Source organism: Cucumibacter marinus DSM 18995, from assembly GCF_000429865.1.
Lineage (GTDB): Bacteria > Pseudomonadota > Alphaproteobacteria > Rhizobiales > Devosiaceae > Cucumibacter > Cucumibacter marinus.
Map to the genome: position 1 here is coordinate 166,431 of NZ_AUCR01000002.1, position 114,728 is coordinate 281,158.

Sequence of the window (114,728 nt, forward strand, 5' to 3'; positions counted from 1 at the left end):
TTTCCGATTGCCGGGGGCCGACCGGTGGCTGTTTGCATTGGGGCTGGCTCAGGCCGGCGAATTCGGCTTCGTGCTGCTGTCCTTCACGGTTGCGCATGGCATTCTGCCGACAGCGGTTTCCGACCAACTCTTGTTGGTCGTCGCGCTTTCCATGCTCCTGACCCCGGGACTGTTCATCTTCTATGACCGTGTCATCGCCCCGAAATATTCACAGGACCAGCAGCGCGAAGCCGACGAGATCGACAGCAATGGCTCGGTGATCATCGCCGGACACGGCCGTGTCGGGGGTATCGTCAATCGCGTCCTTCGGGCCGCGGGGTATGAGACGACAGTGGTCGATTACAGCACCGAGCAACTCACCATGCTGCGGCGCTACGGGCTCAAGGTGTTTTTTGGTGATGCGACGCGGCCCGACCTGCTCGAGGCGGCCGGTGTCGCCAAAGCCAAGGTCATTGTCATCGCCATCGACGACAAGCAGGCGATTACCGAACTGACCCGCCATCTCGCCAAGACCTATCCCGATTTGCATATCATTGCGCGCGCTATCGACCGCCATCATGTCTATGATCTGTGGTCTGTGGGGTGCCGCGATATCATCCGCGAGACCTATGACAGTTCGTTGCGCATGAGCCGTTCGGTGCTGGAGGCGCTTTCATATTCGCGCGAAACCGCGGAAGCGATGATCGAGGAGTTCAACCGGGTCGACCGAGAGGCCATGGTCGAACTGGCGGGTCTCTACGACATCAATATCCCGATGGCGCAGAACCACGCCTACACCAAGCGCGTCCGCGAACTGATGGAAGAACGCGAATTACAGATGTCCGCAACCATGCGGGATCTGGGCGAATAGGCGATCCGGTCCGAGACCTCAGACGATGCCGCCGCCTGCGCCGGTGACCGCCGGGCGCTCGGCCGCGACCTTGCGGCGATAGCCCGATGCCCTGAAGGCCGCAACAGGGTCGGTGGCTGCGCCCTTGTCGAGCCTGGCCCTGGCGAGAATCGGTGTCACATCGGTGCGGAAGGCGCGCTTGAGCGTTTCGGTTGCCATTAGTGCATCATTGGCCTGCTGCGCCTCGGCCAATGCTGCCCGGTCTACCAGAAGAGCCTGGGCATAGGCGCGCTGCACTTCCATCGCGCTTTGCATCAGGCTTTCGATGGGGTCGGTCACGTTGTGTGACTGGTCGAGCATATGCGCGGGGTCGAAATCCTTCACGCCGCGCTGTTCGGCGTCGACCAATTCGTTGAACACCAGGAATAGCCGGTAGGGATCGATTGCCGCGGTATCGAGATCGTCATCGCCATATTTGCTGTCGTTGAAGTGAAAACCGCCCAGTTTTCCGAATTGGATGAGGCGAGAGACGATCATCTCGATATTCACATTCGGCGCGTGATGGCCGAGATCGACAAGGCAATAAGCCTGATCGCCCAGCTCGGTCGCGATCATGTAGTTGGTGCCCCAATCCTGCACGACAGTCGAATAGAAGGCCGGCTCATACATCTTGTGTTCGGAGAACAGCCGCCAGTCTGAGGGCAGGGCGGCATAGATTGCCTTCATCGAGGTAAGATAGCGCTCGAACTGGCCGGCGAAATTGCTCTGGCCGGGAAAGTTCGAGCCGTCCCCGATCCACACCGTCAGCGCCTTGGAACCGAGTTCCTTGCCGATCTCGATGCATTCGAGATTGTGCTCGATCGCCTGCTGCCTTGTCGCCGCGTCGGTGTGGGTAAGGGAGCCGAACTTGTAGGAATGAGCCTGTCCGGGCTGATCCTGGAACGTGTTCGAGTTCATGGCGTCAAAGCCAAGGCCGAGCGCTTCGCCGCGGCTGCGCAATTCGCCGATATCGTCGACCTTGTCCCAGGGTATATGCAGCGAGACGGTTGGTGTGGCGCCGGTCAATTGATGGATGACCGCGCAATCCTCGAGCTTGTCGAAGATGTGCCTCGGTTCGCCTTCTCCGGGGAAACGCGCAAACCGCGTGCCGCCGGTGCCCACTCCCCAGGACGGGATGGCCACACCATAGGCAGCAACCTTTGCGGTGATCTCGTCGATATCGAGACCGCGCCGGGCGAGCTGATCGCCCAGCGCGTTGTAGTCTGCCGCAAGGCCCTGGGTCGTCTTCTCATTCCCGGCCGCGATGACGCCGGGGTCGATCATTGTTTCGGTCATGGTGTCCTCCCCTGCCGCGCTTTAGCGGGTGAAGCTCTGGGCGTTGCCGGCATCGACATTGACGATATTGCCAGTCGATTTTGCGGAGGCCTCCGAGGCGAAGAAATAGATGGCTTCGGCAATATCCTCGGGAAACACCGACCGCTTGAGCATCGAGCGCTGACGATAATGCTCTTCAAGCTCGTCGGTCGACATCTTGTAGGCGGCGGCGCGCTGTTCTTTCCACTCCCCGGTCCAGATCTTCGATCCGCGCAACACCGCGTCGGGGTTCACCACATTGACCCGGATCTGTTCGCCCGCGCCTTCGAGTGCCAGGCAGCGCGCCAAATGGATTTCCGCGGCCTTGGCGGTGCAATAGGCGGCAGCGTTGGGCGAGGCGGCGAGGCCGTTCTTCGAGGCGACGAAGACGACATTGCCACCAATGTTCTGGGTGCGGAACAGCTTGAACGCTTCACGGCTGACCAGGAAATAGCCGGTCGAAAGGATATCCATGTTCTTGTTCCACAAGGCGAGAGAGGTCTCCTCGATGGGCGAGGAGGAGGCCAGCCCGGCATTGGATACGAGAATATCGAGCCCGCCATATTCGGCGGCCGCATCGGCAAAGCCGGCGATAACCCGGGATTCATCAGTCACATCGATGGCGGCGGTGCGCACGACATCGGCGCCAAATGCCGAAGCCAGTTCTTCATGCGCAGCAGCAAGGGCGGTTTCGTCGATATCCGCCAGCACGACGCAGGCGCCTTCGCGCAGCAGCCGCGCCGCGGTGGCCTTGCCGATGCCCCCGGCGCCGCCGGTGACCAGACCCACGCGACCGGCCAAGGATTTCGGCTTCGGCATGCGTTGCAGCTTGGCCTCTTCGAGCAGCCAGTACTCGATATCGAAGGCCTCCTGTTCGGAAAGGCCCCGATAAGTCGAAACGCTGGAGGCCCCGCGCATCACATTGATGGCGTTGACATAGAATTCGCCGGAGATCCGGGCGGTCGCCTTGTCTTTGGCAAAGGTGATCATGCCAACCCCGGGCACGAGATAGACCACTGCATTGGGGTCGCGCATGGCGGGGCTGTTGTCGTGCCTGCAGCGCTCGTAATAGGCGGCGTAGTCGGCGCGATAGGCCTCGATCGCCTCGGGCAGCGCATTGGTCACCGACTCGATATCGGGATTGGCCGGGTCGAGATCGATCACCAGCGGCCGGATCTTGGTGCGCAGGAAGTGATCGGGACAGGAGGTGCCGAGCGCAGCCAGCGGGCGCAACTCCTTCGATGAGACAAAGGTCAGAACCGCATCGCTGTCGTCGAAATGACCGACCTTGTGGCTGTGTTCAGAGATCAGGCCACGAATGACCGGCATCAGAGCAGCGGCGATTTCGCGGCGTGTGCCGGCGGGCAGGGGGGTGATCGCCTCGCCGCCAAAGGCCGGCTTGTCGCCTGATTTCGCCTCGAGCCATTCAATCGCGGTGTTGATGGTCTCAAGCGTCGTCTCGTAGCACTGTTTCGGGGTGTCGCCCCAGGTGAAGAGACCGTGGCTTTCGAGCACGACACCCTTGGCTTCGGGGTTTTCGAGGCAGAACTTCTCGAGCCAAAGGCCGAGCTCATAGCCCGGCCGTTGCCAAGGCAGCCACCCGATATCGTCGCCGAAGACTTCCCGGGTCAGCGCCCTGGAATCGGTCGATGCGGCGATGGCGATCAGCGCGTCAGGATGCATGTGATCGACAAAGGGTCTGGGTACATAGGCATGCAGCGGCGTGTCGATCGAGGCGGCGCGGGGGTTCAGGTTGAACGTGCAGTGGGGAAGGTAACCCACCATCTCGTCTTCATGCTCGGGGCCGCGATAGAGATCCTTCAGCGCCCTCAGCTTGTCCATATACAGCGTTGAAAACCCGTCGAGCTTGATGGTGCCGACATCGCCGCCTGAGCCCTTTACCCAGAGCACTTCCACCTCTTCGCCGGTCAGCGGGTCCTTCTCGATAGTCTTGGAAGAGGTATTGCCGCCGCCGTAATTTGTAACGCGTTTGTCGGCGCCCAGAAGGTTGGAGCGATAGACCAGCCGCTCGGCCTCGGACATCGCGGCGGCTTTCTCATCCTCCCACCGGTTCTCGATGCGCGTTGACTTGGATGCGGACATAGGGTCCCCCTCCTATTCGGGTGTTCGGGTTTGACCGGAAATGCCCATGAAAAAATGTCATTGTCAATCACAAACGATCATGTTCGCGCTCAATGATTGCAATATGATCGAAATATGAAGATTGATGATTGACAATGATTGGTTTTGGTGGAAATGAGTCCCAGTTGACGAGGGAGGAAAAGTCTCGTGCACGAAAATGAACGCCACAGGATCATTCTAGCGACGGTGCAGGCCCGGCCTGTTGCCAGCGTGGCTGATCTTGTGGAGATCACAGGCGCTTCGGAAGCGACGATCCGGCGCGACATCGCCTCCCTTCACATGCAGGGCAAGCTCAAGCGCATTCGCGGCGGGGCCGAAGCGGTCAATCCGCCCGAGCAGTCGGCGCTGATCGGGCGCCCCTTTGCTGTGAACGAAACCATGAATCTGGCCGCCAAGCGGGCCATCGCCCGGGTCGCCGCCGAAATGTGCAAGGATGGCGAGCAGATCATCATCAATGGCGGCACCACCACCTATCAGATGGTGCCGCATTTGGTTTCAATGCGGTTGTCGGTGTTCACCAACTCGTTCCCGATCGCCGAATACCTGCTGCACAATTCGCGCAACAATGTCGTCATTCCCGGCGGCACGGTCTATCGCGAGCAGAACGTCATCCTGTCGCCGTTCGGCGGCGTGGTGGCCAGCCATTTCTATGCGCGCAAGATGTTCATCGGCTGCCAGGGGCTCGGGCCCGTGGGGCTGATGGAAGCCGACCCGCTGATCGTTCAGTCCGAACTGGGCCTGATCGACCAGGCAGATGAGCTGATCTGCTTGGCGGACAGCTCGAAGCTCAGGGCGCGCACCAGTCTCATTCTTTGCCCGCTCAAGCGGGTGCACACCGTCATCACCGACGCCGGCATTCGCGATGAGGACCGCCGAATGCTCGAGGATGCCGAGGTGAAACTGATCGTCGTCGACGCCAAGGCGCAGACGAAATCCGATTCCGCATCCGTGGCCTGACAAAAGGCGGCGGCAAGCGGGGTAGTTACCGTAATGCTCAAGGGAGGAAGTCAAATGAGCATCTTGAAGAACCTGGTGGGTGCTGCTGCGCTCTCCGCTGTCGCTTTGTCCGCAGGTGGCGCTGTCGCGCAGGAACGTATCGCACTGGTGGTGAAATCGCTGGGCAACGGCTTTTTCGACGCCGCTGCCGATGGAGCCCAGAAGGCTGCCGAAGAAATCGGTGGCGTCGAAGTGATCTATACCGGCCCGACATCGGCCACCGCCGAGGGCCAGATCGACATCGTCAATTCGCTGATCGCGCAGAATGTCGATGCCATCGCGATCTCGGCCAACGATCCGGACGCTCTTGTGCCGGTTCTCGAAAAGGCCATGGATCGCGGCATCAAGGTGATTTCGTGGGATTCGGGTGTTGCCGAGGAAGGGCGGATGCTGCACCTCAACCCGTCTGACACCGCGCTGATCGGCGAAACCATCATCAAGCTGGCGGCGGATTATCTTCCGGACGGCGGTGATGTGGCCATTCTGTCGGCGTCCTCGACCGCAACCAACCAGAACGCCTGGATCGAAGCGGCCAAGGAAGTGATGCCGGAGAAGTTCCCGAACATCAATCTGGTGTCGGTGGTCTATGGCGACGATGACTCGGTCAAGTCGACCAACGAAGCCCGTGGCCTCATCCAGTCCTATCCCGATCTCGATGCGATCATCGCCCCGACCACGGTCGGTGTCGTGGCCGCCGCGCAGGTCGTGACGGATATGGACCTGATCGGCCAGGTCAACGTGACCGGTCTGGCGCTGCCTTCCGAGTTCAAGCAGTTCATCGACAATGGTGCCTCGCAGGCCGTGGCCCTTTGGAACCCGATCGATCTCGGCTACTCGGCTGTCTATCTGGCTCACCAGCTGGTTGAAGGCGCCACTGCGGAGCCGGGTGCGACCCTGTCGATCGGCGACGTCGGCGAAATCACGCTCGACGACACCAATTCGGCGGCCATGGCTGCGCCGTTCACCTTCGATGCGTCCAATATCGAAGAGTTCTCGAAGATCTACTGATCTTCGCTCCCGCCGGCGGCGCACCCCCTCCGCGCCGCCGGAACCCTTGCGGTTTGAACGGACCCGCTGTTTGAGGCGGGCTTTGTCCGCCGCTTGCCACACTCCCGCACACGGCGCAGACTTCGAGTACCGCGCACCTTTTCCAGAAAGGGGCCGTTTGCCATGTCGACTGTCAACGCGACTGATATGGATGACGCCAGGCCGGCGGCGGCCGCCGGCAAAGGACCGATCCTCAGCCTTCGGGGCATTACAAAGACCTTCCCCGGGGTCCGGGCGCTCAATGCGGTCAGCCTCGATCTCTATCCCGGCCAGGTGACGGCGCTGATCGGGGAGAATGGTGCGGGCAAGTCGACGCTCGTGAAGACCCTGACCGGCATCTACCTGCCGGATGAAGGCGAAATCGTCATCAAGGGCAAGCCCGTGGCGCTGACCAGTGCACATGATGCGTTCGAGCGCGGGATTACCGCCATTCACCAGGAAACCGTCCTGTTCGACGAGTTGAGCGTCGCCGAAAACATCTTTCTCGGTCATTCGCCGCGCAAGCGCTGGGGCATGATCGACTGGAAGGCAATGCATGAGCGTTCGAAATCCCTGCTTGCCGAAATGGGGATCGGCCATGTGGCTCCCGACACGCCGCTCAAGGAGCTTGGCATCGCCAGCAAGCACCTCGTTGCCGTGGCGCGGGCCATGTCGATCGAAGCCGAGATCGTGATCATGGATGAGCCGACAGCCTCGCTGTCGCACAAGGAGATCGAGGATCTGTTCGTTCTCATCGACATGCTGCGTCAGGACGGCAAGGCGATCCTGTTCATCTCGCACAAATTCGACGAAATCTACCGCATCGCCGACCGTTACACCGTGTTCCGCGATGGCGAGATGGTCGGGGAAGGCCTTCTCAAGGATGCCAGCCAGAAACAGATCGTCAGGATGATGGTGGGGCGTGCGGTCGACCAGATCTTCCCCAAGCGAGAGACCGAGATCGGCGCGCCGGTCCTCAAGGTCGACGGGCTCAGCCACCCCACAGAATTCGCCGATATCGGCTTCGAGTTACGGCAGGGCGAAATCCTCGGCTTTTACGGGCTCGTCGGCGCCGGGCGCAGCGAGGTGATGCAGGCCCTTTTCGGCATCACCCGGCCCTCTGCCGGAACCATTACGCTCGATGGCAAGCCCGTCGAGGCGAAATCGCCCGCCGACGCCATTGATGCGGGCATTGTTTATGTGCCTGAAGAACGCGGCAAGCAGGGGGTCGTGGTCGATCTGCCGATCTTCCAGAACGTATCGCTGCCATCGCTGCGAAAGACCTCATCCAACGGCTTCCTGCAGCTCGCGGAAGAATTCAGGCTGGCGCGCGAATACACCGAACGGCTCGATCTGCGCGCCGCATCCCTCAGCCAGACGGCGGGAACGCTGTCGGGCGGCAATCAGCAGAAGGTGGTGATCGCCAAATGGCTGGCCACCAGGCCGCGCGTGATCATTCTCGATGAGCCGACCAAGGGCATCGATATCGGTTCGAAGGCCGCGGTGCATGAGTTCATGGGCGACCTCGTCGCCGGAGGGCTCAGCGTCATCATGGTGTCCTCCGAACTGCCCGAAATCATGGGCATGAGCGACCGGATCATCGTCCTGCGCGAAGGGCGGATCGCGGGCGTTTATGAAAATGATGGCTCGCTCGACGCCGAGACGCTGGTGTCGGTCGCCGCGGATATCGGCGAGGAGGCCGCAGCATGAAGCGGCTTCTTCGCACCCGCGAGATCTGGCTCGGCGCGGCCGTCGCCGCGATCATCATCGCTACCGAGCTGCGCGCACCCGGCTTTGGCTCGCTGCGCAATCTCATGGAGGTGTTCAACAACACCTCGATCCTGATGATCCTGGCATTGGGGCAAATGGCGGTCATCCTGACCCGGTCGATCGATCTGTCGATGGCGTCGAACCTGGCCCTGTCCGGCATGCTGGTCGCGCTCACCAATGCCGCCTATCCAGGCATTCCGGTGCCGGTCCTGATGCTGATGGCCACGGGCTTCGGTCTGGTGCTGGGCGCGTTCAACGGCGCGCTGGTCTGGCGGCTCGGCATTCCCGCCATTGTCGTGACCCTCGGCACGCTGACCATTTTCCGTGGGCTGATCTTCGTGATCGCGGGCGGGCAATGGGTCAATGCCGACCAGATGACCACCGATTTCGTGCAGTACACCCGCATCCCGGTCCTCGGATTGCCGCTCCTGTCCTGGTATGCGATCGCGATTGCCGTCGGCTTTTTCGTGATGATGACGCGAACCTCCATCGGCCGCGCGATCTATGCCATCGGGGTCAACCCGACGGCTTCGGTCTATGCCGGCATCGATGTCGGGCGCACCAAGTTCCTCGCCTTCTGCATCTCGGGCGCGCTTTCCGGGTTCTGCGGATATCTTTGGGTCTCGCGCTATGTCATCGGCTCGGTCGAAGTTGCCAATGGCTATGAACTGACCGTGGTTGCTGCCTGTGTGATCGGGGGCATCTCGATCGCCGGCGGGGTCGGCAGCGTGGCCGGCGCACTTTTGGGCGCGCTGTTCCTCGGGGTGATCAATTCCGCCTTGCCGGTCATCAACATCTCGCCCTTCTGGCAGATGGCGATTTCGGGGGCGGCGATCATCTTCGCGGTGGTTCTCAATGGCCGCACCAACAAGAGCCGTGGACGGCTGATCCTCAAATCGGCGGAGACAGTGAAATGAACGACCAATCGATCGCGGCGCCCGCTGGCCGCAAGATCCCGGACAGGCTTGATTCACCGGCCAAGGCTGCCGTCTTTTCCTGGCCGTCGCTCCTGCTGGCGGTGGCGGTGGGGATCTTCATCCTCAATTCCTTCGCCTCGCCCTATTTCCTGTCGCCCTGGTCACTGTCCGATGCGACCTTCAACTTCACCGAGAAGGGGCTGATCGCGCTCGCCATGGCGCTGTTGATCATCTCGGGCGAGATCGACCTGTCGGTTGCCGCGATCATAGCGCTGGCCTCCACAGCGATGGGGTTGGCGCTGCAATTCGGGGTCGATACTCCGGGCCTTGTCGCCATCGGCGTGCTGACGGGTGTGCTGTGCGGCATGTTCAACGGGTTTCTCGTCACCCGGCTGGGCCTGCCCTCAATCGTTGTCACCATCGGCACGATGAGTTTTTTCCGCGGCATCTCCTATATCGTGCTCGGTGACCAGGCCTTCAAAGGCTATCCGGACAGCTTCGATTTCTTCGGCCAGGGCTATGTGTTCTGGGTGGTCTCGTTCGAGTTCGCCTTCTTCCTCGTGTGCGCGCTCGTCTATTATGTCGTTCTGCACCGCACCAATTTCGGGCGGCAGATCTTCGTCATCGGCAATAACCCTGTCGCCGCTCGCTTCTCCGGCGTGCGCGTCGAGCGGGTAAAGTTCATTCTGTTCTGCTTGACCGGCCTGATGTCTGGGCTGGCCGCCGTGGCGCTCACCTCGCGGCTGGCCTCGACGCGCCCCTCCATCGCCTTTGCCTGGGAGCTCGAAGTGGTGACCATCGTCGTTCTGGGCGGGGTCAGTATTCTGGGCGGCTCCGGCACCATCCAGGGGGTGGTCATTGCCGCTTTCATCATGGGGCTTGTCACATTCGGGCTGGGCCTTCTCAATGTGCCGGGCATCGTGATGTCGATTTTCATCGGCGCCTTGCTGATCGGGGTGATCGCCCTGCCGATCCTGATCTCCCGGCTGCGGCAGAGGATGGCAAAATGAGCGAAGAGAAGATCGCTTTCATCATGCAGCTCAATCCCGGCATGGCGGAAGAATATCAGCGCCGGCATGACGAGATCTGGCCCGAGCTTGCCGATCTGCTGCATGATGCGGGGGTTCGGGACTACTCAATCCATCTCGACGAGGACTCGGGCACGCTGTTCGCGGTCCTGTGGCGGCGCAAAGACCACACGATGGACAGCCTGCCCGATCATCCTGTCATGCAGCGCTGGTGGGCCTATATGGCCGACATCATGGCGACGGACCAGACCAACGAGCCGCTAACCCGAGACCTCAAAACGGTATTTCACCTGCCATGATCGAAGGCGGCTATGTCGGTGTCATCGATATCGGCAAGACCAATGCGAAATTCGCAGTGGTCGAAGCCGGCACCGGTCGCGAACTCGCAGTCGAAACCCGCCGGAACAAGGTTCTTGCCGGTCCCCCCTGGCCACATTTCGATTTAGATGGACTTTGGGCGTTCTTTCTCGACGCAATCACCCAGACGCATAAACGGTTCGGAATAGACGGCCTGTCGGTAACGACCCATGGTGCCGCCGCCGTGCTGCTCGATGCGGAAGGCCGCCTCGCCGCACCGATGCTCGACTATGAGCATCCGGGCATTGAGACAGTGTCGGCGCATTACGACGCGCTGCGCCCGGCTTTCGAAGAGACGGGGTCGCCGCGCCTCGCTGTCGGGCTCAATCTCGGCGCCCAGCTGGATTTCATCCTGCAAACGGAACCGACCTTGAAAGAACGCGTCCGCCATGTCCTGACTTATCCGCAGTATTGGGGCTATCTGCTGACCGGCGAGATGGCGTGCGACGTGACCTCGTTGGGCTGTCACACCGATTTGTGGAACCCGTTCGAGAAGCGCTTTTCTGCACTCCCCGAACGCCTGGGACTGGGTGACCGCATTGCGCCGCCAAGACTGCCCGGGGACGTGCTCGGTACCGTGACACCCGCGATCGCTGCGGCAACCGGGCTCTCTCCAGAGACGCCGGTGTCGACCGGCATTCATGACAGCAATGCCTCGCTCTATCCCTATCTGCGTACGCGGCAGGAGCCTTTCGCCGTGGTTTCAACCGGCACCTGGGTGGTGGCGATGGCGATCGGGGGCGAAGCTGCGCATCTCGATCCGGCGCGCGATACGCTCGTCAATGTCAATGCGCTCGGCCAGCCTACGCCCTCCGCCCGTTTTATGGGTGGGCGCGAGTTTGAAGTCATGACCGGGAAGAGTGAAAGCGCGCCTGAAAAGGCAGACCGGGACACCGTGTTGCAGGAGCGGATCATGCTGCTCCCGGCTGTCGAGCCAGGCTCCGGGCCCTATCGGGGTCGCCAACGACGCTGGACCCGCGAGCCGGGCAATGCGGGGCAAAGACAGGTCGCGGTTTCTCACTATCTCGCCCTGATGACCGAAACCTGCCTGCGGCTGGTCGGCGCCAAGGGACCGACCATCGTCGAGGGGCCATTGGCCCGCAATCCGGACTATTGCACATTGCTCGCCGCTTTGCGGCCTGCCGGAGTAGAAACGGCGCTATCGGCAACCGGCACTTCTGCCGGTGCAGCGCTGCTTTTGAGCGCGGATGCGGCTGCGCCCGCAACCCGCCCCTTGGCGCCTGCGCCAGATAGTCACTTGCTCGATCATGCGCGTTTGTGGTTTGCCCTTGTCGAGGATGGAGAGGGCCGATGACGCTGAGCAAATGTTTCAACTTCCAGGATTTCCGCCAGGCCGCACGCCGACGGCTTCCCGGACCGATATTCAACTATATCGACGGGGCGGCGGACGACGAGACCACCTATCGGCGCAACACATCGGCTTTCGAGAGTTGCGATCTGGTGCCGCGTATCCTGCGCGGGGTCGAAGACGTCGATCTGTCCGTGACCGTTCTGGGGCAGAAGCTCGATCTGCCGGTCTATTGTTCGCCAACCGCGCTCCAACGACTGTTCCATCACGAAGGCGAGCGGGGTGTGGCGGCTGCCGCCGAGACCTATGGCACCATGTTCGGGGTGTCGTCGCTCGGCACGGCGTCCATTGAGGAGATCGCGAAAAAGCACAGCAACCCGCAGGTCTACCAGTTCTATTTCCACAAGGATCGCGGCCTCAACAGCGCCATGATGCAGCGCGCCAAGGAGAACGGGATCGCTGCGATGATGCTGACCGTCGACAGTATTACCGGCGGTAATCGCGAGCGCGACCTTCGCACCGGCTTTGCCATTCCGTTTCGGCTCAATCTGCGCGGCATCACCGAGTTCGCCATGAAACCGGCCTGGGCGCTCAACTATTTCACCCATGAGAAATTCTCGTTGCCCCAGCTCGACGAGCATATCGATTTCGGTTCCGGCACCGCCTCAATCGGGCAGTACTTCACCGAGATGCTCGATCCCTCTCTCAACTGGGACGATGTGGCCAGGATGGTGGCCGAATGGGACGGTCAGTTCTGCCTCAAGGGCGTGATGAGCGTCGAGGACGCCAAGCGCGCGGCCGAAATCGGCTGCACGGGGATTGTCGTTTCCAATCATGGCGGGCGGCAGCTCGACGGATCGCGTTCGAGCTTCGATCAGCTCGCGGAAATCGTCGATGCGGTTGGCGACAAGCTCGACGTGATCATGGATTCAGGGGTCACCCGCGGCACCCACGTCCTCAAGGCACTCTCGCTCGGGGCCAAGGCCGTGGGGCTAGGGCGCTATTATCTTTTCCCGCTGGCGGCCTACGGGCGTGCGGGTGTCGAGCGGGCACTGGGTCAGATGAAGGCCGAGCTTGTTCGCGATATGCGGCTGATGGGGTGCCGGGAAATCGGTGAACTCTCCCGCGCCAATCTGCGGTTCCGCTGAAATCCGCGCCGGTCGAGTTGATTCTTGTCAAATCCCTGTCCCGGTTGTGCGGATAGGGTGCCCGCACTGATTTTCAACAAGCGGGATCAATACGATGGCAAAACGGTTTGGAGGCAAGGTGGCGCTGATCACTGGCGCCGGCTCGGGCATCGGAGAGGCCATCGCCAAACGGCTCGCCGCCGAAGGTGCCGGCGTTGTTCTGGCCGATATTGATGGCGACGGGCTCGACCGGGTCAGAGCCGATATCGATAGCGCCGGCGGGGCTGTTCGCACCCAGCATCTCGATGTGTCGGACGCCTCGGCGCATCAGGCGGTTGTGCGTTTTGCCGAAGAGAAATTCGGTGCCTTGCATCTGGCGGTCAACAATGCCGGAATCGGCGGGCCGTCTGCGCCGGTGGGCGAATATCCGCTCGAGGGCTGGCACCAGGTCATGAACGTCAATCTCAATGGCGTATTTTACGGGCTGCGTGAGCAGATCCCAGCCCTGTTGCGTGCCGGCGGCGGCGCCATCGTCAACATGTCCTCGATTCTCGGTTCCGTCGGCTTTGCAAATGCCTCGGCCTATGTCTCGGCCAAGCATGCGCTTGTGGGCCTCACCAAGGCCGCGGCCATGGAGTATGCCGACAAGGGCGTTCGCGTGAATGCGGTTGGTCCGGCCTTTATCGACACTCCGCTGCTGAGCAACAATCTGCCGCCCGAAGCGCTTGCGGGGATCGCGGCCATGCATCCGGTCAAGCGGCTCGGGCGCCCCGAGGAAGTGGCGGCTCTGACATGCTTCCTGCTGGCGGATGAAGCCAGCTTCATCACCGGCAGCTATCATCTGGTCGATGGCGCCTATTGCGCGCAGTAAATACCGTCACTCCGAGGCGAGGTTCTGCCGCCAGACATCGGTGAAGAGCCGTCTCTTGTGCTGATCGAGTCCGGCCAGGAGGGCCGGGCTCAAAGCGATGGGACGGAGGGTCGAGGGTCCGCCGGTCAGTTGCAGATCGGCGTCCGGATCCTGCCCGAGCCGGACCACCAGCCGCGAACGGGTCAGGGCCTCGCGTCCAGCCGCCGACAGCATGAAATCGATAAAGGCGCCGGCGTCCCGCAAATCCTCCGCCCCTTGCGGCACCAGCGCAGCGCGGGAAAGAATGAGCGTATAATCGGTGGGTGCACGAATGCCGATGCGCGGGTTCTCCTCGGCGCGGGCCAGCGCATAGGAGCCGAGCACGTTATAGGCGATCAGGTATCGACCGTCGGAGACCGCATCGATGATCTCGGCGGAGCAACAGGTGGCGACAGCGCCCGAGCGGCCAAAGGCCTCGAGCAACCGGCCAAAGGTGTTGGCCTGGGCGGAATCAACGAAGGCAAACAGGTAGCCGAGCCCTGACGCCTCGATGTCATAGGTGGCGACACGCCCGCGAAACCGGGAATCATTGGGGCGTAGCAGATCGATAAGATCGAAGCGCGAGGCGGGCGCCTCGGCCTCGGAAACCAACTCCGTATTGTAGATCATCACCGCCGGCTCTTCGGTCACCCCGAACACGCTCGATCGCCAGTTTCGGGAGAGGGGCAACGCATCCGTCCCCGGCGAATGGAATTCGGCGGCGCAGCCATCATTGGCCAGCTTCATCTGCAGATCGATGGCGGAAGAGATGACGAGGTCGGCGCCCGGTGCTCCATCCGCCGCGCAATCGCGGCGGGAGAGATCGTAAAGATCGTTCGAACCCCACTGCTCATAAACAACGCGGATCGTCGTGCGATCTCTCAGAAAGGCTTCAAGTACCGGTGCAAAGACGGCGATATCCGTCGTCGAGCGGATTGTCAGCGTGCGCTCTGCACCGTCGGGGCCGAAGATGGCCATGTCTTCACGTTCGCCGGTGAACGGTGCGTCCTCTTGTGCCGTGGCGGGCGCGAGCGTCAGCATGCCCACCAGCAAAGCGATCACAAGCTGTTTCATGGCGTCTTCTCCGCGGCCAGCGGCAGGATAAGGGCGATCTCGAACCGCCCATCGTCTGTCCGGCCGAGGTCCAGCCGTCCGTGATGGGCAGTGGCAACGGCGCGGGCGATGGCAAGGCCAAGTCCGCTGCCCCCTGATTTGCCGCGTGTGAAGCGCGTGCCGAGTTCGCCAAGCAGCTCTGATGGTGGCCCCTTGCCTTGATCACTCACGGCCAGCCTCGCGTGGTCGCCATGCCGCGTTACGGTAACGGCCACTGTGCCTTCGCCATGGGTGAGCGCGTTGGAGATGAAGTTCTTGGCCGCTTCCTCGAGCGACAGGCGGTCGCCGATGACCCCGGCGCTGGCCGATGCCAGGTCGAGGCGCAAACGTCCTTCCTCGAACAGCGTGCCGTCATCAAAGGATTCGGCCGCGCGCATGGCGACCTTTCTGAGGTCCACCCACTCATGCGGTTCGCTGTCTGAGCGATGGATAATGAGGGCACGGTTGAGAATCTGGTCGGTCAGCCGGGTCAGTTCGACCGAACGGTTGTGAATGCGCGCGACAATGCGCTCGCGGCGGTCCGGGTCCGGCTCGTCGGCAGCCAGTTCCGCCTGCGCGCGCAGCGCGGCGATGGGTGTGCGCAACTGATGGGCGGAATCCGAGATGAGGTTCTGCATGCCCTCGATCTGGCGGTTCAGCCGGCCCATGAACCGGTTGATGGCCTCGGTTACCGCGCTCAACTCGCTCGGCACCGCCACATCGAGCGGGGTCAAATCATGCGGGTCGCGTGCCAGCAATTCTTCCTGGATGCGCCTGAGCGGGGCCAGCGCCGAACGGATGGCGAAGGCGGCGAGCGCCACCATGCCGAGGCCGGCGGCGGCGAGCAGCAGCCAGGCATTGCGGGCAATGTCCCAGGCCAGCGCCGTGCGGGCGCGGGTCGTGTGCCCGACAATCGTCGTCACCGCGCCGGAAAAACCCCGTTCGGCGAATTGGCGTTTTACCGCGACGAAGCGCGCCGCCTCACCGGTGAACTCGCCGTCAAAGAACAGGCTGTCATACTCGAATTCGGGCAGGGCGGGGGCGTCATAGCCTGTGAGGGTTTCCCCATTCTCGCCGACGATCCGATAGACGATGCGGTCCTGCCCGGCGAGCGCCAGCAGGTCGAGGGCGGAAACCGGCAGATCGGCCAGGGGCTCACCATCGACAATGGCGATAGAGGCGGAGATCTGGTTGGCCGCGCCGATCAGCAGCCGGTCGAAAGCATCCCGCGCCGCCTGCTGGCCATAGGCGAAAGCCGCAAACGTGATCGCGACACCGCCCGCCAGCAGCAACAGACCGATGGCGGCGAAAAGCCGGCCGGTGATCGAGGGGATACGGCGGGGCGGGGCAGGCGGGGCGGCGCTACGTGTCATCGCACACCAATTGGTAGCCGAGCCCTCTCAGGGTCTTGATGGCGACATTGCCGCCTTCGAGCTTTCGTCTCAGGCGCCCGACATAGATTTCGACCGCGTTGAGCCCGACTTCGGCTTCGTCGAATGAGAACATGCGCTCGAAGATCCGGTCCTTCGAGATCACCCGCCCGCGATTGTCGATCAGGGTCTCAAGCAGCGAGAATTCACGCCGGGTGAGCGGCAGCGCGTCGCCTTTGAGTGTGGCGGTCTGTCCCGCCCGGTCGAGCGCCAAATCGCCATATTCGATGGCCGATCCTGTCGCCGCATCTCTTGCCGAACGCCGGGCCAGTGCCCGTACCCGCGCCTCGAGCTCTCGCAGATCGAAGGGCTTGATCAAATAGTCGTCCGCCCCCTTGTCAAGAGCCGTTACCCGATCGTCGACCTTCAGCCGGGCCGTCAACATCAGGATCGGCGTCGGATCGGCGGCTTTGCGCCGGCCATCAAGGATGTCGAGGCCATCGCCATCGGGCAGGTTGATATCGAGAATGATCACGTCATAGCGCTGCACCGCGATGAGGTCCTCGGCCTCCGCGCGGGTGCCGGCAATGTCGACAGCGTCGCCGCGGCGTCCAAAGCGTGCGGCAACGGCGTCGGCCACGTCATGGGTGTCCTCGACGACCAGAATGCGGATATTATCACCCTCCCTGGCCTTCATTGAGGCTATGATGATCGCGTTTGGCAAGAGGCGGACAAGTCGCAGGCCGCGCCAGGGACGGCGACAGCTTGGTGACAGGTTGAGGTGTTAGACCGAAACGCAGTTCCCCCGGGAAAGACCCTCAATGGGCACCGGGCGACGCAATGTGGAGGATGACATGAAACTCACGTCCGTGGCTCGCGCCACTGTGCTTGCCGCCATGCTCGGGCTTGGCGCCCAGGCGGCTTATGCTTTTGATCCGGAAAGCCCTGAATGCATCGCGCCCGCCGATCCCGGCGGCGGATGGGACTTCACCTGCCGGCAGGTGGGCAAGTCACTGCAGGATCTGGGGCTGATCCCCTCGACCATGCAGGTCGTCAATCTTGCCGGTGGCGGTGGGGGCGTAGCCTTTGCCGAAGTCGTCAACAAACGGAACGACGACAACGACCTGATCGTTGCGGCATCGTCGGCCACCGCAACCCGTCTGGCCCAGAATGCCTATCCGGGCAATTCGATGGACCAGGTGCGCTGGCTGGCCACGATCGGCGCCGACTATGGCGTCATCGCGGTCTCCAAGGACAGCGAGATCAACACGCTTCCCGAGCTCTTGGAAATGATCAAGACCGATCCGAGCTCTATCTCGGTTGCGGGCGGTTCCGCCGTTGGTGGCTGGGACCATCTCAAGGTGCTCATCGCTGCCCAGGCCTATGGCATCGAGGATGTCCGGACCGTCAAATACATCGCCTTCGATGGTGGCGGTGAAGCGGTGACCCAGCTCCTGGCCGGTTCGGTCCAGGCCTTCACCGGCGACATCTCGGAAGCCAAGGGCTTCGTTGATTCCGGTGATATCAAGGTACTGGCCGTGCTTTCCCCCGATCGTCTCCCGGGTGAATTCGACGCCTTCCCGACGGCCCGCGAACAGGGTGTCGAGGTGATCGGTGCGAACTGGCGCGGCTTCTATGCGCCGGGCGACATGTCCGACGAGGCCTATGACTACTGGGTCGAGCAGATCGGTGCCATGTATGACAGCCCCGAATGGCTGGAAGTGATGCAGGCCAACGGCCTTGCCCCGCTCAATCTGCGCGGCGCGGAGTTCCAGGAATTCGTGGCTGAATCGGTGGCCAATATCACTGAAATCTCCAAGCAGATCGGCATCATTCAATAAGCCGACGCAAATATCCGGGCCGGCGGTTCACGCCGCCGGTCCCTTTCCGGTCAGGCCCCTTCATGGCAGCCGGCCGGTCCAGAAAATCGGGGGAGGTTCCGATGAGTGATCGGGTATTCGGCGGCATCGGCGTGGTGCTCGCCATCTTCTTTATCTGGCAGGCGACCCTGATCCAGGAAAGCTTCATTCAGGATGCGGTGGGACCCAAGGTGTTTCCGGTCATCATCGGCACGGTGCTGGGACTTTCGAGCCTCTATTTTGTGCTCAAGCCCGATCCCGAACCGTCATGGCCGCGCTTTGGCGGTCTCGCGGAGATCGGCTTCGCAGCCCTTGTCATGGTGATCTACGCCATGGCGCTGCCCGAACTCGGTTTCGGCATCTCCACGGCCATCGCCGCCGCCTATATCACCTGGCGGCTCGAGACCCCGCCCTTGAAGGCGATTATCGCCGGTGTGTCGATTTCGGCGGGTCTCTATATCGTTTTCCGTCTCATTCTCGGGCTGTCGCTGGCGCGCGGCCCGCTGGGCTTCTGAGGAGGGCATCATGGACGTTCTGGGTTCCCTTCTCGACGGTTTTGCCGTCGCCCTGACCTTCGAAAACCTGCTGCTGGCGCTGATCGGTTGCTTTCTGGGCACCGTCATGGGCGCACTACCGGGGCTTGGCCCTTCCAACGGGGTGGCCATTCTCATTCCGCTCGCCTTCACCATGGGGCTCGGGGCGACGCCGGCCATGATCCTTTTGACCTCGGTCTATTACGGGGCCATGTATGGCGGGCGCATTTCCTCGATCCTTTTGAACATCCCCGGCGACGAGCCGGCGTTGATGACCACCCTCGACGGTTATCCCATGGCCCAGCAGGGCCGGGCCGGGGAAGCGCTTGCGCTTTCCGGTATCGCTTCGTTCTTCGGCGCGTTTTTTGCCACCTGGGGGCTGGTCTTCCTTGCGCCGCTGCTGGTCAAGGTGGCGCTCCTATTTGGTCCGGCCGAGTATTTCGCCTTGTTCACGCTTGCCTTTGCCACCCTCGGGGGCATTGCCTCGCGCAACCAGGCCAAGGCCGCTTTCGCCGCCGCGCTTGGCATCGGCATCGCCATGATCGGTGTCGACGGGCAGACCGGCGTGCCACGCTTCACCTTCGGGGAGGTGCATCTTTACGATGGCATCGACTTCCTCGTTGCGATCGTGGGGCTGTTCGCGCTGTCGGAAGTCTTCATCTTCCTCGAGCATCGTGCCTCGGGTGCCCATAAGGGTGCCGATCAGGTGAAGATCGGCAAGATCATTCCAAGCTGGTCGTTGATCAAGTACTGCACGCCGACCATGATCCGCACCACCATTCTCGGGTTCGTCGCCGGTGTGCTGCCCGGGGCCGGGGCCTCGCTCGGCTCGTTCATTTCCTATTCGGTCGAAAAACGTCTCGTCGACCGCAAGGGGACGTTCGGCACCGGCGATCCGCGAGGGGTCGCGGCACCAGAAGCCGGCAACAACGCGGCTGCCGGCGGGGCACTCGTGCCCATGCTGGCGCTCGGCGTGCCCGGCTCGGGAACCACCGCCGTGCTGCTGGCCGTCCTTCTGGCGCTCAATATCACCCCGGGGCCGCTGCTGTTCACGCAAAACCCGGATGTGGTGTGGGGCCTGATCGCGGCGCTGTTTATCGGGAACTTCATGCTTTTGCTCATGAACATTCCGATGGTCAGCCTGTTCGTGCGGGTGCTGATGGTACCGCCGCGCTACCTGATGCCGATTGTCGCCATGGTTTCCTTTGTCGGGATCTACGGCATTTCCGGATCTAGCTTCGATCTGCTCGTCATGGTCGGATTCGGCGTGCTGGGCTGGGTGTTGCGCAAGCTCGATGTGCCGCTGGTGCCGGTTATTCTCGGCGTTTTGCTGGGGGCCGCCATGGAAAAGAACCTCAGGCGCGCACTCACCATATCGGATGGCGACTGGTCGACGCTGGTGGCTTCGCCGCTTTCGATCACCTTGTGGGTGATCGCGATTGTCGGTTTCATCCTGCCGATCGTCATTGGCCCGATGATCCGGCGGCGCATGGCGATCCGCCGCAAGGACGAAGAAGGTGCGACAGTCGATTGAAGACTGCGACCGCTTCTGCAAAGCTGGGGACGCAGAGGTGCAATGCAGGCGCGGCCGGAACAGGAATGTCCCGGCCGCGCCTCAGCCTATGCAATCAACAGGGGTCGATGCGGACCGACACCTGGCCGAATGTGCAGGACGAGCCGATCCGGCACTGGCCGGTTCCGATCGGGTCATCGGCATTGAGCGGGTCATAATCCACAATCGAGAAGCGCAGGGTCTGGCCGGTTGGCCGGATTTGCATGGAACAGGTGAAGCTGTTGTTGCACTTGCCCGTTGTTCCGGTCGTCGTCTCGGTAATGCGCGGGTCGGGCAACCGGCCCGGCTGGTCCCAGAGGTCGCCATCTGCTGCCCGATCCGCCACGGTGAAGGAGGCGGTGACGCAGGACGGCAAGGCGGACACCGGCGGCTGCGAATCTGCCTGTGAACTGCTCGAAGAGGAGGAGGACCGGTTGGACGAACCCTGCGATGTCGATGGCTTGGGCGCCGGTTCTTCGGGCCGGAAGATCAGGTCCTGCGCTATCACCGGCGGTGCGGCCGATACGGCAATGGCTGCAGCGGCAAACAGGGCGAGAATGCGCGGCATAGCGGTCATGATCATTCCCCCGTCTCGATGCGGCCGTCTTCAACCAGCAGGGCCAGGGCCCGGCGTGTTCCCGGTCCGAAACTCGCATCAATGGCGCCGCGATAATAGTTTTCCGCGCGCAGGATGCGCTGCAGACTTTCTCGGGTTGGACGGCTGAGCGCCGAGGCATCCTGGGACAGTGCCTCGAGCAGCGCCTGGCGGTCATCGAGATCGTCCTGACCGAACCCTGCCAGGGCATCCGCGATCAGATCGGCCGCCTTTTCCGGGTCGCTGGTGATGCCGTTGCCACGGTCGATCATCCAGCCGTAATTGTAGGCCGCGAGCGCGTTGCCCTGGGTGATGGCCTTTTCATACAGCGTCACCGCTTTGGGGATATCGCGGTCCACTCCAAGCCCTTCCGCATAGAGAAAGGCGAGATTGCCCGCGGCCCGATCGTCGTCGAGATCGGTTGCGAGTTCGAGCCAGTTGGCAGCGTCGGCATAGGCCTTTTTGCCCAGCGCAGTGCGCGCATGTTCGAGATAGGTGGCGATCTGTTCGGCGCTGGAACCGGTGTCGGGATCTTGCGTGCTATCGGGACCCTGCGCACCATCGACCGCATCCTGCGGCTCGTCCTCTGCGATATTCGCGATCCGGGTCACGGTTTCAGGTTCTTCGGCGGTGGTTGCCGGTGTGTCCGGTTCCGGTGTGGCCGGCAATTGGGGCGAAGTCACCGGTTTGGCCAGCGCCGCCTCGGCAAAGCCGGCATAGGCGCTGTCGGGATACTCGGACAGGAACAGTTCCCAGGCCGCGGTGGTGTTGATCTTGAGCGCGGCGGAAAAGGCGAGCTCGTCGGAGGCTTCGTCCTCGATCACCGGGGTTGGTGTGACGACCGGCTTCGGCACCGGTGTTGTCTGGGCAGCGACAGCCGGCGCCTGTTTGCCCGCCATATAGAACTCGGTGGCCATGGCAGTCAGCTGCTCGGGGTTTTGTCGGCCGGCCGTGTTTTCGCGGACATCGAGGGTCACGCGCTTCAACAGCGTCGAAATCTCGATATTCGGTGTCGGCAGGTGCTTGAGGAGCGAAGAGGTGAACGGGCTGTTGCGGCCCCGTCCGTCCTCGGCAATGGCGTTGGGCGCTGCTGCGAAGGCGATCAGCACGTCGCTGCCGGAAACCTTCACCGGCGCCAACCCGCGACCGACCGAGGCGCTGCGTCCGCTACTGGCCAGAAGCCCGTTGAACTGCTCGGATAGCGGGTTGTTGCGGCAGGCATCGAGAAACACCAGCCCGACGGGCACCGAGCTCATCGATGCGAGGATTTCGTCGAGCGAGATCAGTTCGCGGCGCACCGAGAACTGGCTTTTGAGTTCCGCATCGACCGGCATCAGATAGTTGTTCTGTTCAAACTGCATGCCGTGCCCGGCATAGAAGAACAGTGCAACATCCGCGTCCTGAATGGCGGCGGCATATCGGTCCAGCGTGTCGATGAATTCGGCCTCGGTCAGGTCGAACCCGGTTGTGACCTCGAAGCCAAGGGTTTCCAGCGCCTCGGCCATGTCCCTGGCGTCATTGGCCGGATTGGTCAGCACGCCAGCATGTTCATAGGACGAATTGCCGACCACCAGGGCCATCCGGCTTTCGCCAAAGGCCGGCGCAGTGACCGCAAACAACAGGAAACAGAATATGGCGCGGAGACAGATGAACTTGCTCATGTGCATTCCCCAACGCCCCCCAACGCGCAGCAAGTCTATTCAATCACCGTTGAATCGCAAGCCCTTGGAGAATTCTGGCGTCGGCTAGGCGTATTTTGCGACGAATTCTTCAGCCGTCAGCGCCCGCATGTCGGGTAAGGTTTCGCGCAGCTTTTCGCGCGGCCAGTCCCACCAGCTCAGCGCCAGCAACGCCTCGGCGGTTTCGGGCGAATGCCGGGGCTTGATCGGTTTGGCGGGGACCCCACCCACAATGGTGTAGGGCGGTACGTCCTTGGAAACGACAGCACCCGCCGCGATGATGGCGCCGGTTCCGACCGTTACCCCGGCCAGCACGGTGGCGCCGTGACCGATCCAGACATCGTGGCCGATCACGACCTTCTCGGTTTTGCGCCAGCCGAAGAACTCGGTGTCGTCTTCGCCAAGCCCATAGGCGGCGGCGCGATAGGTGAAATGGTGCTGGCTGGCGCGCCATTGCGGGTGATTGCCGGGATTGAGCCGCACATCGGAGGCAATCGAGCAGAATTTGCCGATTTCGGTCCAGATCACCTGGCCGCGCTGCATGATGTAGGAATAGTCCCCCAGCGTGCTTTCGGCGAACACCGTGTCACGCCCGATTTCCGTCCAGATGCCGAGGTCGGCATCCCGCAGTTTCGCACTCGGGTGAACTGTCGGTGTTTCGGACAGGCGCGGTGTTTCGACGTTGCGCTTTTCTTCAGGCTGGATATCAGCGTTCATCAGGCTGTTTCTCGACTGTCTTGTGCGCTGCGAATTTCTCGATGGCGGCGCAAAACCGCTCGATGGCTGCGTCGAGATCGCCGGAATTGTCGATGTTCTCGACCTGCGCGGTAAAGGGCAGCGGCGTGCCTTCACGGTTGAGCCGGGCGACGATCTCGTCCTCGGTCTCGCGGCCCCGGGCTGCGAGGCGTTTGGCACGCACTTCCGGGGTTGCGGTGACAAGGATCACGCGGGTCCCCGGATAGGCCTTGAGCGCTTCGGCAATGACAGCACGCGAAACATTGACCACCACGGTGCGGCCCAGCGCCAGATCATCCTTGACCGAAGACGGGATGATATAGCCGTGCCCATGCGCGCTCCAGGACAGGGTGTAATCGCCCTTGATGCGCAACAGGTCGAATTCCATGCGCGAAATGGTGCCGTGGTCTTCGGCATTGGCGTCTGCGGGCCGGGTCACCAGCCGGCGCGGAAACGAATACCAGCGGTCTCCCCAATGCCGGTCAGCGGCTGCCGCGATCAATGTGTCCTTGCCGACCCCCGACGGGCCGACGACCAGGATCAGCCGGCCAACCATCACATCACCCTCCGGCCTTCGCGCCAGACCGCGCGCACGACCGGCAGGCCGCCGATCAGGGCCACGCGCGAAAAGTCGCCGCGTTTGCCGATGGCGATCTCGCCGCGATCATGAAGACCGGCGGCACGGGCCGGGTTGCGCGAGACGGTCGCGACGGCCTCCGGCAACCCGGTGCCCTTGACCGCGTCAGGCATGGCAAAGGCCGCCTGCATCAGCGAGAACGGCACATAGTCCGAGCTCATCACATCGAGCAGCCCGTCGCGGGCCAGTTCACCCGCCGAGATGTTGCCCGAATGCGAGCGGCCGCGCACAAGGTTTGGCGCGCCCATCAGGATCGCCAGCCCGGCCTTGCGGGCCGCTTCGGCGGCGGCGCGGGTTGTGGGGAACTCGGCAATACGGACGCCGTTCTCGCGCGCTTCATCGACATGCTCGACTGTGGCGTCGTCATGGCTCGCCAGCGTAATGCCGGCGGCATGGGCCATCTCGACAATAGTCGAACGGTTGAGCTCGGCAAATTGCTCCTGGTCGGCCTTTCGGGCGGCGATGAAGCGCTCCATCTGTTCGTCGGTGCGGCCCGTGCGGCCCTGATAATAGGCGCGGTAGAGGTCCATGGTGACGAACTGGCGCTGGCCCGGCGTGTGGTCCATCAGCGAGGCGAGGCGCACCGGCTCATAGGTGTGATAGGCCTCGAAATGCTCGCGCGCATCGGATGAGGCCAGTTCGCAGCGCAGATGGATGAAGTGTTCAGCCCGTACCCGGTCTTCGCGGCGGGCGTGGTTGATCGCATCCATCAGGATCTCGACGTGCTCGCCGAGGTTTTGCTGACTGTCGGCGTCCGAGCCGATCCGCACCGCGTCGAACACGGTGGTGATGCCCGAGGCGGTGATCTGCGCGTCATGGGCCTGAACCGAGGCAACAGGATCCCAGTAGACCTTGGGGCGGGGGTGATAGTGGTTCTCGAGATGGTCGGTATGCAGTTCGACCAGTCCCGGCACCAGATAGTCGCCCTCGAAATCCTCAGCATGGCTGACCCCGGTGGTGTCGATGCCGGTGATCTCGCCATCGGCGATGGCGAGACTGCCATGAATCACATCGTCAGCGGTGATGATGCGGGCATTGGTGACGGCCATGTCGGCGCCCCGCTTCGGAGTGTTGGCGGCGGCGCTTTTCGGTCGGATATCGTTCATTACATTCATGGGGCTTCTCAAGCGCGTCCGGTGAGAGGGAAGTCGGCAATGCGCCGGAAGGGCGCGCCGGGTTCGGGTTCCTTGAAGATCGCGATGCGATCTATGGCGAGGGGATGAGCCAGCACATCCGCAAAGCGGTCGGTGGCGGCCTCGAGATACCGGGTCCGCTCGGTCTCGGGCAGGCGGTCGGTCAGGGTCATGTGAAAACGGAATTCTTCCATGACATAGGGGTAGCCAAATTCATCGAGCAGTTCGGTCTGCCGCGCGGTGAGCCCGCCCTTGAGGCGTTTCTCTCGTTCAGCGGCAGACATTGGTGCGCGGAATTGCCGGAAATGAGTGACGCAGGCCCCGGCGAAACGGGTGAGGGCGTCGCTCTGGGCGACCGGCATCACAGCCAGAAAGCCCGCCAGATTGCGGATCTCGGCCTGCCCCATGGTGAAGGGTTTGTGCCGGGCCGCGAACTCTTCCGCGGCGGCGCTTAAATCCCGTGGTGCCATGCCCGAGGCCAGCCGCATCGGGGCGACCAGTGTCGCATGAAAGCCGTAGCGCCGGGCCGAGGCCGTAGCCGCCGCGAATTCATCGACGTCGAACCCGTGGGGCACGATGGTTCCGGCCTCGCCACCTGCCGCATCGCGGCCAAGCCACCCGCTCGCAGCCCGCCAGAGTGCGCTGTCGGGATCGGGTGCGAAATAGATGGCAAATCGCGCAGTGCCAGGTTGCTCGGTCATTTCGGGCCGGGACTCATCGGGGTCGGTGGGACGGTTCGCGGTGACTATCATGCGGTCGATGTCAGAATTGTAACGCTCGGTTGTGGTCAGGCTGCGGCAGCGAAAGCGGTCACATCGATGACGCGGTCGGCCACGGCTTCACGGGTGTCCTGGTCGTGGAAGATGCCCAGCATGCCGATGCCGGCCTGCTTCTTTTCAGTGATCAGGTCGAGCACCACCTGGCGGTTGGTGGCATCGAGCGAGGCGGTCGGCTCGTCGAGCAGCAGCAGGGGGTGCTTGCCGATGAAGCCTCGGGCGATATTGACCCGTTGTTGCTCCCCGCCCGAGAAGGTGGCGGGCGGCAGACCCCAGAGCCGCTCGGGTACGTTGAGCCGCGCCAGCATCTCGCCAGCCTGTTCGGGCGCGGTCTTTTCGTCGGCGCCCCAGTTGCGGGCCACCTCGGTCACCACATCGAGAGCGGAAACACGCGGGATCACCGAGAGGAATTGGCTGACATAACCAATCGAGCGACGGCGGACCTCGATCACCTCGCGCGGCTCGGCGGCGACGATATCGACCATCACCCCGAGATGGGCGACATCAATGCGGCCCTTGTTGGCGGCATAATTGCCATAGGCCATCTTCAACAGGGTCGATTTCCCGGCGCCTGATGCGCCGCCCAGCACCACGCATTCCCCGCGCGATACCGTGAACGCGACATTGTCGACCACCGGCAGGCGGATGCCGCCCTGCAAATGCATGGTGAAGTCCTTGGAGACGTCTTCGACGTTCAAAAGGATGTCGGTAGCCATGATCACGCTCCTACCTGCAGGATCGAAGAGACGAGAAGCTGGGTGTAGGGCTGGTGCGGGTCGTCAAGCACCTGGTCGGTCAGCCCGGCCTCGATCACCTTGCCCTGTTTCATCACCATGATGCGGTCAGACAGCAGCCGGGCGACGGCAAGGTCATGGGTGACGATGATGATCGCAAGCCCGAGATCGGCCACCAGCCGGCGGATGAGGTCGAGCAGGCGCGCCTGAACCGAGACATCGAGGCCGCCGGTCGGCTCGTCCATGAAAACGAGACGCGGCGCGGTCACGAGATTGCGCGCGATCTGCAGGCGCTGCTGCATGCCGCCCGAAAAGGTCCGAGGATCATCATCGATCCGGTCCGGGTCGATCTCGACGCGGCCGAGCCAGTCGGTCGCCACGTCGCGGATCCTGCCGTAATGCCGGTTGCCGATGGCCATCAGCCGTTCGCCGACATTGGCACCGGCGGAAACGCCCATGCGCAGCCCGTCGCGCGGGTTCTGATGCACGAAGCCCCAATCGGTGCGCAGCAGCACCCGCTGGTCGGCTTCGCTCATCCGGCACAGATCTTCCCAGCGGCCGTCGCGGAAGCGGTAGTGGATCGCGCCTTCGGTCGGGGCGATCTGGGTCGACAGGCAATTGAGAAGCGTCGATTTGCCGGAGCCGGATTCCCCGACGATGGCCAGCACTTCGCCGGGATAGACATCGAACTCGACATCCCGGCATCCCAGATGCGTGCCATAGAAATGGGTCAGGCCGCGAACCTGCAGCAGAGGGATATCGCGCGCTGCGGGGGTGAGTTGCGCATTCATGCCGCGTTCTCCGCGTCGTTGGTCAAATGGGTCAAAAAGGAATAGCCGTGCCGCTCAAAGCCAAGCCCTTCATAAAAGGCATGGGCGCGGTCGCGCTTCATGTTCGAGGAGAGGGCCAGCTTGTAGCAGCCCTTTTGATGGGCAATCCGTCTGGCGAAGGCCATCATCTGGCGCCCGATCCCCTTGCCGTGCCGGGCGGGATCGACCACGACGTCCTCAACCAGGGCCGAAGGCGCACCGAGGTGACCGAGATTGTCCATGATCAAGAGGGCGAAGCTGCCGACAATGGCATCCCCATCCTTCGCGACATAGAGCGCATAATCGGGATAGCGCGCAAAACGCGCGAAGATCACCTCGGCCTCGAGAATGGGCAACACCTCGCCGTCATCGATCTCGGGCTGGGCATACAGTGCCAGCACCCCAGGCAGGTCAGCCTTTTGCGCCGGTTCGATCAGAAGGCCGGTCATTCCGCCGCCTCCTGATGATGGGCGTGAGCCGCACCGAAATGGCCCTCCGCCTGACGCGCCTCGCAATAATCGCTGTCCGAGCACACGAACATCCGTCCACCCTTATCGTCGAGAATGACCTCGTCGAAATAGACTTGTTCCGCCCCGCACATGGCACAGGCCGTGTCCGGCCAATCCTGCACGGAGAAGGGATGATCCTCGAAGTCGAGACTCACCACTTCGGTATGCGGGGGCAGCGCATAGATTCGTTTTTCACGGCCGGCGCCGAAAAGCTGCAGTGCGGCCATTTTGTGCATTTTGGGATTGTCGAATTTCGGGGTTGGCGAGGGGTCCATGACATAGCGGCCCTCGACCATCACCGGATAAGCATAGGAGGTGGCGATATGGCCGTGCCGGGCGATGTCCTCATAGAGCTTGACGTGCATCAGCCCGTATTCTGACAGGGCGTGCATCTTGCGGGTCTCGGTCTCGCGCGGCTCGAGAAAACGCAGAGGCTCGGGGATCGGCACCTGGAACACCAGCACCTGATTGTCGGTCAGCTTCTCTTCTGGAATGCGGTGCCGCGTCTGGATGACAGTGGCTTCGGCGGTATGGGTTGTCATCGCAACGCCCGCCGTGCGGTCGAAGAAGCGCCGGATGGCCACCGCATTGGTGGTGTCGTCCGAACCCTGGTCGATGACCTTGAGCGTATCTTCGGGCCCGATCACCGCGGCGGTGACCTGCATGCCGCCGGTGCCCCAGCCATAGGGCATGGGCATTTCGCGGCTGGCAAAGGGCACCTGATAGCCGGGAATGGCGATGCCCTTGAGAATCGCGCGCCGGATCATGCGTTTGGTCTGTTCGTCGAGATAGGCGAAATTATAGGCGGGCGGTTCGCTCGACAGTGTATCCAGGCTCATTCTGCGGCCTCCCTCGGGGTCTCGGTGTCATCTTCAGTGGCGTTGAGCCTTTCGGCGTGTTCGCGGTGCATGGTGCGGATCAGATCGAGTTCGGCCTGGAAGTCGACATAGTGCGGCAGTTTCAAATGCTCGACGAAGCCCGAGGCCTGGATATTGTCGGAATGCGAAAGCACGAACTCTTCGTCCTGCGCCGCGGCGGTCTGTTCTTCACCGAGCTCCTTCCAGCGGAGCGCCCGGTCGACCAGCGCCATCGACATCGATTTGCGCTCCGAATGGCCGAAAACCAGGCCATAGCCGCGGGTGAATTGCGGCGGTGCCTTCATCGAGCCCTTGAACTGGTTGATCATCTGGCACTCGGTCACGGTCACTCGACCAAGCGGCACTTCAAAGCCGAGTTCCTCGGCGAACAGGCTCACCTCGACGGCGCCCATGCGAATCTCACCAACGAAAGGGTGAGAGCGGGCATAGCCGCGCTGGGTCGAATAACCGAGCGCCAACAGGAAGCCCTCGTCGCCCCGTGCCAGATTCTGCAATCTGAGATCGCGGCCCGCCGGAAACTCCAGCGGTTCGCGGGTCAGGTCACCGATCTCGCTTTCCTCCGCCGGGTCCGGTTCGATCATGCCATCGGCGCCGAGCAGGTCGGTCACGCGCGGGACGCTGGCGAGCGGGTCGGTCTCGGCCTGTTCGGGCGCGGGCACTTCGGCATCCGCATCGAGCGCGAAATCGATCAGGCGGTGTGAATAGTCAAAGGTCGGGCCGAGAAGCTGGCCGCCCGGCAGATCCTTGAAGGTTGCCGAAATGCGGCGGTCGATGCGCATCTCGCCGGTCTCGATGGGCGCGGAATAGCCAAAGCGGGGGAGGGTGGTGCGATAGGCGCGGATGAGGAAGATCGCCTCGATGAGGTCGCCCTGGGCCTGCCTTATGGCGATGGCGGCCAGCTCACGGTCATAAAGCGATCCCTCGCCCATCACCCGGTCGACGGCAAAGGAGAGCTGGTTGACGATCTGCTCGATAGTCAGGCCGGGCACATCGGTATTGCCCCGGCGCTTGGCGGCAAACAGGGAATGGGCGTTGCTGATCGCCTTTTCCCCGCCCTTGACGGCTACATACATGGTTCAGCTCCCCTGTTTGATGCGCGTCGAGCGCGGCAGGCAGGCCAGTTCGGTGGCGGTGCAGAAGATGATGTCGATCCCGCGCGGATAGAGCGCGGCATTGGCTGCCGCCATCTGCCAGAAATCGGGCTGAAGCGGCGCGACGCCGAGGCGGCGTTCGGTTTCGATGCCGGGGCCTTTCAGCGTTTCGCCCGAGGCGTTGGTCAATGCCTCGACCTGCAGGATCAGCGTTGTCGAGCGGTCTGGATAGGTGTCGGTGCCGAGCGCGAAATTCGCGATGTCGCCGAGTTTTTGCGGATTGGCGAAGAAGGCGAAGGCGGCTTCGGTTTTGTCACTGGTGACCGGCGCACCGGTATGGAAGGCGAGGAACCGATTGAGGTCTTCGCTTTGGGCCAAACCGTGGTCGAGCCAGACCGGGGTGTCGAAATCGACAAGGGTCAGCGCGATCATGGCGGCGACCGGGTTCATTGGCGCCGGAGCGGTGATCAGTTCGGGCGCCTTATAGATACGGCCGGGGCGGGCCATGGCGTCCATGACGGCGCGGAAGGCAGCCTGGGACTGGATCGCCGGATCGGTGAAGCCGGGTTGGGGAGCGGTTTCGAGCATCAGTCTTCTCCGCGGACCATGGTGAAGAAATCGACCTTTGTGGCCGCCGTCTCGGCGCGTACCCGCCGGTCCTCGGCCTCGATCTCTGCATTGAGGGGGTCGACGATCTCGGCCTTGACGCGGGCGGTCAGCGCCGCGCTCTGCCAGGCGGCGTCGAAAAAGGCGGCGATGGCGGCCTTGCGCTGGTTTCCACCCTGGACATAGGCGTGACCGGTTTCCCCCGAATTCAGGGTCACCGCAGCGCGGGTCACGGTCATCTCGCCGAGATTGAAGGGCGCACCGCCACCGCCTGTGCGGCCCCGGACCATGACAAGCCCGGTTTCGGGCCGGCGGGCAAAGGTCCAATCCGGCTTGGCGTCAAAATCCTCATAGAGCGTTTCGAGGCGCTCGGCTTGTGAAAGCGCGAGGACACGCATCACGCGCTGGCGGTCCGCGTGCTGTTCATTCGATGACGGCGCTGATGAAGGCGCTGAGGTCGGCATGGGAGGGTCGTCCTGGGTGCGTTGCGGATCGGTTTGCGGGGCGGGTTGTAGGGCCTGCCGGAAAATTTGTCTACGAGAAAATGTCTAATTTTGTAGACAACTCGATTCGCACTCTATTAAGAAACAGACAGATTGCAGTTCGATGACAGGACAAGACAGGTCGTGATCAAGCGTGGAAGTGGTGTGGCGGTGTGGCGCCAGGTGGCCGAGGACATCCAAAGCGAGATCGCTCGCGGGCGTCTGACTGTGGGGGAAAGGCTGCCAACGGAGATGGAGCTGGCCGACCGCTACAAGGTCAACCGGCATACGGTCCGCCGCGCCATCGCCATGCTCGCCAATGACGGGTATCTCGAGGCCGAGCGCGGGCGGGGGACCTTCGTGTCGCGCCGGCCCATCGCCTATCCGATTACTGCACAGACCCGCTTCTCCGACATCGTGTCCGCCCAGGATTTGCAGCCTGGCGGGCGGCTGATCGGGTCTTCACTTGAACCAGCGCAGGGCGTTGTCGCCGAGAAGCTGGGGGTGAAGGAAGATGAGCCGCTCATTCGCCTCGAGACCTTGCGGGTTGTCGAAGGGCGGCCGGTCGTGATCGGCACGGGCTGGTTCGTGGCGTCGATGGTGCCGAACCTAATTGCCGATTACGCCGAAACCGGTTCCGTCACAAAAGCCCTGGCAAAAGCCGGATTCGAAGACTACCGCCGCAAATCGAGCTGGGTTTGCGCCTCGGTGGCCGAGGGCGGGGATTGCGGCTATCTGCAGCTTGAACCCGGCGATCCCATTTTGGTGGTCGATAGTATGAACGTCACCGCAGATGGACGGCCTCTGCAGTTCTCCCATGCGCGTTTCTCCGGCAAGGCCGTGCAGCTTGTGTTTGAGAACTGACCTGGCACTCGACAACTTTGTCGAAAGTTTTCCACATTCATCGAACTGACATGGAACCGACACCTCTCCGTTAAGCACCGCGGCTATTCGACGTCCCGTCAAAGGGCGCGAAGGGGCCGTGCAGATGCTGAAACTCGACAACGTCACCCGGATTTTCGGAACCAACACCGCGGTCGACGATTGCTGTGTGGAAATTCCGGCTGGACAAATGGTCGGCATTATCGGCCGCTCCGGCGCCGGCAAATCCACCCTGTTGCGCATGATCAATCGCCTGATCGATCCTTCGACGGGCGATATTTCGTTTGGCGAGCACAAGGTGTCCCGGTTGAAGGGCGGCGAGTTGCGCGCCTGGCAGCGTGACTGTGCGATGATCTTCCAGCAGTTCAACCTCGTGCCGCGTCTCGACGTTTTGACCAATGTGCTGCTCGGGCGGCTCAATTCGCGCTCGACCGTCACATCGGTTCTCAACATCTTCACCCGCCAGGAGCGCGCCGAGGCCCTGGCCGCGCTCGAACGTCTCGATATCGCGCAGACGGCCCTGCAGCGCGCTGGCACTCTTTCGGGTGGCCAGCAGCAGCGCGTCGCCATTGCGCGGGCGCTGATGCAGAACCCCAAGCTGGTGCTGGCCGATGAGCCCATCGCCTCGCTCGATCCGCGCAACGCCAAGATCGTCATGGACTCGCTCAAGCAGATCAATGAGCGCGAGGGCATCACGGTCATCACCAATCTGCACACGCTCGACACCGCCCGCGCCTATTGCTCCCGCATTATCGGCATGCAGGGCGGGCGCATTGTGTTCGATGGAACACCCGACGATCTGACGGTCGATGCGGCGCGCGAGATCTATGGCGCCGACGGGCTCGACGAAGCCTTCTCGGAAGCCGTGACCTCGACCTCGCTGCCGACCGACCCGGCGAGGCCTGCAAGGACCACCGAAAAGCCCCGGCAACCGGCCGCCGCCATGGCCGGGTGAGCCAAACCAACCAGTTTCGCGCGTGGCGATGAGCAAGGCCGCGCGTGGAGTGAACCCATCAGCGCCCGATCCCGGGCCTGAGTGGACCCCCGACGATCATTCAGGAGAGACGTCAATGCTCAAGACCATCCTCATGGGCTCGGTTGCCCTTGCCATCACCACCTCAGCTGTCCTTGCCGAAGCCCCCAGCGAATTCCGCATCGGCATCCTTGGCGGCGAAAACGAAGCCGACCGCCTGCGCAATTTCGAATGCCTTGCCGACCACCTCAAGGACGAGTTCGGCTTCGAGAAGGTCTCCCTGTTCCCGGCCGCCGATTATGATGGCGTGATCCAGGGGCTGCTGGGCGGCACGCTCGACTATGCCGAGCTTGGCGCCTCGGGCTATGCCAAGGTCTATCTCGAAGACCCCAACGCCGTTGAGCCGGTGCTGACCACTGTGCAGACCGACGGTTCGACCGGCTATCACTCCGTCATGGTTGCCCGTGCCGATTCCGGCATGACCTCGCTCGAGGACATGAAGGGCAAGAAGCTCGGCTTCGCCGATCCGGATTCGACTTCCGGCTTCCTGATCCCGACCGTCACCCTGCCGGACGCCGTTGGCGCCCCGATCGACGAATATTTCGCTGAAACCGGTTTCGGCGGCGGTCACGAAAACCTCGTGCTCGAAGTCGTCAAGGGTACCTTCGATGCCGGCACCACCTGGGCCTCGGGCGTCGGTGAATGGGAAGAAGGCTACACCTCGGGCAATCTGCGCAAGATGGTCGACAAGGGCATCCTCGACATGACCGATCTGGTCGAATTGTGGAAGTCCCCGCTGATCCCGAATGGTCCGATCGTTGTGCGCACCTCGCTCGATCAGGAAACCAAGGACGGCTTCGTGGCCTTCATGTCGACGCTGCCTGAAACCGATCCGGCCTGCTTCTCGGCCATCCAGGGTGGTGATTATTCCGGCTTCACCGAAGTGAATGTCGACTTCTATGCCCCGGTCATCGCGGCCCGCAAGGCCACCATCGGCGGCTAAGCCAGACTGATCAAACGGCGCCGGGTCCTCCGGCGCCGTTTCTCCATATCGAGGGTAGCGATGTCGGACATAACTTCTCCTCCGCCCGGGCTGTCGCCCAAGGGCCAGGCCGTCGAGGCGCATTGGCGGCAACTGGCCGGGCAGCGCCGCCTTTACACGCTTTTGAGCCTCGGGCTGTTGTTCGTTGCGGTATGGGGTTCGCTCTGGTTCGCGAACGAGACCAATGCCGGCAAGTTCTTCGACCGGCTGCCCTATCTTCTCGATTTCTTCATCGACATGGCGCCGCGCGATCCCATCGAGCCGCTGCGCGCCCTGTTCGATTTGCCGAGCCCCTATGACGACGGCTCGCTGCAATACAATTACGATGTCGGCCGGGTCTACCTGTTCGGCGATTTCTATCTGCCCGAATATTTCTACAAGATGATCGAAACCCTCAATGTCGCGCTGGTGTCGACCATTGTCGGGTTCTCGCTCGGTTTCGTGTTCTGCTTCCTCGCCGCCTCGAACATGACGACCCGCCGCTGGCTCAGGTTCTTCGTGCGGCGTTTTCTCGAGTTCCTGCGCGCCTTTCCCGAGATCGTCATTGCCGGCTTCTTCCTTGTCGTGTTCTCGCTCGGCGCCATTCCCGCCATCCTTGCGGTCGCGATCCACACCATCGGGGCGCTCGGCAAGATGTTCTTCGAAGTGGTCGAAAATGCCGACATGAAGCCCGATGAAGGGTTGCGGGCGGTGGGCGCCAACTGGATCGAACGGGTCTGGTTCGGGATCGTCCCGCAGGTCATGCCGAACTTCGTCAGCTATGGCCTGTTGCGCTTCGAGATCAATGTGCGCGCCTCGACCATTATCGGGGCGGTCGGCGGCGGCGGGATCGGCGAGGCGCTGCGCCTTTCCATCAGCCGCGGCCATGAGGCCAAGACCATCGCCATCATCTTTCTGCTGTTTACCACCATCATCGCCGTTGACCAGTTCTCCGCCTGGCTCAGGCGCAAGCTCGTCGGCGACCAGGCATTCGTCACTGCCGGAGGCGCCGCATGACCGCTCCGACCCAATCGCTGTCCCCCGCCGATGTCGCGCTTTATCAGAACCGCTATCCGGACGTGTTCAAGGGCAGCCGTCTCAAGCGCCTCGCGCCGCTGATTGGCGTCGTCACGGTGGCGATCTATTTCGTCTATGTCTGGTTCTTCTTCTCGATGGGCCAGGTCATCGAACGGGCCAATTGGGACATTGCCGGAAATTATCTTGCCGACTGGATTTCGTACGAATCCCGGCCCGATATCCAGCTTGAGGATGGTTATGTCGTTGTCGAGTTCCCGCGCTTTGATGCGCTGGGCAACAACCCTGACCCTGACTGGATCGTGACCGAGACCGGCATGGTCGAAAAACAGGTGCCCGTCGCCGTCGAAGAAAAGGCTGGCGAGACCGGCGGCCAGACCTCGAATTTCGGCTTTCTCGGCGCCCTGCCGTCCCAGGCGGAAGACCAGCCCGCCGAAGACGAAAAGCCCGGCTCAAGTGCCTTTGGCTTTATGGGGGCCGGTGGCAGCGTCGGCATAACCGACACGCCTGAGGTGACCGAGCAGGTCTTCGAGACGGTGCGCGAACAGGCCGAAATATCCGCCGAGGTCGTGATGGGTTCGGCCCGCATTCTGATCGAACCGTCCCTTGTCACCATCATCGATCGTGGGCAAACGCTCGAATTCGCCATCGACCGCGATGAAAGCGTCACTCCGCTCACCGATCTGCCGTCATGGGCCGAGCAGAAGCAGGAAGGCGGCAAGGTCGTTGTCGGGCTCGGATTCGCCGGGCGCGTCGAGGTCGAGGACGACGAGGTGAAAATCCGACACCGGTTCCTTGGCTGGGAGAATTTCCTGTTCGATGCGAATTCGCCCTTTTTCGGCAAGTCGATGGGCGAGGTGATCGGGCTCGTGTTTTCCGGTGACCGTATCGATCCCGAGATGTCGAATGCGGCGCTGGCCTGGTCCAACATCGTCTCAAATGCCGAATGGCAGCATGGCGATGTGTGGGTGAAGCTGCTCCAGACCATCATCATGGCCTTTATCGGCACACTGTTCGCTTCGATCCTGGCCTTCCCCCTTTCATTCCTTGCGGCGCGCAACATCACGCCGAACCGGGCCGGGAATTGGCTCATGAAGCGGTTCTTCGATTTCACCCGCTCGGTCGACATGCTGATCTGGGCACTGTTCTTCACCCGCGCCTTCGGGCCGGGACCGCTCGCCGGGATTTCGGCGATCTTCGTCACCGATACCGGGACCTTCGGCAAACTCTATTCCGAGGCGCTCGAGAATATCGATGACAAGCAACGCGAAGGCGTCAAATCCGTGGGGGCCAGCCCCTTGCTTGTCCAACGCTTCGGTGTGCTGCCCCAGGTGCTGCCGGTGTTCGTCAGCCAGTCGCTCTATTTCTGGGAATCCAATACCCGTTCCGCCACCATCATCGGCGCGGTCGGGGCCGGCGGGATCGGGCTCAAGCTCTGGGAAGCGATGCGCACCAATCAGGATTGGGAGAATGTTGCCTATATGGTCGTTCTGATCCTGATCGTCGTGTTCGTGTTCGACAATGTCTCGAACTTCCTCCGGCACAAGCTGATCGGCAAACAGGCCCGCTGATGCCGCGCGCAACGCGCGTTCAGCGGGACATGGTCCAGTTGCAGTTGGAGGCCCAGCCGCCGGTATAGGTGCCGGTGATCGTGTCGTTGCCGGCATTGAACGTGCCGACCCAGGTTTCGCGCTGTTCCTTGCCCAGCCAGTCGACATAGTCGATGTTGAAGCTGATCTGGTTGCCGTTGATGCGTCCGTTCTTCATCTCGCTCGGCCCATAGGATCCGGTGAAGGCGGATGCCGTGGCGCTGGTGATGGTGACCGAATACTGGCGGGGCGTATTGGTGCATTTGCGCCGCATGTCCCACGGCCCCGTCGCCAGCCGAGAGCTGCTCGCCTTGGTTGAATTGCTGGCCGGCGTGGGCGCTGAAGCGGGCTGCGCCGGGGCCGGGGAGGCAGAGCCACCGGATGGCTGGGTCGAGTTGTTTTTCTCGGGGCGGAAGATGAGGTCCGACTGCGCTGTCGCTGCCGTGCTGGCACCGACAATCATGGCCGAGGCCAGAACCAGGAGGCGGGCTTGAGGTAAGTACATGGCGTCCCTGCAGTACTCCGTTTCCGATAAATCTAGCCTCAAGGGTGGCACAGGTCCATCTTCCGCCGGTAACCCTTCGGTTTCCTAAGAATTGACCTCGGCGTCCGTCCGCCCCATCCTCGGGGCGCGGCGGGCGTTTCGGTTCTGATGTGAGGGGACGCTTATGGGGATGGTGTCGCGGGTCAATGGTTGGTTCCGGGTCCTGATGGAGCTTCTGCGCCATGTGCGCGAGGAGGCGGGCTGGGCCAATCGCGCCATTCTGGGCATTGTGGCGACGCTGATGGGGCTGGCTGCAGACATCCTGACGCCCTGGCTGGATGTACTGGGTTGGATGTTTCCGGCCGCCCTGGGGCTCACCATTGTCGGGGTCGGCATCTGGTGGCTGATGCGCGGGCGCGGCGCCGAACCCAGGCCCATGGGCCGCGGGCGGCGCCTGGCTGCGACCGGGGCAATCTATGGCATCGTCTTCACCCTGGTGCTGGCGCCGATCTTCCTGCTCAACGTCACTCTTGGCGGCACCAATGGTGCCCTGGCCGAGATTTCGCCAAGCGCACGGGACTTTCAGACCTTTCTCGGCGAACGCTTCGACCGGCTCGACCGGGCACTGGCGGTGCTCAACGAGAATGTCGAAGAGCAGGGCCGCGACGTCCAGGCCGTGCGCGAGACCATGGAATTTTCGGTGGCGATGGATCTCATCGACCGGGCGCGGGAAACCCGGGACGGGTCCAATCAGGGGCAGGGCATCGCCATCAGCACCCTGATGGATAATGGCTTCGATTTCATCGGCTCCGATTTCTCCGGCGTGGCCCTGCGCAATGCGCCGATCGACGGGGTCAATTTTTCCGAGGCCCGGCTGCATTTCCTCGATGTCCGCAACGCCTCGCTCAAGGGTGCGAATTTCTCTGGTTCGGGGCTGCGTTTCGCCCTGGCGGAAGGCGCCGACTTCACCGATGCGGATCTGTCGGGGTCGTTCTCGCCCTTTTTCGAGGGGAAGGGCGCCATCATGGCCGGGGCCAATCTGTCCAAGGCCAATTTCCAGGCTGCCGATCTGCGCGATGTCGATTTTTCCGGCGCTGACTTGTCCGGGGCCGCCTTTGCCTATGCCGATCTGAGGGGAGCGAACCTTTCCGGCGCCGATCTCACTGGCGCCTATCTCATCGGCACCCTGCTCAACGGGGCCAATCTGGATGGTGCAGTCTTCAGCGAAACCAGCATGCTGGCAGCGGTCGTCGATAATGGTGCACTCAGTGTCGAACAGCGGGCCGGGGCTTGCCGGCACGAGAGCGCCCGGCTTTCGGCCCGCATCGAACTGATCGAGGAATGGGAAAGCGACCGCTTCTCCACCGGGCTCGAATTCGACGACATCAACACCTACGACGCCTATTTCCCGGTACCTGGTCTCGACGACAAGTCGCTGCCCGAATGCTCGACGCCCACCGATGGCGCCATCGCTTTCGATGCGAATTATCCCGATTACATGCGTATCCACCTCAACCGCGAATATCTCGGGCAGGCCGGGCGCCGTTCGGCGAGCCTCCAGCGCTTCAACGCCTTTCGCGAACGTCTCGCCGAGGGCCAGGAACAAGGGGTCCTGCTCACCGCCAGCGGGGAATGACGCCTGTTGCTGGGGATACCCGTCGCCCCGCTCTCCGCCGTCATTCCGGCGAAAGCCGGAATCCAGGACCCTTGGAATCGCGACCTGAAACGGTCGTGAGCAGTCCTTCGCCGCCACACCCTCTTGGTCATTCCCGCCACATTCTGCCTCGCGCCGGCGGGCTGGCGGGAATCTATGTGAATCAGAGGGTTAGAACTGGTGGCGATGGCATCGACGGTGCGTGATGGACTTGACCACCAGTGTTTTTGTGCTGGCCCAGTTGGATTCCCGCCTGCTCGGGAATGACGAGGTGGTTGGCGTGCGCGTTACAATAATCTCCGCGCAGTCCCGGACCAGCCCGCCGGCGTGAGGCAAAGGGCGTCCGGGGCGGCCCGGGAGGATGCAACCCAAAGCCCTCACCCTGAGCCCTCATGGTGAGCTTGTCGAACCACGAAGGGCGAGAACGGAGAGCATGGCAGGCTCACCCGGCCCTGAGAGCATGGCTCCTCGGGCGTTCGGCGGACCATCGCTCCACATGCCCAACCCACCTTGCCTCTGCTGGAGGCCCGATGCCTTTGGCGTCTCCCCGGCGTTCAAACCTGCCGATGATCCACTGGATCATCGGCTTGTCGCGAGGCGACAAACGGTTTTCACCCCTTCACGGCCCCTTCGCTGAGGCCGGAGACGAGGTAGCGCTGGGCGATGAGGAACACCACCGTGATCGGCAGGCCCGAGAGGATGGCGGCGGCAGCGAAATCGCCCCAGAGATATTTGAACTCGTTGAGGTAGAGCCGCGACCCGACCGCGAGGGTCATGTTTTCCTCTGCGCGGATCAGGACCGAGGCGACAGGGTAGTCGTTGATGGTGGCGATGAACACCAGCACGAAAACCACCGCGACGATGGGCACGGCAAGCGGCAGGAAGATATAGCGGAAGGTCTGCCAGGGCGTGGCGCCATCGATCTGGGCTGCCTTGTCGAGAGCGGGATCGACGCTGTCGAAATAGCCCTTGATGGTCCAGATATGCATGGTGATGCCCGAGAGATAAACCAGGATCAGCGAGACGTGGCTGTCGATGCCGATTACCGGCGAGATCTCCCCCAGCGCGTCGAAGATGGCGAACAGGGCAACCAGCGTCAGGGTTGTGGGGAACATCTGAATGAGGAACAGGCCATCAAGAAGGGCCGCGCGGCCGGGGAACCTGATGCGGGCGAAGGCATAGGCCGAAATCGTCGACAACGCCACCACGCCAGCGGCGGCGATGAGGCCGATCTTTACCGAGTTCCACATCCACAGCATGACAGGGTAGGGCGGACTGATCACGGTGCCGTCGGCGCGGGTATAGTCGAAGCCGAAGGCCAGCACCCAATGTTCGAGAGTGGGATTGTCCGGCCATAGCGAGCCGATGGTGAAATTGCCCTCGCGCAAGGAGATCGAGACCACCATCAGGAATGGAAACATGATCAGCGCGATGAAGACGATCAGAAAGCCGTGGGCGAAGATCTTCTTGACCAGCAATTCGCGCGGGTTCTCGACAATCATAGCTGTTTCCCCCGATTGGCGACCCGGCGCATGGCAACGAAATTGGCATAGGCGATGGCGCCCACGACCAGGAAGATGAGGAATGTGATGGCACCAGCCAGCCCGAATTGCTGGCCGGAATCCATGAAGCTGATGCGGTAGGTGAAGGACCCCAGAATGTCGGTTTCCCCGGCCGGGATCACCGTGCCAGGGATATCGGGCCCGCCGCGGGTCAGGAGCAGGATAAGGACGAGATTGTTGAAGTTGAACGCGAAGGCGGCGATCAGCAGCGGCAGGAAGGGCGGAATGATCTGCGGCAGGGTGATGGTGAAGAACACCCTCAGGGCCGAGGCACCTTCCAGCGCTGCGGCCTTCTTGTGGTCCTCGGGCACCGCCTGCAAAAAGCCCATGGAAAGCAGCATCATGTAGGGATAGCCGAGCCACACATTGACAATGACGATCATGGTGCGGGCGAGAAAGCCGTTGGTGAACCATTCGGGCCTTATGCCGAACAGAGCCTCGAGGATCAGGTTGATCTCACCGAAGTTCTGGTTGAACAGCCCCTTGAAGACGAGGATCGAGATGAAGGACGGCACCGCATAGGGCAGGATCAACAGGATCCGGTAGACCGGTTTCCCCTTGAGATGCGGCCATTGCAGGATTGTGGCGAGCGCCAGCCCCACCGCGAAGGTGAGCGAAACCGAAAGCAGCGCGAAGATCACCGTCCAGATGAAGATCGCGACCATGGGCGCGCGAACGCCTTCGGAGGCGAAAATGCGCTGGTAGTTTTTCCAGCCGACATTGACGCGCCAGCCCGGCGGCACCTGTTCACCGTCTTCGGTGACGAAAAAGCCGGTCTCATGGTTGGCGGTGAGGATCATGCCGTCGGCGGTGCGCTCGAGATGGTCTTCGTCGATGCGGATATATTCGGGGGTCACGGCCGCGAAGGTGCGCAGGCCCGAATTCTTGAGGATGCCGCCATCGGGCAGAACGAGGTCGAGGCTCTGCAGCCCTGAACGAAGGCGCACCGCATCGCGGGCGGCAAGCAGGTTGTCTGGCTCGCCGCTGATCGGTTCGAGCGCGGCGCTTTCGGGGCTTTCGAGCGAGACCGGTCCCGAGATCAGGCCGGCGTCGGGCAGGTAGATGCGATAGGCATCCCCTTCGGCAGCCACAAGGAAAGGCTGTTCGGTCGATTTGTCGATGGTCTTGTTGGACTGGAGGACTTCGATCGCCCGCTCATAGGTGAGCAGATTGAACGAAGAGTAATTGGTGAAGCCCAGATAGACGGTATAGACGACCGGGAAGGCGATGAAGATCAGGATGGCGGCAAGGCCCGGAAAGATGAAGCGGGTGGCGTAGAAGCGCCGGGTGCCGAAGATGATGGCGAAGCCGACCGCCAGGGCGATCAGCAGAACCCCGAACAGGGGCTGATCGACGGTGTAAAGCACAAAGGCAGAATAGAAGCCGGCGAGACAAAGCCCGCCGACGATCAGGTATCTCAGCCATTGCTGCTGCGGCTGCGCGGGCACGGAGCCCGCCATGTCGAGCGTTGCCATTCCGGGCCCTCCCTCCCGAAAGTCAGTGCCGGGGCGACCCAGGGGGCGCCGCCCCGGCTAAGCCATTACTCGGCCAATATCCGGGTTTCAGCGTCGTTCAAGGCGTCCTCAACGGTCGCAGCACCCGTGGTGATATTGGTGAGTGCCGGCTGCATGGCGGCCCAGAATTTACCCATTTCAGGGTTGGAGGGCATGGGCACGCCGTACGCTGCATTGGCCAGGGTGGCCGCGATCTTGGGATCGTCGAGCTCGGCACCGGCGGTGATGTCGGTCAGCGCACCCAGCGCGCCATTGGCGTTCCAGGTGGAAAGGCCTTCATCGGTGGTGATGTAGTTCTCGATCAGTTCGACGGCGAGATCCTTGTTTGGCGAGGCGGCGTTGATCGCCATCGCCATCACGCCGAGGAAGGGCGGGGTCTGCTTGCCGTCGACCATGGGCAACGGCGCTACCGCGATGTCGATGCCGGCCGCCTCATAGCCGGCCCAGGACCAGGGGCCGTTGATGATCATGGCGACTTCGCCCTTGGCCATGGCGCCGTCCATCACGCCGTAATCCACGCCCGTCGGCATTGTGCCATCATCAATCAGGCCTTTGAGCACCTTGGCGCCCATCATCGCGCCTTCATTGGCCACGCCGGTCGTGGTGCCGTCATAGGCGCCATCGACCTTTTTGAAGGCGTAGCCGCCATTGGCCATCAAAAGGGGCATGGTGAAATAGGTGTTGTTGTAGTCCCAAAGGATCGGTGCCACGCCTTCGGGCAGGTCGAGCGAAGCGATTTCCTCGAAGCTTGCCGGCGGTGTGTCGATCAGGGCGGTATTGTAAACAAGGCCGATGGCTTCGACCGCGATCGGGTAGCCCCAGACCTTGTTGGCGAAGCTCACCGCATCCCAGGCGGTATCGATCTGCTCGCCCATCTTGTCGGCCGAAGGATCGACAGGGGCGATCAGGCCGCCCGCGGCCCATTCGCCGAAGCGGTCATGGGCGTACATGACGATATCCGGCCCATCGCCGACAGCGGCGGCCTGCTGGAACTTGTCGGGCAGGGGTTCGTGTTCCTCGATCACGACCTTGATGCCGAGATCGGCTTCGAACTGGTCGGCAATCGCCTGAAAAGCTTCGTGATCGCGGTGTTCGCCGGTCCAGATGACCAGCGTGTTTTCGTCAAAGGCAAGGCTTTGCGCGGTCGAGGCCAACAGGGCCGCGGTCGCCAGCGCCAGGATTGGCGCGGTTGTTCTGGACGTCATGATACTCCTCCCAGTGTATCAGCCGCAGCATCACGCCACGGCGAGCTTGTTGTCCTTTCCGCCCGGCTCGAGAACAGGGGCCGAGGCAGCTTCGGATTCGAGAAAGGCAAAACCGTTGGGGCCGAGAGAGAGCTGGCCGGCGCCAAGCGCCAGGCGGGCCTCAGGGCCGGTGGTTGCGGTCTCTCCGGTGATCGACAGGCTCACCGGGTTGGGCGACAGATTGTAGACGCAGGTGATCGTCCGGCCCTCGAGCGTGCGGCGGAAAGCCAGCACCGGTTCGGGCAGGTCGATGAATTCGGTGTTGCCATGCACGAGCTCGGGGCGCGACTTCCTGAAAGCGATGGTCTCGCGATAGGCGTTGAGAACCGAGTCCTTGCGGCTTTCCTGGGTGTCGACGGCGCGCGCGGCCTGGGGGGCCTTGACCGGCAGCCAGGGCGTGCCGGCCGAGAAACCGGCGTGCGGCGCGTCCTTTTCCCAAACCATCGGCGTGCGGCAGCCGTCACGGCCCTTCACCTCGGGCCAGAAACGCAGTCCCGCGGGGTCGGTCAGTTCGTGATATTCGAGATCGGTTTCGGTCTGGCCGAGCTCCTCGCCCTGATAGATGCCGATCGTGCCTTCGAATCCTGCCAGCAGGGCGATGGCCTGCTTGGCGAGTTCATCGCTCGAATGGGCGTGCCCCGCCCAGCGGCTCAGATGGCGGTGCACATCGTGGTTGGAAAACGACCAGCTGGGCCAACCATCGGCGGCGGAAGCGAAGAAGTTCTCGATGCGGGAACGGAAGTGCTTCGCGGAGAAGTTCGGCCCCAGCATGTCGAAGGAATAGGCCATGTGCAGCCGGTCGTTGCCGGAGGTGTATTCAGCCATGATCTCGATGGCACGGTCGGCATGGTCGCCGACTTCACCGACGACGGTGCGATCGGAGTAGCGGTCTGTCAGGGCCCGTATCCGCTTCAGGAAGGCAATGTTCTCTGGCTGGGTCTTCGAGAAAATGTGGTTCTGCATGTCATAGGGGTTGGCCTCGGGGCGCATTTCCGCCCGCTCGCGGACCGGATTGTCCCGCAAGGACTGGTCGTGCATGTAGAAATTGACCGTGTCGAGCCGGAAGCCGTCGACACCGCGGTCAAGCCAGAACTGCATCGTGCCCAGCAACCAGTCCTGCACTTCGGGGTGGTGCAGATTGAAATCGGGCTGCTCGATCAGGAAGTTGTGCAGGTAGTACTGTCGCCGGCGCGGTTCCCATTCCCAGGCGGACCCGCCGAAAATCGAGAGCCAATTGTTGGGCGGTGTGCCGTCGGCGCAGGGATCGGCCCACACATACCAGTCCGCCTTGTCGTTGGTCTTGTCCTGGCGGCTTTGCTCAAAGAAAGGGTGTTCGTCCGAGGAGTGCGAAAGCACCTGGTCGATAATCACCTTGAGACCCAGCTCGTGGGCGCGGGCGACCAGCGCGTCGAAATCCTCAAGCGTGCCGAAGATCGGGTCGATATCGGTGTAATCCGATACGTCGTAGCCCATGTCCGCCATGGGCGAGGTGAAGACCGGCGACAGCCAGATTGCGTCGACACCCAGCGAGGCGACATGGTCGAGCCGGCTGGTGATCCCGGCAAGGTCACCCGTGCCGTCTCCATTCGAGTCCTGAAAGGACCGCGGATAGATCTGATAAATCGCCGCGCCACGCCACCAATCACTCACTGGCAAGTCTCCCTGAATGCTCAACGCAAGCCTTATTGCTCACTTGTTGCGCAGAATATCCAAAACGTTTTAAACTGGCAATAGGCTAGGAAATCCGGGGGATTTGTCTAGAATTAATTCCGGATTTCCGATACATTTGAAACGTTTGCAAAATACGAGAATGTGATCGAGCAGGGAGGTCGAGGGATCCGGTGAGAGCGACCCTCAAGGATATCGGTGCGGAGCTGGGGTTGTCTGTGGCAACCGTCAGCCGGGCGTTGAACGGGTTCCCCGAGGTCAATGCCAAGACACGTGCTGCCGTCGAGGAAGCCGCCGAACGGCTCAATTACCGGCCCAACCGGCTGGCGCAGAAGCTCGTGTCCGGGCGCTCCAACATGGTCGGCATGGTGGCGCGCATGACCAAGGATGCGGCGGCAGACCGTGGCTTCGTCGAGATCATGCTGGGCCTCTCGGCCCGACTGGCTGAAAAGGATATCGACCTTGTCTTTCAAGTCGATGTTGATGCGGATCCGGTTGCGCCCTACAGGCGGCTGATCGCCAAGAACACGCTCGACGGCTTTATTCTCAATGCGCCCCTGATCGATGATCCGCGCATTGCTTACCTCAACGAGATGGGTGTGCCATTCGTGGTTCATGGCCGCGCCGGCGAGACCGCGGACTATCCCTATTACGACATCGACAACCACGCCGTTTCGGCCCGCGCGGTGACGCTGCTTGCCGATCTCGGCCATCGCCGCATTGCGCTCGCGAACGGGGTGGCGGGCGATGCCTATTCCCGGCGGCGGCTGATCGGGTTCAACCAGACCCTCGAGCGCTTCGGCATGGCAACGCCGGAGGTGTTCGTTGCCCACGGCACACCCAATGAGGATCATGGCTACACCTTCGGTCTCGCGGCGCTTTCGGGACGCTTCGGTGCGCCGCCCACGGCGTTTCTGTGTTCCTCGACACTGGTCGCCGCGGGCCTTTACCGCGCAGCGGCCGATCGGGGGCTGACCGTGCCGGACGATGTCTCGATCATCGCCCATGACGATGCGATGCCGGCCTTGCGGGCAATCAATTTCGATCCGGCGCTGACGGTGACGCGCGCGCCCTTGCGCGACGCCTGCGTGCCGCTGGCGGACAAGCTCATCCGGCGCCTTGCGGGTGCCGAGCCCAAAAGGCTGCAAACTACTTTCGAGCCGGAACTGATCATCCGGCGCTCGACCGGTCCGGTCAAACAAGGGGAGGAAGACCCATGGTAGTGCAGATGCCGGCGGAAGCCGCAACCGCGCTCCGCATCGATCATCTCGTCAAGAGCTACGGGGCGGTCGACGTCTTGCGCGATATCACCCTCGACATGAAACCCGGCGAGTTCCTGGTGCTGGTTGGCCCGTCTGGCTGCGGCAAGTCCACGCTGCTGAACTGCATCGCCGGGCTTGAGGAAGTCACCTCCGGCAGCATCGAGATTGCCGGGCGCGACGTGACATGGACCCCGCCCCGGGACCGGGATATTGCCATGGTGTTCCAGTCCTATGCGCTCTATCCGACGATGAGCGTGATGGACAATATCGGCTTCGGCATGAAGGTGCGGCGCCAGCCCAAGGAAGCGATCCGCAAGAAGGTCGGCGAGGTGGCCGAGCTCCTGCAGATCGACCATCTGCTCGACCGGCGGCCAAGCCAGCTCTCCGGCGGGCAACGCCAGCGCGTTGCGATGGGCCGCGCCCTGGTGCGCGAGCCGGAACTGTTTCTGTTCGATGAGCCGCTGTCCAATCTCGATGCCAAGCTTCGCGTCGAGATGCGCGCCGAGATCAAGCGGCTTCACAAGACCACCGGCGCGTCGATCGTCTATGTTACCCACGATCAGATCGAGGCCATGACGCTGGCGAGCCGTATCGCGGTCCTCAAGGACGGGATCCTGCAGCAATTCGGAACGCCTGACGAAATCTACGAGCGGCCCGCCAACACCTTCGTTGCCGATTTCATGGGCTCGCCGCCGATGAACCTCGTTCCGGCCAAGGTGATTGGTTCGGACGAACTGCAGCTCGGCCCCGAAGCGATCCTGCATGTTCCGGGACTGGCTGCGCGGACCAATGGCATCGACATGGTGATTGCGGGCATCCGGCCCGAGCATATGGGCTTTGTCGGCGACAGCCGTTCCGGCGTCGAGATCCGCCCCGAGATGATCGAACACACCGGCTCGGACAGCTATGTCAGCTTCCGGCTGGGCGAGAAAATGGTCATCGCGCGCACGCCCGGCAAATTCGCCGGCGAGCCGGGCCTGCCGGTCAGGCTCTTCATCGAGGCCGATACACTGTCATTTTTCGATCCGGCAGGTGGCCATCGTATCGAGGCCAGATGAGATGAACGGGACGCCTCGCGAAAGTGAGACAGCGTAACTCATTTGGCTGTAAGGCGTTATGCTCTAGACTCTGACCCGAATTGGCCTTTCGCGCGTAGAAGGAAAAGGCAGTTCGATTGGGGCCGTTGCCGGGCGAAACCGGCGGGAGGAGCGTGACGCCTGATGGGCGCCTATATCGTCAGACGCCTGCTTTTGATGATCCCGACGATCTTCGGGATCATGGCGATCTCATTTCTGGTCATCCAGTTTGCACCCGGCGGCCCGGTCGAGCAGTTCATCAGCGGCCTGACCGGGGTTGGCGATGCGTCGGCGCGGTTCGACGGCAGCAGCGGTGATGTTCAAGGCCAGTCCGGGGGCGGCGGCGACAGAGGCGGTGGCGGATCGGGCTATCGCGGCGCCCAGGGGCTCGATCCGGAGTTCATTGCCCAAATCGAAAAGCAGTTCGGCTTCGACAAACCGCCGCTCGAGCGGTTCGGGATGATGCTTTGGAACTATCTGCGCTTCGATTTCGGCGAAAGCTATTACCGCGACATTTCTGTCATCGACCTGATCATAGAGAAGATGCCGGTCTCGATCTCGCTCGGGCTCTGGATGACGCTGATCTCCTATGGCATCTCCATTCCGCTCGGAATTGCCAAAGCGGTGCGGGACGGGTCGCGTTTCGATGTGTGGACATCGGGGATCGTGATCGTTGGCTATGCGGTGCCCGGCTTCCTGTTCGCGATCCTGTTGATCATCCTGTTTGCCGGCGGCAGTTTCTGGGACCTGTTCCCGCTGCGCGGGCTCACATCGGACAATTTCGATAGCCTCAATTGGTGGCAGAAGATCCTCGATTATTTCTGGCACCTGGCCTTGCCCATCGTGTCGATGGCGCTCGGCGCCTTCGCCACCACGACGCTTCTGACCAAGAACTCGTTTCTCGATGAGATCCGCAAGCAATATGTGGTGACGGCCCGCGCCAAGGGCCTCAACAATCGGCAGGTTCTCTATCGCCACGTCTTTCGCAACGCGATGCTGTTGATCATTGCCAGCTTTCCGGCGGCCTTCATCGGCGCATTCTTCGGCGGGTCGCTGCTGATCGAAACGATTTTTTCGTTGGACGGGCTCGGACTGCTTGGCTTCGAATCCGTGATCAGCCGCGATTATCCGGTCGTGTTCGCCACGCTCTACATCTTTTCGCTGCTGGGGCTGGTGATCGGCCTCATCTCCGATCTCACCTATATGTGGATCGATCCGCGCATCGATTTTGAAGGGCGCGAGGTCTGAGCCATGACGGATCAAGCGCAAGCCGGCAAGCAGCACCCATCAACACCGTTCGGCCTGTCGCCCATCGCGATGCGGCGTCTGCACCGGTTTCGCGCCAACCGGCGGGGATTTTTCTGTTTCGTCCTGCTGATGGTCGTTTTCGTGCTGTCGCTGTTCGCCGAGATCATTGCCAATGACCGCCCGATCTTGGCGTCCTACAAGGGCGAATTGCTGTTCCCGGCCTTTGTCGATTATCCCGAATCCAAGTTCGGCGGTTTCCTCGCGACACCCGACTATCGCGAGGATTTCATCAAGGATGAGATCGAGGCGAATGGCTGGGCCATCTGGCCGCCGATCCGCTATTCCTATCGTACGCCCGACAATGCCTTGCCCGGTCCCGCACCTAACCCGCCGTTCTGGCTGCAGAGCCGTGCCGAGAGCTGTCAGCGTTATGCGCAAGGCGTGGATGACCCGGACTGCCATTGGGGCAATATGCATTGGCTGGGCACCGACATATCGGGTCACGATGTGCTGGCGCGGCTGATCTACGGCTTCCGGCTCTCCATGCTGTTCGGGCTGACGCTGACTGTCTTTTCCTCGATCATCGGGGTCGCTGCCGGTGCCGTTCAGGGCTATTTCGGCGGCTGGATCGACCTGATCGCGCAAAGGCTGATCGAGATCTGGACGGCGATACCCTCGCTCTATCTGCTGCTGATCATATCGAGCGTGATCGCCCCGAGCTTCTTCGTGCTGTTGGGGATATTGCTCCTGTTCTCCTGGGTGGCACTGGTCGGGGTGGTGCGTGCAGAATTCCTGCGCGGCCGCAATTTCGAGTTCATCAATGCGGCGCGGGCGTTGGGGGTCTCCAATGCGGTGATCATGGTGCGCCACCTGCTGCCCAATGCGATGGTCGCCACGCTGACGTTCATGCCCTTCATTCTGGCCGGGTCCGTCGCCACGCTTGCTTCACTTGATTTCCTCGGTTTCGGCCTGCCGCCGGGATCGCCTTCGCTTGGCGAACTGCTGGCGCAGGGCAAGCAGAATATCCAGGCGCCCTGGCTCGGCGTGACCGGCTTCATGGTGATCGCTGTCATGCTGTCCCTGCTGGTGTTTGTCGGCGAGGCCGTGCGCGACGCCTTCGATCCACGGGCGAGCTTCACATGAGCACCGGCGCCACGCCTTTGCTGGAGGTCCGCGATCTATGCGTCGACTTCGTCGAGGGACCCCGAGTCACCCCGGCAGTGCGGCATGTGGATTTCACCATTGCGCCGGGCGAAACCCTGGCGCTGGTCGGGGAGTCGGGATCCGGCAAATCCGTGACCGCGCTGTCGATCCTGAGATTGCTGCCTTATCCGCAAGCGCGGCATCCATCGGGCTCGATTGTGTTTGAAGGCCAGGACCTGATGACGGCACCCGAGCGCGTGCTGCGCGGATTGCGGGGCAACGGGATCGCCATGATCTTCCAGGAGCCGATGTCCTCGCTCAATCCGCTGCATACGGTCGAGCGGCAGATCGGGGAAGCGCTGTCCCTGCATCGCGGGCTGAGTGGAGCGGCGCGCCGGCGGGAAATCCTCGCCTTGCTCGATGAAGTGGGCATTGCCAATCCCGAGGAGCGGCTCAATTCGTTCCCGCATCAATTGTCGGGCGGACAGCGCCAGCGCGTGATGATCGCGATGGCACTGGCGAACAGGCCGCGCCTTCTGATCGCGGACGAACCAACGACCTCGCTTGATGTGACGGTTCAGGCCCAGATCCTCGCGCTCCTCAAGGATATCCAGGCCCGCCGCGGCATGGCGATCCTGTTCATCACCCATGATCTCGGCATCGTCCGGCACATGGCTGACCGGATCGCGGTGATGAAAGACGGTGAACTGGTGGAGCAGGGCGCCGTCGCCGAGGTCTTGGCGCAGCCACGCGAGGACTACACCAAGCGCCTCCTCGCGGCCCGGCCGATCGCCACAGCGCCACCCGCGGACCGCCGCGCAGAACCCCTGGTCGAGGCGCGTGATCTCAAGGTCTGGTTCCCGGTCAAGCGCGGCGTGTTCCGCCGGGTGGTCGGGCATATCAAAGGGGTGGATGGCGTCGATCTCACCCTGCGCAAGGGGCAGACGCTCGGCGTTGTGGGAGAGTCGGGCTCGGGCAAATCCACCTTGGGACTCGCCTTGTTGCGGCTTGTGTCCTCCAAGGGCGAGATCCTGTTCAGAGACCGCCGGATCGACGGGTTGAGCCGCAAGGCGATGCGGCCTTTGCGGGCAGACATGCAGATCGTGTTCCAGGATCCGTTCGGGTCGTTGAGCCCGCGCATGACCATTGCCGAGATCATTGCCGAAGGGCTTTCTGTGCACCGGCGGGGGCTTGCTCCCGAGACAATCGAGGATCGGGTGGTCAAGTCGTTGAAAGAGGTGGGACTCGATCCGCAAATCCGGTTCCGTTACCCACATGAATTCTCGGGCGGCCAGCGCCAGCGAATCGCCATCGCCCGGGCGCTTGTGCTCGAGCCGGAACTGCTGGTGCTCGACGAGCCGACTTCGGCGCTCGACAAGACCGTGCAGGCGCAGATCGTCACGCTGCTGGAGCGCCTGCAGCGCGAGCACGGGCTGAGCTATTTGTTCATCTCGCATGATCTGGCGGTGGTCAGGGCGCTGGCCAGCGAAATGATCATCATGAAGGATGGCAGGGTCGTCGAAAGCGGTGAGACCGAAGCGATCTTTGCCGACCCTAAACAGGAATACACCCGCACGCTGCTGGCGGCGGCGCTGGAAAGCACGGGCGCCGGGGTGGACACATAACGGTGTTCACAAGTCTGCCGGCTTTGACACTAGAATGACCCCAAACGGAAAACGGGAGGCGACGATGTACCTCAAATGGCTTGGTGGTGGCGCGGTTGCGGCGCTGATGGCGCTGACCCTGGTGCCGGCGGCGCTGGCGCAGGATGCCGGGGACGACAGGGTGTGGCACAAGTCCACCTCGCTTGTTGGCGAGGCCAAATACCCCGAGGGTTTCGCGCATTTCGACTACGTCAATCCCGACGCACCGAAAGGCGGCAACGTTCGGCTGTCTTCGCTCGGCAGCTTCGACAGCTTCAACACGGTGCCGGCCAAGGGAGAGACCGCGCCGGGGCTGGGGCTGATCTACGACACGCTCCTGACGCCTTCGATGGACGAGGTTTCGACCTATTACGTCGCGTTGGCGGAAGCCTTCACCTATCCCGAGGATTTCTCGTCGGTGACCTACCGGCTGCGCCCGGACGCCACCTGGCATGACGGTGTGCCGATCACGGTCGATGACATTGTCTGGTCGTTCAACAAGGCGACCGAGCTCAACCCCAACCTTGCGGCCTATTACGAGAATGTCAGCGCGGTGGAGATCACCGGCGACAGGGACGTGACGTTCAGCTTCGATTCAACGGGCAATCGCGAACTGCCGCAGATCATGGGGCAGATGCCGATCCTTCCGAAACATTGGTGGGAAGCGAATGGACCCGATGGCGAACCGCGCGATCTTGGCGCCTCGACCCTCGAGCCGCCGCTTGGGTCGGGCCCCTACCGGATCAAGGACTTCGTCGCTGGCCGCACGATCACCTATGAGCGGGTCGAGGACTATTGGGGCGAGGATCTGCCGGTCAATATCGGGCACAACAATTTCGACACCATCACCTATGAGGAGTTCCGCGACGGCACAGTGATGTTCGAAGCGTTCAAGGGTGACGAGTTCGACTGGTGGTCGGAGAACCGGGCCCAGCGCTGGGCCCAGGCCTATGACTTTCCGGCCGTGAACCAGGGCAGGATCGTGCGCGAGCGGTTTGAGAATCCGATGCGCGACGAAGGGGTGATGGTGGGGTTCATCCTCAACACCAAGCGCCCGCCCTTCGATGATGTGAAGGTGCGCGAAGCGCTCAACTACGCCTTTGATTTCGAGACGCTGCAGCGTGACCTGTTCTTCGGGGAGTATGAGCGGGTGGATTCGTTCTTCTTTCCCACGGAACTTGCTTCTTCGGGCTTGCCGGAAGGCGAAGAACTGGAGATCCTTGAATCGGTGCGCGACCTGATCCCGGAGAAGGTGTTCACCACGCCATTCGAAAACCCGGTCAATGGCAGCCCGACCAATCTGCGGGCCAATCTGCGGATCGCGCTCGATCTGCTGGCCGAGGCGGGCTACACGCTGGATGGTAACCGGCTGGTCGATGAAAACGGGGAACAGCTCAGCTTCGAAGTGATCCTGAGCGGCCCGACCATCGAGCCGGTGGCGCTGTCCTGGCTCGACAATCTCGAACGGATCGGGATTGCGGGCTCCGTGCGCAGCCTCGACAGTTCGCAATATGTGAACCGGCTGATCTCCAAGGATTACGACGTGGTCTATTACGGCCTGCGGCAGTCACTCTCGCCGGGCAACGAGCAGCGCCGCTTCTGGGGCTCCCAATCTGCGGATGTCGACGGGACCTTCAATCTCGCCAAGCTGACCGATCCGGGGGTCGATGCGCTGATCGACAAGGTGATCTTCGCCGATGACCGCGAGACGCTCGTGGCGGCGACCCGGGCACTCGACCGTGTCCTGCTGGCGCATCACATCGTGGTGCCGAGCTATGCGGCGAGCGACGAGCGCATTGCGCGATGGGACCGCTTCTCCCACCCCGATACGCTGCCCGAATTCTCGATCGGGTTCCCCTCGGTGTGGTGGTATGACGAGGAAAAGGCCGCCAAGGTCGACAAATAAGCCAGCCTGACGGGATGGGCGAGCATTCGGTGGTGCTCTGAGACAAGGCGCCTTGCTCCCGGTCCGGCGGGCAGCTATGGCAGAAGCATGAACCTTTCTGCCTTCAAATCCTACGACGTGCGCGGGCCGGTTCCCGAAGCGCTCGATACCGATCTCGCCCGCGCCATCGGGCTGGCCTATGTCGCCGAATTCAAGGCCCGCCAGGTGGTGATCGGCCGCGACATCCGGCATGAAAGCGAAGAGCTCGCCACCGCCCTTGCAGAGGGGCTGGTGGCGGGTGGCGCCGATGTGCTCGATATCGGGCTGTGCGGCACAGAAGAGGTCTATTTCGCGGCCTTTTCGCGGGAAGCGGCCGGTGTCGATGGCGGCATCATGGTGACCGCCAGCCACAATCCCAAGGGCCACAATGGCATGAAGTTCGTTGGCCGCGGCGCACGGCCCATCGGGCGCGATACCGGGCTCGGCGCGATCCGTGCTCGGATCGAGGCGGTCGACCTGCCGCTGGCGGACACGCCCGGCGTCCTGCGCCATCACGCTGACAAATCGGACTATATCGCTCATCTGCTCGGCTATGTGGATGTCGCGCATCTGCCCTGGCTCAAGCTGGTGGCAGACCCGGGCAATGGTTGTGCGGGTCCGGTCGTCGAGCTTCTCCGACCGCATCTGCCGTTTTCCATCGAGCTCATCAATGGTGAACCGGACGGTGACTTCCCCAATGGTGTGCCCAATCCACTGCTGCCGACGATGCGCGATCTGACGGCCGGAGCGGTGCGCGCCTTTAAAGCTGATCTCGGGATTGCCTGGGACGGCGATTTCGACCGTTGCTTCTTCTTCGATGAGACCGGGCGCTTCATCGAAGGCTATTATCTTGTCGGGCTCCTGGCCGAGAGCCTTTTGACCAAAACCCCCGGCGCACCTGTCGTTCACGACCCCAGGCTGACCTGGAACACGGTCGCCCAGGTCGAAGCGGCGGGCGGAAAGCCGGTTCAGAGCCCGACCGGCCACGCCTTCATGAAACAGGCAATGCGCCAGGCCGACGCCATTTATGGCGGCGAGATGAGCGCGCATCACTATTTCCGCGAATTCGGCTATTGCGACAGCGGCATGATCCCCTGGCTTTTGGTCACCGAATTGATGGGGCGAACCGGTAAAACCCTCGCCGAGCTCGTCGACGCGCGGATGGCGGCGTTCCCCTGCAGCGGGGAGATCAACTTCCGCGTGGTGGATACCGTCGAAGTCCTTGAACGCATCGAGGCACATTACGCCGGCGACCACCCGGCCATCGACCGCATGGACGGATTCAGCGCAGCCTTTCCCGACTGGCGGTTCAACGTTCGGGCCTCCAACACCGAGCCGCTGCTGCGTTTGAATGTGGAAACCCGCGGCGACCCGGATGCTGTTGCCCGGCACGTCGAAACGCTCGAAGCTCTGATCGGCGGTGAGCGCGCCTAACCCTGATAGCCCGTGAGCCGGGCGACAAGACCGGCCACGTTGCGGACCTCGAATTTGGCGAGCAGACGGGCGCGGTGTTCTTCGACCGTGCGCGGGGAGATATCGAGGTCGCGGCCGATTTCCTTGCTGGTCTTGCCCTGTGCAAGCCCGTTGACGATCTGGCGTTCCCTCAGCGTCAGCGCGATATCGGGCCGGGTCTCGGAAATATCGGCAAAGGTCAGAATCACGCGCTTGAGCGGCTCGTCGGGGAAGAAGGTCGTCACCCGCACCCGGCACCAGAACAATGTGCCGTCGCGCCGTGGCATCACCCGCTCATCGGCGTAGCGGCCGGTCTCGCGCAGGGCTTCGAAGCCGACTTCGCGGATTGCCTCGAATTCCTTGTTGGAGGGATAGAGCATGCGGAAGGACTGGTCGATCAACTCGTCTCTCTCAAAGCCGAACATCTCCGCAAAGGCGCGATTGCAGGCCCTGATGATCCGGTCTTCGGTCAGGACGATGCCGATCGGCGCATGCTCGAAAGCGAGCACATCAAGCCCTTGCAGGTTCTGGTTCTGACCGAACCGGTCCGCGTCCATCAGGTATTCCCGTAGTTTCACCGGATTGCGATTTAGCGCCGCCCCGCGCGAGACTTCAAGGCTCGGGCACCGCCTTTTGTGGCGCCCGCGAGCGAGGCAACGCGTATATGGACCATTCCGGTCAATCGGTTCTGTTCGAGGCAATCGAAAAACGCCGCGACGATCTTGTCGCGCTGACCCAGGACCTTATCCGTATTCCGACCCTCAATCCGCCGGGTGAGGCCTATCTGGAAGCTTGCGAATATCTCGACCGGCGGCTGAAGCCGCTCGGGTTCGAAACCCAGCTGATCCGGGGGTTTGGCACGCCCGGGGACAGCGAGAAATATCCACGCTGGAACATCATTGCCCGGCGCGACGGCGCGCATCCGGGCCAGTGTGTCCACTTCAATTCCCATATCGACGTGGTCGAAGTCGGCCACGGCTGGACCACCGACCCGTTTGGCGGGGAAGTGAAGGACGGCAAGATCTACGGGCGTGGTTCATGCGACATGAAAGGGGGCCTCGCCGCCTCGATCATCGCTGCCGAAGCTTTTATCGAGGTCCATCCGGATTATGCCGGGGCCATCGAGATTTCAGGCACCGCGGACGAGGAGACGGGAGGCTATGGCGGGGTGGCCTATCTCGCCGAACAGGGCTATTTCACCCCCGAACGCGTGCAGCACGTCATTATTCCCGAACCGCTTAACAAGGATCGGGTGTGTCTTGGTCATCGCGGGGTGTGGTGGGCCGAGATCGAAACCCGCGGCCATATCGCCCATGGCTCGATGCCTTTCCTGGGCGATTGCGCCGTCCGGCATATGGGAGCAGTCCTGAGCGAGATGGAACAGAGCCTGTTCCCGGCGCTGGCGCAAAAGCATACCGCCATGCCGGTGGTGCCCGAAGGGGCGCGGCAATCGACGATGAACATCAATTCCTTCCATGGCGGGATGGCCGAGCCCGAGGAAGGGTTCACAGGTTTTCCGGCAGCCGTTGTGCCGGACAGCGCGCGCATGGTCATCGACCGGCGCTACCTCATCGAAGAATCGGCCGATGAGGTGAAAGGCGAGATCGTCGAGCTGCTGGAGCGGGTGAAATCGCAACGCGAGAATTTCAGCTACGAACTCAAGGAGTTGTGGCAAGTCAGCCCGACCATGACCGATCATGACGCACCTGTCGTGACCTCGGTCGCCAGGGCTGTGCAAACCGTGTTCGGGCGGGCGCCGGATTATGTCGTTTCGCCCGGCACATATGACCAGAAGCACATCGACCGGATAGGGCGGATGCACAATTGCATTGCTTACGGACCAGGTATTCTCGATCTGGCCCACCAGCCTGATGAATATGTCGGAATCGATGATATGGTGGACAGCGCCAAGGTGATGGCCCTGGCGCTTACGGAGCTTTTGACGGCGTCATAGACACTATCGTCTGGACACTGTCGCTCGGGCGGTGCCGCTCAGATGTGGCGGGATGCTGCCGGCAATATGGGGAGGTCTTAAATGACTGGAAGAACAATAAGAATTGCAGCGATGAGCGGGCTTGCGCTGGCTCTCGCGCTCGGTCCTGCCATGGCGCAGCGCACCGACGTCAATATCGGGCTGGTGCTTGAGCCGCCCAGCCTCGATCCAACGGCCGAGGCCGCGGCAGCGGTGGATGAAGTGGTCTATGCCAATATCTTCGAGGGGCTGACCCAGATCGCCTCCGACGGGTCGGTGGTGCCGGCCCTGGCCGAGAGCTGGGACATTTCCGAGGACGGGCTGACCTACACCTTCCATCTGCATGATGGCGTCACCTTCCATGATGGCAGCACCATGGATGCGGAAGACGTCAAGTTCTCGCTCGATCGGATCAATGCCGAAGGATCGCTGAATGCCCAGAAGGGGCTTTATGCGGATATCGCCAGCGTCGAGGTTGTCGACCCGCTGACCGTTGAGGTCACGCTGTCGAAGCCGAACGGCAACATGATCTACAACCTGGGCTGGGGCGATGCGGTGATCGTGGCGCCCGAGACCGCTGACACCAACGCAACCGATCCGGTCGGTACCGGACCGTTCGAATTCGTCGAGCGCCGGCCCGGCGATTCGATCGAAATCGGCCGCTATGACGGTTATTGGGGCGAACCGGCCAAGCTCGAATCGGCTACATTCCGCTATATCAGCGACCCGACCGCCGCCATGGCCGCGCTGCAGGCGGGCGATATCGATGCCTTCCCGAACTTCCCGGCGCCTGAAACCGTCTCGATGCTCGAGAACGATCCGCGCTTCAAGGTGATCGTGGGCGCCACGGAAGGCGAGACCATTCTCACCATGAACAACTCCAAGCCCCCGCTCGACGATGTGCGGGTGCGCGAGGCGATTGCCCATGCCATCAACCGGCAGGATGTGATCGACGGGGCGATGTTCGGCTATGGCGTGCCCATCGGCACCTTCTGGCCGCCGACGCATCCGGACTATGTGGATCTGACCGATTTGTCCGCCTACGATCCAGAGAAGAGCCGTGAGCTTCTGGCCGAGGCCGGGGCCGAGGACATCTCCTTGACCCTGCATCTGCCGCCCGCTCCCTATGCGCGACGCGGTGGCGAAATCATCGCCGAAGAGCTTCGTGCGGTCGGGATCGATGTCGAGGTCATCAATGTGGAATGGGCCCAGTGGCTGAGCCCCGAGGTCTTCTTCCCGGCGCCTTGCCCGGGTGCGGAAGGCGAGGGGGATGCACCGCCGAGCTATGACGGCAGCTGCCCGGCCGAGTTCTCCTACGACCTGACGATCGTCTCGCATACGGAACCGAACGATATCGGCCTGTTCGCGCGCGACGATTACTATCACGCCTATGACAATGACGCCTTCACCGCGATCTATGAGGAGCTCAGCGTGACCTCCGATCCGGAGAAGCGCTCCGAACTGCTCAAGCAGGCCCAGCGCCAGATTGCCGAAGACTATGTCGTCGGTTTTCTGTTCGAACTGGCCAAGGTCGGCGTGATGGATGCCAAGCTCGAAGGCATGTGGGAGAACGCCCCCACCCAGGCGACCGATCTGACCGACGTCTATTGGTCCGAATAAAAGCATCTGACGGGCGGAAAACCTTCCGCCCGTCCACTCTCTCCGGCAGCGGCTGATGTCAGTATATCTTGCAAGACGGTTCGTCTCGCTCACGCTGAGCCTGATCGTCGCCAGCTTCGTTGTGTTCTTTCTGCTTGAAATCGTGCCGGGTGATCCGGCCTCTTTCATGCTGGGGCTGAACGCAACGCCAGAGGCCGCGGCCAATCTCAGGCAGGCGCTCGGTCTCGAAGGACCGCCGATCGAACGCTATTTCGTTTGGGTGCTCGGCCTTTTGCAGGGCGAATTCGGCATCAGCTATGCCTATAAAGTGCCAGTGGCCGATCTCGTTGCCGACCGGCTCTGGGTGTCCCTGCCGCTGGCCATTTATGCGCTCACGCTCTCAACCCTGATTGCCTTTCCCGTCGGCATCATTGCAGCGGCCAAACGAAATTCGCCGGCCGATCTCGGTATTATGGGCGCAACTCAGCTCGGGGTTGCCGTGCCCAATTTCTGGTTCGCCATGCTGCTGGTGCTGTTCTTCGCGGTCACGCTTCGATGGTTCTCGGCGGGCGGTTTTCCGGGATGGGATGAAGGCTTCTGGATATCGATGAAGGCGCTGACGCTGCCCGCGATTGCGCTGGCGCTTCCCCAGGCCTCGATCCTGGCGCGGGTGATGCGCTCTTCCCTGCTCGATACCCTGTCCGAAGACTATGTGCGCTCGGCCCGCGCCAAGGGACTCAGCCGCCGACAGGCGCTTTGGCGGCATGCGCTCAGAAACGCCTTGATCCCGGTGCTGACCATTATCGGACTGCAATTCTCGTTCCTTCTGGCCGGGGCGATCATCATCGAGAATGTGTTCTTCCTCCCCGGGCTTGGACGCCTGGTGTTCCAGGCCATCACTTCGCGCGATCTGATCGTTGTCAAATCCGTTGTCATGATCCTTGTTTTCGCGGTGATCCTTGTCACCTTCATCGTCGATATCACCTATGCGATTGCCGATCCCCGGCTAAGGCGGGCACGATGACCGATACCGCCCTGCATGACGCCCCCGATAGAGGGTTCTGGCGCGCGGCCTTGAGGTCTCCGAGCTTTGTTGCCGGTGAGCTTCTGACCGGGCTGTTCGTGGCGCTGGCGCTGATCTCGTTCGTGTGGACGCCCTATGACCCGGCGGCACAGAGCATCGCGACGCGGTTCCGTCCGCTCTTCGATCCGGCGCATTTCCTCGGCTCGGATCATTTCGGCCGCGACACGCTGTCGATGATCATGGTGGGTGCACGTACCTCGATCGCGGTGGCCTTCGTGGCGGTCGGGATCGGCATCGGGCTCGGTGTGCCTTTGGGGCTGCTGGCCGCGGCGAACCGCGGCTCCCTGCTCGATGAAGTCATCATGCGCGCCAACGATCTTGTTTTTGCGTTCCCAGCGCTGCTGATCGCGATCATGATCACGGCCATTTCCGGCCCGGGGGCGGTCAACGCGATCATTGCCATCGGCATTTTTAACATTCCTGTCTTTGCGCGGCTGGCGCGCGGGGCCGCGCTCACCCTGTGGACCCGCGAGTTCGTGATGGCGGCGCGGGTATCGGGCAAGGGACCGGTACTGATTTCGGTCGAGCATATCCTGCCCAACATTCTCAACCTGTTGATCGTGCAGGGCACCATCCAGTTCTCGCTCGGCATCCTGGCCGAGGCGGCGCTTTCCTATGTCGGTCTCGGCGCGCAGCCACCCATTCCCAGCTGGGGCAAGATGCTGGCCGACGCCCAGACGCTGATCAGCATCGCCCCGCATCTGGCGCTGGTGCCCGGCTTTGCGATCGTGCTCACTGTGCTCGGCCTCAACCTCATGGGCGACGGGTTGCGCGATGTGCTCGATCCCAAATTGCGGCGGAGCCGGACATGAGCCTTCTCGCCGTCAAGGACCTGTGCCTTTCGATATCGGGCACGGAGATCCTCCGCGATATCGATCTGGCGGTCGATGCGGGGGAAATTCTCGGGGTGATCGGGGAAAGCGGCTCCGGCAAATCCATGACAGCCCTGTCGATCATGCAGCTTCTACCCCGCGGGTCGGAGACAGGCGGCGTCATCGCGCTCGATGGCGACAATATCCTCGCTCACAGCGAAGCGGAGATGTGCGCCATTCGTGGCGACGATATCGGCATGATCTTCCAGGAGCCGATGACCGCGCTCAACCCGGTCAAGACCATCGGCGAGCAGGTGGCCGAAACCGTCATGGTGCATGGCAAGGCGTCGAAAGCCGAGGCGATGCGCATTGCCCGGGAAACCCTCGATCGCGTCGAACTGCCCGGTGACCGGTTCCCGCTCAGCCGCTATCCGCACGAGCTGTCGGGCGGACAGCGCCAACGGGTGGTGATCGCCATGGCCATTGCGCTGCGGCCGCGTCTGTTGATCGCCGACGAACCGACGACAGCGCTCGATGTCACCACCCAGGCACAGATCCTGACTCTCCTGAAGCGGCTGGTGGATGAAGACGGCATGGGGCTGATGCTGATCACCCATGACCTCGCGGTGGTGGCCGACATTGCCGACAAGATCGTCATCATGAAAGACGGCGAAGTGGTCGAGGCCGGGGAAACCGTCGCACTGTTCCGGGCGATGAAGCATCCCTATACCCGGGCGCTGTTCGAGGCTTCGAGCCACCAGCCGGCGCGCGTGCCACCCACAGGCGGTGCGGGGGCGGTTCCGGTGCTCGAGGTTAAGGACGTCATCCGCGACTACAAGCTGCCGCGCACGTCCTTCTTTCGTCCGGCCGGGCATTTCCGCGCTGTCAATTCGGTCAGTCTCACCATCCGCAAGGGGGAAAATGTGGGGCTGGTTGGCGAAAGCGGCTGCGGGAAATCGACATTGTCGCGCGCGATCATGGCGCTCGAGGCGACCCAGGGCGGCGTGATCCGCATCGAAGGCGAGCCGGTCACCACCGACAAGGGCGCCAGCCTCGCGGCAAGGCGCAAGATGCAGGTGGTGTTCCAGGACCCCTATGGCTCGTTCAATCCCCGTCACCGGGTCGACCGGCTGGTGGCCGAGCCGTTCCATCTGCTTGGCAGCGAGGCGCCGAAGGGGGCGGCCCGGCGCAAGGCGGTCGAGGAAGCGCTCGTCAATGTCGGGTTGTCGGCGGCTGATGCCGACAAATATGTCCATGAATTTTCCGGCGGGCAGCGCCAGCGTATCGCCATTGCACGGGCGCTGATCATCCATCCCTCGCTGATCGTGCTCGATGAGGCGGTATCCGCGCTCGATGTGTCGGTGCGGGCCCAGATTCTCGATCTGCTGGCCGACCTCTCGGACCGGCTGCAGCTCTCCTATCTGTTCATCTCGCACGATCTCACCGTCGTCCGCGCCATCACCGACAGGGTGCTGGTGATGAAGTCGGGCGAGATCGTAGAAGCGGGGGACACGCTCGAGGTCTTCACCAATCCTCAGCACCCCTATACGCGCACGCTGATCGAGGCGGCGCCCAATCTCGAACAGGCGCTGGCGGCGCGCGAAGCCGCTGCCGCCGCCCCAGCCGAATAGCGATACTGCCATGCCCGATCTCTTGCCCGATCTCTGGTTCGATCCCACCAAATGTTTCATCGCCGGCCAATGGATTTCTCCATCCGGCGGGGGCACGCTGCCGCTTGAGAACCCGTCAGACGGGTCGGTGATCGGCGAGATTGCCCGGGGCACCGCAGCGGATATCGATGCCGCTGTGGGCGCGGCACGCGAAGCACTCTCAGGCGAGTGGGGCAGGATGCCTGCCGCCGAGCGTGGGCGGCTGCTGGCCGCCATCGGACGCAAGGTTGCCGAGCGCGTCGACGATCTTGCCGCTATCGAGGCGCAGGATGTAGGCAAGCCGCTCAAGCAGGCCCGGGCCGACGCGGTGGCGCTCGCGCGCTATCTCGAATTCTATGGCGGGGCCGCGGACAAGATCCATGGGGAGACCATTCCCTATCTCGATGGCTATACCGTCTACACGCTGCGCGAACCGCATGGGGTAACAGCGCATATCATTCCCTGGAACTATCCGATGCAGATCATCGGGCGCTCGGTCGGCGCGGCGCTGACCATGGGCAACGCGGCGGTGCTCAAGCCCGCCGAAGAGGCCTGCCTGACCGCGCTGGCCTTTGCCGCCATCGCCGAGGAGGCAGGGCTGCCCAAGGGGGCTCTGAATGTGGTGCCGGGGCTTGGCGAAGAGGCGGGGGCGGCGCTGTCGGGCCATGCCGGCATCAATCACATCTCCTTCACCGGTTCGGTCGGGGTCGGGTCACTCATCCAGGCCTCGGCGGCAGCGAATGTGGTGCCCGTCACCCTGGAATTGGGCGGAAAGTCACCGCAACTGTTCTTCGAGGACGCCGATCTCGACAAAGCGCTGCCCTTCCTCGTCAACGCGGGCATCCAGAACGCGGGCCAGACCTGTTCTGCCTCTTCGCGCATTCTGGTGCACCGGTCCCGGTTCGACGAGGTCCGCGATGCCATGGCGGCGCGCTATGCCGCGCTTCGGGTCGGACCCGCTGCCGATGATCTCGATGTCGGGCCGCTGATCTCGGCCGGCCAGAAAGAGATCGTCGAGGGCTTTCTCGGCATGGCCAGCGCCGGCGAGATCGCCGCGCGCGGCGAGATCGTCGCCGATGCGCCGGCGGGGGGACATTACGTAGCGCCGACCCTGATCGCCGGGGTCGGTGCCGATCACCGGCTCGCGCAGGACGAGATTTTTGGTCCCGCCCAGGTGATGATCCCGTTTGCCGACGAGGATGAAGCCGTCGCCATCGCCAACGGCACCCAATACGGGCTGGTGGCCGGGGTATGGACCGAGAATGGCGGGCGGCAGATGCGTCTCGCCAAAGCCATCCATTCGGGCCAGGTGTTCATCAACAATTACGGCGCCGGGGGCGGGGTGGAGCTGCCCTTTGGCGGGGTCGGCAAGTCCGGCCATGGACGGGAAAAGGGCTTCGAAGCACTCTACGGCTTTTCGACGCTCAAGACTGTCGCCGCGCATCACGGGTGAAGCGCCAGCATAACAAACCTCATCCTGAGCGTGTTGAAGGATGCGGTTTGAACGCAATCGCCCTCGTGGTTGGACAAGCTCACCATGAGGGCTCTGATTAGTGCCGAGTGAAGAGGCAACGACATGAGACTTGAAGGAAAAAATGCCATCGTGACCGGCGGCGCCTCGGGCTTTGGGGCGGGGATCGCGAAGAAGTTCGCCGCCGAAGGCGCGCGGGTGATGGTCGCCGATATCAATGCCGAAGGCGCCGCGGCGCTCGCCGAGGAACTGGGCAATGGCGCGGTGGGGCAGGCGGTCGATGTCTCCAATGATGGCAGCGTTTCGAGCATGGCCGCGCATGCGATCATGGCATTCGGCCGCGTCGATATCCTCGTCAACAATGCCGGGGTGACGCATCTGCCGGCGCCGCTCGACGAGATCTCTGAAGAGGATTTCGACCGGGTGCTGGCGGTCAATGTGAAGTCGGTCTACCTCACCGCCCGGCATCTCGTCCCGCATATGAAGGCAAACAAGGCTGGCGCGATCCTCAATGTCGCCTCGACCGCCGGGGTCAGCCCGCGCCCGCGCCTCTCTTGGTACAACGCTTCCAAGGGCTGGATGATCACCGCGACCAAATCGATGGCGGTGGAACTGGCGCCGCTGGGCGTGCGCGTCAATGCCATCAACCCGGTGGCGGGCGAAACCCCGCTCCTTAAGAGCTTCATGGGCGAGGACACGCCGGAAGTGCGTGCCAAGTTTCTCTCGACCATACCCATCGGACGGTTTTCGACCCCGGAGGACATGGGCAACGCAGCCTGTTTCCTGTGCTCGGACGAGGCTTCGATGATCACCGGGGTCGCCATGGAAGTCGATGGCGGGCGGTGCATCTAGTCCTTGAAAAACGCCTCGACCGCCCGGGCGACCCGTCTCGGCGCGTCCCAATGCACCGCGTGACCGGCGCCCTCGATGATCTCAAAGGCAAAATCCGGGTGGCGGGAGAAGGCGGTGTGCATTGTGTCCGGCGTAATGAGGATGTCCGCACCGCCAGCCAGGCCGAGCGTAGGCATGCTCATTGCTCCCATGTCGACCGGTGCGGCGGTGGTCAGCGCCGCGACCTGGCGGGCGAAGTCCGCGCGGGACTGCAGGTGCTTGTATTTGAGCGAGGAGGCGGCGGCGGTTTCGACCCGCGCCGGGTCGTCGAAGAAGGGCGGGGCGAAGAGGAATTGATAGAGCAGCTTGAACCAGACCGTCCTGTCGATCCCGGTCTCGTCGAGTTGAACCAGGGTTCGCATCAGGCTCAGCGCCTTGGGCGGTACTTCCGGCGCGCTGGCGATGATGGCGAGGCGACGGACGCGCTCCGGATGTCTCGCGGCGATCTGCACGGCAATGCCGCCGCCCATGGAGTGACCGAGAATGTCGGCGCTTTCAAACCCAAGTTCGTCCATTACGGCCAAGGCGTCGGCGGCGTAATCGGCAAAATCGATGGTGCCACCCGCATCGGTGGTCTGGCCCGAAGCGCGGTTGTCGACGAGGACCATGCGGTGCCGGTTTTCGAGATAGGGCAGAAGCGGGGCCCAACTGGCGCCATCGCTGGCGATGCCGGCCAGCGCGATGATTGGCGGGCCTTCGCCAACCAGATCGTAGTGGACGGAAGCGGAATGCGTTTTAAGATGCGGCATAAGGTGTTTACCGGGTGAGAGAAACCGCATGATGGCACAGGACGGACGCGGCAATGAAGTCAGTTCGGGCAGTGAATCGACGCTGGCCGGGGTGAGTGATTTTGTCGAGGGGTTCCTGGGCTATGAAACACGCGCGCTGAATGTGCTGGCCGCTGCAGAGGCCGATCCCGAGGCGGCGCTGGCGCAGGTCTATGCCGGCATTCTCAACATGTTTGCCTGCGTACCCGGTTGTGATGCAGATGCCCGCTATTGGCTCGACCGGGCTCGCAACGCCGAGGCCAACGCCAATGCGCGCGAGCGGATGAATATCGCCATGCTGGAAGCCTGGGTCGAAGGCGATGTGCCCAAGGCGCTGGCGATTGGCGACGAGATCATCGAGGCCTATCCCCGCGATCTGGCGGCGCTCAAACTGCATCAGACGCTCAATTTCGGGCGGGGGGATGCGCCTGCGATGCTGCGTGTGGCGCGCAAGGCGCTGCCGGCCAACCCCGACGATCCCCACCTTCTGGGCATGCTCGCTTTTGGCTATGAGGAATGTCATTTTCTCGACCGCGCCGAAAGTGCTGCCCGCCAGGCGCTTGAATTGACCGAAAGGGAGCCCTGGGCGCAGCATGCCATCGCCCATGTGATGCTGACCGAGGGCCGGGTGAAGGAAGGCGCGGCCTTTCTCGAAGCGGCTTCGGCAGGGTGGGAAGGGCTCAATTCCTTCATGTACACGCATAATTGGTGGCACCGGGCGCTGTTCATGATCTCGCTCGGCGACAAGGCCGGGGTGCTGGGGGCCTATGACCGGCATTGCTGGGCCTGCGACCAGGATTATGCGGAGGATCAGATCGGTGCTGTCTCGCTTCTGGCGCGCATGGAGTTTGCCGGGTTCGATGTCGGCGACCGCTGGTCGGCGCTCGGAGAACGGCTCGTGCCGCGGGCGACAGATACGCTCGCGCCGTTCATGACCATGCAATATCTCTATGGCCTTGCCAAAGCCGAGCGGGGCGAAGCCGACACGCTGATGCAGGCGGTCGAGGCGCGCGCCGCCGCTGCTGCGCCATTCGAGCGCGTGGCCTGGCAGCATGTGGCATTGCCTGCCTGCCGCGGGTTGCGCGCGCATGCGCGCGGAGAGATGGAAGAAGCAGTGGCGCAACTGAGCCTTGCCATGCCGCGCATGATGGAGGTCGGCGGCAGTCACGCCCAGCGCGATCTGTTCGCCCAGGTGCTGCTCGATGCGCATATCAAGGCCGGGAACTTCGTCACCGCCCAGCAAATGCTCGAAAGCCGGCGCCGCTTCGATCCCGACGGGGTGCCGCTCAATCGGATGCTGGCCGGTGTTTACGAAAAACTCGGCCTGCTCGACGAGGCCAGCGAAGCGCGCGCCCGTCATTACCACTAACGCTCCGAAGAGGTCCTATGCGTCCCGGTCCCCGCAATCTGATCACCGATATCGACGGGCTCTATGTCGGTAATGCCGAGCATCACGGCATCAAGACGGGAGTGACCGTGCTGGTGGGGGACAAGCCCTTCGTCGCCTCGGTCGATGTGATGGGTGGCTCGCCGGGCACGCGCGAGACCGATCTGCTCGATCCCGACCGCATGGTGGAAAGCATCGACGCGCTGGTACTCGCCGGCGGTTCCGCATTCGGGCTTGATGCCGCCTCGGGCGTTGTGGATGGCCTTGTCAAAAAAGGGCGCGGCTTCACCATTGGCCCGGCCACGATCCCCATCGTGCCGGCGGCGATCATTTTCGATCTGATCAATGGTGGCGACAAGAGCTGGGGCGAGAACCCCTATCGCGAGATGGGCGCTCAGGCGCTCGAAAACGCGGGCGTGGATTTTGCCCTCGGGACGGCGGGTGCGGGCACAGGCGCGCTGACCGCGGGGCTCAAGGGCGGGCTCGGCTCGGCTTCACTCTTACTCGAAAGCGGGGTGACGGTCGGGGCGCTGATCGCGGCCAATCCCACCGGCACGGTGACCATGGGCGACGGGCCGCATTTCTGGGCCAATTCCTTCGAGATCGACGCGGAGTTCGGGGGCCTCGGCGCGCCGGCGGACCGGATATCGCAGGCTCAGGCGGCCATGACCAAGCGGCATCTGGTCGATGATTTCGGTCCCTCGAATACCGCCATTGCAATTGTCGCGACCGATGCGAAGCTGACCAAGGCACAGGCCAAGCGCATGGCGGTTGCGGCGCAGGACGGCATAGCCCGGGCCATCAGCCCCTCGCATACCCCGGTCGATGGCGACCTGGTTTTCGCGGTTTCGACCGGCGCCCGTCCGCTTGGCGATCCGATTGTCGATGCCATCGATATCGGTCACGCGGCAGCGGTTTGTCTCAGCCGGGCGGTGGCCCGTTCGGTCTATCTGGCAAGCGCTGCCCCGGGGGACGTGATGCCGAGCTGGCGGCAGAAATTCGCCGCCGGATAGGTACTTGTCCCCAAGCGGGGATGCCGGCATGGCGGAAATAGCCCTTTTGTGCTAGCGTTTTAACTTCCCAAACACCTCAAAAACCAAGCGCGTTCGTCGCGAGGGGGGTAATTGTGTTCAACAAGATAATGGTACCTGTCGACCTCGAGCACGGGGATACGCTTGGAAAGGCGATCTCGGCGGCAGCGGACCTTGCGCGGGCCTATAACGGCCAGATCGTGTTCGTGGGCGTGACGGCGGAATCACCGACGCCTGTCGCCCATAATCCTACCGAATATGCCGAAAAGCTGGCTGTGTTTGCCAAAACCAAGGGCAGCGAGCAGGGGCTCAATATCGAATCCAAGGCCGTGGCCAGCCATGACCCGACCATCGATCTCGACAAGACCCTGATCAAGGCCGCCGCGGAGGTCGGGGCCGATGTGATCGTGATCGCATCGCATGTGCCGCATTTCGCGGACCTGCTGACGCATGCGCATGGCGGCTCGATTGCTGCGCATGCGCCGATCTCCGTCTTCGTCATTCGCTGAGTATATGGACCATGGGTCCGCGCCGACGGGCGTCCGGATCCGCTGCGAGGAGTTAAACCATGACAGAAAACAATCAAGGCGATCAGGCGGATGCCGAAGCCATCCCCGCGCCAGAGGGTCCGACCGAAATCATCGATACCGACTACGAAGTCGGCCAGGACAATATCACCCCCAAAGTCGGGCCGTTCGGCCTCGACATTCATAACCCGGTGTTTTTGATCTCGGGGGCAACCATTGTCCTGTTCGTCGTTCTGACGATCGCTTTCCAGTCCAGTACAGAGCCGATGTTCACCGCCCTGCGTGGCTGGCTGACCTCGACCTTTGACTGGTTCTTCCTGCTTGCGGGCAACATTTTCGTGCTGGTGGCGCTGGGGATTCTCGTCTCGCCGCTGGGCAAGGTGCGGATCGGCGGCAAGGACGCCAAACCCGATTTCGGCTATGCGGGCTGGTTCGCCATGCTGTTCGCCGCCGGCATGGGCATCGGGTTGATGTTCTATGGCGTGCTCGAGCCGGTCTATCACATGGCGCTCAGCCAACCGCTCGGCATCCCGCCCTTGTTCGACGAAAGCGGCGCGATCATCGAAGAGAACGTGGCGATCGCGCGCAGCGCGGGCATGGCGGCAACCATTTATCACTGGGCGCTTCACCCCTGGGCGATCTACGCCATCGTGGCGTTGGCGCTGGCTATTTTCTCTTACAACAAGGGTTTGCCGTTGAGCGTGCGTTCCATGTTCTACCCGATCTTTGGCGAGCGCATCTGGGGCTGGACCGGTCACATCATCGATATCCTCGCGGTGTTTGCGACCCTGTTCGGGCTCGCGACCTCGCTCGGCATCGGGGCTGAACAGGCCAGTGCCGGCCTCGGCTTCCTGTTCGGCATGCCGGACAGCAATTTCGCCAAGGTGCTGCTGATCATCGGGATCACCGGCATTGCGCTGCTGTCGGTGGTTGCCGGGCTCGATGCAGGGGTCAAACGGCTCTCCGAGATCAACATGGTGCTCGCGGCAGTGCTGCTGCTGTTCGTGATCCTTGTGGGGCCGACGCTCGGCATCATTACCGGGTTCTTCCAGAACCTTTGGGGCTATGCCCGGGACATCATTCCGCTCTCCAATCCGTTCGGGCGCACCGATGATGCCTTCCGTCAGGGCTGGACCTCGTTTTACTGGGCCTGGTGGATTTCCTGGTCGCCTTTTGTGGGCATGTTCATTGCCCGGGTCAGCCGGGGCCGCACGGTGCGCGAATTCATCACCTGCGTGTTGATCATCCCCTCGCTGGTGTCGGTGTTGTGGATGTCCGCTTTCGGTGGCGCCGCCATCGATCAGGTGCTGACCAATTCGGAAAGCGCGGTGCGTGAGTATGTGATCGACGGTTATGTGCTCGAACTGTCGCTGTTCGGCATGTTGTCCGAACTGCCGCTGGCACAGATCACCTCGTTCGTGGCCATCATCCTGGTGATTGTGTTCTTCGTCACCTCCTCGGATTCGGGCTCGCTGGTGATCGACACCATCACCGCCGGCGGCAAGGTCAATGCGCCGGTCAGCCAGCGCGTGTTCTGGGCCAGTTTCGAAGGGCTGGTGGCCATCGCCCTGTTGCTGGGCGGCGGGCTCACGGCTTTGCAGGCCATGGCGGTGTCAACGGGCTTCCCGTTCACCATCATCCTGTTGCTGGCCTGTTTCGCGGTCATCAAGGGCTTGATGGACGAGCCACGCTGACGGCGCACAACACTTGAGACAAAAAGAACCCCGGCCATCTGGCCGGGGTTTTCAGTGCGCGGGAAGAACTCAGGCCGCCGGCGCGGCTTCGCGTTGATCGGTGTGATGGCAGGCAGCGATATGACCCTGACCGAGATCGATGCGCGGCGGAGTCTTGGTGCGGCAGACTTCTGTCGCCAGCGGGCAGCGTGGGTGAAAGGCACAGCCGGGCGGCGGATTGGTGGCGCTGGCCGGTTCCCCGGTCGCGCCGAGCCGTTTGCGCTGAGCGTTGGGCACCGGGCGCGGGATCGAACGCAGCAACAGACGCGTATAGGGATGGGTCGGGTTGGCGAAGATTTCAGACTTCGGCCCGGTCTCGACGATCCGCCCCAGATACATCACCGCGATCCTGTCCGAGATGTGCCGTACGACGCCGAGATCGTGGGAGATGAACAGCATCGCTACCCCGGTCTCGCGTTGCAGATCGCGGATGAGATTGAGGACCTGGGCCTGGATCGATACATCGAGCGCGGAGACGGGTTCGTCGGCGATCACCAGCTTGGGCGAGAGGATCATCACCCGCGCGATACCGATGCGCTGGCGCTGCCCGCCGGAAAAGGCGTGCGGGTGCCGGGTCATCACGGAGGGGTCGAGCCCGACCTGCTGCAGCACCTTAGCGATCTTCTCCCGCGCCTCTCGGGCCGAGTGCGCCAGCCCGTGAATGCGCAAGGGCTCGGCAAGGGTCTGCTCGATGGTCAGGCGCGGATTGAGCGAGGCGAAAGGGTCCTGGAAAATCATCTGGATATCGGCGCGTAGCGGGCGAAAGCCGTTGCGGTCGAGATCGAGAACGTTCTTGCCCTTAAAGCGGACTTCGCCATCGGTGGCGTCTTCAAGCCGGGTGAGGGCGCGGCCAACGGTCGATTTCCCGCAGCCTGATTCACCGACGAGCGAGACCACTTCGCCCATATCGATGGCCAGGTCGATGCCGTCGACGGCCTTGAGCGTCTTGACGCCCGAGCCGAACGGCCAGTTCTTGCCGATGCGGAAATGGACCTTCAGGTCCCGGATATCGAGAAGCGGATCGGTCATTCGGCACCTCCTGTGGGGAAGTGGCACAGGGCCGTGTGCTCTTTCGAAGCGATGGCGTCGCCTGGCCGCACATCGCGGCAGATATCCTGTGCGAAGGCACAACGCGGATGGAAGGCGCAGCCGGGAATGACTTCGTCAATCGTCGGCACCCGGCCGGGGATCGCCTCGAGATCGTCCTTGTCGGCATCGGGGTCCGGGATCGAGTTCAAAAGCCCCACCGTGTAGGGGTGACGCGGCGCGGCGAACAGATCGGCGGCGGAGGCCGCCTCGACGATCCGGCCGCGATACATCACCGCCACGTCCTTGCAGTTCTCCGCGATCACGCCGAGATCGTGGGAGATCAACATGACGGCCATGCCGGTTTCCTCCTGGAGGTCCGCAAGCAGGTCGAGGATCTGCGCCTGCACCGTCACATCGAGCGCGGTGGTCGGTTCGTCCGCGATCAGCAGGGCCGGGTCGCAGGCGAGCGCCATGGCGATCATCACGCGCTGGCGCATGCCACCGGAGAGCTGATGCGGATAGGCATCGAGCCGGCCTTCGGGGTCGGGGATGCGCACCTGCCGCAGCAGGTCAGCGGCGCGGGCTCGGGCGGCTTTCTTGCTCAGCTTGCGGTGCTGACCAAGGGATTCGGTGATCTGGTCGCCGATGCGATAGACCGGGTTGAGACTGGTCATCGGCTCCTGGAAGATCATGGCCATGCGGTCGCCCATCAGGGCGCGGCGCTCGGCCTCCGAAATGCTCGCCAGGTCGCGGCCTTCAAAGCGGATGGCGCCGCCGGTGATGCGGATCGGGCTGTCGGCGATGAGGCCCATGATCGCCAGCGCGGTCAGGGATTTGCCGCAACCGGATTCCCCGACGATCCCGAGCGTGTCGCCCGCATCGACGGAGAAGGAGATATTGTCCACCACCGGTTTCAGCATGCCGGATAGGGCCAGGGCGAGACTGAGGTTTTCGACTTCGAGCAGTGCCATCAGACCCCCGCAATATCGTCTTTGAAGCGCGGATCGATCGCATCGCGCAGGGCGTCACCGACAAGGTTCATCGAGAACACGGTGAGGATGATCAGCGCGCCGGGGAACATCAAAAGCCAGGAGGCGCGGGTCACATAGACCCGGCTTTCGGCGAGCATGTTGCCCCAACTCGGGATTTCAGGTGGCAGGCCGAGGCCGAGAAAGTCGAGGGCCGCGGCCTGGAGCTGGGCGAAGGCGAAGATGAAGGTCGCCTGCACCAGCAGCGGTGAAATCAGGTTGGGCAGGATGTGCTTGAACAGGACCGAGGGGTGTCCAGCCCCGGTGACGACCGCCGCATCGACAAACACCTCGTTCTTCAGCTTGAGCGTCATGCCGAACAGGATGCGGGCCGTGGTGGTCGTGTAGACGATGCCGATCACGAAGATGGTGTTGGTCACCGAACGGTCGAGGATGGTCATCAGCACCAGCGCCAGCAAGAGGGCCGGGAAGGCCATGGCCACGTCGACCACCCGCATCAGCACATGGCCGAGCCGGGTGAAATAGGCCGAGAGCATTCCGATCAGCGTGCCGCCGACGAGCGAGACGACGACCGCCCCCAGCCCGATCAACAGCGCCATGCGGGCGCCATATATGCAGCGGGCGAGGGTGTCGCGGCCGAAATGGTCGGTGCCGAACCAGTGCTCGGCATTGGGCGCGGTCAGGCGGGCGACCGGATCGATCTCGAGCGGATCGTACGGAGTGAGCCAGGGAGCGAAAACAACCGCGATGGCGACGATGATGAGCCAGCCTACGCCAAGGAGCGCAAGCCTTCGGCCGCGGAAGACCTGGTTGAAGGTAGCGAGAGCAGCGGTCATTTCAGCGTTACCCTCATTTCAGTGAAACTCTCGGATCGAGCCAGGCATAGGCGAGGTCAACGATCAGGTTGATGACGAGGTAGAGGCACACGATCACCAGCACGACACCCTGGATCACCGGGTAATCCCGCCGCAGGATGGATTCGACCACCAGCCGGCCGATGCCGGGCAGTGAGAACACGGTCTCGGTGACGACGGCCTCCGAGATCAGCGCCGCGAAGGTGAAACCGAAGGCTGCGGCGACCGCGACCAGCGCGTTACGGAAGACGTGTTTCAGCGCGACCTTTGCAGGGTGCAGCCCCTTGGCGCGGGCGGTGCGGACATGGTCCTCGCGCTGCACGTCGAGCATGGAGGCGCGGACAAGGCGGATGATCAGTGCTGAATTGGGGGCGGCCAGCGTCAGGCTTGGCAAAAGCAGATACCGCAGGTTGGCCAGACCGCCATCGTCGAAGACCGACGGGAAGCCGGAACTGGGCAGCCAGCCCAGCGTCACCGCGAAGATCAGGATGAGATAGAGACCAAGCCAGAAGGTCGGGATCGAGGCCGCGAACATGGCGCCACCCGAAGCGATCTGGTCGATCCAGCCGCCATGGCGGGTGGCTGCGATTACCCCGATCGGCACGCCGAGCACCACGATCCAGACCATGGTCATGAGGGCCAGCAGGATCGAGGTTTCCGCACCGTCGGCGATGACGCGGGTCACCGGTTCCTGGAAGAAGATGGATCTGCCCAAATCGCCCTGCATCACATTGCCGAGCCAATAGGCGTATTGAATGTAGATCGGCTCATCGAGGCCCATTTCGGCCGAAAGCGCAGCGATCTCCTCGGGCGTTGCGGTGTCGCCGAGCAAGACGGCGACCGGATCGCCGGGAATGAGGTGGATGAAAGCGAAGACCAGCACAGACGCGGCAAACAGCGTCGGGATCAGGGTCAGGAGCCGCTTGATGGTATAGGCGAACATGGGGGCGGTGCATCCCTCAGGGCAGTCCCCGCCCCAGGGACTGGGCGGAGACTGCGAGGTTCGGGTCAGGTTTGCTGGATGGCGCCTTTACTTGGAGACGTTCCAGAAGTGCGGCCACACGAGGGTCGAGGATTCGAGCCCTTCGAGGTCCGGCGACGCGATGTTGTAGGTGTAGACATCACCGGTCTTCATGGTCGGTACCTGCTCATAGATCAGGCCCTGAATGTCGGCCCAGATCTCCTGGCGCTTGGCCGGGTCCGCGGTTGCGGTGAAGGCAGCCTTGAGTTCGGTGATTTCGGGCGTCGACCACCAGCCCGGATAGTTCTCGTTGAGCACCGAGATCAGGATCGGGTCGGGAACGAAGCCATGATGGGTCACGAACAGGTCCCACTGGTCCGGCTGGGAACGCTTCTGGATGAGAGTGGCCCAGTCATAGACCTGCAGGTCGATATTGAACCCGGCTTCAGCGAGTTGCTTGGTGTAGACGACCGCGCTGTCATAGTGGAACGGGTAATTGGTCGAGACCATCAGCTTGATGGGTTCGCCTGCGTAACCGGCTTCCTCGGCCATGGCACGCGCCGCTTCGGCATCGCCCCTCGAGAAGTTGTCGATGCCGGAATCGGTGTACCAGACATTGCCTTCAGGCAGGAACGATCCGTTGGCACGCCACAGCTTTTCCGGGCCAATGGCAACCTGCAGGGCCGGCACCTTGTCGATGGCGGTCTGGATGGCGCGGCGAAGGGCGAAATTCTCCTTCAGCGGACCTTCCTTGGAGTTCATGAACACAAGGCCGAAGATCGGGCCACCATTGAGGATGGTGCGCACGCCTTCATCGGCGTCGAGTTCCTCGAACAGATCGCCCGGGATCGATTCGGCATAGTCATAATCACCGGCGCGCAAGCCACTCACGCGGGTGCCGACATCCGGCACGGGCACGAATTGCAGCGTGTCGAATTCGGCATTGCGGGCGCCACCATAGCCGTCGGCATCTCCCGGCGGGGAGGTGTAGTCCTCGAAACGGGCCAGTTCGATATGGCGGTTGGGGCGCCATTCGACGAATTTGTAGGGACCGGTCCCGATGTAGTTTTCCGGCGCGATGGGTTCGCCGCCGGCATCGGCCGCGATCTCGGACGGATAGATTGCCGCGCCGCCATTGATGAAGCCCAGAAGGTTTTTCCAGGGTCCGAAGGGTGCGGTCAGCTTGAGGGTGACCTCATATTCACCGGTGGCTTCGACGCTCTCGACATTGGCGAACAAAAGACCGCCCCTGGAGCCGAATTCGCCCCAGCGCTTGAGCGAGGCGACGACGTCTTCGGACGTCATGTGCTTGCCGTTGTGGAAGGTCACGTTGTCGCGCAGCGAAATGACGATGGTCTTGCCGTCATCCGAAATCGTGTCGCCGCTGGCGAGAAGGGGAACCGGCGCATAGTCGCCGTTGAAGGTGTAGAGCCCTTCAAAAACGTGGTGTGCGATGGTGGTCGAGAGGTCCGAGGTGCCGACCTGCTGGTCGAGGCTCGGGGGTTCACCGATCGAGGCATAGCGCATGGTGCCGTCGGCAAAGGCGGTGCCGCCAAGCAGAAGCGCAAGGCCGGTGGCTGCCGCCACAAGAAGTGGGCTGCGTCGTGTCATCTGAATGTCTCCTCCCAAGGGCTTGTGCCCCGGTCTTCATTGATTGCCGTCCCGCCGCCCCTCAGGCGCCGTTCCGGCATGGAAATTCGCGGACCAATTTGTAAGTGGCTTACGCGATATCCTGAAAAAAACTTACATCTTAGGGGTTGCTCGTCAATGGATTTGTGTCATTTGCGGCAAATTCGGGTGTCAATGTGGAAGAAACTTTCATATGGTGAGGGAAACAAGATGAGGTGGGCAGGCGCATGACCGCCAGACAACCGCTGAAGACGAACGGGCAGAAATTGACCTTGGGGGGCGTTGGGCCGCATGCTCAGTCCGTGGCGGGTTCGGCGGATGCTGGCATGAGTGAAGTCTTCGATATCATTTCGCGGCTGAGATCGTCGCGGGACCAGTTCCCCAAGCGCGAGCGGCGGGTTGCCGATTTTGTGCTGACCCATCTCGACGAAGTGGTGCATTTGCGCCAGGGCGAGATCGCTGATGCGGCGGATGTGTCGGTGGCCACGGTCAACCGGTTCTGCCACACGCTTGGCTGCGACGGTTTTCGGGAGTTCAAGATCCGGCTGGCCCAGTCGGTTGCTGTCAGTCTCCAGTATCTGCACGGGCCAAGCGACGCCCAATCGCCAACCGACCAGCTGGTGGGGCAGGTGTTCGGCGCGCTGGTCGATACCCTCAACCTCGCCCGAGGGCAGCTCGATCACGAGGCGCTGGCCAGTGCCATCATCAGCCTGTCGGGTGCTCGCCGGGTGGCGTTTTTCGGGGTCGGCGGCGGCTCCTCCAACGTGGCGCGGGAAGGGGCGAACCGGTTCTTCCGGCTCGGCATCGCCGCCGAGGCCCATTCGGACGGTTATCTCCAGCGCATGCTCGCCTCGACCTACACCGCAGAGGATCGTGTCTTTGCGATTTCCTCGACCGGCATGCCTGCCGAGTTGCTTGATAGCGTGGCCATCGCCCGCCAATACGGCGCGCAAACCCTGGCCCTGACCAAAAGCGGATCAGACCTGGCCAAGGCGGTGGATATCGCCATCGAGGTCGATCTGCCCGAGGACCAGGACATTTTCAAACCCACGGCATCCCGCCTCGTCTTCACCACCATTCTCGATGTGCTGGCGACGGGCGTGGCGCGCACGCGGCCCGAGCCGGTGAAGGAAAACCTCCGCCGCATCCGCACCTCGCTGGTGCCGCTCTCCGGGGATACCGGCCCGAAGCCGGTTGGGGATTAGGGAACTCGCTTAGGCGTTTCGAGTGAATGTGGCCTCCACAAGCCCTTACCGCGAGCCCTCATGGCCTTCTCCGCTTCAATCATGCCACTGGCACGATTGGTGAAATGCGTCGAAGTCACCGGGGTGACGCTATTCGCTTTGGCTGAGGATTTGCCACCCCACGGTCGTCATTCTCGGGCTCGACCCGAGAATCCATGTTGAGGTGCATCGCGGGAAGCCGTTGTGACTCTCCACGACCACTGAATCCCTTGCAGCGCCTCATGGACCCTCGGGTCTTACCCGCCTCGCGCCGGCGGGCTGCCCGAGGGTGACGAGGTGGGCGGAGGTGACCAGTGCCACACGCTCTGCGCTGTCCCGGACTTGATCCGGGACCTACATGCCCAAATGCAACCAGGCCCCGGCTCGGAGGCCGGGGCGGCGCGAGGCAAAAGGAGGCCGGGGCGGCCCGGGAGGAAGCACCCCCAAGCCCTCACCCTGAGGTGCGAGGTGAAACCGAGCCTCGAAGGGCGAGGGCGTGGTTGGCATGTGCCCCCCCACCCGGCCCGGCTATGCCGGACCGTTCAGCGGGCAATCTCTCCACTGGAGAGATTGCTGGTCCCGCCTCACCCCCGCAAGGGGGGGTAGGCCGTGCCCGCTTCACCGATGGAGTTGAAGGAACAATGAGCTGGCCCCAATGTCACCTCCCCCTTGACGGGGGGTGACAAGCGGTTGGGCGAAGCCCAAACCGAGGTTCCGGTGGAACCTTGGTAGTGCTGGAACGGGTGGGGGTGGTGTTTCCGCCATTCGAGCGTAGCTCTCATGGCCTTCTCACCTGAAATCAGTCCACCGGACTGATTTTGCCTTTCGGGCCGGATCGAAATTATCCCCGCCTCAAAAACCTCCCTTATCCTCTTCGAACCAGCTTGCGATTGAGCGTGGTCGCGACGAACGGTCAGGCAGGTCTGGGTCCGGGTTCCATGAGGGTCGCCTCAGGGAAGGCCAAAACTGCGCCGGAGCCGGCTGCCGTCAAGGCGGCGGCGTACCGTGGAAACATGGCGGGGATTGACCCCAGCCCGTTGCCGCAGTCCAAGCCCAAAACCCCGGGTGAGAGAGGCGCTGGCCGTCTCATTGTTTTAGTTTTGCGACGAGACGCCCTGCGCCTCTCTCCCGCTCTGCTCTTTGAAACCCTGGAGGCAAATGCCTGCCGGGCCTGTCGGGGTGTACGCTTGCACCAATACCGCGCTGTCCCGGACTTGATCCGGGACCTCCATGCCCAATTGCAACGAGGCCCCGGCTCGGAGGCCGGGGCGGCCCGGTAGTATGCACCCCCGAGCCCTCACCCTGAGCTGGTCGAAGGGCGAACCACGAGGGCGGGCTGCAAGTGAAAAACTCAGTGCCTTTCAAGGAGTGCGTCGATCATGCGGGCGATGGCCGTGCGGTAGGCTTCGGCATCCTCTCCGGCATCGATTGCCAAGGCCGCCCGGTCGAAGGCGGCGGAGAGCAGGTCCGCCAAGGGCTCGATGGGCAGGTCACGCAGTTCGCCATGGTCTCGCGCATAGGCGAGACCCTCGATCAGCTCGGCGCCACCGGTTGCGCGGTCGATCCGGTTCATCTCCTCGTGGCCGAGCGTGGCGGGTCCATCGATGAGCAAGAGCCGGGCGCGGCCGGAAACGCTCATGGCGTCGAAAAAGGCGTTGGCGCCGTCGATCAGCGCGTCGCGGGCCGAGGCCGGTTCGGTGGTCCGCGTCTCGATGGCCCTTGCCACGGCTTCGGCTTCTGCCTCGATGACGGCGCGGAACAGCGCGGTCTTGCCTTCGAAGTGATGGTAGAGCGCGCCACGGGTCACCCGGGCGGCCTTGACGATTTCGGGGGTTCCGGTTTCAGCAAATCCCTTTGCGGCGAACAGTTCCCGCGCGGCTGACACAAGAGCGGTGCGGGTCCGTTCCGTCCGGGTTGCATTGGGGATGCGTTGCTTTTGTTCGGTTGCTGATCCGCTCGCTGCCACGATTTGCTCCATCGCTGATACAAACTGACTGTATGTGGGAGCAACGATGCGGCGCAAGCCAGAGTTCGCGGGGAGGCGGGTGGAGACCGCGCGCTTTCCCGATGTTCCGTTCAAGGGCGCCAAAACAATCTGAGTGATGGCTTCGTAGCGAACATGAGATTGACATACATGCAGTATGTATATTTATTGATGGCGGCATCGCGGTGCCGGCCGGACCCTTGTCCGGTCGGGCAGGCGCGGGCCCGAAACACGCGCCATCAAGGAGCTCCAGGATGAAGATCACCCAGTATTACCCGGTCATCATGACCACGGAAGTCGAGGCAACCTCAGCCTTTTACGAAACCCATTTCCACTTCGAGCGGGCCTTTGATGGCGGCTGGTATGTGCATCTGCGCTCGACCGTCGACCCTTCGGTCAATCTGGCCGTTCTGCAGGGTGACCACGAGACGGTACCCGAATCGGCGCGCGGGCAGGTGTCAGGACTGATCCTCAATTTCGAGGTCGAGGATGTCGACGCGTTCTATGAAACCGCGAAATCCGCCGGCCTGCCGATCCACTTGCCGCTCAGGGATGAGGATTTCGGCCAGCGCCATTTCATCACCCACGACCCGAATGGCGTGTTGATCGATGTAATCAAGCCGATCCCGCCGAGCGCCGACTATGCCGCGCAATATGATCAGCAGGCCTTGTCCGAACTGGTCGCGGAGTGACCGCGATCAGGACCGTCGGCGTCAGTCGCCATAGGTCCGTTCGGCCAGGGGCGTGGTGCTGATAGCATCAGACAGGATCGCGGTGAAGGAGGCTTCAGCGCGGTTCTGTTTCATCGCCGGGTTGAGCATGGTGAAGACATCGATTTCCGGCGGGTCGCGATAGGGCGGCAGTCGGAACAAGTTTCCGGCCTCGACGTCGGGGCGGGCGACGTGCACCGGCAGGGGGCCGATGCCGAGCCCGGCAACGATCATTCGACGCACTTCCTCAAGGTTCTCGGCGGTGCCGATCACCCGGTCGTCCGGGGTGGCCTGCGCCCTCAATATGGTGATCGGCCGCAACACGTCCGAGAGCTGGTCGGTCGTGAACGAGACCCAGTCAAAGCCGGCAATGTCTTTCTGCCTGAGCCCCTTGCGCCCGAACAGGGGATGGCCCGGCCCGCAGTAAAGGCCGAAATACTCGCGGTACATCTGTTGGTGCACCAGCTTGGGGTGCGGGTTGGAAATGATCGCGATGCCGAGGCTCGCCCGCCGGGAGAGCACGCGCTCGACCACGGTCGGGCTGTTTTCGATGCGGATCTCCACCGTTGCCCTTGGATGCCGGCGATGAAATTCGCTCAGCGCCTCATCGAAGATCGGGCTCAGGACATGGCTGGCCATGGCGATGGTGACATGACCCGTGATCTCCTCGCGGACATCGCGCATCAGCACCCCGAGCCGCAGGATCGCGCCGTGGATATCCACGGCTTCGCGGTAAAGCGCCATGCCGGCATCGGTCACACGGAACCAGCCCGGGCTGCGGTCGATGAGCTGGCGCCCCAGCGTTTCCTCGAGCCTCTTGAGGGCGCTCGAGACACTGGGCTGTTGCAAGCCCAGTTCCTGTGCGGCGCCGGTAATCGAGCCGGCCTCGACCAGCACAACGAACATGCGCAGCAGATTCCAGTCGAGTTTTCGGGCGATATCGTTGGGGAGCGGGGCATCCATAACACCATCAATACAGTCAATGATGACGATTTTGAATATCTATTTGAATAATGATTTGGGCCTTACCAGACTGGCCGGTGAGGGAGTGAACAATCATGGCCAGTATCGAACAGGCGGAACGGCGCGCGCCGTGGATCCTGCTTTCGCCCGCGTTGACGGCGGTCGGGCTTCTGCTTCTGGTGCCGCTGGTTTTCGTGCTGGTTTATTCCTTCTGGCTCCGCAGCGCCGTTGGCGGGATCGATGCGACCTTCTCGTTCAACAACTGGGCCGAGGTCCTTGGCGACCGCTTTTACCGCGACATCCTTCTCCAGACGATCAAGATTGCGCTGATCACCACGGTCGTATGCGCCCTTGCGGGATATCCGGCCGCCTATTTCATCGCGCGGGTGAAAGGGGTCAATCGCGGCTTTCTGCTGCTGCTTCTGATGCTGCCATTCTGGGTCAGCTACATCATCCGTACCATGAGCTGGATCAATATTCTGGGTGTGTCCGGCGCGGTCAATTCGCTGTTGCAGGCGATGGGTATCGTCACAGACCCGATCCAGATGCTCTACAATGAAACCACGGTCGTGCTGGGGCTGGTGCACTACCTTCTGCCCTTCATGATCCTCAATATCTATGTGAGCCTTGACGGCATCGACACCACGCTCGAGGACGCCGCCCACTCGCTGGGCGCCACCCGGTGGCAGGCCTTTACCGAGGTTACATTGCCCCTTTCCATGCCCGGGCTCGGGGCAGGGGCTTTGTTGTGTTTCGTTTTGGGGGCGGGGACCTATATCACGCCGATCATCCTGGGCGGTCCGCGCGATGCGATGTTCGCCAATCTGGTGTTCGACGCCATCATCACCCAGCTCGACTGGCCGCTCGGCGCCGCCCTGTCGCTGGCCCTGCTGGTCGTGCTCGGCACGGTGGTCGTCGTCTACAACCGGTTCGCCGGGCTCGGTCAACTGGCAAAGGGGCTGGGCTGATGCGCAAACCAACCGGGTTCACCTGGATCACCCTGTGGACGATCTTCGTCTATCTGTTCATGTTCCTGCCCATCGGGGTCGTCGTACTGTTGAGCTTCAATGCCAGCCAGTTCGGCTCTTTCCCGATGACCGGGTTTTCGCTGCAGTGGTTTGGCGAGCTGGCCACCAATGATGCCATCATCCGTGCCTTCCAGACTTCGGCACTGCTGGGCATCCTCACTGCCATCATCTCGACCACGATCGGCGTGCTCGCCTCGCTGGCGATGGTGCGCTACGACTTTCCCGGCAAGACCACGATCTCGACGCTGCTGATCGCGCCGATCCTCGTGCCCGAGGTGGTGCTGGCGGTGGCGCTGCTTTTGTTCCTGCAATTGATGAATGTGCCCAAGAGCTTTCCGCTCTTGTTGATGGGCCATGTCATCTTCACCCTGCCTTTCGTCGTGCTGGTCGTGCAGGCGCGGCTGATCGGGGTTCGGCGGGATTATGAAGAAGCGGCGATGAGTCTCGGCGCCTCGCCCATACAGACCTTTTTCCGCGTCACGCTGCCCCTGATCATGCCTGCGGTCATGGCCGGCGCGTTGTTCGCTTTCACGATTTCGTTCGATGACATCACCGGCACCCTGTTCTGGAAGCCCGGCGGTGTCGAAACCGTGCCCACCCAGATCTTCGCCATGCTGCGCAACTCGATCTCACCCGAGATCAACGCGCTCGGCACGGTGATGATCGTTCTTACGGTGGGCCTTCCCCTGCTCGGCCTTGCGGTCATGCGCCAGGTTTCGGCCCGGCAGGGGGCACAGGCGGGCGCGCCCGCATAGAATCCAGAGGGAGGATTAGATGGACAGTACGAAAAGATATGAGCGGCTGCGCGAGCGGCTCGGCAATGGCGGGCTCGACCGCCGGCAGTTCTTTACCCTGGTGGGGGCCGCGGGTCTTGCCTATGGCGTGCAGATGCCGTTTGCCAGCCGGGTGAAGGCGCAGGACGTCTCCGAGGTCCGGTTCGATGGCTGGGGCGGCGTGGTCTCCGAGGCCTTCCGCGACAAGGCATTCGATCCCTATACCGACAAGACAGGGGTCACCGTTGTCGACGGCACCTTCGGCAGTGGTGACGAATATCTCGCCCGCGTCCAGGCCTCGCAGGAAGGCGAATACAACATCGCCCACCTGTCCGGCGTGTTCGACTATGCGCGCTATTACAATCTCGGCTATGCCAGCAATCTCAACCGCGCCAACATCCCCAATCTCGACTTGGTGATTCCCAAGCTCGTCGATGTCTATTCGGCGGTTTCCGGCGATGAATTGTCCTGCGTGCCGTTCGATTACGGCACCACGGGCATCGCCTATAACCGCAAATACATCTCTGACGAGGAGGCCAAGGAAAAGGGCGCCAAGCTGCTGATCGACGAGGCCTACAAGGGCAAAATCGGCGGTTGGTCGGACTGGCGCACCCGCATGTGGTATGCGGCACTGCAGACCGATCAGGACCCCAACGGGGCAACCGATGTCGATGCGATGTGGGATGCCGTGCGCGCCCATCGTGATCTGGTGCTGAAGTACTGGACTTCGGGCGCGGAGCTGATGAGCCTTCTGGCCGAAGAAGAAATCTATGTCACTGAAGGCTGGTCGGGCCGCATCTATGCGCTGCAGGAGCAGGGCCACGATATCGGCTATATCGATCCGCCCAATGGCTTCGGCTGGCAGGAATGCATGTTCGTGATCAAGGGTTCTCCCATGGCCGAGTGTGAAGAGCTATTGAACTTCATGCTCGCGCCGGAGACCTCGATCGCGGTCGCCGAAGCCCAGAACTATCCGCCCGCGCTCGATCCAAGCAAGGTCGATTTGGGCTCCAAGATCCCGACACTGCCGGCTTTCGATCCGTCTGGCACCTTGAGCGGGCTGACCTTTGCCGATCCGAACTACTGGAACGGCAACGAGGCTGACTGGTCCAAGACCTTCGGACGGGTCCAGAAGGGCTACTAGGCGTAACGCCGACACGGGAGCGGGCGAAAGCGCCCGCTCCGCAAGCCGGCCAACCGGCTCAAGGGATGAGAGGGCAGCGATATGGAAAATGCGGTTGAACTCAGGGATATCGTCAAACGGTTCGGCAGTTTCACCGCCGTGCACCGCATGTCGCTCGATATCGAGCAGGGTAGCTTCCTGACCTTGCTGGGCCCCTCGGGCTGCGGCAAGACCACGACCCTCAGGATGATTGCCGGTCTCATCGACACCACTGAGGGCGACATCAGCATCAAGGGGAAACGGGTCAACAATCTGCCGATCCACAAGCGCAATCTGGGCATCGTGTTCCAGAACTACGCGCTGTTTCCGCACAAGACGATCAACGAAAATGTCGCCTTCGGGCTCAAATATCGCGGGGTTGTCGGCGAGGAGGCGGAGCGCCGGGTGCGTGACGCACTCGAGCTCGTGCAGTTGCCGCAAATGGGGGATCGTTATCCCCGTCAGCTTTCCGGTGGCCAGCAGCAGCGCATTGCGCTGGCGCGGGCCATCGTCATCGAGCCGGATGTGCTGCTTCTCGACGAGCCGCTTTCCGCACTCGATGCCAATCTGCGTGAAGACATGCGCGTCGAACTCAAACGCATCCAGGACAAGCTGGGGATCACCACCGTTTTCGTCACCCACGATCAGGGCGAAGCCCTGGCCATGTCCGACAAGATCGTGGTGATGCGCGGCGGGAAGATCGAGCAGGTCGGCGAGCCGCAGGCGGTTTATGATGCGCCGGAATCCGAATTCGTGGCCGAGTTTCTGGGCAGTACCAACATTCTCGGCGGCCGTGTCAGCGGTCGGCAGGGCGAAGGCGTCACTGTCGATGCCACCCCGTTTGAAGGGGTCGAGGTGCCGGCAGACCGGGCAGGCCAAACCAATGGCGCGACAGATATCAAATTGCTCTTGAGAGCAGAAAAACTCCTGGTCGAACCTGGCGGTTCGGCAGACGGCGGGGGAATAGCGGCGCCGGCTGTGGTCGAAACTGTCGACTATCAGGGTCAGTCGGTCCGCTATTTCCTCCGGGTTGGCGACCGGCGCCTGCAGGCCATCAACATGGTTAATGGCAAGCCTTTCGCCGAAGGTGAGACCGTCACCGCCCGCTTTGATCCAAGGCATTGTTCGCTGCTGCCCGCCCAGCCGGGCGAGGCACAGGCCTAGTTCCGGGACACCCATGAAGGTATTTGTCGATGAACGGCAGCGGGAGCATGACCCGCAGCATTTTCTCAACCGCGGCGCACGCCGGCCGAGCCCGGAACAGCCGGCCCGGCTCGATGCGCTGCACAAAGGCGCAATCGCGGCGGGCCTCGATGCCGCGGCGCCAGCCGATTTCGGCATGGCGCCGCTGGCCAGGGTCCATTCGGCCGACTATCTGAGCTTTCTCTCGACCATTTATGAAGAGTGGCAGGCTTTGCCCGGCGCCTCCGAAGAGGTTGTGCCCAATGTGCATCCGGCGCGGCGGCCCGCGACCTATCCGGCGCACCCGGTTGGCCGGGCGGGGTGGCACCAGGCCGATACGGCATGCCCGATCGGCCCGCACACCTATTCTTCGGTCTACTGGAGCGCACAGTCGGCTGTTAGTGGGGCGGATGACGTGCTCGAGGGAGCGCGGGCGAGCTATGCGTTGTGCCGGCCGCCGGGTCACCATGCTTTTGCCGACATGGCGGGCGGGTTCTGTTTTCTCAATAATTCCGGCATTGCTGCCGCGCATCTGCTGGCAGCCGGCCGGCGTCCAGCCATTGTCGATGTCGATCTGCATCACGGCAACGGTACCCAGGCGATGTTTTACGATCGAGCCGATGTGCTGACCGTTTCGGTGCATATCGATCCCGACAGCTTCTATCCCTTTTTCTGGGGTCATGCGCATGAGCGCGGCGAGGGTCTGGGCGCCGGATACAATCTCAACCTGCCACTGCCACAGGGCTCGGGCGATGTGCCCTTTCTCGATGCCCTGGGGATCGGTCTCGAACAGGTCGCCGGTTTTGGTGCCGACGTCCTTGTCGTCGCGCTCGGGCTCGACGCCTATCACGACGATCCCTTTGCCGGTCTTTCGGTGACGCGGGACGGATTCTGCCGCATTGCGGAGGCGCTGGCGCGCGTGGGACTTCCTACGGTGCTGGTGCAGGAAGGCGGCTATCTCAGCGAAGCACTCGGCGACAATCTGACGGCCTTTCTCACCGCTTTCGGTGCGGAGGCGGGGGCATGAGCGAAACGGTCGATGCCATTGTGATCGGGGGCGGGATCGCCGGCGTCGCGGCGGCGGCCCGGCTGGCCGAACAGGGTCTTGCCCCGCTCGTCTTCGAGGCGGAGGATCAACTCGGCAGCCATGCGACCGGGCGGTCGGCGGCGATCCGGCTCGACAATTACGGGCCGACGGGTATCCGCGCCCTGACGCGGGCGAGCAAGGCCGAGCTTTCATCACCTGACGAGGAGTTCTGGCCTGCGGCCCTGCTCGAACCGCGCGGGCATCTGTTGTTGGCCCGGCCCGGCGAGGAAGGGCTACTCGACGATATTCTCGCCATTGGCAGCGGGATCGAGGAGATCCCGGTGCACACCACCAAGAGCCTTGTGCCGATCATCGACGTGGCGGCCATCGCCCGCGCCAGCTATGAAAAGGACGCTCAGGACATCGACGTCGAAACCCTGTTGCGCGGCTTTGCTCGCCTGCTGAGGTCACGGGGCGGGCGGATCGAGACGGGTGTCCGCGTCACCGCCATCGAACGGTCGAGGGCGAACTGGCGCGTTGAGACCCGAGACAAGAACGTCGAGGCGCCGATCCTGATCAATGCTGCCGGCGCCTGGGGCGACGAGATTGCCCGCATGGCCGGGATACACCCCCTCGGCCTGGTGCCCAAGCGTCGCTCGGCGGCCATCGTGCCGGTGCCGGGAGAGGTCAATCGCTGGGCATTTTTCGGCAGCGTCGCAGAGGACTGGTATGCGCGGCCCATCGGGGTCGACAAGCTGATGGTGTCTCCGGCGGATGCCGAACCGGTCTCCCCGCATGACGCCTGGGCCGACGACATGGTGCTGGCCGAGGGGATCGAGCGCTTCGCGCAGATGATCACCATCGAGATCAATCGGGTCGAAGGCAGCTGGGCAGGGCTGCGCAGTTTTGTCGAGGACGGTGAGCCCGTCATCGGCTTCGATCCGGCGGCGGAGGGGTTCTTCTGGCTTGTCGGGCAGGGCGGATATGGCATTCAGACCGCACCGGCGATTGCTCGGCTGGCCGCCAGTCTGATAACCGGGAAGGCGGAACCCGATTTTCCGGCCAGCCTCATCGACACCGTGTCACCCGGCCGGTTCTCAAAAGGATAAACACATGAGCGATATTACCCGCCTCGACAAAGGCCCCCGCATGAGCCAGTCGGTCATTCACAATGGCATGGTCTATCTCGCGGGGCAGGTCGGCCGGCCCGATGGCGATGTGCAGGCCCAGACCCGCGACATCCTCGCGCGCATCGAGGATCTGCTCGGCCAGTCCGGCAGCGACAAGTCGCGCATCCTGTCAGCCAATATCTGGTTGACCGACATGAATGATTTCGGCGCCATGAACGAAGTGTGGGATGCCTGGGTCGATCCCGCCAATCCGCCGGCCCGTGCCTGTGTCGAGGCCAAGCTCGCCAGCCCAGAACTGCTGGTCGAGGTTATGGTCGTGGCGGCGCAATCCTGATCGGGCACGGACATGCAGGTCATCGGCAATGACGAATTGCGGGCGCGTCTCGACTGGAGCGATCTGATCGAGCAACTCGCCGGGCATCTGAGGACCGGCGATGTCGAGGCGCCCCAGCGCCAGGTCCTGCCGATGGCGCTGCCCGGTGGCGGGCAGGCTTCGCTCCTGGTGATGCCGGTCTGGGTGCCGGGGGAAGGGGTGATGGTCAAGGCCGTCACCTATTATCCCGATAATGGCCAGAAGGGCCTGCCGACCATCCATGCCGGCGCGATCTGGTTCAATGGCGAAGATGGGGTGCTCAAGGCGGTCTGCGACGCCGATGTGCTGACGGCCCGGCGAACGGCTGCCGGCTCCGCGCTGGCGGCCCGCTATCTTGCCCGGCCCGATGCCGCAAAACTGGTGATCGTCGGCACGGGACAGCTCTCGGCGGATGTGGCCAAGGCCCACACGACCCAGCGCCACTATTCGGATATAGCGATCTACGGGCGCAGCCCGGACAAGGCGGCGGCAATCGTGTCGACGCTTTCCGGCCATGGGGTCACCGCTCGCGTGGCGGAAGATCTCGAACAGGCGTGCCGGCAGGCCGACGTGATCTCGTCGGTGACCAGCGCCACATCGCCGATCATTCATGGCGACTGGCTGCAGCCCGGCACGCATCTCGACCTGATCGGGGCGTTTCGCCCGGACATGCGAGAGGCCGACGATGAAGCGATCCGGCGGGCATCGATCTTTGCCGATACGCGGCCCGGCGCGCTGCTCTCGGGCGAGCTCACGCAGCCGGTGGAGGCCGGGGTGATTGCGGAGACGGGCATCCGGGCCGATCTCGCCGAGCTGGTGCGTGGCGAGCACAAGGGCCGGTCCTCGGAAAACGAGATCACCCTGTTCAAATCGGCAGGCTTCGCCGTCGAGGACTACGCGGCCATGGAACTCGCGGTCAGCCGGGCCTAGGGCATATGGCTCATGCGCCATTGTCATGGTAATCGGGACATCCGATGAAGATCATGAATGAACCGCATGAGCGATCCTGACTTCCGGCGCACAATGCCGTCTTTGAGCGTCATGCGCAGTTTCGAATGCGCGGCGCGGCACCAGAGCTTCACCCTCGCCGCACGGGAGCTGGCTCTCACCCAGAGTGCGGTCAGCCGCCAGATCAAGGAGCTGGAAGATGCGCTGGGCGTCACCCTGTTCCAGCGCGTCGGCCGCAGGGTGATCCTCACCGGTGCCGGGCAGGCCCTGGCCGAAGAGATCGCGCTCGATCTCGACCGGATCAGGCAGACGCTTTACCGCGCGGTGGCTGCGGGATCACGCGGCTCGGCGCTTCGCATCGCGACATTGCCCACCTTCGGCAATCGCTGGTTGATTCCGCGCCTACCGCGTTTCGAGGCGCGCTTTCCCGAGGTCGAGGTGTCGTTCGCCACGCGGCTTGAACCGTTCGACCTGTCGAGAGAGCGTTTCGATCTCGCCATTCATTTCGGCGACGACAACTGGCCGGACGCCTCGCTCACCCCGCTTTGCGACGAACAGATGATCGCGGTGGCCTCGCCGGGCCTTGCCGAGCGATTGGGCCTTGCCGATCCCGACGCCCTGGTGGCCGCTCCGCTCCTGCATCTCACCAGCCGGTCCGATGCCTGGTGCAAATGGTTCGCCATGCTGGGCAGGCCGCAATCGCGGATCCTGCCTGGCAAGCAGTTCGATCAGTTCTCCATGGTGATCGCGGCGGCCTGCTCTTCGCTCGGCGCCGCGCTGGTGCCGGATTATCTGGTTGAGGAAGAACTGCGCGCCGGCCAGCTGGTGCGGCTGGGGAGCGCGGTGCTGGAAACCTCGAACCGGTATTTCGTTGTCCGGCCCTACGGTGCGCCGAGCCCGCAGACCGACGCCTTCGCGCACTGGATCATTGCCGAGGCGCGCCAGTCGCGGCTGGCCCGGGCGCCGGCGCCAATCGCCTCAGAAGTCGTTGGCGGGCAGGATTGACTTGGCGCCTGGCAGGCCGAGAAATGCCTGCTGCACCGCCGGGTCCTGTTTGAGCGCTTCGGCGGTATTCACGCCAACCACGCGCCCGCCTTCGAGCAGATAGCCCCGGTCGGCGATGTTGAGGCTGACCTTGACGTTCTGTTCGACGAGCAAAAGCGATACCCCGGTGCGCTTGATCTTTTCCAGCGCGTTGAACAATTCGAGCACCAGCACTGGCGCCAGCCCCAGGCTCGGTTCGTCAAGCATCAGCAGTTTGGGCTGACTCATCAGCGCACGGCCAATGGCGATCATCTGCTGTTCGCCGCCCGACATGGTACGCGCAATCTGGCTGCGGCGTTCGGCGAGGCGCGGGAACAGCTCATAGACCATGCCGAGGCGTTCGGCCTCACCGGCACGGGCGTGTTTGACATAGGCGCCGAGTGACAGGTTTTCGGCAACGGTCAAATCGCCGAATATCCCGCGGCCTTCGGGCACAAGCGCAATCCCCATTTCGGGGAATTCGTGCGGTTTGCGCCCGACCAGCCGGCTGCCGAGAAAACTGACCTCTGTGCCCTTGTCCGGCGCAATCCGTCCGGCAAGCACGTTGAGCATCGATGATTTCCCGGCACCATTGGCACCGAGCACGACAACGGTCTCTCCCTGATTGAGCGAGAGGTGCACCTTTTCGAGCGCCAGGTGCTGGGCGTAGTGGAGGCTGAGATTGGTGACTTCAAGCATCGACCTCTCCCAGATAAGCGCGCACCACATCGCGGTCTTCAAGCACATCGGCGGTTGGTCCGTCGGCGATCTTGCGGCCGGCATTCATGACGACGCAGCGCTCGCACAGCGCGTGAACCGCATCCATGACGTGCTCCACGAGCAATACCGTGATGCCCGATTGCCGCAGCGCGGTGATCAGCTTGATCCCGGCCCTGAGCTCGGTGGGGTTGAGCCCGGCCAACCATTCATCGAGCAGCAGCAGTCTGGGTTCGGCGGCCAGCGCCCGTGCCAGTTCGAGCCGCTTGAGATCGATATAGGTCAGATCGACAGCGGCCTGGCCCGGCCTCACCGTGAGTCCGACCTGTTCAAGATAACGGCCCGCCGCCTCTTCGGCGGGTTTGCCCCACAGAGCCTCAGCGCGGAAAGCGAGCGCGGTGATAACGTTTTCGATCACGGTCAAGGAGGGCAGGGGCCGCACCAGTTGGAAGGTGCGGGCAATGCCCCGCCGCGCGATCCGGTTGGCCGGCAGGCCGCCAATGGGTTGCCCGTCGAATGTGATCTGTCCGCTTGTTGGCGCCACCAGGCCCGAAATGAGATTGAGCGCTGTTGTTTTGCCCGAGCCATTGGGGCCAAGCAGGCCGACGATTTCGCCCGCATCGAGGGAGAAGGTGAGTTCATTGACTGCCACCAGGCCGCCAAAGCGCCGGGTCAGCCGGTCGACATCGAGCAGGGCGGTCATGAATGCGCCTCCCGGCGTCTGAGCCTCTGCCAGAGGCCCTCGCCAAAGGCCAGCACGCCATTGGGCAGGGCGAAGACGATGGCGATGAACAGCAGCCCCAGGATGATCGAATAATGGTTGGGGAAATGGGCGGACAACCATTCGAACAGCAGGAAAAGCGGCACCGCGCCCAATAGTGGCCCCCACAGGCGGTTGGCACCGCCGAGCAGGGCCATGATCACGGTAAGGAACGAGATCGTGGGATTGAATACGATGCTGGGCTCGATATAGGTCCAGCGCGGGGACTGGATGGCGCCGGCGAGTGCCATGATCATCGAACTCACGCCAAACAGGGCGATCTTGGTGGCCGGGATGTTGATGCCGGAATGGGCAGCGACGACCTCGTCGTCACCGATAACCCTTAGGGCCAGGCCGATGCGCGAACGGCGCACCCAGAAGGCGATTCCGATGGTGATCACGGCGAGGCCGAGAAGCTGCCAGTAGATTTGTTCGGTGGTGATATCGAGAAAGATGTATCGCCCGAGGGTCCGTGTGACATTGACTTCGTACCAGGTCACCACCTGCCGGATCAGCTCGGTCAGCCCGAAGGTGAAAACGACGAAATAGACGCCCGCCAGCCTCAGGGTGAACACGCCGACGATCAGCGCCACGACAAGACCCACAAGCCCGGCACAGGCCAGTACAAGCGGATAGGGCAGGTAATCGCCGAGTACCGCGACCGTATAGGCGCCGAGCCCGAAAAAGGCGACGGTCGCCAAGGAAATGTAACGCGTCGGACCCGAAAACATGGCCCAGGCGGTGGCCAGCACGACATAACTCATGATCCCGATCATCAGCCCGAGCGGATAGGGGCCGAGCTGGCTCGGCATATAGGCGAGAACAGCGACCGCGACAGCGGCGATGACAAGAGCGAGCCAGAGAGCGCGCGTCATGACGGCCTCCGGCCAAACAGGCCCGAGGGGCGGAAGACGAGAATCGCGAGGAAGATGAGATAGGTCGCAGCCAGGGTCAGCCCGGTGTCGATATAGGTGGCAACCAGGGTCTCGACGATGCCGAGGATCAGCCCCGCTGCCAGAGCACCCAGCAGATTACCGACCCCGCCCATGATGACGACAACAAGCGCCTTCATGGTGAAAACCACCCCGGCGGTGGCCGAAAAGGTCAGATACATCGATACGACAACCCCGCCCGATGCGGCCAGTGCACCGCCAAGCGCAAAGGCGAAGCGTGAAACCCGATCGACATCGATCCCGACCAGCGGCGCGGCCTGCGGGGAGACCGCGACGGCGCGGATGGCCGTGCCCCAGCGCGTATGGGTCAGGGCGTAGTAGAGCCCGGCGCCGAGGGCGAGGGCCAGCACAAGCGCCAATACGCGGTTGGCGGCCAGTGTCGTGCCCAGAATGTTGATGGGGATGGCGAGATAGGAATAGCTGACAAAATTGGCGCCGAAGATGACCAGTGCCACACCCTGAATGACAAAGAGAAGCCCGAATGTGGCGAGGATCGAGTCGACCTCGAGCCGGCCCGAATGCTTGGCACGGCGAGCGAGCGGCTGCAGCATGACCCCGTAAATGGCATAGCTGAGCGCAAACCCGGCCGGGATGACTGCAATCATGCCGAGCAGCGGGTTGATGCCGAGTGAGGTGAACAGCACGAAGGCACCGAAGGCTGCTGCGATCATGAAGTCCCCATAGGCGAGATTCATGATCCGGGCGACGCCATACTGCAGCGTCAGCCCCATGGCGATCAGGGCATAGGTGCCGCCCAGCACCAGGCCGGTTAACAGGGCGCTCAACAACATGGGCGCATCTCCCCCAAAAGCAGACCCCCGGCGCACCCCTGTTGCGGGGTGTCGTCGACCGTCATGCTAGCCAGTTCGCGGTGACCGGCAAAACACATCAGGAAGCTGGCGCGCGCCGGCGTTTCGGCGCGCGCCTGACCGAACCTATTCGGCGGGCTTGAATTCCGGTTTCGGAATGATCGGATCCCGCGCGCCCTCGCGCTCGGTATGCGCAAGGCCGACGAACTGGCCGTCCTGCCACTGACCGACGGTCCACAGCGAACGGAGCTGATTGTCGACCAGCTTCACCTCGCCAAGGATGGTGTCGAACGTGCCGGTGGAGAGCTCTTTGGCGACCGCGTCGCGATCGACGTCACCGACGCGCTCAATGGCCTGTTGCAGCATTTGCAGGCTCGCATAGGTCACTGCGCTCGCCCAGCTGTCCGGCGGGTTGCCGGTTACCTCGGTGTGGCGTTCGAAATAGTCCTTGATGGCTTCGCTGTCCGGGTCGACGCCGCCGATACCCATCACGCCTTCGACATTCTCGCCGGCGATGTTGGGATAGACCGGGAAGGCGGTCCCGACGCCGAGATAGAACACCTTGGGATTGAAGCCGGAGACGACCGATTGCTGGGTCAGCGCAAAAGTGCCCGGCGGGTATGAGAAGGCGACGAAGGTGTCGGCGCCAAGGCCGGAGACCTCGTTGATGATCGGCGCGAAGTCGGACGTGCCGAGCGGATAGGATTGCTCATAGACCACCTCGAAGCCCGCGGCCTCGAAAGCGGGCAGAGCGGCTTTCGACAGATCGATGCCGAAACCGTCCGCGACCGAGATCACGGCAACCTTGTTGTTGATGGTGCCGGCATCGCGCTGTTCGGACAGCAGGTCGACCAGCGCCACGGCATAATCATAGCCGCCGCCGAGCATCCAGAAGCTCTTGTCCCAGCGGTTGGCCATTTCGCCGGCGAGGTCGGTTACGGCCGTGGCAGCGAGCTGCGGATAGCCGAACCGGTCGAAGGTCGGACCCGTGGCAAGGTTCGGTCCTGTGCCCCAGGTCGGCAGAATGAAGTCGACATTGTCCTGGGTGGCCAGCCGTTCAATGGCGCGCACCGCTTCCTCGGTCGAGGAACGATCGTCGTATTCGATGACCTCGACAGGCAGCGTCTTGCCCAGCGCCGAGAGTTCGATGCCGCCATCGGCGTTCACATCGTGCACCCAGAGCTTGTAGTTGGGGATGGTGGTGATACCCGCGCCGGTGGCATTGGGGCCGGTGAGCGGCACGGCGTAGCCGATGCGGATCGAGTCGCGTTCGCCGTCCTGCGCTCCGGCCGAGACCGGTGCAAGGGCGAGAGCCATGGCAGTCAATGCGGATGCGCCGATCAAGGCGCGGCGCTTCATGGGGGCTTTGAGCCCGGATGTAGACATGCGTTCCTCCCGTTACATTGGATCCGCCTGCAGGCTTGGCATTCGGCCTGGCAGGGCTGGGCCCGGCGATGATCGACATCGGGCCTCGGATCACAGCGCTGGCGGATGGCGCCCGCGCTCGCGCAGCTTACGGCCTAGCATGAGTGCAAAAAATACACTTTTTTGACTATAAAATGGACAAAATTGGATATGTGTAAGGATTTACCGCGATTTCGCAGGGGGCGGTCACGCGATTGTTAAGCGTCTCGCCGAATGCGGATTTCGCGGCTATTGGCGGGCCTGATGGACAACTCCGCCGGTCATCGGGGACGGGACGCCTGTGGTGCCGGGAATGCTGATCGGCAGCCCGTGCAGCCGTCGCATTGCCAGGAACGCAAAACATTCGGCTTCGATGGCGTCTCCCCGCCAGCCATGATCTTCGGCGCTCTCGACTTTGACGTCCGCGCGCTCGCCGATGGCGCGCATCAGGCTCGGATTGCGTCTGCCGCCGCCGCAAACGATGAGCCTGTCCGGACGGCGGGGCAGCAGGTCGAGGCCCTTGCCCACCGCCGCAGCGGAGAAGGCCGTCAGGAGAGCCGCCCCGTCCTGTGCGCTCAGTCCTTCGGCCATCTCGGCGGTAAAGCTGTTGCGGTCGAGCGATTTGGGGAAGGGCTGCGAGAACCAGGCATGGTCCAGCAGTGCTGCGAGGCGGTCCATATCCACCACTCCGCTGGCCGCGATCTGCCCGTCTCGGTCCATTTCGCCCAGCCCGTGTCGCTTCACCCAGTCATTGACCGGGGCATTGGCGGGGCCGGTGTCGAAAGCGATCAGCGTGTCATTGGGCCCGGTGGCGGTGACATTGCCGACACCCCCGAGATTGAGAATGGCGGTGTCGTCACCCATGCCCGCGCTTTGCATCAGGGCCCTGTGGTAGACGGCAGAAAGCGGTGCGCCCTGGCCACCGGCGGCCATATCGGCGCTGCGGAAATCGTTGACCACGGTTATGCCCAGGCGTTCCGCCATCAGGGCACCATCCCCGAGCTGCCGGGTTCTGCCGTTTCGTCCCGCCTGCGGCGCGCGATGCAGCACGGTCTGGCCGTGGAAGCCGACTGCTGCGACATCGATCGGTTTCAGCCCGGCCTCGGCGACAAGTTCTTCGACAGCACGAGCCTGGGCCAGGGTCAGCGCCTGTTCCGCCTGCGCAAAGATTTCGGGGTCTTGATCCGCGAACTGCCAGTTCTGCGCAGTGGCCAGCGCGTCAGCGATCAGGCGGTTCTCGTGTTCGCCATACGGCGCGAGGCGAAAGGGCCCGAATTCGGCGACCGTCTCGCCATCGGTGCGCAGCAATGCGACATCGATATTGCCGTCGAGCACCGTGCCGGTCATCAGCCCGACCGCCCATTCATGAGCCATGAATCACCCCGTTCGATTCCGGGGGTGTTCATAGCTGCATTTTGGCGGCCGGGCGATGGTTTGGCCGCTTATTCAGCGGCGAGACTGGCCTTCATGTTCGGGTGAAACCGACAGAAATAGTCGGTGCCGAACCCGGCCCCAAAGACGACGAAAGCCTTTGTTCCCGGGGCGATCAGGCCTGTGTCCCAGCTCCCGTCGGCAGCGGTCGCGGTGTGTGGCACCGCGTCCTCATTGCTGAACTCCAGCGTTTCTCCGGGTTTGACCGTCGCTGGGTCGTGGTCAAAGGCAAATCCCTTGATGCGGATATGCACCATGCCGTTATGGGCCGAGGCCGGTGCGGAGGGCATCAGAGAAGCGGCCAGGATGGCCGCCCCTCCTTTCAGCACGGTGCGCCGGGTGAGCATTTTCCCGATCATTTGAGCGCCTCGACCATCATCTCGGCGTGACCTTGATGGACCAGGAAGATCTCGTGTCCCGCCTCGAACAACGCCTTGACCTCTTCGTTCTCGATATTGGGAATGAAGACATCGCCGACGAGTTGATTGACCGCCTGGTGATAGGCGAGTTCGTTCTCAGCGTAGCGCTGATCGAATGCCGAGCCGTCAAGGCTTTCGAGTTCTACGGCGATCTTGTCGGCATTCTCGCTGAGTTGCTGCGACAGGAAATTGTCCTGTGCCTCGGCACCAAGCTCGTCGAGCAGGGCCAGCGCCTGCTCGTTGACCGCGGTGTGGTCGCGGATCATCGTCTCGGCGAAATTGCGCACCGCCTGGTTTTGCGACTTTTCAAGTGCGATTTCGGCATAGCGGATGTCGATATTGTCGGCGGTATAGGCGACATGAGCGATCTCGAGATCGTTGAGCTCGGCCGGGTCGTTCCCCATAGCATCCTGCGCCAACGCATTGCCCGCGGTCATCGGCAGGGCAGCAAATACGATCGCGGCAATGGCGGTTCTGAGTGTGTTCATGGTTTCCTCCTGAACGGATTTGGATCTGGTTCTGGCCGATTGGCCGACGAGGAGGAAACGTCAATCTGACATCATGTTGAATGATTGATAATTCATTTTTCTTGATCATTCGTTCGGATGAATTGCTCAAAACGGAATTTTTGATAAAAGAGGGATGGAGGTGTCAATGGACCTGTTGAGCGACATCCTTTCTTTCCTGCGGTTGCGCGGCAGCCTTTACTTCCGCACCGAATTCACCTCGCCCTGGAGCGTGCAGGTGCCGGCTTTCGAGCGCGTGGCGCGGTTTCATTTCGCGCATCGAGGGCGATGTCTTGTCCGGCCGGACGGCGTTGAAGCCGCGGTCCAGCTCGAGCAGGGCGATTTGATCATCATCCCGCGCGGGGTGGCGCACCGGCTTTATTGCGATCCCGCGACCGAGCATCAGGCGGTTCAGATCGACCGGGTGGTCGAACTGTCGGGTTTCACCGGTGAGGGGGCCCTGATCTATGGCGCGGAGCAGGGAGATCAACAGACCCAGCTCGTTTGCGGTCATTTCGCTTTCGACCCTGATGCCAACCACCCGATGATCGATGCCCTGCCGGCCTATGTGCATATCCGCAATTACGGGGAGACCGCCGGGGCCTTCATGGAGCACACGCTACGCGTGATCGGTGCCGAGGCCGGGCGTGGCGGTCTCGGGTCCGACCTCATCGCACTCAAACTTTCCGAGATCATCTTTGCCCAGGCGTTGCGGGCCTATTTGTCCGGGGAAGGCAGCCAGAGACCGGTCTTTGCCGGCTTGCGCGACCGTTCAATTGCCCGGGCCCTGTCTGCCATCCATGCCGAGCCTGGCCGGAACTGGACGCTCGATACGCTTGCGGGCATTGCCGGGTTGTCACGCACCGTTTTCGCAACCCGGTTCGTCGAACTGATGGCGATGACGCCGCTGGCTTACCTCACTGCCTGGCGGATGCAGCGGGCGCGCCAGATGCTGGCGGAAACCGGGGAGCCGATCATCGAAATCGCTGAGCAAGTGGGATACCGGTCGGAGGCGGCATTCGGGCGAGTGTTCAAGAAGGCGATTGGCACGGCGCCGGCGCGCTACCGGCGTCAGGCCGCGGTGCTCACAAACTGATTCAACGCCTTGGCAGCACTCTTCCGAGTTTGCTGCTAAATATCTGATAATAAATGCAAAAATGTCAATTAGCGACGTGTTGTTAACGGTCAAGGTCCTAAGATTGCGTTAGTGCAATGCCGAAGGAGGACCAGGATGGGCCAATCAGCACTGAGCCGCCAACTCGAAGGCTATGGCATGACGACAGCGCAGATCGTCTATCGCATGCCCGATCATCTGGCGCTGTTCCAGGAATATATCTGGCAGGATTACGATCTGTTCCCGGACTTTCCCGAACTCACCAAGTTTCTCGATTTCTGGGAGAATCGGCTCGAGGGGCCGCTGTTTTCGGTCACCGTCGCCCATGAGAGGCTGATCAAGCCGGCCGAGATCCGCAACGTGGATGGCTGCTTCACCCTGCATTAGCGGCGTTTTCGCCCTGTGCGTTTTGCCGCGATCGACCGCCCCGCAGTGGCCCCGATGCAAGGCAGTTGACGATAGGCGCAAAGCGGGTTTACGATTTGCGCTTCTACGGACGGAGTGGTCCGTCCGCGGCAAAAGCGCCGCGTAAAATTGGTCGAGCAACAAAGCTCCATGCAGATCCTTACCGCCAAGGATACGCTGGGGCTTTTTGTGTTTTTGCGCGAGTGTGCAGTTTCACAAGGCAAGCCCGGCCGGTCCGCCCGATGATTTCAGGGTTCATCGGGTATACCAAACCGCCGGCCCGGCTCCCCGCCACGGCCTTGCGCATGGCATCAACGCCCCACGCAGGGCGCATCGCTCAGGATTTGCATGGACTAACCACGGCTACCGGACCGTGGGAAGCGGTTCGGTGCGGCGCCTGTCGAGGAGGAAGGGCATGACGGTGGACTACGAGATTTTCGATCTGGGCGATTTTACGCTGCAGCGGGGGGCAACGCTCCGCGACTGCAAGCTCGCCTACAAGACCTTTGGCACGCTCAACGCGTCCAAGGACAATGTGATCGTCTATCCCACCTGGTATTCGGGTCAGCACTACGACAATGAATGGCTGGTCGGGCAGGGCATGGCCCTCGACCCGGACAAGTACTTTATCATCATCCCCAACATGCTTGGGAACGGGCTCTCATCTTCTCCGTCCAACACCCCTGAGCCTTACAACCAGTCCCGGTTCCCGCAGGTTACCGCCTATGACAACGTCAAGGCGCAGCACAGGCTGGTGACCGAAAAGTTCGGGATCGAGCATATCCGGCTCGTGACCGGCTGGTCGATGGGGGCTTTGCAGACCTATCACTGGGCAGCGATGTATCCGGACATGATGGACCTGATCGCGCCGTTCTGCGGGTCGGCCAAATGCTCGCGGCACAATTTCGTTTTCCTTGAAGGGGTCAAGGCGGCGCTGACGGCCGATGCCGCGTTCGACAATGGCTGGTACACCGAGAAGCCGGCCAAGGGTCTGCGCGCGGCGGCACGGGTTTATGCCGGCTGGGGCTTCTCCCAGGCGTTCTACCGTGAAGAGCTGGATCTCAACACGCTCGGATATTCCTCGCTTGAGGATTTCCTGGTGGCCTTCTGGGAGGGGTTCTTCCTTCCCAAAGATCCGAACAATCTGTTGACCATGCTGTGGACATGGCAGAATGGCGACATCTCGGATAATGAAATATACAAAGGTGACTACAAGGCCGCCCTCGGTGCCATCAAGGCCAAGGCCTATGTGATGCCGGGCCGAACCGATCTCTACTTCCCGCCGGAAGACAGCGAGTTCGAAGTGGCCAACATGCCCAATGCGACTCTCGTTCCGATCGAGTCCGTCTGGGGTCATTTTGCTGGCGGTCCTGGCACCAATCCGGTGGACGTCAAATTCCTCGATGACAAGCTGAAGGAGCTGCTCTCGAGCTAAAGACCGGTTTATAGTTCTCCGTATGGAGAACAACCAAAAGGGGGATGGGCAAGACGGCCCTAACCTGTGACACTTTCCTTCGGACGCGCAGTCCACAGGCCACCAAAGAGCCAAAATACTGTGCGTTCGGATCGCGTCGAGCCTCGACAAGGGGTGTCGGCAAGCGGCTACAGGGCGCCGAAACCAGTGGAAACCTCCTAAGGGGTTTCCGCGCAATGCCCCCTTGTGGGGTGACAGGGAGACTATGCCAGATGTCGGGTTTGGACGAGCAAGTCACCAATGAACCCTGGCGCGTCGGTGTCCTGTTCTCGCAAAGCGGGTTCATGGCACTGATCGAGGACACCCAGTTCCGCGGCACCATGATCGCCATTGAAGAGATCAATGCCAATGGCGGCATTAATGGCCGGGAATTGCAGCCGGTGATCTATGATCCGGCTTCGGACAATTCGCTGTTCCGCGCCTATGCCCATCGCATGCTGTCGAAAGATGGGTTGAGCACCATTTTCGGCTGCTACACCTCATCGAGCCGCAAGGCGGTTCTGCCGGTGATCGAGCGGCTCAACGGGTTGCTTTGGTATCCCACGCTTTACGAGGGGTTCGAATATTCGCCCAATGTGATCTACACCGGCGCGGCGCCGAACCAGAATTCGATGGCGCTGTGTGAGTACCTCACCGAGCGCTATGGTTCGCGCTTCTATTTCGTGGGGTCAGACTATGTCTATCCGCGCGAATCCAACCGGATCATGCGCGAATTGCTGCAACGCAATGGCGGCGAGGTCGTCGGGGAAAGCTATGTGCCGCTCAATTCCAAGCGGCACGATTTCAACCCGATCATGCGCGACATCAAGCAGGCGCAGCCCGATGTGATCTTCTCGACCGTTGTAGGGATCGGCACCGTCTATCTCTATCAAAGCTTCAACGACTTCAATCTCGATCCCAAGCAGACCCCGATCGCGTCGCTGACGACAACCGAGGCCGAAATCCAGGCCATGGGCTCGGATGTGGGGGAAGGGCACATCACCGCCGCGCCCTATTTCCAGAGCATCGAGGGTGGCTCCAACCGGGCCTTTGTCGAGCGGTACCGCCGGCGCTACGGCGACAGCGAGTCGACGAATATGTGCGCCGAGGCAGCCTATTTTCAGGTGAAGATTTTTGCTGGCGCACTCGAAATGACCAATTCGCTGCAGACCGATGTTCTGCGGCCGATGGTGCTGGGGCAAAGCTTCGAGGCGCCTCAGGGCACGGTGTCGATCGACCCGCGCTGTTCGCACGCCAATGTCTGGTCGCGGATCGGCAAGGTCAATCGCGGCGGCCAGTTCGAGGTGGTCCAGCAATCGCTCTCCGCAGTCAATGCCGACCCCTATCTGGTCGGCATGATGCGGCCGGGAATGGCTTAGGAGCGGGATGCGGTGAACAGCGTCATACCCAGCAAGAATGGCGATCGCCGGCCCGGCAGCGCCATGCAGAACCTGACCATCACAGTGAGTTGCGAGCCCGATGCTCAGATGCAGGCATGCCTGCGCGAATTGCGGCGCACGCGGGCAGTGGTCAATGTGATCTGGCCGATGCCGACGCGGTTGTCGGCGGATGCCGATGTGCTGATCTGCGATTACTCGGTCGGGCTCGACCAGGCGTTGCCCTGGCTGCCTGGGGATGCAGAAGCGGCGCTGCTGCTTGTGCTGCCGCAGAACGGGGTGGTCGACGATCGTGTGGTCGCGGCGCTCGCCCCGCATGCGGTGCTGCAACGCCCGGTGCCGCCGACCCTGGCACGGCTGGCCACGCGGACGGCCTGGAGCCAGTTCCGCTACGAGCAGCGTCTGCGTGACCGCATTCGCAGGCTCGACGAGAACCTTCGTGCGATCCGCGATGTGGAACGCGCGAAGCTGATGATCATGTCCGAATATGGGGTCGAGGAAGACGAGGCCTATCGGCAGTTGCGCGAGCTTGCGATGCGCAACCAGCTCACCGTGGCCTCGGTCGCTGCCTCGATGGTCAGCCGGACATTGATGTGGCCGCCGCGTGAGCGGCCGCCTTCGGATAGCGATGAACGCCGTTCACTGGGCAGACATCGTTAAGAAAGACAACAGGTTAAGCGAAATATACGTATGCACGCTTGACAATTGATGCGGCCCATGTAGGCTAATTTCGTCCCGAATTCCGGGCTGCGGCAACAGAGCCGTAGAACATCATCTTGGCAATATCGCCTCCGTACCGTGCCTGACTGGCCGTGCGGGGGTTTTTTGTGTGCGCGGGAGGTTTTCACCATGGCACTAAAGCGCCGTAACTTTCTAAAAGGCTCAGCAGCACTTGGTGCTGCAACCGGTATGGGGCTGCCCCATATCTGGATGAAGAACACGGCTCTGGCTCAGGCCAGCAACGGCGAAATCAAGGTCGGGGTCCTTTTTTCCCTGACCGGCACGACCGGCATTATCGAAGAATCCCTCAACAAGGCGACGATCCTCGCCATCGAGGAAATCAACGACAATGGCGGCGTTAACGGCATGCGGATCAATCCGATTGTCGAAGACCCTGCATCCGACCCCGCAACCTTTGCGGAAAAGGCCCGGAAGCTGGTTCTCGGCGACAAGTGCGTGTCGGTGTTCGGCTCCTACACCTCGGCCAGCCGCAAGGCGGTGCTGCCGGTGTTCGAAGGCCGCGACAACCTCTACTTCTACCCGACCCTTTATGAGGGCCGCGAATGCTCGAAGAACGTCATCTACACCGGTGCCGTTCCCAACCAGCAGCAGGATGAATTCATTCCGTGGCTGGTCGAAAAGTTCGGCAAGAAGTTCTACCTGATCGGCTCGAACTACATCTATCCGAAAGAAGAGAACAACTACTGCAAGAAGCTGCTCGAAGAGCTTGGTGCAGAAGTCGTCAACGAAGAATACGTGCCGCTGGGGCACTCCGAGTTCTCCTCGGTGATCAACAAGATCCAGTCGACCCAGCCCAACGTGATCTTCTCGACCGTTGTTGGTGACTCGGTGGTGGCTCTGCACCGCCAGTACCGCGCTGCGGGTCTCGATCCGGAAAAGATGCCGATGGCCTCGCTCACCACATCGGAGAACGAAGTCGCGGCGATGGGTGGCGAAGCCGCTGCCGGTCACTTCACCTCGGCACCTTACTTCATGGTTCACCAGTCGCCGGAGAACGAAAAGTTCGTGGAGGCCTACCGCTCCCGCTGGGGCGGCGACAAGGTTACCCACTTCGTGTCCGAGCCGTCCTACTTCCAGGTCTACATGTTCAAGCAGGCGGTCGAAAAACTCGCCGCTTCCGACATCACCCCGCCGAATATCCGCGAGGCGATCAAGGACGTCGAGCTGATCGCGCCCCAGGGTCGTGTGCTGCTCGAGCGCGAGAACCTGCACACCTGGCTGTGGCCGAAAATCGCCATGGCGAAGTCGGACGGGCAGTTCGAGGTGCTCCAGGAGAGCCCGGAATGGATCAAGCCGCTGCCCTATGCGGCCTATCCCGATCAGCTCTGTGCCGAGGACGGCCTCCAGCAGGTCTGACCACTTTCTTCAAAACCGGTACGCGGCGCCCCTGCCGGCGGCGCGTACCTCCCCTGCGGGGCTCAGAGGTGTCCTATGGACTTTGTGCTGCAACAGCTTCTTACCGGTCTGAGTATCGGTTCCATCCTCCTGCTGGTCGCCCTTGGACTGGCGATCATTTACGGGACGATGGGCGTCATCAACATGGCGCATGGCGAATTCCTCATGCTCGGGGCGTATGGCGCCTGGGCACTGAAGGCATTCTTCGGTCTTGGGCTTCTCGAGAGCCTTGTCATCATTTTCATCGGCGTGGCGGCGCTGGGCTATCTGGTTGAACGCGGTGTCATCCAGTTCCTCTACAAGCGGCCACTCGATACAATTCTGGCGACCTGGGGGATCGGGGTGATCCTGCAGCAATCGGCGCGGCTCCTGGCCGGCGGCGAATTGCGCTATGTCGAAATGCCCTCCATCCTGATTGGACAGGTCAATATCTTCGGCGTTTCGGTCGCCGGGTACCGGGTCTTCATCTTCGCCTTCGTGGCCGCGATGTTCGCGATCACCTGGTTCCTGTTCTACCGTACCAGTTTCGGCATGAAGCTGCGTGCCGTGGTGCAGGACCAGAGCATGGCCTCGTGCTTCGGCATCAATGCCAAGCGGATCTATTCGCTCACCTTCGCCTATGGCGCGGGGCTCGCGGGCCTGGCCGGGGCGCTGGTCGCACCGCTCAAATCCGTGTCGCCCGAAATGGGCACGACCTATGTGGTCGATGCCTTCTTCGTGGTGGTGCTCGGCGGTGCGCAGTCGCTGTTCGGAACCGTGGCGAGCGCCACGCTTCTGGGCGAGATGAACGGCGTGCTGGCCTATTGGTACAATGACACCATCGCCAAGGCGCTGGTGCTGCTGGCCATCGTCGTGCTCATCCGGTTCCGGCCCCAGGGTCTGTTCTCAACCCGCATCCGGAGCTGATGACCATGGCGCTTCCTTCAAAATCCGGTTTGCCGATCTCCCGTCAGACACTGATCCAGCTCATTGTCTATGGTCTTGTCTGCCTGGCGATCTTCATCTTCCCGTTCATTCTCGACAATGACTTCCTGCTCAACCGCTATGCCCGCTATCTGGTGCTGGCCATGGTGGCGATGGCGCTGAGCCTTTCGTGGGGTTATGCGGGCATTCTCAATCTCGGCCAGGCCATGGCGTTCGGCCTCGGCTCCTACTGCATGGCCATGGCGCTCAAGCTGAGAACCGTTCCGGTGCATACCGGGGCGGGCGGGCTGCCCGACTTCATGGTGTGGAACAACGTCGAGAGCCTGCCGTGGTTCTGGGTGCCGTTCTACAACATGCCCTTCGCGATCATCGCGGGCATCGGTGTGCCGGTCGCCGTCTCGTTCCTTCTGGGCTGGTTCATGTTCAAGGGGCGGATCACCGGGGTCTATGTGGCGATCATCACGCTCGCCGCGCTGGTGGTGGCAAACCTTCTGATAATCGACGCGCAGAGTGTGACCGGTGGCTTCAACGGCATCACCGACCTGGCGCAGCTCGAACTGTTCGGCTTCACCTTCGACGCCTATTCCAAGAGCACCTATTTCCTCGTGGCCGGCTGTCTCACGGTCAGTCTGTTCGTGGCGCTCATGGTGACCAAATCGAAGGCCGGCCTCGTCTTGCAGGCGGTGCGCGACCATGAGGACCGGGTCCGGTTCTTCGGCTATGACGTCGCCTCGTTCAAGGTGCTCGCCTTCTGCGTGTCGGCAGGCATCGCGGGGCTGGCGGGCATGCTCTACACCGTCGTGCTCGAATTCGCCTCGCCCACCTTCCTCGATGTCTCCCTGTCGCTCTCCATCGTCATCTGGGTGGCGGTTGGTGGCCGGCAGAGCCTTCTGGGTGCGGCGCTCGGGGCCATTCTTGTGGCAGGCACACAGAGCTCGCTGCAAGAGAACGAGTTCTTCCTCGATACCTGGATGCTGATCATGGGCGCGTTGTTCGTCCTGGTCGTGCTGTTCCTGCCCAACGGGCTGGCCAGTCTTGTCGACATCATCGGCCGTGCGCTCAAGCGCGGCCGTGGACCGGCACAGCGTTCCACCTCTTCTCCGGCACAAACATCAGAGCCGGCCGAGGCAAACGTGTCCAAGCAGGGAGCGGAGTAGGCCGATGAGCGGACACCTTCAAATCACCGATCTCACGGTCGATTTCGGCGGCTTCACAGCCGTCAAGGATCTCGGCCTGACGATCAACAAGGGCGAACTCAGATGCCTGATCGGGCCGAATGGGGCGGGCAAGACGACAACGCTCGACCTCATTTGCGGCAAGACCAAGCCGACGCGCGGTTCGATCAAATATGACGGCAAGGAGCTGGCTTCTCTCGAGGAATACAAGATCGCCAGGGCCGGGGTGGGGCGCAAGTTCCAGATCCCGTCCGTGTTCAAGCAGTTGACGGTCTACGAAAATCTCGAAGTCGCCAACTGCAAGAATACCGGGGTTTTCGCCAATCTGTTCCGGCCGGGGCATTCCTCCCACCGGGACGGGCTGGAAAAGCTGGCCGAGTTCGTCGGCCTTGCCGATCAGCTCGACCTGCCGGCGGCCTATCTCAGCCACGGGCAGACCCAATGGCTCGAAATCGCGCTCCTGCTGGCGCGTGACAGCGAGCTCATCCTGCTCGATGAGCCGACGGCCGGAATGACGGCCCAGGAAACCCACAAGACTGCCGAGATCTGTAATCGCCTCAAGGGCAAGCACACCATCGTCGTCGTCGAACACGACATGGGGTTTGTCCGCGAAATCTGCGACGTGATCTCGGTCATGCACCAGGGGCAACTGCTCGCGGAAGGCACGGCTGACGAAATCAGCGCCGATCCGCAAGTGCGCGAGGTTTATCTCGGATCCATGGGGATTGGCGATGCTTGAGATCAGCAAACTCGATGGCTATTACGGCAATTCCCGCACGCTTCAGCAGGTCGAACTGACCGTTGGACAGTCGGGCTTCCTGTCGGTGCTTGGCCGGAACGGGGTCGGCAAGACGACGCTGATGCGCGCCATTCTCGGTCTTTTGGACCGGACCGAAGGCGCCATCCGGCTGGATGGAAGGGACCTTGCGTCCGAGCCCACCCACAAACGTGCCATGGCCGGTATCGGCTATGTGCCGCAGGGCCGCGGAATCCTGCCGCGGTTCACCGTGGCGGAGAACCTCAAGATGGGGAGCTTCGCCCGCACATCCGACCGCGGCAAGGAACTCGAGGACCTGGTCTTCTCCCTGTTTCCGATCCTCAAGGAATTCCTGCCGCGAGCGGGTGGCAACCTGTCCGGCGGCCAGCAGCAACAACTCGCCATCGCGCGAGCGCTGCTGACCGATCCCAAGATCATCCTTTTCGACGAGCCGACGGAGGGTATCCAGCCCAACATCGTCGAGCAGATCGAGGAGGCGATCATCACGCTCAACAAGGACCACGGCATCACGATCGTGCTTGTCGAGCAGGACATCACTTTCGCGCGGCGGGCCAGCTCCAGCTTCGCGATCATGGAAAAGGGGACCGTTATGGCGGCGGGCGAGATCGGTGAACTCACCGAGGAACTCGTCCATCGGCATATGGGGGTCTGACCAGGGCGGAACGCATCGACGCCCGCGGCGGGCGCCGGTGTCTTACTCAAACACCGATTTTTGAAGGAGGAGACGATGCTTCACGGTGATATCTCGAGCAGCAACGACACAGTCGGGGTTGCCGTCGTCAACTACAAGATGCCGCGGCTGCATACCAAGGCCGAAGTGCTGGACAATGCCCGCAACATTGCCAGCATGGTCGAAGGCATGAAGGTCGGCCTGCCGGGGATGGACCTCGTCATCTTCCCGGAATATTCGACCCACGGGATCATGTATGACCAGAAGGAAATGTATGAGACCGCCTCGTCCATCCCGGGCGAGGAGACAGAGATCTTTGCCGAGGCCTGCCGCAAGGCGGATGTTTGGGGCGTGTTCTCGCTGACCGGCGAGCGGCACGAAGAACACCCCAACAAGGCGCCCTACAACACGCTCATCCTGATGAACAACAAGGGTGAGATCGTGCAGAAATACCGCAAGATCATGCCCTGGGTTCCGATCGAGGGCTGGTATCCGGGCAACTGCACTTATGTGTCGGATGGGCCGAAAGGCCTCAAGATCTCGCTGATCATCTGCGATGATGGCAACTATCCCGAGATCTGGCGCGATTGTGCCATGCGCGGCGCCGAGCTGATCATCCGCTGCCAGGGCTATATGTACCCGGCCAAGGAACAGCAGGTGATCATGTCAAAGGCCATGGCCTGGGCCAATAACACCTATGTGGCAGTGGCCAACGCATCGGGCTTTGACGGGGTCTACTCCTATTTCGGTCATTCGGCCCTTATCGGGTTCGACGGCCGGACGCTCGGCGAATGCGGGACGGAAGAAAACGGCATCCAGTATGCAGCTCTTTCCACCTCGCTGATCCGCGATTCCCGCAAGAACATGCAGTCGCAGAACCACCTCTACAAGCTGGTTCACCGTGGCTATACCGGCATGATCGGCTCCGGGGAAACCGCACAGGGCGTGGCAACCTGCCCCTATGACTTCTATGCCAAATGGGTCAACGACCCCGAAGGCACCCGGGAAATGGTCGAGGCCATCACGCGCTCGACGCCGGGTACCGAAGAGGCGCCCATCGAGGGCATTCCGCACGAACTCGAGAAACACCGCTAAGGCGGTTGGCGGGCGGCGCATCCTGCCTGGCGTCGCCCGCACCTTTATCTCCTCGGGGCCAGGACCGGTCCTCACCGGACCGGTCGGGCTGCCCGCTTAACATCAGGGCTTCGGAATGGATCTCCAAATGGATCTCCAAGACTATCTCATACGGGACGAGCCCTATTACCGGGCCGTCGGCGACGAACGGGAACAGTTCGCAGCCGCCTATGCGGCGCGGATGCCGATGATGCTCAAGGGGCCGACGGGTTGTGGCAAGACCCGCTTCATCGAGCACATGGCCTACCGGCTCAACAAGCCACTGATCACCGTCGCTTGCCATGAAGACATGACGGCCTCGGATCTGGTGGGCCGATACCTGCTCGATGCCGAAGGCACGGTCTGGCATGACGGGCCGCTGTCGATCGCGGTTCGCTATGGCGCGATCTGCTATCTCGACGAGGTTGTCGAGGCGCGCCAGGACACCACAGTCGTCATTCACCCGCTGACCGATGACCGCCGGGTGCTGCCGCTCGAAAAGAAGAACGAGCTCATTGAGGCCCATCCCGATTTCCAGATCGTGATCTCCTACAATCCGGGCTATCAGAGCGTTCTCAAGGACCTCAAGGAATCCACGAAGCAGCGCTTCGCCGCGCTCGAATTCACCTATCCCGAGGCCGGGATCGAATCCGAGATCGTCATGCATGAAGCGGGGATCGACAAGAAGACCGCCGAGTTGCTGGTCCAGGTCGGCGTGCGCTCGCGCAATCTCAAGGGACACGGGCTCGACGAAGGTGCCTCCACCCGGATGTTGATTCAGGCGGGCCGGCTGATGGCGCAAGGCATTGCGCTCAAGGACGCGTGCCATGTGGCCATCGTCTTGCCGATTACTGACGATCCGGAACTGCGCGATGCATTGACTGAAGCCATCACGGCGCTGAGCTGAGGCGGGCCGCGCCGTGAAACCCACCGCCACTGCCGCACTTGATCTCCTCGACCGCACGGGACTGACCCGAGCGGTCACGGCGCCTGTGCTGACGACCGTTGGCGAACATCTCGACCGGCGTCTGTTTGCAGACTGGTCATCCAATCTCGAGCGGCTCGTGGATTGCGGCGGCCGAGGGGCGCTGGTTCTCGATTTCATTCGAGCCAGCGCCGCTTGCGCCCGACGGTTCCCGCCTGAAGACTGCGTGGCACTGTCCCGGTCATTATGCGCGTTGACCAAGGATCTGGGGCCAAGCGAAATGGCCGCCATAACTCAACATCTTCCCGCCGCCATCTCGGCGATCCGGGTGGATGATGGTGTGCGCTATTATCTGTCTCTGCTTGAAGATATCGCCGACGAGGCCCCGGGCGCCCTGGCGGTGTTTGTCGAGCGGACGCCGATGCTGCTGACCCATGTCCGGCAGGAGGGCCTTCGTGCCTTTGTGCGCGCCGGGCTGACAAGCGAGCGCGACACCGAAAAGCTGCACCACTATTTTGCCCTGGCCGACAAGAGCGCCTGGCAGGTCATTGAGCAGGAAGGTGGCGAAGTCTCGCTTGGCGAGATCGAGGGACGGCTTAAATCGCTGGCCACCGTGCTGTGGAAGGGCAGACCCTTTATACGGCCTCTGCCGGGGAACAGCGCACTCGGCGGGCAACGCCGCGCCAGTTTCGACCGGCACATGATCAGGCTGCCGCAGAGTTTTTCCGGTTATCGGGCCAGCGAGGCCGAGCAACTCTACAAGGCCGCCATCGCCCATATCGGGGCGCATTGGGCCCACACCCCGCACCGCGTTGAGATTAAGTCGCTCAAACCGGTGCAGGTGGCGCTGGTCGCGTTGCTTGAAGATGCCAAGGCCGAGATTTTGGCTGGTCGCGAATATCCCGGCCTGCTTCGGCTCTGGCGACGGTTTCACACTGCGGAGGCTGCCGGGCCGGCGCTGGCCGAGCCCCTGATGGCCCGGCTCAGCCGGGCGTTGATCGATCCCGACTATGAGGACGACAATTCCTGGGTTCAGAAGGGCAAGAAGTTGTTCTTCGATGCTGAACCCGACTGGGATGATCCGGCTGTGCTGCGGCGCATCGGCGGACTTTTGGGCAATGATATCGGGCAGATGCGGCTGCAGTTCAACGCCAAGACCTATGTCGTGCAGCCGGCCTATCGCGACGATAATATGGGCATTCTCGATTTCGGCGATATTCCGCCCGAGATGAACGAAGACGACGAAGAAGTCTTCGATTCCGTCCAGCTCAATCAGGTCGAGAACCCGGATCAGCCCCAGGACAGGGACAAGCAGGAATCCGGAGGCGACGCCAACAGTCAGGTCTCTTCCATCCGGCCCGTCGACAGCGATCACGGCATTCCGATCGCCAAGCTGCCCGAATGGGACTATGCGACAGGCGCGACCCGGCGCGACTGGGTGACGATCATGGAGTATCGGCCCGTCGCTTCACGGGCCTCGATCATCGACCAGGTGCTCGACCGGCACGCGACCGAACACCGGCGCATCGAGGCGCTGATCTCCCAGGCGCGGGTGGGCAGGGCGATCCGGCTCAAACGCCAGCCTGAAGGGGATTCGCTTGATCTCGATGCCGCGATCCGCGCCATGATCGACCGGCGGGCCGGGGTTGAACCCGATACGCGGGTCTACCAGTCATCCGCACTGATGCATCGTGATCTGTCGGTTCTGGTGCTGCTGGATATCTCCGAGAGCACCAAGGATATCGTCACCGGCACCCACTCCACCGTCTTCTCGGCGGAGCGTGCCGCCACGGCGCTTCTCGCTGAAGCGATGGCCGGGCTCAACGACCCGTTTGCGATCCATGCCTTTTGCTCGGACAGCCGCAAGGAGCTTCGCTACTACCGGATCAAGGATTTCGGCGAGCGCTATGGCGATGATGCCAAGAGCCGGCTGGCGGGCCTGAGGCCGGGGCTGTCGACGCGTATGGGGGCTGCGCTGCGGCAGGCAGCACATGAGATCGGCGGCCAACTCACCCATCGGCGGCTGGTGCTGGTCGTGACCGATGGTGAGCCGTCCGACATCGATGTGTCCGACCGCAAATATCTGGTCGAAGACGCGCGCAAAGCGGTGCACGAACTCGCCCATCAGGGTATCAATGTGTTTGCAGTCGGGCTCGACAGCGAGGGCGAAGGGTATCTCAGCCGGATATTCGGACGGCGGAATGTGGCGCAGATTTCAAATGTCGCTGCGCTGCCGCACAAGCTGCCCATGCTCTATCTCCGCCTGACAGCCTGAGGGACCGGGGAGGGGGCTTTGGGAGAGAGTAGGCAAGAAGGCTGGCGCGACGATTTCCGCAAATATCTGGCAGAGGTGATCGGCACCTTCATGCTGGTGTTCTTTGCCGCCGGCGCCGTGATGGGAGCAACGCTTTCCGGCGCGCCTCACGGTGCGGTGATTGGCGGCGCGGCTTCCGGCATCGGGCTGATGGTGATCATCTGGATCTTCCTGCCGGTCTCCGGTGCGCATGTGAACCCGGCCTTGTCGATCGCGCTGGCGATCTTCGGTCGGTTTCCCTGGCGGCTATTGCCCGGCTACATCATTGCCCAGCTTTTGGGGTCGGCGCTCGCAGCGGGCGTGTTGCGGGCGGGCTTCGGCAGCGTCGCTGCCATGGGCGCCAATCTGCCGGCCATCGATGCCGGGATCACGCCCGTCGATGCGCTGATCATCGAAACCACTCTTTCGATCATCCTGATGATCGTGATCCTTGGTGCCTTCAATCTGCGTCCGGCCCTTGCAGCCTTTGCACCGGTTCCCATCGGTGCGGTGGTGGGGGCGGAAGTGCTTGTGTTTGCCGGGCTTGCCGGCGGCGCCATGAACCCGGCCCGCGCCTTCGGGCCCTATCTGTTTTATGGCGACTGGACCCATTACTGGATCTATGTGGTCGGACCGGTGGGCGGAATGGCCATCGGTGCAGCCCTGTTCGTCTGGCTGTTCACCGACCGCTAGACCTGATGCACGGGGTTCCCCGGTAACCGCCGGTTAACCATAAATTCCCCAAAAGCCGAGCATTGCCAATACAACTCCTGCGGGAAACCCGTACAACTTGACCTCGATCAAGGTGACTCCTTCGCGGTGGTGGTCTTCTGTCATCAACACAGGAGGATCCCATGCGATTCTTGAACAAGTTTTTCGGTGACAATGCCCTGGCCGGGGTGGATGGCGAACTGGTCGACGAGATGGCGCGCGATCTCCTGATGGCGCCTGCCGATCTGGTGGTCGCGGCGCATGCCGCAGGTGCTCCCGAATTGATGCCCGAAATGATGCGCGAGATCGGTCTCGACCCGGAGGCAATTCAGGCCGCCATGCCGGGGCTTTATCGCGACATGGCCGCAACCTGTGCGACGTGCCCGAGCCGCGACCGCTGCGAAGCGGAAATGGAGATGGGCACGGCCGGCAAACGGGTCGACGAATTCTGTCCGAATGCCTGGACCTTTGAAGGGCTCAAATAGCGGGTGCAGGACGCATCAATAAGGCCGCGGGCGGCAATCGATCGCCGTGGCCAGGGCTTGGGCAATGGCCAGAAGGCTTCTGTCCGACCCGCCGGGGCCATCGAGCTCCATGCCGATGGGCAGGCCGTCAATTGTTGTGCCGATCGGCATTGAAATGCCGGGCAAGCCGGCGTTGCTGCCTGGGTCCGTGTTGCGGATGAAGGCAGCGAAGGTCGCAACAGAACGGCCATTGAGCGTGACGAAGTCATCCCGTCCGATCTCCCGGGGCGGGAGGGGCGCGGTGGGAAACAGCACCGCGCCGACTTCCTTTTCCCTGAAATAGTTCTCATAAGCCGCGATCAGTTTCGGGCGCGCCACGTCGATCGCCTCGCGATACATGGATTCCGGGATGGCGTGTTCGCCAAAGCGCGGGACCAGCCCATGCAGGACATCGGGGCTCCTGACCGCGTCAATCAGGGACTGAATACTGACCCCTGTGTTCCATTCTTCAAGGAACGCGGGAATCTCCTGCGTGGCCTCATACATAGCGACCGGGAAGCCGACCGACAGGCTCAGCGCGGTGACGTCCGGGATATCGGCTTCGATCAGGATGACGCCCCAGCTCGCCAGGCGGTCCAGGAAGTCGTTGGCCGGTCCAGCGATTTCCGGATCGAGATCGTCCCAGAAATGGGCGCGGGGTATGCCAAGCCGAATATCGCCAAGGTTGAGATCGGGCAGGGTGTAAATGGTATCGGCCATGACCTGGTCGAGAAGCACCGCGTCATCCACCGTCTTGGTCATCGGGCCGGGCGTGTCCTTGGTGCTGGCCATCGGCACGATGCCGGTCGTCGGGTAGCGCCCAAGGCTTGGCCGGAACCCCACCAGACCGCAAAGAGCGGCAGGAAGGCGGACCGAGCCGCCCGTGTCGGTGCCGATGCCCGCTGGCATGATGCCGGCTGCAACCGCCGCTGCCGTGCCGCCGCTGGAGCCGCCGGGGATCAGGGTTTCGTCATAGGGATTGTGGATCGCGCCGGTCGCCGGATTGTTGCTGGTGATGCCGAAGGCGAGCTCATGCATGCCCGCCTTGGCACCGAGCAGGCCGCCGGCGTCAAACAGCCTGGTGGCGATCTCGGCGTTGCGGGGCGCACGATAGGATTTCAGCGCGGCTGTACCTGCATTGGTGGTTAGATGCGTCGTGGCGATATTGGCCTTGAGCGCCAGGGGAACGCCGCCAATGGCGCCGGTCTCCGCCAGCCGGTTCTGGTCCGCCATCGCCGCATCGGTGCGCAAGGCATGCCAGTCATGATCGGTCAGCGCGTTGAGAGAAGCCTTTTCGGTTGCCCGCCCGATCAGGGCTTCGGCCAGTTCGAGGCTTGAGAAGCTGCGTGCACGAAGGCCTGTCAGGGCTTCGCTCAGGCTGAGATCGCACAAGTCACTGGCGGTCGAAACTGGCATTCCGGCGTCCCTCGCTAACGGCAGAGCGGGCAGACTCTCATGCCCTTTCGGCAAATGACATCAGTCATTTTGCCGATAGCGGAGTTTTCCAGATTCTGTTGTGATTTCACGTAAGGGCCTGCCGAAGGCCCGAATGCGGCTATATTGCTGTGGATGGATTGGCACCAAACACGCGGGGACCGGCCCGGAACACGCCTTCCGGCTTGGGAAGGCAAGGGGGCTGTGCGATAAGATGCATGGCCACAAATTTGGGAACGGTCCGGAGGGGTGCGCGGCGGCATAGGATCTTACAGCGGGGGGAAATGATGACAGCAAGTGCGGCGGTTCAATCGCCGATTGAGACGGAGGCCGGTTTTGGTGTCCGCCTCGGTGAAAAGCTACGTCTGCGGCGCAAAGCCATGGGCAAAACCCTTCAGCAGGTTGCTGAAGAAACCGACCTGTCGGTGAGCTTTGTTTCGCAGGTCGAACGGGGACTGTCCGTCCCCTCACTCTCATCCTTCTACAAACTGGCAAAGGCCCTCAATGCGCCGATGGAAGAGGTTCTCGATCTCTCCATGGCCAAGGTGCCTGTCACGCGCAAAGGCGACAGGGAAGCCTTCGTGCTGGGCGAGCCGGCAGTGAAGTATGAGAAACTGAGCCCCGGATTTCCGGGAGCGAAGATCAACGTCATCATGATGCATCGTCCGGCCGGGGCAACGACCGAGGTGATGAGTCACGAAGGCGAAGAGTTCATCTATATTCTCAAGGGCGAAGTGCTCTATGAGCTTGATGATGAGCAATACCGTCTCAAAGAGGGCGACGCCATCCACTATCAGGCCGAACGGCCGCACCGCTGCGCAGCGGTCGGACCGGAAGACGCCATCGAGTTGTGGGTTGGCACCGTACCGCTTTTCGAGATGAACAAGGACTGACTGGCGGGCGGATTGCCCGTCGGTATCAAAAAGGCCCCGGCATCAGCCGGGGCCTTTTTGCCTTGCCTGGGCTGCGCGCCAGGCTAGCCCCCTAAGACCTGGGGCAGCCACAGCACAAGGATAGGCAGAGAGACCAGAACGGCAACGCGCACGATTTCTGCGGCGAAGAAGGGCATGACGCCCTTGAAGGTCTCGATCATGGGAACGTTTTTGGCCTGGGCCGAGATGATGAACACATTCATGCCCACCGGTGGCGTGATCAATCCCAGCTCGACCACGATAAGGGCCAAGATGCCGAACCACACCTTGAGGTCCTCGGTCGACATGCCGAAGGGCGATCCGTCGGCGCCGGCGAAGTCGCCGCCATTGAGCTGGGCGAGCACCGGCCAGAAGAACGGCACCGCCAGCAGGATCATCGACAGTGAATCCATCAGGCAGCCGAGAACGATCAGGGCGGCGAGCAGGATGATGAGGATCATCATCGGATGCAGACCCGAACCGACCATCCACTCGGCGGTGGCCTGGGGCACGCCGCCGCGTGCCATGAAGATTGACAGCAGCGCGGCGCCGAACAGGATCAGATAGATCATGCCGGCGGTTTGCGCCGTCTCCAGCAGCGCCGACTTCATTTCCTTCAGTCGGACGTCGCCGCGCCAGATACCATAGACGGTGACCAGGAACACGCCGACCGCGGCGGCCGGTGTGGGGTTGAACCAGCCGAAATAGATGCCGCCAATCACCAGCCCGAAAATGATGAGGACGGGCAGCACGCTGAAGGTTGCGGACCAGAACTCCTCGCGGCTGACGGCTTCGCCCGGCGGACCGGATTCGGGTTTGAACCGCACATAGATTGCGATGGTGACGAGGAAGAGCGCCACGGCGATAAGGCCCGGGATCATCGCCGCCTGGAACATGGTGACGATATTGGCCTCGACGATGATGGCGTAGATCACAAGAACCACCGAAGGCGGAATCAGGATGCCCAACACCCCGCCCGCGGCGACGGTGCCGGTGGCGAGGGCGCCGGAATATTTGAAGCGCTCGAGTTCGGGCAGGGCGACACGCCCCATGGTCGATGCCGTGGCGAGCGAGGAGCCGCAAACGGCGCCGAAGCCCGCGCAGGCGGCGATCGCCGACATGGCGACGCCGCCCCTGAAGCGGCCGAGCCAGGCATTGGCAGCGCGGAACAGGTCCGCCGAAAGACCCGCACGGGTCGAGATATTGCCCATCAGGACGAACATCGGCACGACCGATAGGTCATAAACCGAGAACCGGCTCCAGCCGAGGGTCTTGAGCTGGTTGAGGAAGATGGCGGGATCGCCGCCGAACAGGATGATCGAGCCAACCGAACCCACGAAGATCATCGCATAGGCGATGGGAACCCGGATTGCGATCAGCAGAATGAGAACGCCGAGACCGCCGAACCCGGTCAACAATGCCTGGCTCATATCAGCCCTTTCTCACGGTAGTGGCCGCATCGAACAGGGTGATGACCTGGGCGAGGAGCAGAAGGACAAGCGAGATAATGATGGGCACGAAGGCGTACCAGATCGGTATGCTCAGAATGGCGGTGGTTTCGGGGTATTTGATGTAGTCGAACATGCCGAGCCATGTCTGGCGGGTCATGACAGCCATGAAGATGATGGCGCCTACGGTGGCCAGAATGGTGAGGACGGCTACCCCGCGGGGCGGCAACCCCGAGGTAAAGATGTCGGCAGTCACATTGGC

At 62.4% G+C, this 114,728-nt stretch carries 107 protein-coding genes (2 of these 107 cut by a window edge); 64 read left to right on the top strand and 43 right to left on the bottom strand.

What is annotated here, in order from left to right:
- A protein-coding gene (locus G489_RS0103985) for a cation:proton antiporter domain-containing protein (RefSeq protein WP_029040431.1) crosses the window boundary here: on the top strand, positions 1-850 show its end. The gene continues 1,019 nt to the left of window position 1, outside the view; the window shows 850 of its 1,869 coding nt (coding positions 1,020-1,869); the start codon falls outside the window, past its left edge; the stop codon is at positions 848-850.
- An 18-nt stretch (positions 851-868) separates the two neighbouring features.
- Here G489_RS0103985 and rhaI read toward each other — a convergent pair whose 3' ends face one another.
- Both rhaI and G489_RS0103995 read right to left on the bottom strand, forming a co-directional pair.
- The gene (gene rhaI / locus G489_RS0103990; protein WP_407059820.1) at positions 869-2,152 is read right to left on the bottom strand and encodes an L-rhamnose catabolism isomerase; all 1,284 of its coding nucleotides are present in this window, start codon (positions 2,150-2,152) and stop codon (positions 869-871) included.
- 33 nt (positions 2,153-2,185) lie between these two features.
- Positions 2,186-4,285, bottom strand: a complete 2,100-nt coding sequence (locus tag G489_RS0103995) for a bifunctional rhamnulose-1-phosphate aldolase/short-chain dehydrogenase (RefSeq protein WP_029040433.1) — start codon at positions 4,283-4,285, stop codon at positions 2,186-2,188.
- A gap of 186 nt (positions 4,286-4,471) precedes the next feature.
- Between G489_RS0103995 and G489_RS0104000 the strand changes: the two genes are divergently transcribed.
- The 9 genes from G489_RS0104000 (at position 4,472) to G489_RS0104040 (ending at position 13,725) form a co-directional block, all read left to right on the top strand.
- Complete coding sequence (locus G489_RS0104000; RefSeq protein ID WP_029040434.1) at positions 4,472-5,281, top strand: DeoR/GlpR family DNA-binding transcription regulator; 810 nt, start codon at positions 4,472-4,474, stop codon at positions 5,279-5,281.
- Positions 5,282-5,335: 54 nt separating this feature from the next.
- Complete coding sequence (gene rhaS, locus G489_RS0104005; RefSeq protein ID WP_029040435.1) at positions 5,336-6,328, top strand: rhamnose ABC transporter substrate-binding protein; 993 nt, start codon at positions 5,336-5,338, stop codon at positions 6,326-6,328.
- A gap of 186 nt (positions 6,329-6,514) precedes the next feature.
- Positions 6,515-8,056 carry a sugar ABC transporter ATP-binding protein gene (locus G489_RS0104010; RefSeq protein WP_029040436.1) on the top strand — a complete coding sequence of 514 codons (1,542 nt, stop codon included), beginning with the start codon at positions 6,515-6,517 and terminating at the stop codon, positions 8,054-8,056.
- Entirely contained in the window at positions 8,053-9,033 is a 981-nt protein-coding gene (locus G489_RS0104015; protein WP_029040437.1) for an ABC transporter permease, read from the top strand. The genes G489_RS0104010 and G489_RS0104015 overlap by 4 nt, the downstream gene beginning before the upstream one ends.
- Positions 9,030-10,043 (top strand): ABC transporter permease, encoded by a 1,014-nt coding sequence (locus tag G489_RS0104020; RefSeq protein WP_029040438.1) that lies wholly within the window; start codon positions 9,030-9,032, stop codon positions 10,041-10,043. The genes G489_RS0104015 and G489_RS0104020 overlap by 4 nt, the downstream gene beginning before the upstream one ends.
- On the top strand, positions 10,040-10,360 hold the full coding sequence (rhaM, locus tag G489_RS0104025; protein ID WP_029040439.1) for an L-rhamnose mutarotase: 321 nt from the start codon (positions 10,040-10,042) through the stop codon (positions 10,358-10,360). Before G489_RS0104020 ends, rhaM begins: the two co-directional genes overlap by 4 nt.
- Positions 10,357-11,733, top strand: a complete 1,377-nt coding sequence (locus tag G489_RS0104030; protein ID WP_029040440.1) for an FGGY-family carbohydrate kinase — start codon at positions 10,357-10,359, stop codon at positions 11,731-11,733. Before rhaM ends, G489_RS0104030 begins: the two co-directional genes overlap by 4 nt.
- Positions 11,730-12,875: an alpha-hydroxy acid oxidase gene (locus G489_RS0104035; protein ID WP_029040441.1), complete on the top strand. Its 1,146-nt coding sequence runs from the start codon at positions 11,730-11,732 to the stop codon at positions 12,873-12,875. Before G489_RS0104030 ends, G489_RS0104035 begins: the two co-directional genes overlap by 4 nt.
- Positions 12,876-12,969: 94 nt before the next feature.
- Positions 12,970-13,725, top strand: a complete 756-nt coding sequence (locus tag G489_RS0104040; RefSeq protein WP_029040442.1) for an SDR family NAD(P)-dependent oxidoreductase — start codon at positions 12,970-12,972, stop codon at positions 13,723-13,725.
- A 6-nt stretch (positions 13,726-13,731) separates the two neighbouring features.
- On the opposite strand, the gene G489_RS19015 is transcribed toward G489_RS0104040, so the two are convergent.
- Genes G489_RS19015 through G489_RS0104055 form a run of 3 tightly spaced genes read right to left on the bottom strand, consistent with a single transcriptional unit; the run spans position 13,732 to position 16,902 of the window.
- Positions 13,732-14,817 carry an ABC transporter substrate-binding protein gene (locus tag G489_RS19015; RefSeq protein WP_210162567.1) on the bottom strand — a complete coding sequence of 362 codons (1,086 nt, stop codon included), beginning with the start codon at positions 14,815-14,817 and terminating at the stop codon, positions 13,732-13,734.
- Positions 14,814-16,208, bottom strand: coding sequence for a sensor histidine kinase (locus G489_RS0104050; protein ID WP_029040443.1), 1,395 nt, complete (start codon positions 16,206-16,208; stop codon positions 14,814-14,816). Before G489_RS0104050 ends, G489_RS19015 begins: the two co-directional genes overlap by 4 nt.
- Positions 16,198-16,902, bottom strand: a complete 705-nt coding sequence (locus G489_RS0104055) for a response regulator transcription factor (protein ID WP_245578808.1) — start codon at positions 16,900-16,902, stop codon at positions 16,198-16,200. Before G489_RS0104055 ends, G489_RS0104050 begins: the two co-directional genes overlap by 11 nt.
- A 157-nt stretch (positions 16,903-17,059) precedes the next feature.
- On the opposite strand from G489_RS0104055, the gene G489_RS0104060 reads away from it, so the two are divergent.
- The 3 genes from G489_RS0104060 (at position 17,060) to G489_RS0104070 (ending at position 20,131) form a co-directional block, all read left to right on the top strand.
- Entirely contained in the window at positions 17,060-18,046 is a 987-nt protein-coding gene (locus tag G489_RS0104060; RefSeq protein WP_029040445.1) for a Bug family tripartite tricarboxylate transporter substrate binding protein, read from the top strand.
- Between the two features lie 101 nt (positions 18,047-18,147).
- Positions 18,148-18,579: a tripartite tricarboxylate transporter TctB family protein gene (locus tag G489_RS0104065; RefSeq protein ID WP_029040446.1), complete on the top strand. Its 432-nt coding sequence runs from the start codon at positions 18,148-18,150 to the stop codon at positions 18,577-18,579.
- 10 nt (positions 18,580-18,589) lie between these two features.
- Positions 18,590-20,131: a tripartite tricarboxylate transporter permease gene (locus tag G489_RS0104070; RefSeq protein ID WP_029040447.1), complete on the top strand. Its 1,542-nt coding sequence runs from the start codon at positions 18,590-18,592 to the stop codon at positions 20,129-20,131.
- Positions 20,132-20,225: 94 nt separating this feature from the next.
- On the opposite strand, the gene G489_RS0104075 is transcribed toward G489_RS0104070, so the two are convergent.
- From G489_RS0104075 to phnG, 13 genes are all read right to left on the bottom strand, one after another.
- Positions 20,226-20,726, bottom strand: coding sequence for a hypothetical protein (locus G489_RS0104075; RefSeq protein ID WP_035871456.1), 501 nt, complete (start codon positions 20,724-20,726; stop codon positions 20,226-20,228).
- A gap of 2 nt (positions 20,727-20,728) precedes the next feature.
- Positions 20,729-22,405, bottom strand: a complete 1,677-nt coding sequence (locus G489_RS21590) for a caspase family protein (protein ID WP_051332291.1) — start codon at positions 22,403-22,405, stop codon at positions 20,729-20,731.
- An 84-nt stretch (positions 22,406-22,489) separates the two neighbouring features.
- Positions 22,490-23,140: a DapH/DapD/GlmU-related protein gene (locus G489_RS0104085; RefSeq protein WP_051332292.1), complete on the bottom strand. Its 651-nt coding sequence runs from the start codon at positions 23,138-23,140 to the stop codon at positions 22,490-22,492.
- The gene (gene phnN, locus G489_RS19025; protein WP_051332293.1) at positions 23,130-23,714 is read right to left on the bottom strand and encodes a phosphonate metabolism protein/1,5-bisphosphokinase (PRPP-forming) PhnN; all 585 of its coding nucleotides are present in this window, start codon (positions 23,712-23,714) and stop codon (positions 23,130-23,132) included. The genes G489_RS0104085 and phnN overlap by 11 nt, the downstream gene beginning before the upstream one ends.
- Complete coding sequence (locus tag G489_RS0104095; RefSeq protein WP_051332294.1) at positions 23,714-24,901, bottom strand: alpha-D-ribose 1-methylphosphonate 5-triphosphate diphosphatase; 1,188 nt, start codon at positions 24,899-24,901, stop codon at positions 23,714-23,716. The genes phnN and G489_RS0104095 overlap by 1 nt, the downstream gene beginning before the upstream one ends.
- Positions 24,902-24,918: 17 nt before the next feature.
- Complete coding sequence (locus tag G489_RS0104100; RefSeq protein ID WP_029040451.1) at positions 24,919-25,629, bottom strand: DUF1045 domain-containing protein; 711 nt, start codon at positions 25,627-25,629, stop codon at positions 24,919-24,921.
- A gap of 86 nt (positions 25,630-25,715) precedes the next feature.
- Positions 25,716-26,420: a phosphonate C-P lyase system protein PhnL gene (gene phnL / locus G489_RS0104105; RefSeq protein WP_029040452.1), complete on the bottom strand. Its 705-nt coding sequence runs from the start codon at positions 26,418-26,420 to the stop codon at positions 25,716-25,718.
- Positions 26,421-26,422: 2 nt separating this feature from the next.
- Positions 26,423-27,229 (bottom strand): phosphonate C-P lyase system protein PhnK, encoded by an 807-nt coding sequence (phnK, locus tag G489_RS0104110; protein WP_029040453.1) that lies wholly within the window; start codon positions 27,227-27,229, stop codon positions 26,423-26,425.
- Entirely contained in the window at positions 27,226-27,696 is a 471-nt protein-coding gene (locus tag G489_RS19030; RefSeq protein WP_035871458.1) for a GNAT family N-acetyltransferase, read from the bottom strand. Before G489_RS19030 ends, phnK begins: the two co-directional genes overlap by 4 nt.
- Entirely contained in the window at positions 27,693-28,595 is a 903-nt protein-coding gene (locus G489_RS0104120; protein ID WP_035871459.1) for an alpha-D-ribose 1-methylphosphonate 5-phosphate C-P-lyase PhnJ, read from the bottom strand. The genes G489_RS19030 and G489_RS0104120 overlap by 4 nt, the downstream gene beginning before the upstream one ends.
- Positions 28,592-29,707 (bottom strand): carbon-phosphorus lyase complex subunit PhnI, encoded by a 1,116-nt coding sequence (locus tag G489_RS0104125; protein WP_029040455.1) that lies wholly within the window; start codon positions 29,705-29,707, stop codon positions 28,592-28,594. The genes G489_RS0104120 and G489_RS0104125 overlap by 4 nt, the downstream gene beginning before the upstream one ends.
- A gap of 3 nt (positions 29,708-29,710) precedes the next feature.
- On the bottom strand, positions 29,711-30,313 hold the full coding sequence (gene phnH, locus G489_RS0104130) for a phosphonate C-P lyase system protein PhnH (RefSeq protein WP_029040456.1): 603 nt from the start codon (positions 30,311-30,313) through the stop codon (positions 29,711-29,713).
- On the bottom strand, positions 30,313-30,795 hold the full coding sequence (gene phnG / locus G489_RS0104135) for a phosphonate C-P lyase system protein PhnG (RefSeq protein ID WP_029040457.1): 483 nt from the start codon (positions 30,793-30,795) through the stop codon (positions 30,313-30,315). Before phnG ends, phnH begins: the two co-directional genes overlap by 1 nt.
- 162 nt (positions 30,796-30,957) lie before the next feature.
- On the opposite strand from phnG, the gene phnF reads away from it, so the two are divergent.
- From phnF to phnE (G489_RS0104160), 5 genes are all read left to right on the top strand, one after another.
- Entirely contained in the window at positions 30,958-31,677 is a 720-nt protein-coding gene (gene phnF / locus G489_RS0104140; protein ID WP_029040458.1) for a phosphonate metabolism transcriptional regulator PhnF, read from the top strand.
- A gap of 124 nt (positions 31,678-31,801) precedes the next feature.
- Positions 31,802-32,650 (top strand): phosphonate ABC transporter ATP-binding protein, encoded by an 849-nt coding sequence (gene phnC, locus G489_RS0104145; RefSeq protein WP_029040459.1) that lies wholly within the window; start codon positions 31,802-31,804, stop codon positions 32,648-32,650.
- A gap of 115 nt (positions 32,651-32,765) precedes the next feature.
- A complete protein-coding gene (gene phnD, locus G489_RS0104150; RefSeq protein WP_029040460.1) occupies positions 32,766-33,671 on the top strand; it encodes a phosphonate ABC transporter substrate-binding protein in 906 nt (301 codons plus the stop codon).
- A 60-nt stretch (positions 33,672-33,731) separates the two neighbouring features.
- The gene (gene phnE / locus G489_RS0104155; protein ID WP_029040461.1) at positions 33,732-34,706 is read left to right on the top strand and encodes a phosphonate ABC transporter, permease protein PhnE; all 975 of its coding nucleotides are present in this window, start codon (positions 33,732-33,734) and stop codon (positions 34,704-34,706) included.
- Positions 34,703-36,295 (top strand): phosphonate ABC transporter, permease protein PhnE, encoded by a 1,593-nt coding sequence (gene phnE / locus G489_RS0104160; RefSeq protein ID WP_029040462.1) that lies wholly within the window; start codon positions 34,703-34,705, stop codon positions 36,293-36,295. Before phnE (G489_RS0104155) ends, phnE (G489_RS0104160) begins: the two co-directional genes overlap by 4 nt.
- 19 nt (positions 36,296-36,314) lie before the next feature.
- On the opposite strand, the gene G489_RS22390 is transcribed toward phnE (G489_RS0104160), so the two are convergent.
- Positions 36,315-36,818: a hypothetical protein gene (locus G489_RS22390; protein ID WP_155889310.1), complete on the bottom strand. Its 504-nt coding sequence runs from the start codon at positions 36,816-36,818 to the stop codon at positions 36,315-36,317.
- 163 nt (positions 36,819-36,981) lie between these two features.
- Between G489_RS22390 and G489_RS21595 the strand changes: the two genes are divergently transcribed.
- Positions 36,982-38,433: a pentapeptide repeat-containing protein gene (locus G489_RS21595; protein ID WP_051332297.1), complete on the top strand. Its 1,452-nt coding sequence runs from the start codon at positions 36,982-36,984 to the stop codon at positions 38,431-38,433.
- 629 nt (positions 38,434-39,062) lie between these two features.
- Here G489_RS21595 and malG read toward each other — a convergent pair.
- From malG to G489_RS19040, 4 genes are all read right to left on the bottom strand, one after another.
- The gene (gene malG / locus G489_RS0104180) at positions 39,063-39,953 is read right to left on the bottom strand and encodes a maltose ABC transporter permease MalG (protein WP_029040465.1); all 891 of its coding nucleotides are present in this window, start codon (positions 39,951-39,953) and stop codon (positions 39,063-39,065) included.
- Complete coding sequence (gene malF, locus G489_RS0104185) at positions 39,950-41,488, bottom strand: maltose ABC transporter permease MalF (protein WP_029040466.1); 1,539 nt, start codon at positions 41,486-41,488, stop codon at positions 39,950-39,952. Before malF ends, malG begins: the two co-directional genes overlap by 4 nt.
- A gap of 65 nt (positions 41,489-41,553) precedes the next feature.
- The gene (malE, locus tag G489_RS0104190; protein WP_035871460.1) at positions 41,554-42,732 is read right to left on the bottom strand and encodes a maltose/maltodextrin ABC transporter substrate-binding protein MalE; all 1,179 of its coding nucleotides are present in this window, start codon (positions 42,730-42,732) and stop codon (positions 41,554-41,556) included.
- Between the two features lie 30 nt (positions 42,733-42,762).
- Positions 42,763-44,421 carry an alpha-glucosidase family protein gene (locus G489_RS19040; RefSeq protein WP_051332298.1) on the bottom strand — a complete coding sequence of 553 codons (1,659 nt, stop codon included), beginning with the start codon at positions 44,419-44,421 and terminating at the stop codon, positions 42,763-42,765.
- 191 nt (positions 44,422-44,612) lie between these two features.
- On the opposite strand from G489_RS19040, the gene G489_RS0104200 reads away from it, so the two are divergent.
- The 7 genes from G489_RS0104200 to G489_RS0104230 all read left to right on the top strand — a co-directional run bounded on the left by G489_RS0104200 (position 44,613) and on the right by G489_RS0104230 (position 54,169).
- Positions 44,613-45,662 carry a LacI family DNA-binding transcriptional regulator gene (locus G489_RS0104200; protein WP_029040468.1) on the top strand — a complete coding sequence of 350 codons (1,050 nt, stop codon included), beginning with the start codon at positions 44,613-44,615 and terminating at the stop codon, positions 45,660-45,662.
- Positions 45,656-46,759: an ABC transporter ATP-binding protein gene (locus G489_RS0104205; protein ID WP_081691395.1), complete on the top strand. Its 1,104-nt coding sequence runs from the start codon at positions 45,656-45,658 to the stop codon at positions 46,757-46,759. The genes G489_RS0104200 and G489_RS0104205 overlap by 7 nt, the downstream gene beginning before the upstream one ends.
- 162 nt (positions 46,760-46,921) lie before the next feature.
- Complete coding sequence (locus G489_RS0104210; protein ID WP_029040470.1) at positions 46,922-48,025, top strand: microcin C ABC transporter permease YejB; 1,104 nt, start codon at positions 46,922-46,924, stop codon at positions 48,023-48,025.
- Positions 48,026-48,028: 3 nt separating this feature from the next.
- Entirely contained in the window at positions 48,029-49,168 is a 1,140-nt protein-coding gene (locus tag G489_RS0104215) for an ABC transporter permease (protein WP_029040471.1), read from the top strand.
- Positions 49,165-50,793 carry an ABC transporter ATP-binding protein gene (locus G489_RS0104220; RefSeq protein WP_029040472.1) on the top strand — a complete coding sequence of 543 codons (1,629 nt, stop codon included), beginning with the start codon at positions 49,165-49,167 and terminating at the stop codon, positions 50,791-50,793. Before G489_RS0104215 ends, G489_RS0104220 begins: the two co-directional genes overlap by 4 nt.
- 64 nt (positions 50,794-50,857) lie before the next feature.
- A complete protein-coding gene (locus G489_RS0104225; RefSeq protein ID WP_029040473.1) occupies positions 50,858-52,717 on the top strand; it encodes an extracellular solute-binding protein in 1,860 nt (619 codons plus the stop codon).
- 87 nt (positions 52,718-52,804) lie between these two features.
- The gene (locus G489_RS0104230; protein WP_029040474.1) at positions 52,805-54,169 is read left to right on the top strand and encodes a phosphohexomutase domain-containing protein; all 1,365 of its coding nucleotides are present in this window, start codon (positions 52,805-52,807) and stop codon (positions 54,167-54,169) included.
- Here the strand turns inward: G489_RS0104230 and G489_RS22710 are convergent.
- The gene (locus G489_RS22710; RefSeq protein ID WP_051332299.1) at positions 54,166-54,744 is read right to left on the bottom strand and encodes a PAS and helix-turn-helix domain-containing protein; all 579 of its coding nucleotides are present in this window, start codon (positions 54,742-54,744) and stop codon (positions 54,166-54,168) included. The two genes, G489_RS0104230 and G489_RS22710, sit on opposite strands and share 4 nt — an antisense overlap.
- A gap of 107 nt (positions 54,745-54,851) precedes the next feature.
- On the opposite strand from G489_RS22710, the gene G489_RS0104240 reads away from it, so the two are divergent.
- From G489_RS0104240 to G489_RS0104270, 7 genes are all read left to right on the top strand, one after another.
- The gene (locus G489_RS0104240) at positions 54,852-56,141 is read left to right on the top strand and encodes an acetylornithine deacetylase/succinyl-diaminopimelate desuccinylase family protein (RefSeq protein WP_035871461.1); all 1,290 of its coding nucleotides are present in this window, start codon (positions 54,852-54,854) and stop codon (positions 56,139-56,141) included.
- 81 nt (positions 56,142-56,222) lie between these two features.
- Entirely contained in the window at positions 56,223-57,779 is a 1,557-nt protein-coding gene (locus G489_RS0104245; RefSeq protein ID WP_029040477.1) for an ABC transporter substrate-binding protein, read from the top strand.
- A gap of 55 nt (positions 57,780-57,834) precedes the next feature.
- Positions 57,835-58,782 carry an ABC transporter permease gene (locus tag G489_RS0104250; protein WP_029040478.1) on the top strand — a complete coding sequence of 316 codons (948 nt, stop codon included), beginning with the start codon at positions 57,835-57,837 and terminating at the stop codon, positions 58,780-58,782.
- Complete coding sequence (locus G489_RS0104255) at positions 58,779-59,654, top strand: ABC transporter permease (RefSeq protein WP_051332300.1); 876 nt, start codon at positions 58,779-58,781, stop codon at positions 59,652-59,654. The genes G489_RS0104250 and G489_RS0104255 overlap by 4 nt, the downstream gene beginning before the upstream one ends.
- Positions 59,651-61,285, top strand: a complete 1,635-nt coding sequence (locus G489_RS0104260) for an ABC transporter ATP-binding protein (RefSeq protein WP_029040480.1) — start codon at positions 59,651-59,653, stop codon at positions 61,283-61,285. Before G489_RS0104255 ends, G489_RS0104260 begins: the two co-directional genes overlap by 4 nt.
- A gap of 10 nt (positions 61,286-61,295) precedes the next feature.
- Positions 61,296-62,756, top strand: a complete 1,461-nt coding sequence (locus G489_RS0104265; protein ID WP_029040481.1) for an aldehyde dehydrogenase family protein — start codon at positions 61,296-61,298, stop codon at positions 62,754-62,756.
- A 123-nt stretch (positions 62,757-62,879) separates the two neighbouring features.
- Complete coding sequence (locus G489_RS0104270) at positions 62,880-63,626, top strand: SDR family oxidoreductase (protein WP_029040482.1); 747 nt, start codon at positions 62,880-62,882, stop codon at positions 63,624-63,626.
- Here G489_RS0104270 and G489_RS0104275 read toward each other — a convergent pair.
- Positions 63,623-64,414, bottom strand: a complete 792-nt coding sequence (locus tag G489_RS0104275; RefSeq protein ID WP_029040483.1) for an alpha/beta fold hydrolase — start codon at positions 64,412-64,414, stop codon at positions 63,623-63,625. The genes G489_RS0104270 and G489_RS0104275 overlap by 4 nt on opposite strands.
- Positions 64,415-64,442: 28 nt before the next feature.
- On the opposite strand from G489_RS0104275, the gene G489_RS0104280 reads away from it, so the two are divergent.
- The 4 genes from G489_RS0104280 (at position 64,443) to G489_RS0104295 (ending at position 69,071) form a co-directional block, all read left to right on the top strand.
- Positions 64,443-65,801 carry a tetratricopeptide repeat protein gene (locus G489_RS0104280; protein ID WP_210162568.1) on the top strand — a complete coding sequence of 453 codons (1,359 nt, stop codon included), beginning with the start codon at positions 64,443-64,445 and terminating at the stop codon, positions 65,799-65,801.
- Positions 65,802-65,818: 17 nt separating this feature from the next.
- The gene (locus G489_RS0104285; RefSeq protein WP_029040485.1) at positions 65,819-66,832 is read left to right on the top strand and encodes a P1 family peptidase; all 1,014 of its coding nucleotides are present in this window, start codon (positions 65,819-65,821) and stop codon (positions 66,830-66,832) included.
- A gap of 113 nt (positions 66,833-66,945) precedes the next feature.
- Complete coding sequence (locus G489_RS0104290) at positions 66,946-67,359, top strand: universal stress protein (protein ID WP_029040486.1); 414 nt, start codon at positions 66,946-66,948, stop codon at positions 67,357-67,359.
- A 59-nt stretch (positions 67,360-67,418) separates the two neighbouring features.
- Positions 67,419-69,071, top strand: coding sequence for a BCCT family transporter (locus G489_RS0104295; protein ID WP_035871464.1), 1,653 nt, complete (start codon positions 67,419-67,421; stop codon positions 69,069-69,071).
- Positions 69,072-69,140: 69 nt separating this feature from the next.
- Here the strand turns inward: G489_RS0104295 and G489_RS0104300 are convergent, their stop codons facing one another.
- The 5 genes from G489_RS0104300 to G489_RS0104320 all read right to left on the bottom strand — a co-directional run bounded on the left by G489_RS0104300 (position 69,141) and on the right by G489_RS0104320 (position 74,554).
- Positions 69,141-70,139: an ABC transporter ATP-binding protein gene (locus G489_RS0104300; RefSeq protein ID WP_029040488.1), complete on the bottom strand. Its 999-nt coding sequence runs from the start codon at positions 70,137-70,139 to the stop codon at positions 69,141-69,143.
- Positions 70,136-71,110, bottom strand: coding sequence for an oligopeptide/dipeptide ABC transporter ATP-binding protein (locus tag G489_RS0104305; RefSeq protein WP_029040489.1), 975 nt, complete (start codon positions 71,108-71,110; stop codon positions 70,136-70,138). Before G489_RS0104305 ends, G489_RS0104300 begins: the two co-directional genes overlap by 4 nt.
- Positions 71,110-71,964 carry an ABC transporter permease gene (locus G489_RS0104310; protein ID WP_029040490.1) on the bottom strand — a complete coding sequence of 285 codons (855 nt, stop codon included), beginning with the start codon at positions 71,962-71,964 and terminating at the stop codon, positions 71,110-71,112. Before G489_RS0104310 ends, G489_RS0104305 begins: the two co-directional genes overlap by 1 nt.
- A 13-nt stretch (positions 71,965-71,977) precedes the next feature.
- Positions 71,978-72,925 (bottom strand): ABC transporter permease, encoded by a 948-nt coding sequence (locus G489_RS0104315; RefSeq protein ID WP_029040491.1) that lies wholly within the window; start codon positions 72,923-72,925, stop codon positions 71,978-71,980.
- 87 nt (positions 72,926-73,012) lie between these two features.
- A complete protein-coding gene (locus tag G489_RS0104320; protein ID WP_029040492.1) occupies positions 73,013-74,554 on the bottom strand; it encodes an ABC transporter substrate-binding protein in 1,542 nt (513 codons plus the stop codon).
- Between the two features lie 344 nt (positions 74,555-74,898).
- On the opposite strand from G489_RS0104320, the gene G489_RS0104325 reads away from it, so the two are divergent.
- Positions 74,899-75,777: a MurR/RpiR family transcriptional regulator gene (locus G489_RS0104325; protein ID WP_029040493.1), complete on the top strand. Its 879-nt coding sequence runs from the start codon at positions 74,899-74,901 to the stop codon at positions 75,775-75,777.
- A gap of 1,369 nt (positions 75,778-77,146) precedes the next feature.
- On the opposite strand, the gene G489_RS0104335 is transcribed toward G489_RS0104325, so the two are convergent.
- Entirely contained in the window at positions 77,147-77,761 is a 615-nt protein-coding gene (locus G489_RS0104335; RefSeq protein WP_245578809.1) for a TetR/AcrR family transcriptional regulator, read from the bottom strand.
- Positions 77,762-78,033: 272 nt separating this feature from the next.
- On the opposite strand from G489_RS0104335, the gene G489_RS0104340 reads away from it, so the two are divergent.
- Positions 78,034-78,471: a VOC family protein gene (locus tag G489_RS0104340; protein WP_029040496.1), complete on the top strand. Its 438-nt coding sequence runs from the start codon at positions 78,034-78,036 to the stop codon at positions 78,469-78,471.
- Positions 78,472-78,492: 21 nt separating this feature from the next.
- Here the strand turns inward: G489_RS0104340 and G489_RS0104345 are convergent, their stop codons facing one another.
- Positions 78,493-79,452, bottom strand: a complete 960-nt coding sequence (locus tag G489_RS0104345; RefSeq protein ID WP_029040497.1) for a LysR family transcriptional regulator — start codon at positions 79,450-79,452, stop codon at positions 78,493-78,495.
- Between the two features lie 95 nt (positions 79,453-79,547).
- On the opposite strand from G489_RS0104345, the gene G489_RS0104350 reads away from it, so the two are divergent.
- The 9 genes from G489_RS0104350 (at position 79,548) to G489_RS19045 (ending at position 88,059) form a co-directional block, all read left to right on the top strand.
- Positions 79,548-80,420 (top strand): ABC transporter permease, encoded by an 873-nt coding sequence (locus tag G489_RS0104350; protein ID WP_029040498.1) that lies wholly within the window; start codon positions 79,548-79,550, stop codon positions 80,418-80,420.
- A complete protein-coding gene (locus tag G489_RS0104355) occupies positions 80,420-81,235 on the top strand; it encodes an ABC transporter permease (RefSeq protein ID WP_029040499.1) in 816 nt (271 codons plus the stop codon). Before G489_RS0104350 ends, G489_RS0104355 begins: the two co-directional genes overlap by 1 nt.
- A gap of 19 nt (positions 81,236-81,254) precedes the next feature.
- On the top strand, positions 81,255-82,397 hold the full coding sequence (locus G489_RS0104360) for an extracellular solute-binding protein (RefSeq protein ID WP_029040500.1): 1,143 nt from the start codon (positions 81,255-81,257) through the stop codon (positions 82,395-82,397).
- Between the two features lie 81 nt (positions 82,398-82,478).
- On the top strand, positions 82,479-83,579 hold the full coding sequence (locus G489_RS0104365; protein WP_029040501.1) for an ABC transporter ATP-binding protein: 1,101 nt from the start codon (positions 82,479-82,481) through the stop codon (positions 83,577-83,579).
- Between the two features lie 13 nt (positions 83,580-83,592).
- Complete coding sequence (locus G489_RS0104370; RefSeq protein WP_029040502.1) at positions 83,593-84,624, top strand: histone deacetylase family protein; 1,032 nt, start codon at positions 83,593-83,595, stop codon at positions 84,622-84,624.
- On the top strand, positions 84,621-85,733 hold the full coding sequence (locus G489_RS0104375) for an NAD(P)/FAD-dependent oxidoreductase (protein WP_029040503.1): 1,113 nt from the start codon (positions 84,621-84,623) through the stop codon (positions 85,731-85,733). Before G489_RS0104370 ends, G489_RS0104375 begins: the two co-directional genes overlap by 4 nt.
- Positions 85,734-85,737: 4 nt before the next feature.
- A complete protein-coding gene (locus G489_RS0104380; RefSeq protein ID WP_029040504.1) occupies positions 85,738-86,088 on the top strand; it encodes a RidA family protein in 351 nt (116 codons plus the stop codon).
- Positions 86,089-86,100: 12 nt separating this feature from the next.
- A complete protein-coding gene (lhpI, locus tag G489_RS0104385; protein ID WP_029040505.1) occupies positions 86,101-87,036 on the top strand; it encodes a bifunctional Delta(1)-pyrroline-2-carboxylate/Delta(1)-piperideine-2-carboxylate reductase in 936 nt (311 codons plus the stop codon).
- A 66-nt stretch (positions 87,037-87,102) separates the two neighbouring features.
- Positions 87,103-88,059: a LysR substrate-binding domain-containing protein gene (locus tag G489_RS19045; protein ID WP_051332359.1), complete on the top strand. Its 957-nt coding sequence runs from the start codon at positions 87,103-87,105 to the stop codon at positions 88,057-88,059.
- On the opposite strand, the gene G489_RS0104395 is transcribed toward G489_RS19045, so the two are convergent.
- The 8 genes from G489_RS0104395 to G489_RS0104430 all read right to left on the bottom strand — a co-directional run bounded on the left by G489_RS0104395 (position 88,033) and on the right by G489_RS0104430 (position 95,058).
- The gene (locus tag G489_RS0104395) at positions 88,033-88,776 is read right to left on the bottom strand and encodes an ABC transporter ATP-binding protein (RefSeq protein WP_029040506.1); all 744 of its coding nucleotides are present in this window, start codon (positions 88,774-88,776) and stop codon (positions 88,033-88,035) included. The genes G489_RS19045 and G489_RS0104395 overlap by 27 nt on opposite strands.
- Entirely contained in the window at positions 88,769-89,497 is a 729-nt protein-coding gene (locus tag G489_RS0104400; protein WP_029040507.1) for an ABC transporter ATP-binding protein, read from the bottom strand. The genes G489_RS0104395 and G489_RS0104400 overlap by 8 nt, the downstream gene beginning before the upstream one ends.
- Entirely contained in the window at positions 89,494-90,429 is a 936-nt protein-coding gene (locus tag G489_RS0104405; RefSeq protein ID WP_029040508.1) for a branched-chain amino acid ABC transporter permease, read from the bottom strand. The genes G489_RS0104400 and G489_RS0104405 overlap by 4 nt, the downstream gene beginning before the upstream one ends.
- A complete protein-coding gene (locus tag G489_RS0104410) occupies positions 90,426-91,298 on the bottom strand; it encodes a branched-chain amino acid ABC transporter permease (protein WP_029040509.1) in 873 nt (290 codons plus the stop codon). The genes G489_RS0104405 and G489_RS0104410 overlap by 4 nt, the downstream gene beginning before the upstream one ends.
- Positions 91,299-91,442: 144 nt before the next feature.
- Positions 91,443-92,702, bottom strand: coding sequence for an amino acid ABC transporter substrate-binding protein (locus tag G489_RS0104415; protein ID WP_245578810.1), 1,260 nt, complete (start codon positions 92,700-92,702; stop codon positions 91,443-91,445).
- A gap of 267 nt (positions 92,703-92,969) precedes the next feature.
- Entirely contained in the window at positions 92,970-94,094 is a 1,125-nt protein-coding gene (locus G489_RS0104420) for an anhydro-N-acetylmuramic acid kinase (protein WP_029040511.1), read from the bottom strand.
- Positions 94,095-94,162: 68 nt separating this feature from the next.
- Positions 94,163-94,498: a cupredoxin domain-containing protein gene (locus tag G489_RS0104425; protein ID WP_155889311.1), complete on the bottom strand. Its 336-nt coding sequence runs from the start codon at positions 94,496-94,498 to the stop codon at positions 94,163-94,165.
- An 8-nt stretch (positions 94,499-94,506) separates the two neighbouring features.
- Positions 94,507-95,058, bottom strand: coding sequence for a DUF4142 domain-containing protein (locus G489_RS0104430; protein ID WP_029040513.1), 552 nt, complete (start codon positions 95,056-95,058; stop codon positions 94,507-94,509).
- Positions 95,059-95,224: 166 nt separating this feature from the next.
- Here G489_RS0104430 and G489_RS0104435 point away from each other — a divergent pair, with 166 nt between their 5' ends.
- From G489_RS0104435 to G489_RS21600, 15 genes are all read left to right on the top strand, one after another.
- Entirely contained in the window at positions 95,225-96,172 is a 948-nt protein-coding gene (locus G489_RS0104435; protein ID WP_029040514.1) for an AraC family transcriptional regulator, read from the top strand.
- Between the two features lie 135 nt (positions 96,173-96,307).
- On the top strand, positions 96,308-96,577 hold the full coding sequence (locus G489_RS0104440) for an usg protein (RefSeq protein WP_029040515.1): 270 nt from the start codon (positions 96,308-96,310) through the stop codon (positions 96,575-96,577).
- A gap of 433 nt (positions 96,578-97,010) precedes the next feature.
- A complete protein-coding gene (locus tag G489_RS0104445; RefSeq protein ID WP_029040516.1) occupies positions 97,011-98,030 on the top strand; it encodes an alpha/beta fold hydrolase in 1,020 nt (339 codons plus the stop codon).
- 251 nt (positions 98,031-98,281) lie between these two features.
- A complete protein-coding gene (locus G489_RS0104450; protein ID WP_029040517.1) occupies positions 98,282-99,427 on the top strand; it encodes a transporter substrate-binding domain-containing protein in 1,146 nt (381 codons plus the stop codon).
- Between the two features lie 12 nt (positions 99,428-99,439).
- On the top strand, positions 99,440-100,105 hold the full coding sequence (locus tag G489_RS19050) for an ANTAR domain-containing protein (protein WP_051332303.1): 666 nt from the start codon (positions 99,440-99,442) through the stop codon (positions 100,103-100,105).
- 189 nt (positions 100,106-100,294) lie between these two features.
- Entirely contained in the window at positions 100,295-101,542 is a 1,248-nt protein-coding gene (locus tag G489_RS0104460) for a transporter substrate-binding protein (RefSeq protein ID WP_029040518.1), read from the top strand.
- A 75-nt stretch (positions 101,543-101,617) separates the two neighbouring features.
- Positions 101,618-102,487, top strand: a complete 870-nt coding sequence (urtB, locus tag G489_RS0104465) for an urea ABC transporter permease subunit UrtB (protein WP_029040519.1) — start codon at positions 101,618-101,620, stop codon at positions 102,485-102,487.
- Positions 102,488-102,492: 5 nt separating this feature from the next.
- Positions 102,493-103,662 carry an urea ABC transporter permease subunit UrtC gene (gene urtC / locus G489_RS19055; protein ID WP_245578811.1) on the top strand — a complete coding sequence of 390 codons (1,170 nt, stop codon included), beginning with the start codon at positions 102,493-102,495 and terminating at the stop codon, positions 103,660-103,662.
- 4 nt (positions 103,663-103,666) lie between these two features.
- Positions 103,667-104,419 (top strand): urea ABC transporter ATP-binding protein UrtD, encoded by a 753-nt coding sequence (gene urtD / locus G489_RS0104475; protein ID WP_029040520.1) that lies wholly within the window; start codon positions 103,667-103,669, stop codon positions 104,417-104,419.
- Complete coding sequence (urtE, locus tag G489_RS0104480) at positions 104,412-105,110, top strand: urea ABC transporter ATP-binding subunit UrtE (protein WP_029040521.1); 699 nt, start codon at positions 104,412-104,414, stop codon at positions 105,108-105,110. The genes urtD and urtE overlap by 8 nt, the downstream gene beginning before the upstream one ends.
- A gap of 75 nt (positions 105,111-105,185) precedes the next feature.
- Positions 105,186-106,223 (top strand): aliphatic amidase, encoded by a 1,038-nt coding sequence (locus G489_RS0104485; RefSeq protein ID WP_029040522.1) that lies wholly within the window; start codon positions 105,186-105,188, stop codon positions 106,221-106,223.
- A gap of 127 nt (positions 106,224-106,350) precedes the next feature.
- Complete coding sequence (locus G489_RS0104490) at positions 106,351-107,148, top strand: CbbQ/NirQ/NorQ/GpvN family protein (protein ID WP_029040523.1); 798 nt, start codon at positions 106,351-106,353, stop codon at positions 107,146-107,148.
- A 13-nt stretch (positions 107,149-107,161) separates the two neighbouring features.
- Positions 107,162-109,441: a nitric oxide reductase activation protein NorD gene (locus G489_RS19060; protein ID WP_051332304.1), complete on the top strand. Its 2,280-nt coding sequence runs from the start codon at positions 107,162-107,164 to the stop codon at positions 109,439-109,441.
- An 18-nt stretch (positions 109,442-109,459) separates the two neighbouring features.
- Positions 109,460-110,152, top strand: a complete 693-nt coding sequence (locus G489_RS19065; RefSeq protein WP_051332305.1) for an MIP/aquaporin family protein — start codon at positions 109,460-109,462, stop codon at positions 110,150-110,152.
- A 161-nt stretch (positions 110,153-110,313) separates the two neighbouring features.
- Positions 110,314-110,655: a DUF6455 family protein gene (locus tag G489_RS21600; RefSeq protein ID WP_029040524.1), complete on the top strand. Its 342-nt coding sequence runs from the start codon at positions 110,314-110,316 to the stop codon at positions 110,653-110,655.
- A gap of 15 nt (positions 110,656-110,670) precedes the next feature.
- On the opposite strand, the gene iaaH is transcribed toward G489_RS21600, so the two are convergent.
- The gene (gene iaaH, locus G489_RS0104510; protein ID WP_051332306.1) at positions 110,671-112,089 is read right to left on the bottom strand and encodes an indoleacetamide hydrolase; all 1,419 of its coding nucleotides are present in this window, start codon (positions 112,087-112,089) and stop codon (positions 110,671-110,673) included.
- Between the two features lie 305 nt (positions 112,090-112,394).
- On the opposite strand from iaaH, the gene G489_RS0104515 reads away from it, so the two are divergent.
- On the top strand, positions 112,395-113,000 hold the full coding sequence (locus G489_RS0104515; RefSeq protein WP_281173296.1) for a helix-turn-helix domain-containing protein: 606 nt from the start codon (positions 112,395-112,397) through the stop codon (positions 112,998-113,000).
- Between the two features lie 83 nt (positions 113,001-113,083).
- Here G489_RS0104515 and G489_RS0104520 read toward each other — a convergent pair whose 3' ends face one another.
- Positions 113,084-114,448, bottom strand: a complete 1,365-nt coding sequence (locus G489_RS0104520) for a TRAP transporter large permease (protein WP_029040527.1) — start codon at positions 114,446-114,448, stop codon at positions 113,084-113,086.
- Position 114,449: 1 nt separating this feature from the next.
- On the bottom strand, positions 114,450-114,728 hold the 3' portion of the coding sequence (locus G489_RS0104525; protein ID WP_029040528.1) for a TRAP transporter small permease. The gene runs 237 nt beyond the window's last position; only the last 279 of its 516 coding nucleotides appear in the window; the start codon falls outside the window, past its right edge — the gene reads right to left on this strand; its stop codon occupies positions 114,450-114,452.

Coding starts and splice junctions, on each gene's coding strand:
- G489_RS0104430 (WP_029040513.1), bottom strand. CDS start 95,058: ATGAACACACTCAGAACCGCCATTGCCGCGATCGTATTTGCTGCCCTG.
- G489_RS0104215 (WP_029040471.1), top strand. CDS start 48,029: ATGACGGATCAAGCGCAAGCCGGCAAGCAGCACCCATCAACACCGTTC.
- G489_RS0104420 (WP_029040511.1), bottom strand. CDS start 94,094: ATGGCTCATGAATGGGCGGTCGGGCTGATGACCGGCACGGTGCTCGAC.
- G489_RS21600 (WP_029040524.1), top strand. CDS start 110,314: ATGCGATTCTTGAACAAGTTTTTCGGTGACAATGCCCTGGCCGGGGTG.
- G489_RS0104515 (WP_281173296.1), top strand. CDS start 112,395: ATGACAGCAAGTGCGGCGGTTCAATCGCCGATTGAGACGGAGGCCGGT.
- malG (WP_029040465.1), bottom strand. CDS start 39,953: ATGATTGTCGAGAACCCGCGCGAATTGCTGGTCAAGAAGATCTTCGCC.
- G489_RS0104260 (WP_029040480.1), top strand. CDS start 59,651: ATGAGCCTTCTCGCCGTCAAGGACCTGTGCCTTTCGATATCGGGCACG.
- phnH (WP_029040456.1), bottom strand. CDS start 30,313: ATGCTCGAAACCGCTCCCCAACCCGGCTTCACCGATCCGGCGATCCAG.
- malE (WP_035871460.1), bottom strand. CDS start 42,732: ATGACGTCCAGAACAACCGCGCCAATCCTGGCGCTGGCGACCGCGGCC.
- G489_RS0104310 (WP_029040490.1), bottom strand. CDS start 71,964: ATGACCGCTGCTCTCGCTACCTTCAACCAGGTCTTCCGCGGCCGAAGG.
- G489_RS0104210 (WP_029040470.1), top strand. CDS start 46,922: ATGGGCGCCTATATCGTCAGACGCCTGCTTTTGATGATCCCGACGATC.
- G489_RS0104250 (WP_029040478.1), top strand. CDS start 57,835: ATGTCAGTATATCTTGCAAGACGGTTCGTCTCGCTCACGCTGAGCCTG.
- G489_RS0104075 (WP_035871456.1), bottom strand. CDS start 20,726: ATGACCGCTATGCCGCGCATTCTCGCCCTGTTTGCCGCTGCAGCCATT.
- rhaM (WP_029040439.1), top strand. CDS start 10,040: ATGAGCGAAGAGAAGATCGCTTTCATCATGCAGCTCAATCCCGGCATG.
- G489_RS0103995 (WP_029040433.1), bottom strand. CDS start 4,285: ATGTCCGCATCCAAGTCAACGCGCATCGAGAACCGGTGGGAGGATGAG.
- G489_RS0104440 (WP_029040515.1), top strand. CDS start 96,308: ATGGGCCAATCAGCACTGAGCCGCCAACTCGAAGGCTATGGCATGACG.
- malF (WP_029040466.1), bottom strand. CDS start 41,488: ATGGCAACGCTCGACATGGCGGGCTCCGTGCCCGCGCAGCCGCAGCAG.
- G489_RS0104240 (WP_035871461.1), top strand. CDS start 54,852: ATGGACCATTCCGGTCAATCGGTTCTGTTCGAGGCAATCGAAAAACGC.
- G489_RS0104020 (WP_029040438.1), top strand. CDS start 9,030: ATGAACGACCAATCGATCGCGGCGCCCGCTGGCCGCAAGATCCCGGAC.
- G489_RS0104035 (WP_029040441.1), top strand. CDS start 11,730: ATGACGCTGAGCAAATGTTTCAACTTCCAGGATTTCCGCCAGGCCGCA.
- G489_RS0104265 (WP_029040481.1), top strand. CDS start 61,296: ATGCCCGATCTCTTGCCCGATCTCTGGTTCGATCCCACCAAATGTTTC.
- phnL (WP_029040452.1), bottom strand. CDS start 26,420: ATGGCTACCGACATCCTTTTGAACGTCGAAGACGTCTCCAAGGACTTC.
- G489_RS0104085 (WP_051332292.1), bottom strand. CDS start 23,140: ATGAACGCTGATATCCAGCCTGAAGAAAAGCGCAACGTCGAAACACCG.
- G489_RS0104425 (WP_155889311.1), bottom strand. CDS start 94,498: ATGCTCACCCGGCGCACCGTGCTGAAAGGAGGGGCGGCCATCCTGGCC.
- G489_RS0104460 (WP_029040518.1), top strand. CDS start 100,295: ATGGCACTAAAGCGCCGTAACTTTCTAAAAGGCTCAGCAGCACTTGGT.
- G489_RS19015 (WP_210162567.1), bottom strand. CDS start 14,817: ATGAAACAGCTTGTGATCGCTTTGCTGGTGGGCATGCTGACGCTCGCG.
- G489_RS0104380 (WP_029040504.1), top strand. CDS start 85,738: ATGAGCGATATTACCCGCCTCGACAAAGGCCCCCGCATGAGCCAGTCG.
- G489_RS0104435 (WP_029040514.1), top strand. CDS start 95,225: ATGGACCTGTTGAGCGACATCCTTTCTTTCCTGCGGTTGCGCGGCAGC.
- G489_RS0104010 (WP_029040436.1), top strand. CDS start 6,515: ATGGATGACGCCAGGCCGGCGGCGGCCGCCGGCAAAGGACCGATCCTC.
- G489_RS19030 (WP_035871458.1), bottom strand. CDS start 27,696: ATGACCGGCCTTCTGATCGAACCGGCGCAAAAGGCTGACCTGCCTGGG.
- G489_RS0104055 (WP_245578808.1), bottom strand. CDS start 16,902: ATGAAGGCCAGGGAGGGTGATAATATCCGCATTCTGGTCGTCGAGGAC.
- G489_RS0104490 (WP_029040523.1), top strand. CDS start 106,351: ATGGATCTCCAAGACTATCTCATACGGGACGAGCCCTATTACCGGGCC.
- G489_RS0104245 (WP_029040477.1), top strand. CDS start 56,223: ATGACTGGAAGAACAATAAGAATTGCAGCGATGAGCGGGCTTGCGCTG.
- G489_RS0104450 (WP_029040517.1), top strand. CDS start 98,282: ATGTCGGGTTTGGACGAGCAAGTCACCAATGAACCCTGGCGCGTCGGT.
- urtC (WP_245578811.1), top strand. CDS start 102,493: ATGGCGCTTCCTTCAAAATCCGGTTTGCCGATCTCCCGTCAGACACTG.
- G489_RS0104300 (WP_029040488.1), bottom strand. CDS start 70,139: ATGACCGATCCGCTTCTCGATATCCGGGACCTGAAGGTCCATTTCCGC.
- G489_RS0104015 (WP_029040437.1), top strand. CDS start 8,053: ATGAAGCGGCTTCTTCGCACCCGCGAGATCTGGCTCGGCGCGGCCGTC.
- phnE (WP_029040462.1), top strand. CDS start 34,703: ATGACCGCTCCGACCCAATCGCTGTCCCCCGCCGATGTCGCGCTTTAT.
- G489_RS0104370 (WP_029040502.1), top strand. CDS start 83,593: ATGAAGGTATTTGTCGATGAACGGCAGCGGGAGCATGACCCGCAGCAT.
- G489_RS0104095 (WP_051332294.1), bottom strand. CDS start 24,901: ATGAACGATATCCGACCGAAAAGCGCCGCCGCCAACACTCCGAAGCGG.
- G489_RS0104355 (WP_029040499.1), top strand. CDS start 80,420: ATGCGCAAACCAACCGGGTTCACCTGGATCACCCTGTGGACGATCTTC.
- urtE (WP_029040521.1), top strand. CDS start 104,412: ATGCTTGAGATCAGCAAACTCGATGGCTATTACGGCAATTCCCGCACG.
- G489_RS0104325 (WP_029040493.1), top strand. CDS start 74,899: ATGAGTGAAGTCTTCGATATCATTTCGCGGCTGAGATCGTCGCGGGAC.
- G489_RS0104205 (WP_081691395.1), top strand. CDS start 45,656: ATGGTAGTGCAGATGCCGGCGGAAGCCGCAACCGCGCTCCGCATCGAT.
- G489_RS0104070 (WP_029040447.1), top strand. CDS start 18,590: ATGGACGTTCTGGGTTCCCTTCTCGACGGTTTTGCCGTCGCCCTGACC.
- G489_RS0104365 (WP_029040501.1), top strand. CDS start 82,479: ATGGAAAATGCGGTTGAACTCAGGGATATCGTCAAACGGTTCGGCAGT.
- phnN (WP_051332293.1), bottom strand. CDS start 23,714: ATGGTTGGCCGGCTGATCCTGGTCGTCGGCCCGTCGGGGGTCGGCAAG.
- G489_RS22710 (WP_051332299.1), bottom strand. CDS start 54,744: ATGGACGCGGACCGGTTCGGTCAGAACCAGAACCTGCAAGGGCTTGAT.
- G489_RS0104120 (WP_035871459.1), bottom strand. CDS start 28,595: ATGAGCCTGGATACACTGTCGAGCGAACCGCCCGCCTATAATTTCGCC.
- G489_RS0104340 (WP_029040496.1), top strand. CDS start 78,034: ATGAAGATCACCCAGTATTACCCGGTCATCATGACCACGGAAGTCGAG.
- G489_RS0104255 (WP_051332300.1), top strand. CDS start 58,779: ATGACCGATACCGCCCTGCATGACGCCCCCGATAGAGGGTTCTGGCGC.
- G489_RS0104030 (WP_029040440.1), top strand. CDS start 10,357: ATGATCGAAGGCGGCTATGTCGGTGTCATCGATATCGGCAAGACCAAT.
- G489_RS0104315 (WP_029040491.1), bottom strand. CDS start 72,925: ATGTTCGCCTATACCATCAAGCGGCTCCTGACCCTGATCCCGACGCTG.
- phnE (WP_029040461.1), top strand. CDS start 33,732: ATGTCGGACATAACTTCTCCTCCGCCCGGGCTGTCGCCCAAGGGCCAG.
- G489_RS0104270 (WP_029040482.1), top strand. CDS start 62,880: ATGAGACTTGAAGGAAAAAATGCCATCGTGACCGGCGGCGCCTCGGGC.
- G489_RS0104415 (WP_245578810.1), bottom strand. CDS start 92,702: ATGTCTACATCCGGGCTCAAAGCCCCCATGAAGCGCCGCGCCTTGATC.
- G489_RS0104400 (WP_029040507.1), bottom strand. CDS start 89,497: ATGACCGCCCTGCTCGATGTCGACCGGCTGACCCGGCGCTTTGGCGGC.
- G489_RS0104050 (WP_029040443.1), bottom strand. CDS start 16,208: ATGACACGTAGCGCCGCCCCGCCTGCCCCGCCCCGCCGTATCCCCTCG.
- G489_RS0104285 (WP_029040485.1), top strand. CDS start 65,819: ATGCGTCCCGGTCCCCGCAATCTGATCACCGATATCGACGGGCTCTAT.
- G489_RS0104395 (WP_029040506.1), bottom strand. CDS start 88,776: ATGCTTGAAGTCACCAATCTCAGCCTCCACTACGCCCAGCACCTGGCG.
- G489_RS19045 (WP_051332359.1), top strand. CDS start 87,103: ATGAGCGATCCTGACTTCCGGCGCACAATGCCGTCTTTGAGCGTCATG.
- urtD (WP_029040520.1), top strand. CDS start 103,667: ATGAGCGGACACCTTCAAATCACCGATCTCACGGTCGATTTCGGCGGC.
- G489_RS0104230 (WP_029040474.1), top strand. CDS start 52,805: ATGAACCTTTCTGCCTTCAAATCCTACGACGTGCGCGGGCCGGTTCCC.
- G489_RS0104520 (WP_029040527.1), bottom strand. CDS start 114,448: ATGAGCCAGGCATTGTTGACCGGGTTCGGCGGTCTCGGCGTTCTCATT.
- G489_RS0104350 (WP_029040498.1), top strand. CDS start 79,548: ATGGCCAGTATCGAACAGGCGGAACGGCGCGCGCCGTGGATCCTGCTT.
- phnG (WP_029040457.1), bottom strand. CDS start 30,795: ATGCCGACCTCAGCGCCTTCATCAGCGCCGTCATCGAATGAACAGCAC.
- G489_RS0104275 (WP_029040483.1), bottom strand. CDS start 64,414: ATGCCGCATCTTAAAACGCATTCCGCTTCCGTCCACTACGATCTGGTT.
- G489_RS21590 (WP_051332291.1), bottom strand. CDS start 22,405: ATGAGCAAGTTCATCTGTCTCCGCGCCATATTCTGTTTCCTGTTGTTT.
- G489_RS0104375 (WP_029040503.1), top strand. CDS start 84,621: ATGAGCGAAACGGTCGATGCCATTGTGATCGGGGGCGGGATCGCCGGC.
- G489_RS0104040 (WP_029040442.1), top strand. CDS start 12,970: ATGGCAAAACGGTTTGGAGGCAAGGTGGCGCTGATCACTGGCGCCGGC.
- G489_RS0104295 (WP_035871464.1), top strand. CDS start 67,419: ATGACAGAAAACAATCAAGGCGATCAGGCGGATGCCGAAGCCATCCCC.
- G489_RS0104225 (WP_029040473.1), top strand. CDS start 50,858: ATGTACCTCAAATGGCTTGGTGGTGGCGCGGTTGCGGCGCTGATGGCG.
- G489_RS0104345 (WP_029040497.1), bottom strand. CDS start 79,452: ATGGATGCCCCGCTCCCCAACGATATCGCCCGAAAACTCGACTGGAAT.
- G489_RS0104405 (WP_029040508.1), bottom strand. CDS start 90,429: ATGACGCGCGCTCTCTGGCTCGCTCTTGTCATCGCCGCTGTCGCGGTC.
- urtB (WP_029040519.1), top strand. CDS start 101,618: ATGGACTTTGTGCTGCAACAGCTTCTTACCGGTCTGAGTATCGGTTCC.
- phnD (WP_029040460.1), top strand. CDS start 32,766: ATGCTCAAGACCATCCTCATGGGCTCGGTTGCCCTTGCCATCACCACC.
- G489_RS0104060 (WP_029040445.1), top strand. CDS start 17,060: ATGAAACTCACGTCCGTGGCTCGCGCCACTGTGCTTGCCGCCATGCTC.
- G489_RS0104445 (WP_029040516.1), top strand. CDS start 97,011: ATGACGGTGGACTACGAGATTTTCGATCTGGGCGATTTTACGCTGCAG.
- G489_RS0104360 (WP_029040500.1), top strand. CDS start 81,255: ATGGACAGTACGAAAAGATATGAGCGGCTGCGCGAGCGGCTCGGCAAT.
- G489_RS0104220 (WP_029040472.1), top strand. CDS start 49,165: ATGAGCACCGGCGCCACGCCTTTGCTGGAGGTCCGCGATCTATGCGTC.
- G489_RS21595 (WP_051332297.1), top strand. CDS start 36,982: ATGGGGATGGTGTCGCGGGTCAATGGTTGGTTCCGGGTCCTGATGGAG.
- G489_RS22390 (WP_155889310.1), bottom strand. CDS start 36,818: ATGTACTTACCTCAAGCCCGCCTCCTGGTTCTGGCCTCGGCCATGATT.
- rhaS (WP_029040435.1), top strand. CDS start 5,336: ATGAGCATCTTGAAGAACCTGGTGGGTGCTGCTGCGCTCTCCGCTGTC.
- phnK (WP_029040453.1), bottom strand. CDS start 27,229: ATGAATGCGCAACTCACCCCCGCAGCGCGCGATATCCCTCTGCTGCAG.
- lhpI (WP_029040505.1), top strand. CDS start 86,101: ATGCAGGTCATCGGCAATGACGAATTGCGGGCGCGTCTCGACTGGAGC.
- rhaI (WP_407059820.1), bottom strand. CDS start 2,152: ATGATCGACCCCGGCGTCATCGCGGCCGGGAATGAGAAGACGACCCAG.
- G489_RS0104280 (WP_210162568.1), top strand. CDS start 64,443: ATGATGGCACAGGACGGACGCGGCAATGAAGTCAGTTCGGGCAGTGAA.
- G489_RS0104320 (WP_029040492.1), bottom strand. CDS start 74,554: ATGACACGACGCAGCCCACTTCTTGTGGCGGCAGCCACCGGCCTTGCG.
- G489_RS0104485 (WP_029040522.1), top strand. CDS start 105,186: ATGCTTCACGGTGATATCTCGAGCAGCAACGACACAGTCGGGGTTGCC.
- phnC (WP_029040459.1), top strand. CDS start 31,802: ATGCTGAAACTCGACAACGTCACCCGGATTTTCGGAACCAACACCGCG.
- G489_RS0104065 (WP_029040446.1), top strand. CDS start 18,148: ATGAGTGATCGGGTATTCGGCGGCATCGGCGTGGTGCTCGCCATCTTC.
- G489_RS0104125 (WP_029040455.1), bottom strand. CDS start 29,707: ATGTATGTAGCCGTCAAGGGCGGGGAAAAGGCGATCAGCAACGCCCAT.
- G489_RS0104410 (WP_029040509.1), bottom strand. CDS start 91,298: ATGTTGTTGAGCGCCCTGTTAACCGGCCTGGTGCTGGGCGGCACCTAT.
- G489_RS0104100 (WP_029040451.1), bottom strand. CDS start 25,629: ATGACCGAGCAACCTGGCACTGCGCGATTTGCCATCTATTTCGCACCC.
- G489_RS0104305 (WP_029040489.1), bottom strand. CDS start 71,110: ATGGCACTGCTCGAAGTCGAAAACCTCAGTCTCGCCCTGGCCCTATCC.
- iaaH (WP_051332306.1), bottom strand. CDS start 112,089: ATGCCAGTTTCGACCGCCAGTGACTTGTGCGATCTCAGCCTGAGCGAA.